Annotated in this window: 96 protein-coding genes (2 of these 96 only partly in view); 48 read left to right on the top strand and 48 right to left on the bottom strand. The window is 66.3% G+C overall.

All coding sequences use genetic code 11. The annotated features are described in order from the left end of the window. The 6 genes from hutI to D5301_RS14230 form a co-directional block, all read left to right on the top strand. On the top strand, window positions 1-649 hold the 3' portion of the coding sequence (hutI, locus tag D5301_RS14255) for an imidazolonepropionase (protein ID WP_153856020.1). Its footprint begins 575 nt before the window's first position; the window shows 649 of its 1,224 coding nt (coding positions 576-1,224); its start codon lies beyond the left edge, outside the window; the stop codon is at window positions 647-649. After that, complete coding sequence (gene hutH, locus D5301_RS14250; RefSeq protein WP_110712775.1) at window positions 646-2,187, top strand: histidine ammonia-lyase; 1,542 nt, start codon at window positions 646-648, stop codon at window positions 2,185-2,187. The genes hutI and hutH overlap by 4 nt, the downstream gene beginning before the upstream one ends. Next, a complete protein-coding gene (gene hutG / locus D5301_RS14245; protein ID WP_153856019.1) occupies window positions 2,184-3,038 on the top strand; it encodes an N-formylglutamate deformylase in 855 nt (284 codons plus the stop codon). Before hutH ends, hutG begins: the two co-directional genes overlap by 4 nt. Next, complete coding sequence (hutU, locus tag D5301_RS14240) at window positions 3,035-4,702, top strand: urocanate hydratase (protein WP_049399643.1); 1,668 nt, start codon at window positions 3,035-3,037, stop codon at window positions 4,700-4,702. The genes hutG and hutU overlap by 4 nt, the downstream gene beginning before the upstream one ends. A 149-nt stretch (window positions 4,703-4,851) precedes the next feature. Beyond that, complete coding sequence (locus D5301_RS14235; protein ID WP_153856145.1) at window positions 4,852-6,288, top strand: serine hydrolase domain-containing protein; 1,437 nt, start codon at window positions 4,852-4,854, stop codon at window positions 6,286-6,288. Between the two features lie 126 nt (window positions 6,289-6,414). After that, on the top strand, window positions 6,415-8,526 hold the full coding sequence (locus tag D5301_RS14230) for a TonB-dependent receptor (protein ID WP_153856018.1): 2,112 nt from the start codon (window positions 6,415-6,417) through the stop codon (window positions 8,524-8,526). Window positions 8,527-8,574: 48 nt separating this feature from the next. Here D5301_RS14230 and D5301_RS14225 read toward each other — a convergent pair whose 3' ends face one another. The 5 genes from D5301_RS14225 to D5301_RS14205 all read right to left on the bottom strand — a co-directional run bounded on the left by D5301_RS14225 (window position 8,575) and on the right by D5301_RS14205 (window position 12,289). After that, entirely contained in the window at window positions 8,575-9,471 is an 897-nt protein-coding gene (locus D5301_RS14225; protein WP_153856017.1) for a hypothetical protein, read from the bottom strand. Continuing rightward, window positions 9,447-10,292 (bottom strand): energy transducer TonB, encoded by an 846-nt coding sequence (locus D5301_RS14220; protein WP_153856016.1) that lies wholly within the window; start codon window positions 10,290-10,292, stop codon window positions 9,447-9,449. Before D5301_RS14220 ends, D5301_RS14225 begins: the two co-directional genes overlap by 25 nt. A gap of 52 nt (window positions 10,293-10,344) precedes the next feature. Then, a complete protein-coding gene (locus D5301_RS14215) occupies window positions 10,345-11,124 on the bottom strand; it encodes a hypothetical protein (protein ID WP_153856015.1) in 780 nt (259 codons plus the stop codon). 153 nt (window positions 11,125-11,277) lie between these two features. Further along, complete coding sequence (locus D5301_RS14210) at window positions 11,278-11,661, bottom strand: nuclear transport factor 2 family protein (protein ID WP_153856014.1); 384 nt, start codon at window positions 11,659-11,661, stop codon at window positions 11,278-11,280. A gap of 52 nt (window positions 11,662-11,713) precedes the next feature. Continuing rightward, window positions 11,714-12,289, bottom strand: a complete 576-nt coding sequence (locus tag D5301_RS14205; RefSeq protein WP_110712785.1) for a TetR/AcrR family transcriptional regulator — start codon at window positions 12,287-12,289, stop codon at window positions 11,714-11,716. A 69-nt stretch (window positions 12,290-12,358) separates the two neighbouring features. On the opposite strand from D5301_RS14205, the gene D5301_RS14200 reads away from it, so the two are divergent. Next, complete coding sequence (locus D5301_RS14200; protein ID WP_153856013.1) at window positions 12,359-12,904, top strand: thioesterase family protein; 546 nt, start codon at window positions 12,359-12,361, stop codon at window positions 12,902-12,904. Window positions 12,905-12,910: 6 nt separating this feature from the next. Here the strand turns inward: D5301_RS14200 and D5301_RS14195 are convergent, their stop codons facing one another. Next, window positions 12,911-14,044, bottom strand: a complete 1,134-nt coding sequence (locus D5301_RS14195; RefSeq protein ID WP_153856012.1) for an agmatine deiminase family protein — start codon at window positions 14,042-14,044, stop codon at window positions 12,911-12,913. 104 nt (window positions 14,045-14,148) lie between these two features. On the opposite strand from D5301_RS14195, the gene D5301_RS14190 reads away from it, so the two are divergent. Continuing rightward, entirely contained in the window at window positions 14,149-15,033 is an 885-nt protein-coding gene (locus D5301_RS14190) for a LysR family transcriptional regulator (protein WP_153856011.1), read from the top strand. Here D5301_RS14190 and D5301_RS14185 read toward each other — a convergent pair. Both D5301_RS14185 and D5301_RS14180 read right to left on the bottom strand, forming a co-directional pair. Continuing rightward, window positions 15,008-15,790 (bottom strand): SGNH/GDSL hydrolase family protein, encoded by a 783-nt coding sequence (locus tag D5301_RS14185; RefSeq protein ID WP_153856010.1) that lies wholly within the window; start codon window positions 15,788-15,790, stop codon window positions 15,008-15,010. The genes D5301_RS14190 and D5301_RS14185 overlap by 26 nt on opposite strands. 49 nt (window positions 15,791-15,839) lie before the next feature. Then, window positions 15,840-16,805 (bottom strand): DUF2268 domain-containing putative Zn-dependent protease, encoded by a 966-nt coding sequence (locus D5301_RS14180; protein ID WP_153856009.1) that lies wholly within the window; start codon window positions 16,803-16,805, stop codon window positions 15,840-15,842. Window positions 16,806-16,943: 138 nt separating this feature from the next. On the opposite strand from D5301_RS14180, the gene D5301_RS14175 reads away from it, so the two are divergent. Next, the gene (locus D5301_RS14175) at window positions 16,944-17,927 is read left to right on the top strand and encodes a hypothetical protein (protein ID WP_153856008.1); all 984 of its coding nucleotides are present in this window, start codon (window positions 16,944-16,946) and stop codon (window positions 17,925-17,927) included. Between the two features lie 13 nt (window positions 17,928-17,940). Here D5301_RS14175 and D5301_RS14170 read toward each other — a convergent pair whose 3' ends face one another. From D5301_RS14170 to D5301_RS14160, 3 genes are all read right to left on the bottom strand, one after another. Next, entirely contained in the window at window positions 17,941-18,261 is a 321-nt protein-coding gene (locus D5301_RS14170) for a hypothetical protein (RefSeq protein ID WP_110712790.1), read from the bottom strand. Window positions 18,262-18,460: 199 nt separating this feature from the next. Continuing rightward, entirely contained in the window at window positions 18,461-20,923 is a 2,463-nt protein-coding gene (locus D5301_RS14165) for a prolyl oligopeptidase family serine peptidase (protein WP_153856007.1), read from the bottom strand. A 169-nt stretch (window positions 20,924-21,092) separates the two neighbouring features. Next, entirely contained in the window at window positions 21,093-21,422 is a 330-nt protein-coding gene (locus tag D5301_RS14160) for a hypothetical protein (RefSeq protein ID WP_153856006.1), read from the bottom strand. A gap of 456 nt (window positions 21,423-21,878) precedes the next feature. Between D5301_RS14160 and D5301_RS14155 the strand changes: the two genes are divergently transcribed. Both D5301_RS14155 and D5301_RS14150 read left to right on the top strand, forming a co-directional pair. Continuing rightward, complete coding sequence (locus D5301_RS14155; RefSeq protein WP_153856005.1) at window positions 21,879-22,655, top strand: HipA family kinase; 777 nt, start codon at window positions 21,879-21,881, stop codon at window positions 22,653-22,655. Continuing rightward, complete coding sequence (locus D5301_RS14150; RefSeq protein WP_005417377.1) at window positions 22,633-23,025, top strand: DUF3037 domain-containing protein; 393 nt, start codon at window positions 22,633-22,635, stop codon at window positions 23,023-23,025. The genes D5301_RS14155 and D5301_RS14150 overlap by 23 nt, the downstream gene beginning before the upstream one ends. 16 nt (window positions 23,026-23,041) lie before the next feature. Here the strand turns inward: D5301_RS14150 and D5301_RS14145 are convergent, their stop codons facing one another. The 3 genes from D5301_RS14145 to D5301_RS14135 form a co-directional block, all read right to left on the bottom strand. Beyond that, complete coding sequence (locus D5301_RS14145) at window positions 23,042-24,472, bottom strand: serine hydrolase domain-containing protein (RefSeq protein ID WP_153856004.1); 1,431 nt, start codon at window positions 24,470-24,472, stop codon at window positions 23,042-23,044. A gap of 63 nt (window positions 24,473-24,535) precedes the next feature. Further along, window positions 24,536-25,084: a DUF4952 domain-containing protein gene (locus tag D5301_RS14140; protein ID WP_324187327.1), complete on the bottom strand. Its 549-nt coding sequence runs from the start codon at window positions 25,082-25,084 to the stop codon at window positions 24,536-24,538. Window positions 25,085-25,096: 12 nt separating this feature from the next. After that, window positions 25,097-26,002 carry a LysR substrate-binding domain-containing protein gene (locus tag D5301_RS14135; protein ID WP_153856003.1) on the bottom strand — a complete coding sequence of 302 codons (906 nt, stop codon included), beginning with the start codon at window positions 26,000-26,002 and terminating at the stop codon, window positions 25,097-25,099. 118 nt (window positions 26,003-26,120) lie between these two features. On the opposite strand from D5301_RS14135, the gene D5301_RS14130 reads away from it, so the two are divergent. Beyond that, entirely contained in the window at window positions 26,121-27,110 is a 990-nt protein-coding gene (locus D5301_RS14130) for a zinc-dependent alcohol dehydrogenase family protein (RefSeq protein WP_153856002.1), read from the top strand. 43 nt (window positions 27,111-27,153) lie between these two features. Here D5301_RS14130 and D5301_RS14125 read toward each other — a convergent pair whose 3' ends face one another. The 7 genes from D5301_RS14125 to ligA all read right to left on the bottom strand — a co-directional run bounded on the left by D5301_RS14125 (window position 27,154) and on the right by ligA (window position 38,686). Further along, window positions 27,154-29,682 (bottom strand): membrane-bound PQQ-dependent dehydrogenase, glucose/quinate/shikimate family, encoded by a 2,529-nt coding sequence (locus D5301_RS14125; protein WP_153856001.1) that lies wholly within the window; start codon window positions 29,680-29,682, stop codon window positions 27,154-27,156. 131 nt (window positions 29,683-29,813) lie between these two features. Beyond that, window positions 29,814-32,528, bottom strand: a complete 2,715-nt coding sequence (gene gyrA, locus D5301_RS14120) for a DNA gyrase subunit A (protein ID WP_153856000.1) — start codon at window positions 32,526-32,528, stop codon at window positions 29,814-29,816. Window positions 32,529-32,746: 218 nt separating this feature from the next. Continuing rightward, window positions 32,747-33,811, bottom strand: a complete 1,065-nt coding sequence (mtnA, locus tag D5301_RS14115; RefSeq protein WP_110712800.1) for an S-methyl-5-thioribose-1-phosphate isomerase — start codon at window positions 33,809-33,811, stop codon at window positions 32,747-32,749. Window positions 33,812-33,858: 47 nt separating this feature from the next. After that, window positions 33,859-34,587, bottom strand: coding sequence for a DUF3011 domain-containing protein (locus tag D5301_RS14110; protein ID WP_110712801.1), 729 nt, complete (start codon window positions 34,585-34,587; stop codon window positions 33,859-33,861). A 139-nt stretch (window positions 34,588-34,726) separates the two neighbouring features. Next, entirely contained in the window at window positions 34,727-35,683 is a 957-nt protein-coding gene (gene epmA, locus D5301_RS14105) for an EF-P lysine aminoacylase EpmA (protein WP_164161251.1), read from the bottom strand. After that, window positions 35,680-36,165 (bottom strand): GNAT family N-acetyltransferase, encoded by a 486-nt coding sequence (locus D5301_RS14100; RefSeq protein ID WP_153855999.1) that lies wholly within the window; start codon window positions 36,163-36,165, stop codon window positions 35,680-35,682. Before D5301_RS14100 ends, epmA begins: the two co-directional genes overlap by 4 nt. A 49-nt stretch (window positions 36,166-36,214) precedes the next feature. Next, window positions 36,215-38,686: an NAD-dependent DNA ligase LigA gene (gene ligA / locus D5301_RS14095; protein ID WP_248860615.1), complete on the bottom strand. Its 2,472-nt coding sequence runs from the start codon at window positions 38,684-38,686 to the stop codon at window positions 36,215-36,217. Between the two features lie 310 nt (window positions 38,687-38,996). Between ligA and D5301_RS14090 the strand changes: the two genes are divergently transcribed. Together D5301_RS14090 and D5301_RS14085 are read left to right on the top strand one after the other, a co-directional pair. Further along, window positions 38,997-40,121, top strand: a complete 1,125-nt coding sequence (locus tag D5301_RS14090; RefSeq protein WP_324187326.1) for a pyridoxal phosphate-dependent aminotransferase — start codon at window positions 38,997-38,999, stop codon at window positions 40,119-40,121. Window positions 40,122-40,296: 175 nt separating this feature from the next. After that, window positions 40,297-40,743 carry a transposase gene (locus D5301_RS14085; protein WP_110712805.1) on the top strand — a complete coding sequence of 149 codons (447 nt, stop codon included), beginning with the start codon at window positions 40,297-40,299 and terminating at the stop codon, window positions 40,741-40,743. Window positions 40,744-40,930: 187 nt separating this feature from the next. Here D5301_RS14085 and zipA read toward each other — a convergent pair whose 3' ends face one another. Next, window positions 40,931-41,668: a cell division protein ZipA gene (gene zipA / locus D5301_RS14080; RefSeq protein WP_110712806.1), complete on the bottom strand. Its 738-nt coding sequence runs from the start codon at window positions 41,666-41,668 to the stop codon at window positions 40,931-40,933. Window positions 41,669-41,714: 46 nt separating this feature from the next. After that, window positions 41,715-45,218, bottom strand: coding sequence for a chromosome segregation protein SMC (smc, locus tag D5301_RS14075; protein ID WP_153855997.1), 3,504 nt, complete (start codon window positions 45,216-45,218; stop codon window positions 41,715-41,717). A 311-nt stretch (window positions 45,219-45,529) separates the two neighbouring features. On the opposite strand from smc, the gene D5301_RS14070 reads away from it, so the two are divergent. Next, complete coding sequence (locus D5301_RS14070; RefSeq protein ID WP_153855996.1) at window positions 45,530-46,138, top strand: DUF1963 domain-containing protein; 609 nt, start codon at window positions 45,530-45,532, stop codon at window positions 46,136-46,138. A gap of 110 nt (window positions 46,139-46,248) precedes the next feature. Here D5301_RS14070 and rplI read toward each other — a convergent pair whose 3' ends face one another. From rplI to D5301_RS14045, 5 genes are all read right to left on the bottom strand, one after another. Next, entirely contained in the window at window positions 46,249-46,698 is a 450-nt protein-coding gene (gene rplI, locus D5301_RS14065; RefSeq protein WP_014037734.1) for a 50S ribosomal protein L9, read from the bottom strand. 105 nt (window positions 46,699-46,803) lie between these two features. After that, a complete protein-coding gene (gene rpsR / locus D5301_RS14060) occupies window positions 46,804-47,034 on the bottom strand; it encodes a 30S ribosomal protein S18 (protein WP_002804494.1) in 231 nt (76 codons plus the stop codon). Between the two features lie 11 nt (window positions 47,035-47,045). Then, on the bottom strand, window positions 47,046-47,483 hold the full coding sequence (gene rpsF, locus D5301_RS14055) for a 30S ribosomal protein S6 (protein ID WP_049445625.1): 438 nt from the start codon (window positions 47,481-47,483) through the stop codon (window positions 47,046-47,048). Window positions 47,484-47,643: 160 nt separating this feature from the next. Next, window positions 47,644-48,186, bottom strand: a complete 543-nt coding sequence (locus D5301_RS14050; RefSeq protein ID WP_121505184.1) for a CbrC family protein — start codon at window positions 48,184-48,186, stop codon at window positions 47,644-47,646. A gap of 78 nt (window positions 48,187-48,264) precedes the next feature. Then, on the bottom strand, window positions 48,265-48,603 hold the full coding sequence (locus D5301_RS14045) for an iron-sulfur cluster assembly accessory protein (RefSeq protein ID WP_006376495.1): 339 nt from the start codon (window positions 48,601-48,603) through the stop codon (window positions 48,265-48,267). Window positions 48,604-48,731: 128 nt separating this feature from the next. Between D5301_RS14045 and asnS the strand changes: the two genes are divergently transcribed. The 12 genes from asnS (at window position 48,732) to D5301_RS13985 (ending at window position 59,232) form a co-directional block, all read left to right on the top strand. Beyond that, window positions 48,732-50,126 (top strand): asparagine--tRNA ligase, encoded by a 1,395-nt coding sequence (gene asnS / locus D5301_RS14040; protein ID WP_153855995.1) that lies wholly within the window; start codon window positions 48,732-48,734, stop codon window positions 50,124-50,126. A 30-nt stretch (window positions 50,127-50,156) separates the two neighbouring features. Beyond that, window positions 50,157-50,456: a hypothetical protein gene (locus D5301_RS14035; protein WP_005417403.1), complete on the top strand. Its 300-nt coding sequence runs from the start codon at window positions 50,157-50,159 to the stop codon at window positions 50,454-50,456. A 7-nt stretch (window positions 50,457-50,463) separates the two neighbouring features. Beyond that, window positions 50,464-50,778, top strand: a complete 315-nt coding sequence (locus D5301_RS14030) for a hypothetical protein (protein ID WP_006453002.1) — start codon at window positions 50,464-50,466, stop codon at window positions 50,776-50,778. Between the two features lie 7 nt (window positions 50,779-50,785). Continuing rightward, window positions 50,786-51,424, top strand: coding sequence for an FMN-binding negative transcriptional regulator (locus D5301_RS14025; protein WP_153855994.1), 639 nt, complete (start codon window positions 50,786-50,788; stop codon window positions 51,422-51,424). A gap of 72 nt (window positions 51,425-51,496) precedes the next feature. Beyond that, entirely contained in the window at window positions 51,497-52,159 is a 663-nt protein-coding gene (gene can, locus D5301_RS14020) for a carbonate dehydratase (protein ID WP_014037740.1), read from the top strand. Between the two features lie 19 nt (window positions 52,160-52,178). After that, window positions 52,179-52,700 carry a 3-hydroxyanthranilate 3,4-dioxygenase gene (locus D5301_RS14015; protein WP_153855993.1) on the top strand — a complete coding sequence of 174 codons (522 nt, stop codon included), beginning with the start codon at window positions 52,179-52,181 and terminating at the stop codon, window positions 52,698-52,700. A 162-nt stretch (window positions 52,701-52,862) separates the two neighbouring features. Next, window positions 52,863-54,137, top strand: a complete 1,275-nt coding sequence (kynU, locus tag D5301_RS14010) for a kynureninase (protein WP_110712811.1) — start codon at window positions 52,863-52,865, stop codon at window positions 54,135-54,137. 31 nt (window positions 54,138-54,168) lie between these two features. Then, window positions 54,169-55,536, top strand: coding sequence for an NAD(P)/FAD-dependent oxidoreductase (locus D5301_RS14005; RefSeq protein WP_110712812.1), 1,368 nt, complete (start codon window positions 54,169-54,171; stop codon window positions 55,534-55,536). Next, entirely contained in the window at window positions 55,536-56,975 is a 1,440-nt protein-coding gene (sbcB, locus tag D5301_RS14000) for an exodeoxyribonuclease I (protein ID WP_153855992.1), read from the top strand. The genes D5301_RS14005 and sbcB overlap by 1 nt, the downstream gene beginning before the upstream one ends. Continuing rightward, a complete protein-coding gene (locus D5301_RS13995) occupies window positions 56,972-57,658 on the top strand; it encodes a DUF2461 domain-containing protein (RefSeq protein ID WP_110712814.1) in 687 nt (228 codons plus the stop codon). The genes sbcB and D5301_RS13995 overlap by 4 nt, the downstream gene beginning before the upstream one ends. Continuing rightward, window positions 57,658-58,638 carry an aldo/keto reductase gene (locus tag D5301_RS13990; protein WP_153855990.1) on the top strand — a complete coding sequence of 327 codons (981 nt, stop codon included), beginning with the start codon at window positions 57,658-57,660 and terminating at the stop codon, window positions 58,636-58,638. Before D5301_RS13995 ends, D5301_RS13990 begins: the two co-directional genes overlap by 1 nt. A 42-nt stretch (window positions 58,639-58,680) precedes the next feature. Then, complete coding sequence (locus D5301_RS13985; protein ID WP_110712816.1) at window positions 58,681-59,232, top strand: DUF2939 domain-containing protein; 552 nt, start codon at window positions 58,681-58,683, stop codon at window positions 59,230-59,232. Window positions 59,233-59,400: 168 nt separating this feature from the next. On the opposite strand, the gene D5301_RS13980 is transcribed toward D5301_RS13985, so the two are convergent. From D5301_RS13980 to D5301_RS13970, 3 genes are all read right to left on the bottom strand, one after another. Beyond that, window positions 59,401-60,345: a 5'-nucleotidase gene (locus D5301_RS13980; protein ID WP_005417414.1), complete on the bottom strand. Its 945-nt coding sequence runs from the start codon at window positions 60,343-60,345 to the stop codon at window positions 59,401-59,403. Between the two features lie 47 nt (window positions 60,346-60,392). Beyond that, window positions 60,393-61,166, bottom strand: a complete 774-nt coding sequence (locus tag D5301_RS13975) for an NAD kinase (RefSeq protein WP_006376667.1) — start codon at window positions 61,164-61,166, stop codon at window positions 60,393-60,395. 385 nt (window positions 61,167-61,551) lie between these two features. Continuing rightward, window positions 61,552-66,528 (bottom strand): NAD-glutamate dehydrogenase domain-containing protein, encoded by a 4,977-nt coding sequence (locus tag D5301_RS13970; protein WP_153855989.1) that lies wholly within the window; start codon window positions 66,526-66,528, stop codon window positions 61,552-61,554. A gap of 250 nt (window positions 66,529-66,778) precedes the next feature. Here D5301_RS13970 and D5301_RS13965 point away from each other — a divergent pair, with 250 nt between their 5' ends. From D5301_RS13965 to D5301_RS13950, 4 genes are all read left to right on the top strand, one after another. Next, complete coding sequence (locus D5301_RS13965) at window positions 66,779-67,435, top strand: TetR/AcrR family transcriptional regulator (protein ID WP_032127669.1); 657 nt, start codon at window positions 66,779-66,781, stop codon at window positions 67,433-67,435. Continuing rightward, complete coding sequence (locus D5301_RS13960) at window positions 67,435-68,703, top strand: efflux RND transporter periplasmic adaptor subunit (RefSeq protein ID WP_153855988.1); 1,269 nt, start codon at window positions 67,435-67,437, stop codon at window positions 68,701-68,703. The genes D5301_RS13965 and D5301_RS13960 overlap by 1 nt, the downstream gene beginning before the upstream one ends. Before the next feature lie 15 nt (window positions 68,704-68,718). Further along, window positions 68,719-71,892 (top strand): multidrug efflux RND transporter permease subunit, encoded by a 3,174-nt coding sequence (locus D5301_RS13955; protein ID WP_153855987.1) that lies wholly within the window; start codon window positions 68,719-68,721, stop codon window positions 71,890-71,892. A 403-nt stretch (window positions 71,893-72,295) separates the two neighbouring features. Continuing rightward, on the top strand, window positions 72,296-73,213 hold the full coding sequence (locus D5301_RS13950; protein WP_153855986.1) for a hypothetical protein: 918 nt from the start codon (window positions 72,296-72,298) through the stop codon (window positions 73,211-73,213). A gap of 46 nt (window positions 73,214-73,259) precedes the next feature. Here D5301_RS13950 and D5301_RS13945 read toward each other — a convergent pair whose 3' ends face one another. Continuing rightward, a complete protein-coding gene (locus tag D5301_RS13945; RefSeq protein ID WP_324187325.1) occupies window positions 73,260-74,408 on the bottom strand; it encodes an acyl-CoA dehydrogenase family protein in 1,149 nt (382 codons plus the stop codon). Between the two features lie 153 nt (window positions 74,409-74,561). Between D5301_RS13945 and D5301_RS13940 the strand changes: the two genes are divergently transcribed. The 4 genes from D5301_RS13940 (at window position 74,562) to D5301_RS13930 (ending at window position 80,613) form a co-directional block, all read left to right on the top strand. Further along, entirely contained in the window at window positions 74,562-75,491 is a 930-nt protein-coding gene (locus tag D5301_RS13940) for a metalloregulator ArsR/SmtB family transcription factor (protein ID WP_053450235.1), read from the top strand. 13 nt (window positions 75,492-75,504) lie between these two features. Beyond that, a complete protein-coding gene (locus D5301_RS24255; RefSeq protein ID WP_228756409.1) occupies window positions 75,505-76,596 on the top strand; it encodes a homocysteine S-methyltransferase family protein in 1,092 nt (363 codons plus the stop codon). A 57-nt stretch (window positions 76,597-76,653) separates the two neighbouring features. Further along, the gene (gene metH / locus D5301_RS13935) at window positions 76,654-79,338 is read left to right on the top strand and encodes a methionine synthase (protein ID WP_228756408.1); all 2,685 of its coding nucleotides are present in this window, start codon (window positions 76,654-76,656) and stop codon (window positions 79,336-79,338) included. Between the two features lie 90 nt (window positions 79,339-79,428). Further along, complete coding sequence (locus D5301_RS13930) at window positions 79,429-80,613, top strand: MFS transporter (protein ID WP_153855985.1); 1,185 nt, start codon at window positions 79,429-79,431, stop codon at window positions 80,611-80,613. Window positions 80,614-80,625: 12 nt separating this feature from the next. On the opposite strand, the gene D5301_RS13925 is transcribed toward D5301_RS13930, so the two are convergent. The 6 genes from D5301_RS13925 to D5301_RS13900 all read right to left on the bottom strand — a co-directional run bounded on the left by D5301_RS13925 (window position 80,626) and on the right by D5301_RS13900 (window position 86,703). Beyond that, window positions 80,626-82,698, bottom strand: coding sequence for an acyltransferase family protein (locus tag D5301_RS13925; protein ID WP_153855984.1), 2,073 nt, complete (start codon window positions 82,696-82,698; stop codon window positions 80,626-80,628). A 47-nt stretch (window positions 82,699-82,745) separates the two neighbouring features. Next, window positions 82,746-83,426, bottom strand: coding sequence for a DUF2058 family protein (locus D5301_RS13920; protein ID WP_110712826.1), 681 nt, complete (start codon window positions 83,424-83,426; stop codon window positions 82,746-82,748). A gap of 10 nt (window positions 83,427-83,436) precedes the next feature. Next, a complete protein-coding gene (locus tag D5301_RS13915) occupies window positions 83,437-83,676 on the bottom strand; it encodes a SlyX family protein (protein ID WP_049445667.1) in 240 nt (79 codons plus the stop codon). Beyond that, a complete protein-coding gene (locus tag D5301_RS13910; RefSeq protein WP_153855983.1) occupies window positions 83,669-85,018 on the bottom strand; it encodes a UDP-glucose/GDP-mannose dehydrogenase family protein in 1,350 nt (449 codons plus the stop codon). Before D5301_RS13910 ends, D5301_RS13915 begins: the two co-directional genes overlap by 8 nt. 23 nt (window positions 85,019-85,041) lie before the next feature. Next, window positions 85,042-86,019, bottom strand: coding sequence for an FKBP-type peptidyl-prolyl cis-trans isomerase (locus tag D5301_RS13905; RefSeq protein ID WP_110712828.1), 978 nt, complete (start codon window positions 86,017-86,019; stop codon window positions 85,042-85,044). A 96-nt stretch (window positions 86,020-86,115) separates the two neighbouring features. Then, window positions 86,116-86,703, bottom strand: a complete 588-nt coding sequence (locus D5301_RS13900; protein ID WP_110712829.1) for a glutathione peroxidase — start codon at window positions 86,701-86,703, stop codon at window positions 86,116-86,118. A gap of 609 nt (window positions 86,704-87,312) precedes the next feature. Here D5301_RS13900 and D5301_RS13890 point away from each other — a divergent pair. The 6 genes from D5301_RS13890 to D5301_RS13865 all read left to right on the top strand — a co-directional run bounded on the left by D5301_RS13890 (window position 87,313) and on the right by D5301_RS13865 (window position 91,653). After that, the gene (locus D5301_RS13890) at window positions 87,313-87,672 is read left to right on the top strand and encodes a GntR family transcriptional regulator (RefSeq protein ID WP_006453095.1); all 360 of its coding nucleotides are present in this window, start codon (window positions 87,313-87,315) and stop codon (window positions 87,670-87,672) included. After that, window positions 87,672-88,547, top strand: coding sequence for an ABC transporter ATP-binding protein (locus D5301_RS13885; protein WP_110712831.1), 876 nt, complete (start codon window positions 87,672-87,674; stop codon window positions 88,545-88,547). Before D5301_RS13890 ends, D5301_RS13885 begins: the two co-directional genes overlap by 1 nt. After that, window positions 88,544-89,572: an ABC-2 transporter permease gene (locus D5301_RS13880; RefSeq protein ID WP_110712832.1), complete on the top strand. Its 1,029-nt coding sequence runs from the start codon at window positions 88,544-88,546 to the stop codon at window positions 89,570-89,572. The genes D5301_RS13885 and D5301_RS13880 overlap by 4 nt, the downstream gene beginning before the upstream one ends. Before the next feature lie 25 nt (window positions 89,573-89,597). After that, window positions 89,598-90,485 carry a DUF4097 family beta strand repeat-containing protein gene (locus tag D5301_RS13875; protein WP_153855981.1) on the top strand — a complete coding sequence of 296 codons (888 nt, stop codon included), beginning with the start codon at window positions 89,598-89,600 and terminating at the stop codon, window positions 90,483-90,485. A 30-nt stretch (window positions 90,486-90,515) separates the two neighbouring features. Next, window positions 90,516-91,127: a hypothetical protein gene (locus D5301_RS13870; protein ID WP_153855980.1), complete on the top strand. Its 612-nt coding sequence runs from the start codon at window positions 90,516-90,518 to the stop codon at window positions 91,125-91,127. 100 nt (window positions 91,128-91,227) lie between these two features. After that, window positions 91,228-91,653: a hypothetical protein gene (locus D5301_RS13865; RefSeq protein WP_153855979.1), complete on the top strand. Its 426-nt coding sequence runs from the start codon at window positions 91,228-91,230 to the stop codon at window positions 91,651-91,653. Window positions 91,654-91,757: 104 nt separating this feature from the next. On the opposite strand, the gene D5301_RS13860 is transcribed toward D5301_RS13865, so the two are convergent. Continuing rightward, entirely contained in the window at window positions 91,758-93,185 is a 1,428-nt protein-coding gene (locus tag D5301_RS13860; RefSeq protein WP_153855978.1) for a class II fumarate hydratase, read from the bottom strand. A 294-nt stretch (window positions 93,186-93,479) separates the two neighbouring features. Here D5301_RS13860 and purB point away from each other — a divergent pair, with 294 nt between their 5' ends. From purB to lpdA, 6 genes are all read left to right on the top strand, one after another. Further along, window positions 93,480-94,847: an adenylosuccinate lyase gene (purB, locus tag D5301_RS13855; protein WP_153855977.1), complete on the top strand. Its 1,368-nt coding sequence runs from the start codon at window positions 93,480-93,482 to the stop codon at window positions 94,845-94,847. 656 nt (window positions 94,848-95,503) lie between these two features. Continuing rightward, window positions 95,504-96,919, top strand: a complete 1,416-nt coding sequence (locus D5301_RS13850) for a cupin domain-containing protein (protein WP_153855976.1) — start codon at window positions 95,504-95,506, stop codon at window positions 96,917-96,919. Window positions 96,920-96,928: 9 nt separating this feature from the next. Beyond that, a complete protein-coding gene (locus tag D5301_RS13845; protein ID WP_153855975.1) occupies window positions 96,929-97,825 on the top strand; it encodes a GNAT family N-acetyltransferase in 897 nt (298 codons plus the stop codon). Between the two features lie 186 nt (window positions 97,826-98,011). Next, window positions 98,012-100,843 carry a 2-oxoglutarate dehydrogenase E1 component gene (locus tag D5301_RS13840; protein ID WP_032129626.1) on the top strand — a complete coding sequence of 944 codons (2,832 nt, stop codon included), beginning with the start codon at window positions 98,012-98,014 and terminating at the stop codon, window positions 100,841-100,843. Window positions 100,844-100,883: 40 nt separating this feature from the next. Continuing rightward, window positions 100,884-102,086: a dihydrolipoyllysine-residue succinyltransferase gene (sucB, locus tag D5301_RS13835; protein ID WP_014037775.1), complete on the top strand. Its 1,203-nt coding sequence runs from the start codon at window positions 100,884-100,886 to the stop codon at window positions 102,084-102,086. Window positions 102,087-102,149: 63 nt separating this feature from the next. Continuing rightward, window positions 102,150-103,586 carry a dihydrolipoyl dehydrogenase gene (gene lpdA / locus D5301_RS13830; RefSeq protein WP_008264626.1) on the top strand — a complete coding sequence of 479 codons (1,437 nt, stop codon included), beginning with the start codon at window positions 102,150-102,152 and terminating at the stop codon, window positions 103,584-103,586. Window positions 103,587-103,724: 138 nt separating this feature from the next. Here the strand turns inward: lpdA and D5301_RS13825 are convergent, their stop codons facing one another. Next, complete coding sequence (locus D5301_RS13825; RefSeq protein WP_153855974.1) at window positions 103,725-104,624, bottom strand: LysR family transcriptional regulator; 900 nt, start codon at window positions 104,622-104,624, stop codon at window positions 103,725-103,727. Window positions 104,625-104,744: 120 nt separating this feature from the next. Here D5301_RS13825 and gstA point away from each other — a divergent pair, with 120 nt between their 5' ends. Then, window positions 104,745-105,347, top strand: coding sequence for a glutathione transferase GstA (gstA, locus tag D5301_RS13820; RefSeq protein ID WP_110712841.1), 603 nt, complete (start codon window positions 104,745-104,747; stop codon window positions 105,345-105,347). 25 nt (window positions 105,348-105,372) lie between these two features. Here the strand turns inward: gstA and D5301_RS13815 are convergent, their stop codons facing one another. From D5301_RS13815 to D5301_RS13780, 8 genes are all read right to left on the bottom strand, one after another. Beyond that, window positions 105,373-105,621, bottom strand: a complete 249-nt coding sequence (locus tag D5301_RS13815) for a hypothetical protein (RefSeq protein ID WP_110712842.1) — start codon at window positions 105,619-105,621, stop codon at window positions 105,373-105,375. Next, window positions 105,618-105,830 carry a hypothetical protein gene (locus D5301_RS13810; RefSeq protein WP_010486834.1) on the bottom strand — a complete coding sequence of 71 codons (213 nt, stop codon included), beginning with the start codon at window positions 105,828-105,830 and terminating at the stop codon, window positions 105,618-105,620. Before D5301_RS13810 ends, D5301_RS13815 begins: the two co-directional genes overlap by 4 nt. A 169-nt stretch (window positions 105,831-105,999) precedes the next feature. Continuing rightward, window positions 106,000-107,589, bottom strand: a complete 1,590-nt coding sequence (locus D5301_RS13805; protein ID WP_153855973.1) for an alkaline phosphatase D family protein — start codon at window positions 107,587-107,589, stop codon at window positions 106,000-106,002. Beyond that, on the bottom strand, window positions 107,589-109,832 hold the full coding sequence (locus tag D5301_RS13800; protein ID WP_153855972.1) for a TonB-dependent receptor: 2,244 nt from the start codon (window positions 109,830-109,832) through the stop codon (window positions 107,589-107,591). Before D5301_RS13800 ends, D5301_RS13805 begins: the two co-directional genes overlap by 1 nt. 172 nt (window positions 109,833-110,004) lie before the next feature. Then, entirely contained in the window at window positions 110,005-111,441 is a 1,437-nt protein-coding gene (locus tag D5301_RS13795) for a replicative DNA helicase (RefSeq protein WP_110712845.1), read from the bottom strand. Window positions 111,442-111,787: 346 nt separating this feature from the next. Further along, window positions 111,788-112,348: an NAD(P)H-dependent oxidoreductase gene (locus D5301_RS13790; protein ID WP_110712846.1), complete on the bottom strand. Its 561-nt coding sequence runs from the start codon at window positions 112,346-112,348 to the stop codon at window positions 111,788-111,790. A gap of 66 nt (window positions 112,349-112,414) precedes the next feature. Next, complete coding sequence (gene asnB, locus D5301_RS13785) at window positions 112,415-114,358, bottom strand: asparagine synthase (glutamine-hydrolyzing) (RefSeq protein WP_153855971.1); 1,944 nt, start codon at window positions 114,356-114,358, stop codon at window positions 112,415-112,417. Between the two features lie 3 nt (window positions 114,359-114,361). Then, window positions 114,362-115,343, bottom strand: partial view of a thiamine pyrophosphate-dependent enzyme gene (locus D5301_RS13780; protein WP_153855970.1) — the final stretch only. Its footprint extends 1,298 nt past the window's final position; only the last 982 of its 2,280 coding nucleotides appear in the window; its start codon lies beyond the right edge, outside the window — the gene reads right to left on this strand; its stop codon occupies window positions 114,362-114,364.

The following is a 115,343-nucleotide window of genomic DNA, read 5'->3' as shown; positions in this document are numbered from 1 at the left end:
GATCCCGGCCATCGCCGCCGAAGGCCTGGCCGAATCGGTGGATGTGTTCTGCGAGAACATCGCCTTCTCGCCGGCGCAGGCGCGGCAGGTCTTCGAAGCAGCGCGCGCCAACGGGCTGGCGGTGAAGATCCACGCCGAGCAGCTGAGCAACCAGCATGGCGCCGAACTGGCCGCCAGCTTCGGCGCACTCTCGGCCGACCATATCGAACACCTGGACGATGCCGGCATCGCCGCGATGGCGGCGGCCGGCACCGTCGCCGTGCTGCTGCCCGGCGCCTTCTATTTCACCCGCGATACCACCCTGCCGCCGATCGCGGCGCTGCGTGCGGCCGGCGTGCCGCTGGCGCTGGCCACCGACAGCAACCCGGGCACCTCGCCGCTGACCAGTCCGCTGCTGGCGATGAACATGGGCGCCACCCTGTTCCGCCTGACCGTGGACGAGTGCATCGCCGGCTTCACCCGTGAAGCGGCGCGCGCGCTGGGCCATGGCAACCGCATCGGCCGCCTGGCCGTGGGCCTGGACTGCGACCTGGCGATCTGGGACATCGACGCCCCCGCCGACCTGGTCTATCGCATTGGATTCAACCCGCTGCACGCGCGCGTGGTGCGCGGACAGCCCGACCTGCCTGCCTCCTGGAGCAACACATGAGCAACACCCTGGTTCTTCGCCCCGGCCATGTCACTCTCGCCCAGTGGCGGCAGGTCTATCGCGGTGCGCCGCTTGCACTGGACCCGGCCGCGCTGCCGGTGGTGCGCGCCAGTGCGGCGGCCGTCGCCGCCATCGTCGCCAAGGGCGCGCCGGTGTATGGCATCAACACCGGCTTCGGCAAGCTGGCCAGCGTGCGCATCGAGCGCGAAGACCTGGCTACCCTGCAGCGGAACATCGTGCTTTCGCATGCGGCCGGTGTGGGCGAGCCGATGCCGGCCAGCGTGGTGCGCCTGATGATGGCGCTGAAGCTGGTCAGCCTGGCGCAGGGTGCCTCGGGCATCCGCGAGGAGACCCTGCTGCTGCTCGAAGCGATGCTGGTCAAGGGCGTGCTGCCGGTGGTGCCCGCACAGGGCTCGGTGGGTGCCTCGGGTGACCTGGCACCGCTCTCGCACCTGGCCAGCGTGATGCTGGGCGTGGGTGAAGCCTTCATCGGTGACGAGCGCCTGCCGGCGGTCGATGCGCTGGCACGTGCCGGCCTGCAACCGATCGAGCTGGGCGCGAAGGAAGGCCTGGCCCTGCTCAACGGCACCCAGTTCTCCACCGCCTATGCGTTGGCCGGCCTGTTCGAGATCGAGACCGTGTTCCAGGCCGCGCTGGTCACCGGCGCGCTGTCGGTGGAAGCGGCCAAGGGTTCCGACACGCCGTTCGACCCGCGCATCCATGCCATCCGCGGCCAGCGCGGACAGATCGCCACTGCGGCCACGCTGCGCACGCTGATGCAGGGCTCGGACATCCGCGAATCGCACCGCGACAACGACGTGCGCGTGCAGGACCCGTACTGCCTGCGCTGCCAGCCGCAGGTGATGGGCGCAGCGCTGGACATCCTGCGCCAGGCCGCAACCACGCTGGAAATCGAAGCCAACGGCGTGTCCGACAATCCGCTGGTGTTCACCGACACCGGCGAAGCACTGTCCGGCGGCAACTTCCACGCCGAGCCGGTCGCCTTCGCCGCCGACATGCTGGCGATGGCGGTGTGCGAGATCGGTTCGATCAGCGAGCGCCGCCTGGCGATGCTGGTCGACCCGGCGCTGTCCGGCCTGCCGGCGTTCCTGACCCCGCGCCCGGGCCTGAATTCCGGCTTCATGATTCCGCAGGTGACCGCCGCCGCGCTGGTCTCGGAAAACAAGCAGCGCGCCTACCCGGCCAGTGTCGATTCGATCCCGACCTCGGCCAATCAGGAAGACCATGTGTCGATGGCCGCGCACGGTGCGCGCCGCCTGATGCAGATGGCCGAAAATGCCGCCAACGTGATCGGCATCGAGCTGCTGGCCGCCGCGCAGGGCTGCGACTTCCACGCGCCGCTGCGCTCCAGTGCCGCGCTGGAATCCGTGCGCGCCACACTGCGTGCACAAGTGCCGACGCTGGAAGAAGACCGCTACTTCCACCCGGACATGGTGACCGCCACGAACCTGGTGCGCAGCGGCGCGCTGGCACAGGGTTTGGCGGAGCTGCTGCCGACTGTGGAACCGCAGGCATGAATGTCCATCCCGAATGGCTGACGGTGCACGAAGGCGATGCCCCGCTGATCGTCAGCTTTCCGCATACCGGCAGCGAGCTGCCGCACGACCTGATCGGCGACTACCACTCGCCGTGGCTGGCCCGTCGCGACGCCGACTGGTGGGTGCACGAACTGTACGACTTCGTGCGCGGCATGGGCGCAACCACGGTGCGCTCGGCGATCTCGCGTTCGGTGATCGACCTCAACCGCGATCCCAGCGGTGCGTCGCTGTACCCGGGTCAGAACACCACCGGCCTGTGTCCGCTGACCACCTTCGACAACCAGCCGCTGTACCACGCCGGGCGCGAACCGGATGACGCGGAAATCGCCCGTCGCCGCGACACGTATTTCCTGCCTTACCACGATGCGCTGGCCGCACAGATCACGCGCCTGCGTGCGAGGTTCGGCACTGTCGTGGTGTATGACGCACACTCGATCCGCTCACATATCCCGCACCTGTTCGAAGGCGAGCTGCCGCAGTTCAACCTTGGTACCGCCGGCCCGTCCGGCGCACCGGACACGTCCTGCGACAACGCCTTGAGCGATGTGGTGGAGAACCTGCTGAAGATCAGCGGCATGAGCCAGGTGCGCAACGGCCGCTTCAAGGGCGGCTGGATCACCCGCCACTACAGCAACATCGCCGGCGGCGTGCACAGCCTGCAGATGGAACTGGCCTGCCGCGGCTACATGCACGAACCCCTGCCGGACCAGGTGGACGAACACAGCTGGCCCACCCCGCTCGACCCCGACCACGCCGCACCGCTGCGCCACACCCTGGCGCAGGTGCTCAACGCCTGCCTTGAATTCGCTACGAACCGGAGCGCCGCATGACCCGCAACGACCCGACCCGCACCATTGCCGCGCCGACCGGCACCACGCTCAACGCCAAGAGCTGGCTGACCGAAGCGCCGCTGCGCATGCTGATGAACAACCTGCACCCGGACGTGGCCGAGCGCCCGCAGGAACTGGTGGTGTATGGCGGCATCGGCCGCGCCGCGCGCGACTGGGAGAGCTTCGATGCCATCGTCGAGACGCTCAAGCGTCTGGACGATGACCAGACCCTGCTGGTGCAGTCGGGCAAGCCGGTGGGCGTGTTCCGCACCCACGCCGATGCACCGCGCGTGCTGATCGCCAATTCCAACCTGGTGCCGCGCTGGGCCAACTGGGACCACTTCAACGAGCTGGATAAGAAAGGCCTGGCCATGTACGGCCAGATGACCGCCGGCAGCTGGATCTACATCGGCGCGCAGGGCATCGTACAGGGCACCTACGAGACCTTCGTGGAAATGGGACGCCAGCACTTCGGTGGCGACCTGACCGGGAAGTGGCTGTTCACCGGCGGCCTGGGCGGCATGGGTGGCGCGCAGCCGTTGGCTGCCGTAATGGCCGGCGCCTCCTGCCTGGCCGTCGAGTGCCGCAAGAGCAGCATCGACATGCGCCTGCGCACCGGCTACCTGGATACCTGGACCGACAACCTGGACGAAGCGCTGCGCCTGATCGATGAATCGTGCAAGGCCGGTACGCCGAAGTCGGTGGGCCTGCTCGGCAATGTGGCCGACGTGCTGGCCGAACTGCTCAAGCGCGGCGTGAAGCCGGACCTGCTGACCGACCAGACCTCCGCGCACGACCCGGTGAACGGCTACCTGCCGCAGGGCTGGACGGTCGAGCAGTGGGATGAGAAGCGCGTTTCCGCCCCCAAGGAAGTGGAGAAGGCCGCGCGCGCGTCGATGGCCAACCACATCCGCGCCATGCTCGGCTTCCACGCGCTGGGCGTGCCGACCGTGGACTACGGCAACAACCTGCGGCAGATGGCACTGGAAGAAGGTGTGGCCAATGCCTTCGACTTCCCGGGTTTCGTGCCGGCCTACATCCGCCCGCTGTTCTGCCGCGGCATCGGCCCGTTCCGCTGGGCCGCACTGAGCGGCGACCCGGAAGACATCGCCAAGACCGATGCCAAGGTGAAGGAACTGATTCCGGACAACCCGCACCTGCACCGCTGGCTGGACATGGCTGCCGAGAAGATCAAGTTCCAGGGCCTGCCGGCACGCATCTGCTGGGTGGGCCTGGGTGACCGCGATCGCCTCGGTCTGGCCTTCAACGAAATGGTCGCCAACGGTGAACTGAAGGCACCGGTGGTGATTGGTCGTGACCACCTGGACAGCGGCAGCGTGGCGTCGCCAAACCGCGAAACCGAAGCGATGGCCGACGGCTCCGATGCGGTGTCCGACTGGCCGCTGCTGAACGCCCTGCTCAACACCGCCAGCGGCGCGACCTGGGTGTCGCTGCACCACGGCGGTGGCGTCGGCATGGGCTTCTCGCAGCACGCCGGCATGGTGATCGTCTGCGACGGCACCGAGGCCGCGGCCAAGCGGATTGGCCGCGTGCTGTGGAACGACCCGGCCACAGGCGTGATGCGCCATGCCGATGCAGGCTATGAGATCGCGATTGATTGCGCGAAGGAAAAGGGACTGGATCTGCCGGGCATCCTGGGCTGATCGTAGGGGTGCCGGCCAGCGGCCGGCACTACCGGAAACGTAGGGTAGTGCCGGCCGCTGGCCGGCTCTCCCTGATGCGGGAATCGGTGCCCTTGACCCGCTCTCCCGCCGTGACCAACATGCGCCATCACCGCCGACGGATCACCGCGATGTACCGCACCCTTGCTGCCGCATTGCTCTGTGCCCTCTTCGCCGTTCCGATCGCTTCCGCGCGTGAGTCCCCTGGCGATCTTTCCAATCAGCTCGACACCCAACTGCAGGCCAACCGCGAGCGCTACGGCATCGCCAGCCAGGCGGTACTGGTCGCACACAATGGCCAGGTGCTTTATCAGGGCGCCAGCGGCGAACGCGATCCCGCTGCCCATGCGCCTGCCACTGTCGATACCATCTTCGCCGCGCAATCGATGGCCAAGCTGCTGACCAGCACACTGGTGATGCAGCTGGTCGACCAGGGCAAGGTGGATCTGGACGCGCCGGCCAGCCGTTATGTTCCGGACCTTCCGGCTGCTTGGCAGGCAATCCGCATACGCGATTTCATCAACCACAGTTCCGGTATCGGCGAGTACTACGACCGGGTGGACAACCGCTGGGTGAGCAAGGGCTACCCCGGTGTGGCGCCCGACCTTGCAGCTGCGCTGAAGGTGGCTGCGGCGGCGCCGATGCAGTTCGCCACCGGCAGCCGCGTGCAGTACACGCAGGCCAACTACCTGGTACTGACGGCGTTGCTGGAAGCACATTACCGCAAGCCCTACCCGGCCATCGCGCGCGAACGCATCCTGCAGCCGCTGAAGATGACCCGCACTTCATGGGGAGCAGCCAACGTGCCGGTGCAGCGCGCAGCGGTGCCGTACATCGGCAAGGACGGCCAGCTGCAGCCAGCGAACGAAGACCCCTGGCCGGACTACGGTTGGGGCCATGCCGATCTGCAGACCACCGTGGGTGACATGAACCGTTTCCTGCAGGCGCTGGCGACCGGCAAGCTGCTGCGCACGGCGACCCTGGAAAAACTCTGGCAGCCGCAGAAACTGGCCGGCGGCGGCAGCAATTTCTTCTCCACGGGCTGGGACACCACCCGCAGCGACGGCTACACCCAGGTCGGCCACGATGGCGGCACCCGTGTACGTGCGCGGCTGGCCTACAAGGGCACCCTGGCCAGCGGCTACTGGGTGTTCGTGTACCTGACCAACGGCAGCGCCCGCAATGTCTGGTCGAGCACGCTGGTCGAGAGCACGATGGCGGTGGCCGCGCCGGAGGAGTTTCCGCATGCGGTGCTGTCCGAGCGACTGATCGCGTATGCGCTGGATGACAGCGCCGGCGCGGCCGAAGCAGTGCATCGCTGGCTGCGCGACAGCAACAAGGTTGCTGCCAGCGAGCTGGAAGGCGCGATCAATTCCGATGGGTATGCCATCCGCGAAAGTCTCGGTGCACGCAAGGCGGTGAAGGTGTTCACGCTCAACACCGAGCTGTATCCGGATTCGGCCAATGCCTGGGACAGCCTGGCCGAGTGCCATGCGGCGCTGGGTGAGAAGGAAACGGCTGATCGGCTGTATGCAAAGGCCAAGGCGCTGGCGAAGCCTGCTCCGTAGAGAAAAGCAGTCGAGCATGGCTCGACTCTACATGGATGCCACGTCACCCATACGCGAGCGGTGGGTGACGCGGGGCCGCCGACCTGTTAACTTGCGCGCCACTTTTGTGGTTTACAGCATTTCCGCATGTCGCTCTCGTCGTACCGCCCCACCCCGTCGCTGTTGTTCCTGGCCGTTTCCCTTGGCCTCTCCACCACCGCCGCTGCTGCGCCGCAGGCCACCACGCTGGATGCCGTGCAGGTCACCGCTGCTGCCGATGCCAGCGCCCAGGCGCGCGAGGCGCTGAAGCGCGTACCCGGCGCGAGCAACGTCATCGACGTGGCCAAGGCCGACAGCCGACTGTCCAGCAGTGCCGATGTGCTGGCCTACCAACCGGGCATCAGCGCGCAGTCGCCGGGTAATGAGGGCACCAAGATTTCGATCCGTGGCTCGGGCATCAACCGGGGCCCCGGCGCGCATGCCTCGGGTATTGCGGTGTCGATCGACGGCCTGCCACTGACCGGCCCGGGCGGCACGCCCTACGAGCTGCTGGAACCTCTGTGGCTGTCCCGCGTGGAAGTACTGCGCGGCGCCAACGGCTTCGAGCGCGGCGCGCTGGCGCTGGGCGGTGCCATCGACTACGTCAGCCGCAGCAGTCGTGATTCGGCGGGCGTACAGCTGCACTACGAAGCCGGCAGCCGTGGCTACCAGAAGCGCGGCATCAGCTGGGGCGGCGTCAGTGGTGATGTCGACTACTTCCTGGCCTACACCGATACCGAATTCGACGGTTACCAGCGCCATGCGCGCGGCGATGGCAAGGGCGCGATGGCCAACATCGGCTGGCAGATCACCCCCGACCTGCAGACGCGCTTCTTCGTGCGCTACCGCGAAACCAATCACGAAACACCCGGTCGCCTGACCCGCGACCAGATCCGCAACGACCCGCATGCGGTCAACCCGGCCAATCTGGCCATCGATGCGCGTCGCCCGCAGCCGGGCAGCACGTGGCTGGGCAACGTCACCACGCTGCAGATCGATGAGGATTCCTCGCTGCAGGCCGGGCTGGTCTACCACACGTACCCGATGGACTTGAACGAGAGCCTGTACCGCCAGCAGTTGGACTACGCCAACCTCAACGCCACGCTGGACTACCGCCATCGCCACCGGCTGTTCGGCCTGGACAGCGAAACCACGGTCGGCCTTCGCGTCACCCACGATCTGGACGCCGATGTGCGCGAGTCGCTGCGCTTTGCCAGCAACGGCTACGCCGCCGGTACGCGCACGCGTGACTTCCGCCACCACGGCACCGACAGCACGCTGCACGTCGGCAATACCCTCACCTTGAACGATCGCCTGCGCATGCAGACCGGGCTGGCACTGATCAACACCCGCCGCGATGTGCAGGTGACCTGGCCGAGCAGCGGCGGCCGCCTGCGCGACCGCGACTGGGACTACGCGCCCCGACTGGGCTTCACCTGGCAGCACAGCGCGCAGACCCAGTGGTTCGGCAACCTCAGCCGCTCAGTGGAAGCACCGCATCCGTGGTCGATGATCTGGGGTTCCAACCAGTACTTCGGGCCGGGCAATGGCCCGTCCACCGGCCGCCAGCGCGCGCCGGTACCGATGCAGAACCAGACCGCCACCACGCTGGAACTGGGCGCGCGCGGTGACGCGGCGCTGGGCCGCTGGGAACTGACCGGTTACTACGCACACGTGAACCACGAACTGCTGAGCGTCGAGCTGCAGCCGGTGCCGAACCTGTTCATCGCCGAGAACAACGCCAGCCCCACCGTGCACCGCGGCATCGAAGCCGGATTGGACAGCACGCTGTGGCAGGCAGCACCGGGCCGCCTGTCCTTGCGCCAGGCGTACACCTTCAGCGACTTCCGCTATCGCCACGATGCGCGTTTCGGCAGCAACCGCCTGCCCGGCCTGCCGCGCCACGCCTACCAGGCCGAGCTGCGCTTCGATCACGCCTCCGGCCTGTACGCTGCGCTCAATACCGAATACGCCTCGCGCATCGCCGTCGACTACGCCAACAGCTACTGGGCCGACAGCCGTGTGATCTTCGGCAGCCGCATCGGCTACGACGCACCCGGTGGCCGCTGGCAGGCCTGGGCGGAGATGCGCAACATCGGCAACCGCCGCTACGCCGCCACGGTCACACCGGGCTACGACGATGCCGGCAAGGATGTCGCCCGCTCGACGCCGGGCGAAGGTCGTGGCGTCTATGCAGGCGTGCGCTTGCGCTTTGACTGATGACCGCAGGCGGCGCCGGGTGTGATCCGGCGCCCTCTGCCCCTCTCGTCAATGGGCGTACTTCCAGGGCCGCAGTACGCGGCCATCCCATACGCCGCCCAGACCTCGTTCCGGGGGTTCGCTCATCCAGCGTCCCTGTTCCCGATGCAGTACGACCAGCTCCCGGTAGACGAAATCGACGGAGCACGAATCCCAGGCGACGGCGATCATGGCCCACCGCCCATCGCCGCTGAAAACGGGCCAGGTCAGATGGACGAACTGATCATACGGATGGGACGGCTGCTGCGCCGTTGATGCGCACCCGCGCTCCCGCAGCGCTCGAAGACCTTCGGCATCCATCCGCTGCGCACCGGCCAATGCGGCTGCGGGTACTGGCGCGGGACGGCGATTGGCAGGAACCAGATCCGCCTGCAGCTGCAACCGCAGCGCGTGGATCTGCGGCGGCCACCGGTCGTCCAGCGGCAGGACCAGATCATCCACCTCCTGGCAGGTGGAGGCACTGCTGCCCGGCCAGCAATAGGGCAACGTCTGCTCCATCACGTAGATGTCCTGCCCCACCGGGTCGGTCAACTGCGGCTGCTCCTGCGGGCGCCATCGATCGGCGGGGGCGGACGGCGTCTGCGGTGCGGTGGGCACGCCGCTCGACGGCAATGGCAGAACCGGCGTCGGCTGCGGCACTGGCGGGGCTGGAAGACGGAATGGAGGACCCTGCCGAATCACCAGCGCCATCGCCTCAGCCTGCATCTGCGCGGTTCCCAGGTTGACCGGCGGCGGACCGATTTCCTGCTGCCACCTCGGGCGCAGGCTGCAGATTCCGGCCATGAGAGCCAAAGCCGACAGCGCCGCCGCCAACGATGCAATGCGCCGCCAGGCGATCCGCTGTTGGCAGTCACGGTCTGGCTTGAACGAGGAATCTGTCATCACGACTCCGGCAACGCGGGCCACAGGCCGTGGCCAAAGCTCATGTAGCGGACAGGCTCCACTCGAACACGCTCCCATCCGTCCTTGCTGCGGTGCAGAAGGTAGAGGACGCGCATCGCCGTTCCTCCACTGCACAGATCCGAGGCAACCGATGCCATTGCCCAGTTCCCGTCCAGGCTGAACACAGGACGCTGCAGATAGACGACGCCCAGATCCGGCTTGCCCGGGCCATCCGTGCATCCCTCGACGCCGCGTGCGCGCCGTTGCTGAAGCTCGTCCCACGTCATCCGTTGCGCTCGCACATGCGCAAGCTCAAACGCGAGGTCGGGTACGCGTACAGCCCGGCGGTTCGCAACCTGCAGCATCGCCTCCAGATGCTGCTGAAGTTGAAAGGACGCCGCACTGTCATCATCGCGCCACTCGACGACGTTGTGACGAACCTGGCAGACCGGGGCGGGGTCTCCTTCACCGCAGGCAGGCGCAGTCCATTCCATCACAGCGAATGGCATGTCGGGCTCCCGGTCGCGCGGCTCGAAGTGTGCTGGCGCGACATCTGCCAGTGGCACCTCCGCGATCGCGAACCCACTGTTGCCGGTCAGCATCGCGGAGGAGACTGCCTTCATTGGAATCGGCGGTACCGGCGGCTTTCCTGGCGGTGTCGGTCGCAGGTCGATGAGCTCTGCCATCACCTCGGCCTGCATCCGTGCCGTTCCCAGGTTGATCGGAGGCGGGCTGACATCCTGCCGCCACTGTGGGCGCACGCTGGCCATCAGCGCTGCGCCAGCAGCCACGAACAGGACGACCGCTGTCGTCAGGATGCGCTTCCGTGCAATGCGCTGTCGCATGAAGCTCCTCGAAGAAATGAAGCAGGTTGGGATATCGGCCGGGAACGTGGCGCTACAGCGCTTGAATGACCTGCAGCAGGTGGGTCGCTCCTGGCGCCAGCGCCTGCGCAAGCCAACCCAGCACAGCGAAGAACAGCAGCAGGCCGAGCAGCGGCCAGATCGTGTGCGTCACGCATACCCGCCACCATCCCTGCTCCTGCATGCCCTGCATGCGCCGGTACAGGCCACCGGCGATGGCGGCGTCCACCAGCAGCTCGGCCATCAGCACCGGCGCCGCCCACACCACCCACACGCTGGCCAGCAGGACGGTCGCCACCAGCGCGACGATGCCGAGGATCGCCAGCAACGGCAGGCCCGCTTCGTCTTCGGCCAGGCCGGTCAACGGCAGCTCACCGGCATCGCCGCCGCTGACCCGCGCCGACTCATTCCACGAAGCTGACGCGCCGCCACCTCCGGAACGGCCACCGATGCCGTTCCACGGTGCTTCCACGGCACTTCCGCGAGGCGATGGGCTGCCACTACCCACATCCGGCGACAGGCCATCCAGCACGTTGTCCCAGCGCCAGCGGATCCAGATCCACATCAGCAGCAGGAACACGCCATAGGCCAACAGCACGGCCATCGGGTAGCGAAGCAGCATTGCGTCGATACCGGCCAGACGCAGCAGATGCGAGGCAAGGAAACCGGCCGCACCGGTCAGGGCCACGATCAATGCCATCTGCAGGCGCGGCCAGCCGCGTTGCTGCAGATGCTGCCGCGCGCGCACGACTTCACTGCCGCGGTTCATCGGCAACTTCAACGGGCTGCGTGAAAAGAAACGGGTGCGTTTCATCGGCGCCAACGGATGCCGCGGATCGTGCAGCGTGGAAGCTCGAAAACCTGATACTGCATGCGGACATCCTTGCCGGGCACGCGTAAGCGGTGGTGGGCGGATTCTACCGCGGGCAGGTCCGCTGTCCAGACGGCGGACCTGGGCGGCCGTTCCTCAGCTGCGGTCGATGATCCGCACGATGCGACCGTCCTCAAAAGCGAACTCGCTGCGTCCCTGCAGGGCCAGTTCCGTGCCCGCGCCCGGACCATCTGGAATGTCCTGCGCGAACACGCCACGCCAGCCGATGCTGGCCAGCGCCACATCATCCTCGAACGTCAGCTCAAGCAACCGCTGCTCGCGCTCGTGGAACATCTGGGCCGATTGCCGCGCCAGTTCGCCGAAGGCATCGATGCCTTCGGTGACCATCGTCAGCTGGCCACCGCTATGGTTTTCGAAGCGCACGTTGTGCGCCAGCACCGCCAGCATGGCATCGATGTCGAAGCGGTTGTAGGCCAGCAGGTAGTGCTCGATCAGGTAGCGGCAGTGCGATTCGTCCATGGCGGCGTCCAGTCAGGGCCTGCGCCGAGTCTCCCGCGACCGTGCAGCCGGATCAAGGCGGCGCAGCGGCTTTCAGCAACTGCGCGGCCACCTGGTCGAACGGGCCGATGTCCTGCAGCGCGCGGCACATCGCCACCGCACCTTCCACGCTGGCAATCACCAGGCTGGCCAGTCCGGCCGCCGCGGCCGGGTTGTGACCTTCGGCGACGAACGCCGCCGCCAGGTGGCCCTGCCAGCGCGCGAACACTTCGGCAGCAGCGGCACGCGGCTGGCTGGGCATGGCCTCCACCGGCTCCTCAACCGCAGCGGCCAGCACCGGGCAGCCAGCGCGGAAATCGGTGCGCAGCAGGCGCTCGCGCCACATCGCCAGGAACTGCTGCAGACCCTGCACTGCGCCGCCCTTCAGCAGCTCCACCAGCAGCGCTTCGATCTTGTCGCCGGCCATATGGGTGGCACGCGCCAGCAGCTCCTGCTTGCCGCCGGGAAAGTGGTGGTAGGTGGAACCCAGCGGCGCCTCGGCCAGCTTGGTCACCTCACGGATGCTGGTGGCATTGAGGCCCACACGCGCCAGCATCTGTGCCGCAGCATCAATCACGCGTTGTGGCGCATCAGAGGGGCGCGGGCTCACGGCAGGCTCCTTGCCAGGACAGTCGTCATAGATTAGCGTACCGGCGATTCTATAACAGTCGTCATAACCATGAATCTCTGGTTCCGCCTGCTCCATCTGCTGCTGTGCAGCCTGTTCCGGCCCAAGCTGGAGGCGCCGTTCGGGGTCTCGCGGCTGCAGTTCCGGGTACTGCCCAATGACCTGGACAGCAACCTGCACATGACCAACGGCCGCTACTGGAACATCTTCGACCTGGGCCGGCTGGACCTGATCCTGCGCATGGGCCTGGGCCGGGTGGCGCTACGCGAGAAGTGGGCACCGATCGTCGGTGCCGGCACCATCCAGTTCCGCCGCGAACTCAAGCCATTCCAGCGCTTCACCCTGGAAACGCGGCTGGTCGGCTGGGTCGGTTCGCGCGGCATCATGGAGCAGCGCGTACTGATCGGCGCCGAACAGAAGATCGCCACGCGCGCGCTGCTGGTCACCGGCATCTACGACCGCCGTGCGCGGCAGTTCCTGGGCATGCCGAAGATGATGGAAGCGATCGGCGTGGTCGCCCCGCCGTCGCCGCCGCTCAGTGTGGCCGCCGAGGCGCTGCTGGCGGCCGATGCCGCATTGAAGCAGGACGATGCCTGAGGCGCGTCAGCCCACCTTCGGCATGTTCTTGGTCACGCAATGGATGCCGCCACCGCCACCGGCGATGGCATCGATATCCACCTGTTCGATCACGCGGCCGGGATACATGTCTTCCAGTAGTTCACGGCAGAATCCATCGGCTTCGTCGTCTCCGAACTGCGGTGCGACCACCGCGCCGTTGATCGGCAGGTAGTTGATGTAGCCCATCGCCAGATCGTCGTTGTCGCGGGTATGCACGTTGTCGCGTCCGTCCAGCGGCGGCGGCAGCGTATGCACCTGCAGGCGACGGCCGTCGGCATCGGTGGCCCCGCGCAGGATCTGCAGATGCTCGCGGGTCAGGTCGTAATCGTAGGACTCCGGATCGTTGTCCAGATTGGCGATCACCACGCCCGGGCGTACGAAGCGCGCATAGAAATCCACGTGTGCATCGGTGATGTCCTTGCCGGCGATACCGGGCATCCAGATCACCTTGCGCAGGCCGAGGTGGTGCTTCAGCTCGGCCTCGATATCCGCGCGCGACCAGTCCGGATTGCGGTTGCGGTTGACCCAGCAGCTTTCGGTGAGGATGGCCGTGCCGTGGCCGTCGACTTCGATGCCACCGCCCTCGCCCACCAGATCGCTTTCCAGCAGCGTCGCACCGGTCACCTGTGCCAGCCACGGCGCCACCGCGCCATCGTTGCGCGCGCTCTGCTTGCCGCCCCAGCCGTTGAAGTTGAAGTCGACCAGGCCCAGCCCGCCCCGGTCATTGGTGACGAAGCAACCACCGTAATCGCGCACCCAGATGTCATCCAAGGGCACGTCCAGGAACTCGATGTTGTCGCGGCCGCAGCGGTCCTGCGCCTGCTTGAGCTGTGCAGGGCGGCACAGCACGCTGACCGGCTGGTGGCGTGCGATGGTGCGGGCCAGCCGCGCCACGGTGGTGTTCACCGCATCGGCCTGCGCGCCCCACACCCTCGGTTGCGCGGCGAAGGCCAGGAACACGCGTTCCTGCGGCCCGTGCTCGTCCGGCATGCGCCAAGTCCCCGCACCTGGCCCTGCTGCGGATACGCGACCCGGCAGCCCGGCCAGGCCCAGAGCGGCCAGGCCGCCAAGGCCGGCGGCGCCCGCCAGTTGGGTGAGGAAGTGACGACGGTTGCTCATGACGGGCTCCAGGGCCGGTGCGGGATGGGCGCTATGCTGCCCTTGCCGACACATAAGAACAAACGATAGATTCAGCCAACAATTGAACAGTTTTACTTATCAGAATGCTCAAGCACTGGCCACCGCTGAACGCCCTGCGGGGTTTCGAGGCTGCCGCCCGGCTCGGCAGCTTCCACCGTGCGGCTGAGGAACTGCACCTGACCCAGTCGGCCATCAGCCAGCAGATCCGGGGCCTGGAGGCATCGCTGCAACAACCACTGTTCTTCCGGCAAGGCCGCAGCGTGACCCTCACCGACGCCGGCATCGACCTGCTGGAAACCACCCAGTCCCTGCTGCGGCAGCTGGCCAGCGGCATCCGCCGGCTCGATCAGTACCGCAAGCCGAATCAACTGATCGTCAACACCAGCCCGGCCTTTGCTCGCCATTGGCTGGTGCCGCGCCTGGCCGGGTTCCATCGCCTGCACCCCGGCGCCGACCTGTGGCTGCTGACCAGCGAGGATGCACCGGACATGACCACGCAGACGCTGGACGTGGCGGTGCGTGACGACCTCGACTCACAGGCGCAGTGCCAGCATCGCGTACTGCTGCAGGACCGTCTCTATCCAGCCTGCCATCCGGCGCTGCTCGCCACACCGGTACAAGAACGCCTGACCCTGCATGGCGAGCGCGAAATCGACTGGAGCCAGTGGCAGGTACAGGGGGGCGCCGATGTCGGCCAGCGCCGCGAGGGCATGAATTTCTCCGAGCCCGGGCAACTGCTGGATGCCGCGTGCGAAGGGCTCGGTATCGCGCTGGTCAGCGAGCTGCTGGCCGCACGCGCCTGCGAACAAGGCCTGCTGCAAGCCCTGGATGAGGCACGCGTGCGCGGTCCGCGCTGGAGCTGGCTGATACACGAGGACAGCACAGCCGATCCGCTGGTGATCAGCTTCTGTGACTGGCTGCTGGCGAGCCTGCCCGCTGACGCTACTTCTGCTGCAGCGCGCGCTTGACCGCCGCCTCGGCCAGCGGCGCCATCACCGCATAGCCCTTCGCCGTGGGATGCACGCCGTCGTCGGCCAACTGCGGGTCGAGGCCTCCGACCGCATTGGCCATCGGCGTGTAGTAGTCCAGATAGACCAGCTGCTTCGCATCGGCATAGCGCTTCAATGCCGTGTTCAATGCACGCACCTTGGGCGCAGGCATTGTGCCCGTCAGCCACGGGTAATCGCTGACCGGCAGCACCGATGCCAGCACCACACGAATGCCATGTGCGCGGGCCAGGTCCACCATCGCGTGCAGGTTGTCTTCGATCATCGACTGTGTGGAGGGGCCAGTGTTGCCGGCAATGTCGTTGGTGCCGGCCAGGATCACCACCACCTGCGGCTTCAGTGCCAGCACGTCCTGCGGGAACCGCACCAGCATCTGCGCCGTGGTCTGACCGCTGATGCCGCGGTTGAGCCAGCCCTTGCCGGGGAAGAACGCCGAACTGCCTTCCCTGCCCCAGCCTTCGGTGATCGAGTCACCGAAGAGCACGACGCGTGGTTGCCCCGGTACGGCGGCAGGCAGTCGTGCGTTGGCGTCGCGGTAATGCTGCAGTTCCGGCCAATCGGCCAGGCGCTGCTGCATGAAGCGCACTTCGTCCGGGCGCAGGCTTTCGACAGGCTCCACCAGCAACGGGTTGATCGCGGGCGTATCGGCCGCTACCCCTTGGGCGCTCAGCGCGATACCGAGGGCAACCGCGGCCAGGCCGCCGGACACGGAACGCATCGGGTCTCTCCCTTGGATGTCCGGGCCAGTCTAGCGCGCGGCCCCGCGCTCAGCGTGCCGCCGACCGCGCCGCCACACCGGTCACCTTGGCCGGCATCCACATACCCGGCGTCCAGCCGCTGGCGGCCAGGATCGTCTTCGGGTTGTCCTGCTGGATCAGCGCGCGCACTGCGTCACGCTTGTCCTTGGCCTGCAGGTAATAGGCCTTGGCGATGCGGTAGCCCACCCAGTAGCCCAGATCATAGGGTTCCTGCGAACCGGGCTTGTAGTTGTACAGCCACGGCGACAGATCGGTGCTGTCCAGATCCAGTGCGAATGCGCTCTCGATATGCACTTCCCTGCCGCGCGTCCACGCCGCATGTCGCCCATTGCCGACGTTGCCGGAAATCAGTTCGGTGATGAACTCGGCGATGCCTTCGCCCAGCGACACGCGCAGCACTGTTGCCCGCGGATCTCCCGGCTCGAAGTCGATCAGGCCGGTCTGCTGGATGTGCACGTACTCGTGTGCGATCACGTGCACGAAGCGGTCCTGCACATTGGGATTCATGAAGTCGGCCGCGCACAGCGCTTCCAGGCCGATGATCACGCCGCTTTTCGAGGTCAGCCCGACCGGCCGGCCGCGGCCCACCGCGATGGTCACCGGCGGGAACCGGGTCTGCGGGTAGATCGCCTGCAGGTTGGAAAACACCTGCGTCAGGCGTTGTTTCACCGCGGGCAGTTCGGCCAGGCAGTTTCGTCCCTGAGCATACAGCTCGGGCTGGCTGGCGATGGACTCGGCAATGCGTTCGGGCGTGACCCGGCGCGCCTTGGCCAACTCAGCCAGGCCAGCCGACCCTTCGGCCAGGTATCCACGCAGCTGCGCAACATTGGGCTTGCCGCCGGCGCTGTCATAAAGTGCATAGAAACGACTGACATCCTCGGTGAGGATCTGCGGCCCTGCCGGTACCGCCGCCGTGGCCACACCCACCGCCCCGGCACAGGCCAGGGCCAACAGGCCGCGCAGGATCGTGGACATCGCTCCGTCCTTGGTGGAGTGCATGCGAAGCGCGCAATCTATCACTCCCCCCAGCCCGCCGCAGCAGTCGGATGCGGGCGCCCCGCCGCTGTGCCAGACTCGCTTCGGCACCTGCCATGGAAGATGGAGCACCGCACGATGATGATCGTTCCCGCGTACTGGGCCGAAGCCCGTCTGCAGGCCCGCTTCCGCGGCCGGCCGGTGGTCGTGCGCCGCTTCGGCTGGTCCGACGAAAGCCCTGCCGAAGCTCAGGCGCACGCCGACCGCCGTGCCAACGAAGCGCTCAACGCCATCCTTGCAGGGCAGGCGCTGCCGCGCCGCGAAGTGCGCAGCAACTACGGCGTGGAGGGGGTGCCGATCCGCGAGCAGATCGTACGGCGCGACGGCGATGTCATCATCACCCGCAACAGCTACGGGGCGCTGTGCCTGAACACACCGGACGTACTGTTTGCCGACATCGACCATGCGCAACCACCCGCGGGTTGCGTGATGCCCGCTCTCATCGCCGCGGTGCTGCTGTTCGCTGGCGCCATCATCGGCACCCTGCTGTGGCACTGGCTGGTGGGACTGGTATTGGGTGTGGCGGCCGTGGTGCTGGTGAACACCGCGATGCTGATGCAGCGCAAGCGCCGCCTGGCCGCAGCCGGCGGCGCCGAAGGCGTGGCCCTGCAGCGGGTCGCGGCCTTCAGCGAACAGCATCCGGAGTGGCACCTGCGCACCTACCGCACGCCGGCTGGCCTGCGCGTGCTCGCCATGCATGCCACGTTCTCGCCCGAGGACGAGCAGCTGCAGGCGTTCTTCAAGGCACTGGGCACCGACCCCCTGTACGCACGCATGTGCCGGCTGCAGCACTGCTTCCGTGCGCGACTGACCCCGAAGCCGTGGCGCGTGGGCCTGAAGTACCGCATCCGCCCGCCGGTGGCCGCGTGGTCAGCCGAACAGGCCAACAACCCGGATCGACTGGCCTGGATTGCCGAGTACGAAAAGAAGAGCGCCGGCTTCGCGGCCTGCGCCTATCTGCGCAGCTTCGGTGATGCCACCCAGGTGAATGCCAAGGCCGAGCACGTGCGCGAGCTGCATGATCGTTTGGCGCACGCGCAGGACCGTTTACCGCTGGCGTGAGTGCGGCAGACGCTCAGTCAGCGCCCTGCACGAACGGCTGCCCTGCCAGGGTAGTGCCCAGCCGCACCGCGACCTGCTGTTCGCCCTTTTCAAACGTCGTTGCGCACTGCTTTCCGCCTTTCTGGCATCCGACTTCGGGAAAGCCTTCCAGTGACTCCGGCGCGCCCTGCGCCGGCTTCGCCTGCCAGCCGGCGGCGTCCAGCAGGCGCTTGGCCTTGGCGTAAGGCATGCCGGCGATGATCCCCAGCTGCGCCAGCTCGGCAGGCAGCGGCTGAGCACTTGCAGTTGAGACCAGGACCAACGACAACGCTGCAGCAAGAAGGATGGCTTTCATTGCATCGACCCGGGACGGACTTACACGATCAGACTAGACCATTTTCATGGCCTGCGAATGTGCCGGTAACACGTCGTTACCGAGTCTCCACAGTTGATTGCAGAGCACTTCAATCTGTTTACAGGCAAACAAGCAACCGAGCACGGGCTCGGCTCTACAGGATGCAGGAAGGCCGCCCTGAGGCGGCCTTCCTGTGCCCTTACTTTGCGTTCTTCACGTAGGTGTCGAACCAGTTAAGCATCTCCGACACCAGCTGCTCGTTGGACTCCAGCGCGGTGTACCAGTGCGGTTCGTTCGGCAGCATCACCAGGCGGGTGGTGCCGCCGTTGCCACGAATGGCCTGGTACAGCTTGCGTGACTGGAACGGCTCGGTGCCCGGGTTGGCGTCGTCCTCACCATGGACCAGCAGCAGCGGCAGCTTGATCTTGTCGGCGTAGAAGAACGGCGAGGCCTTCAGGTACACGTCCTGCGCCTGCCACACCGAGCGACGCTCGTTCTGGAAGCCGAACGGGGTGAAGGTCTTGTTGTACGAACCGCTGGTCGCCACGCCGGCCTTGAACAGGTTGGTGTGCGCGATCAGGTTGGCGGTCATCAGGCCGCCGTGGCTGTGACCGGTCACGCCAATGCGGTTGCGGTCGACCACGCCCATGTCCACGGCCTTGTCCACGGCCGCCTTGGCGTCGGCTTCCAGCTGCTCCAGGTAGGTGTCGTAGGCGTTCTTCGGGTCACCCACGATCGGGAACGAGGCGTTGTCGATGATCGCGTAGCCGGCCAGCAGCATCAGGCGGTACGGCTGCAGACGGGTGAAGGTCTGCTGCGAACCGGACACCTGCCCCGCCTGCGCGGCGTTGGCGAAGTCGGCCGGGTAGGCGTACAGGATCGCCGGCACGCGCTGGCCTTCCTTGTAGCCCGGCGGCGTGTACAGGGTGAACGACAGGTCCACGCCGTCGGCACGTTTGTAGGTCACCAACTGCTTCTTGATCTGGCGCACTTCCGGGGTCGGGTCGACCAGTTTGGTCAGCGCGGTCGTGGTCGACGCGAACTGCGCCTCGCCGGCCTTCGCATCGGCCACTGACTCACCCTGCTGACGGATGAAGGCGTTCGGCGGATCGATCACCGACTGGTGCCAGGTCAGGTAGCGGCCCGGCGTGTTGCTGAAACCGAGGAACTGTTCGTAGGCATCGGCACTGCTGCGGAACAGACGCTCGCTCTTCAGCGTGCCCAGGTCCAGGCGGTCCAGGAACGGGCGGTCGCCCTGCGGTGAGGCGCCACGGCCGCTGAGGAACACATGGTTGCCGTCCTGGCGCACGACCTGCGCGCCATTCGGCAAACGCGTGAAGACCAGGTTGCCGGGGTTGCCGTACAGCTCATCGCTGGACATGTCCCACAGCAGGCGACCTTCCTTCTTCGGCTGGTCCACGTCGACGACGCGGGTCTGCATCCAATGACGGTTCTCGTCGTTCTCGTACTGGAAGGCCACGGCCGGATCGGCGGTCCACGCGAAGCCCTCAAAACGCTGCGCGGTGCGCGTGATTTCGGTCGGCTTGCCGTTGAACGGTGCCTTCAGCATCAGCACGCGATCGCGATGCGGCACGCTGACCTTCCAGTCGCCCTTGTCCAGCGCTTCGGCATAGACCAGGGTGGCCGGATCGGTGGCACGCCAGTCGAAACCGCGCGGGCCTTCCGGCACGCCGTGCACCGGCACGCGGTCGGCCAGCGGCAGGCTGGCGATCGGTGTGCTGCGGCCGTTGCTGATATCCAGCACCGCCACATCATTGGCGAAGCGCTGGTAGGTCACGGCATGCGAGTACGGTGCCTTGATCGACTCGGTCAGCACATGCACGCCATCGGGCGCGGCGCTGACCTCGTTGAACAGCGCCGGCTGCCCCACCGGGCGCACGCTGCCCGCGGCGGTATCGACCACGGCCAGCTGCGAGGCACCGTAGTAGGCGAACAGCTTTTCGTCATGCACGCTGGTCAGCGTGTCGCGGGCCTCGTAGGTGCTGCTTTCGCCGCTGCTGCCCAGCGACTCCTGCGCATCCGGACCGGTCGGCACACCACCATTGGACGGCGCCGGGCCCTGGTTGGCCGGCACCAGTTTCACCAGCAGGTTGTGGCTGCCGCCCAGCCACTGCACGGTGTTGCCGAAGATCGGGTTCAGCTGCACGTTCGGCACCTGCTTCACCTGGCCGGTGGCGGCATCGCCGACCCACAGCTGCACGCTGGTATCGACCGCGTTCTGGAAGGCGAAATGGCTGCCGTCGGCCGACCACAGCGCGCCGGTGGCGCAGCCCTGCGGCAGGTTGACCTTGGTTTCCTTGCCGCTGCCGATATCAACCAGGGTGAAGTCGGCCACGCAGGCCGGAATGCCATAGCCACCGGGGGTGTCATGGCGGCTGCGGTTCTTCGGCTCCAGGCGCACACCGGCCAGCTTCAGGTAGGGCTGGGCCACGCGGCTGATCGACGGGTAGGTCTGCGCGGTGGTCAGCAGCAGGCGTTGGCCGCCCGGGGCCACGTTCGGTGCCGGCGGCGGCGGTGCCTTCAGCACCTTGAGCAGGTGTTCCGGCGGCTTCGCGTAATCAGCGAAGGCCGGGCCAGCGGCCAGCAGGCCGACGGTGGCAACGGCAACAGCCGCCGCCAGAGAGGTTCGACGGATCAGCATCCTTATCCCCTGGGGTGTGAATGGGCGCCCGAGGACGGGCAAGGGCCCGAATCTAGCACCGCAGGAGGCAACGGGAATGGGCCGGAAGGACTAGTGGCCGGATGGGGCAAAGTGGGACGCACGCGGAGAGGCCGGCGATGGGCCGGCCCCTGCCAGACGTGGTCTGTCATCACTGCTGGGCGTGCAGGTCCCAGGCCGTCAGGTAATCGGGGTCGACCACGATCATGCCACTGTTGCGCATGCGGTACTCGCCGGGCTCGGCCCGCTGGTACTGGTCGAGCATGGGCGGCAGGTAACGCTCATGACCATCGCCTTCGTCGGCCAGTACCACGCCTTCGTCGGCACTGATGCGCAGCACGGTGCCCGCGTACTGCTCCAGACCCTGCACCTGGCCGTCGCCACCATAGCGGGTGACACCGACCAGCACGACCTTGCCGATCATTTCCTCGGCCTTGGCATCGTCCAGTGGGGGCAGCATGGGATTGAATTCGTCGCTCATCGGTGCACCTCCAAAGCCTGTGGGGATAGCGTGGATTCGGCGGCCCCACGTTGCCAGCGTCGACGGCAACGCAGGGATCTCTCTTGGGGCGCAAGTCCCTGGATCGCAGGACCAACCGGGCAACACCGGGGCGCGATGGGTGAAAGGTGTCTGGGACTGCGGGGGACGGCCATCCGTACCGATGGCGTGACCGTGTCAGGTCAAGGTCAACACCACGCGTTGCGTTGCATACACGGTGAAGCGTGACAGCTGCACTGTAGCGGCATGAGGGCCTCCTGTTGAAGGTCACACGCGGGTGTGTTGCTCCGTTGGAACGAATGCTGCCACTCTGCGCGGAAGGAACAAGTGAAGATTGCGGGCGACCTGTAAAAGGTGGTTCGCGTGGTACCCGTTCATTAAGCTGGCGCCCCGCTCTGCTGAGGCACGCCTGCCCCGGCGCCACGCTAGAATGCGCCCATGCGCACCGTACATGCCCTCCGCTACATCACCCCCTTGCGGGAAGGTGGCTCTCTGCCCGCCGTGGTCGAGACCGATGACGACGGCATGGCCGTGCTGAAGTTCCGTGGCGCCGGCCAGGGCCCGAAGGCACTGATCGCCGAGCTGATTGCCGGCGAAATGGCACGTGCGCTGGGCCTGCCGATTCCGGAAATCCTGTTCGTCGAACTGGACCGCGAGTTCGCCCGCACCGAGCCGGACCCGGAAATCCAGGAACTGATCCGCGCCAGCGAAGGCCTGAACCTGGGCCTGGACTACCTGCCCGGTGCGATCAACTACGACCCGGCAGCAATGCCGGTGGACGCCGACCTGGCCTCGCGCATCGTCTGGTTCGATGCATTCACCAGTAATGTCGATCGCACCACGCGCAATCCCAATCTGATGGTGTGGCACCGCAGGCTGTACCTGATCGATCACGGCGCGGCGATGTACTTCCATCACGACTGGGCCAACGCCGGAGATGCCTGCGAGAAGCCCTTCATACTGATCCGTGACCATGTGCTGCTGTCGTTCGCCAGCCGCATCGCCGAGGTGGATGCCGAACTGGCCGCCCGCCTGACCGATGCCGAGATCGAGCGGATCGTCGGCCTGGTGCCGGACAGCTGGCTGGTCAACGAGCCGGCATTCGACAGCCCGCAGGCCTATCGCCAAGGCTACATCGATTATCTCAAGCACCGCCTGAAGGTTCGTGCGGTGTTCGTGCAGGAGGCCATCCGTGCCCACGCTGCACACGTATGACTATGCAGTCATCCGCGTGGTACCGCGGGTGGAACGCGAAGAGTTCATCAATGTCGGGGTGATCGTCTCCTGCCCGGGCGCGCGTCATCTGGAGGCGGCCATCGAAATCGATCCGGCACGCCTGCACGCGTTCGCGCCGGCGCTGGACCAGGACGCGTTGCAACCGTGGCTGGATGCGATCGTGGCAATCTGCCGCGGTGATGCCAGCGCCGGGCCGATCGCGCAGCTGCCGGCGCGCGCGCGCTTCCATTTCCTCACCGCCAAGCGCAGCTCGGTCGTGCAGATGTCGAGCACGCATGTCGGTCGCACGGCAGACCCGGCGGGTGTGGTGGAACACCTGATGACGAAGATGGTGCGTGTGCCGGAATGACCGGCACGCATCGCGATCAAAGCGGCACCCGTCGCGCGATGTAGTTGACCACGTTACCGATCGCATCCGGATCGACATTGGCCAGCCCAACGATCACATAGCCCTGTGCAGGCAGCACCACGATGGCACTGTTGGAGCCGGGCGCACCGCCTTCATGGCCGTACTGGTGCTCCCTGCCCTCGCCCTGCACCACGAAACCATAGCCGTACCAGCCCTTGTGGTTCTGCGCCGTGGTGGCCTGCTGCAGCAATGCAGGTGAGACCAGTTTTCCGCTTTGTAGCGCCTCGGCGAACTTCATCATGTCGCCTACCGTGCTGTAACCACCACCGGCCGACATGCCGCGCCAGGGCAGCGACTTCGTTTCGCGCATCCATTGCCCATCCTGCTTCGTGTAGGCGACGGCACGCTGTGGCACCGTCACTGTTTCCGGCTCGAAGCCGGTGCCGGTCATGCCTGCCGGGCGCAGGATGTGTTGCTCCACATAGGCGTAGTACGACTGCCCGGAGACGGCCTCGATGATCCGCCCAAGCACGATGAAGCCATAGTTGGAATAGCTGTCCTGGCTGCCAGGCGTGAACTGCGGCGCATCCTTGGCGAAGCGCTGCACGTAATCATCCAGCGTCTTCAGCGAGGCCGAATACTGATCGAAATCATCACCGAAAAAATCGCCCAGACCGCTGGTGTGGGTCAACAGCTGGCGAACGGTCACCTCATCGGCAACGGCCTTGTTCGGATAGTCCGGCAGGTGCCTGCCGATCGTATCGTCCAGCCCCACCGTGCCGGCCTGCACCAGCTGCAGGAGGGCCACGGCGGTGAACATCTTGTTGGACGAGGCCAACCGGAAGCGTGTGCCCGCATCCACCGGAATCCCGCCTTCGCGATCCGCCTCGCCACCGCGCCAGTCCAGCAGCACCTCGCCGTTACGTGCCACCAGCAATGCGCCCGACAGCGCGTCCTGTGCACGCAGTGCCTCCAGCTTCGTTTCGGCATCCGCCATCAGGGCAGGCAACGCAACACGCCCTGGCTTGTACTTGTCCGGCGTTTCAGTACCTTCGATCTGGAACTGCTTCAGGTGCGCCGGATTGTCCGGGTCCATGCTGGCCGTCACCCACATCGCGCGTTCGTTCAGCTGGCCCAGCACCAGCAGCTTCGCCCGGTTGGGCGTGCTCTGGATTGTTTCCAGTACGCGCAGTGGGCCGGTACTCCCGCGGAACTCGAGATAGTCCCTGGGGCCGCTGCCCTCCTTCTTCGCGTAGGTATCGGCGAATGCCTGCAGATCCTCGAGGCTGCCGGCATTGAAGGCTGCCAGCCAGTCATCGATGGCGTCCTGCGCACGTGGATGTGCACGCTCGGCAGAGGTTGCGCCTACTGCTGGAAAAACCGGGGTAGCCATCAGAACCGAACAGGCCAGCGCATTGCAGAGAAACAAACGTCCAACCGCCTTCATGGCCGTTCCTTTGCGGGATCCTTGGATGCATCCTAGACCAAGGCTGCGTCCGCCGCATCGGCGCTAGGGACTCTGGCGAAACACCTCAACCGTTACATTGAATGCCTCGATGCGATGCCATTCACTCTGCGCGTGCGGCAGGGATTCCACGCCCATGCCGATCTGGTACCTCACCGCGTCCGGACCTTCGCGCCAGTAATAGGGTTCACCGCTGCTCCAGCCACAGCAGACGTAACGCAACGCCGGCAGGCCGAACGTTGCGTGCAGGAAGGCTTCGATCTTCGCTGCCCCGGCACCCGCAACCCGGTAGTGGGCTTCCATCGGCTTGATGTAGGACGCATCGTCCTGACTGCAGCCGATGTATTCCAGTCCCTCTGGTTTCCGTCCCATTGCCTGCAGGAAGTCCTGGCAGACCGTGTCAGGTCGGGCCAGGCCTTCAGTACGACCGCGTGCTTCCCACTCCGCCAGCGCCTGTGCTGGATGCTCGGCAGCTGGCAATCCGGTGGTGAGCAGCAATGCGGGCAGCACCAAGGGCAGAACGCGCGCGGCACGTTGTGGCCAATGAAACGACATGAGGGCGCGATCCTTCGCAGTTGATGGCAACCATGCCACCCGATGGCCTCGCTATCGCCGCGCCATGCTCTGTTCGCTGAATCGCGCCACGCAGAAGTCCAGGAAGCTGCGCAGCTTGGGCGTCAGCTGGCGGTCGCGCGGATACACCAGGTTGATCCACGTCGATACCGGCACATGGTCCGGCAGCACTTCCACCAGTTCACCACGCGCCAGTGCGGCGGCAAGCATTTCGTAGGGCTGCAGGATCAATCCCAGCCCTCCCACGGCCGCAGTCAACAGCGGTTCGGCCTGGTTGACCATGAAGCGGCTGGACACCGGTACGGTCAGCACGCTGCCATCGACATCGCGGAAACTCCAGCGCGTGCGGATGACCGAATGCGCGAAGCCCAGGCACTCGTGCCGGCTCAGGTCATCGGGATGGGTAATGGCCGGGCGCGAGGCCAGATAGTCCGGCGAGGCACACAGGACCAGTGGATACGGCCCCAGCCGTCGTGCCACCAGCCCGCTGTCGGCCAGGTCACCGGTACGGAACACCAGGTCGTAGCCGTCCTCGACGATGTCCACCAGGCTGTTGGACAGGTTCAGATCGACCTGCACGTCCGGGTACTGTTGCATGTAAGCCACCACCGCCGGGCCCAGCGCGTGCACGCCGAAGGTGACCGGCGCACTGATGCGCAGGCGCCCCATCGGCCGCCCGCGCGCCACTTCAGCCAGCTGCTCGGCCCCCTCCACTTCCTCCAGGATCACCCGCGCCCGCGCCAGGTAGGCCTGGCCGAAGTCGGTCAGGCTCTGCTTGCGCGTGGTGCGGTTGAGCAGGCGCACGCCCAGGTGGAGTTCCAGCGACTGCACGTGTTTGCCGACCAGCTGCGGCGACAGGTCCAGCGCGTCGGCAGCAGCGGCGAAGGAGCCGACCTCGGCCACTTTCACGAAGGTACGCAGGGGAGCGATCAGGTCCATTGCAAACAATTGTTTTTCAATGAAACCCAAGATTACCCCTTATTCTGGATGCAGGCCACGCGCACAGTAGGCCTCACCTTTCCGCCGGCCTCAGCGCTGGCCTTGTCCAGGAGCCCCCATGAGCCAGATTGTCCGCATCCACGAATACGGTAACGCCGATGTACTGCGCATCGACAACATCGACGTTCCCGCCCCCGCCGCCGACGAAGTCCAGATCCGGGTCAAGGCCATCGGCCTGAACCGCGCCGAGGTGATGTTCCGCAACGGCGCCTACCTGCAGGAGGCGCAGTTCCCCAGTCGCCTCGGCTACGAAGCGGCCGGTGTGGTCGAAGCCGTCGGCAGTGCCGTGAGCGGATTCACCGCGGGCGATGCGGTCAGCGTGGTGCCGCCACTGGATATCGCGCGCTGGGGCACCTACGGCGAACTGGCCAACGTGCCGGCACGACTGGTGGTCAAGCATCCGCAGGCATTGGACTTTGAAACGGCCGCCGCAGTGTGGATGCAGTACGTCACCGCCTGGGGGGCGCTGTTGGAGCAGGCGCACTTGTCCGCCGGAGATTTCGTCATCATCACCGCTGCCAGCAGCAGCGTCGGACTGGCCGCGATCCAGATCGCCAACGCGGTGGGCGCCACGCCGATCGCGGTAACGCGAGGCCCGGGCAAGCGCCAGGCCCTGCTCGACGCCGGTGCCGCCCATGTCATCGCCACCCAGGAACAGGATCTGGTGGCCGACGTCGCGCGCATCACCGGCGGTGCCGGCGCCCGCGTGGTGTTCGATCCGATCGGTGGCCCGCAGTTCGTACCGCTGACCGAAGCCATGGCGCGTGGCGGCATCCTGCTGGAGTACGGCGCGCTGAGCAGTGAACCCACCCCGTTCCCGTTGTTCAACGTGCTGGGCAAGTCACTGACGCTGAAGGGTTACCTGTACTCGGAAATCGTCTCCGACGATGCCGCGCTGGCACGTGCCAAGGCCTTCATCGTCAACGGCCTGGACCAGGGCACGCTGGCGCCGAAGATCGCCAAGGTATTCCCGTTCACGCAGATCCAGGACGCACACCGTTACCTGGAATCGAACGAGCAGATCGGCAAGGTGGTAGTGACGGTGTGATCCAGCGTCATGCAACGGGGGCGGCCCACCGCCTCCCTTGCGGTTACCTCGGCAACGCAAACGCCATCACGTAATCGCCGTTCGGGGTTTCCATGAAATGGTGGCCGCCGGCCATGATCACCACGTACTGGCGCCCGCCCTGCTCGTACACCATCGGGTTGGCCTGGCCACCGGCAGGCAGCTTGGCGTGCCACAGTTCCTTGCCGGTCTTCAGGTCGATGGCACGCAGCAGATCATCGGTGGCGGCGGCGATGAAGATCAGGCCGCTGGCGGTCACCACCGAGCCGCCATTGTTCGGCGTGCCGATCTCGATCGGCAGGCCGGAGCGGATGCCGAAGGGTCCATTGCCACGTGCACTGCCGAACGGGCGGTCCCACAGCAGTTTGCCGGTGCGCAGGTCGATGGCACGGATGCCACCATAGGGCGGCTGCTTGCACAGCAGACCGGTGAACGGCAGGCGCCAACCGGCATTGACCTGGATGGCATAGGGCGTGCCCACCTGTGGGTCGCCCGCGCCCTCAGCGCCGCCCTTGTCGAACCGGATCTTTTCGCGCGGCAGCCAACCCAGGCGATCGGCCTCGGCACGCGGCACCAGTCGGTTGTAGTTGGGCATGTCGTTGTAGTTGGCCACGATCACGCCACGACGCGTATCGATGGACACGCTGCCCCAGTCCGAGCCGCCGTTGTAGCCGGGGTACTCGATGGAATGGCGGTCACTGCTCGGCGGTGTGTAGAAACCTTCGTAGTAGGCCTTGCGGAACTGGATGCGGCAGACCAGCTGGTCGATCGGGCTGATGCCCCACATGTCGCGCTCGGTCAGCTCATGCTCGCGGCGCAACGTGTGATACAGCGAGAACAGTTGCGTGGGCGAGCGCTGCTCGGGTTCAACACCACCGATGGGCACCTTGCGCTCCTCGGCAGCACTCAGCAACTGGCCGTTGCGGCGGTCGAGGATGTAGATGTCGCCCTGTTTGGTCGGCAGCAGGATCGCCGGCACTTTGCCGGCAGCGGTCGGGTAATCGATCAGGCTGGCCTGCGAACCCAGGTCGTAATCCCACACGTCCTTGCGCACCGCCTGGAAATGCCAGGCCGGCTTGCCGGTGGCCACGTCGATCGCCACCAGCGAGGTCGAGTAGCGATTCTGGTTTTCCGTGCGCGAGCCGCTCCAGTAGTCGCCTGCGGAGTTGCCCAGCGGCAGGTAGACCAGGCCCAGCGCCTCATCACCGGTGGCGGTGGTCCACATGTTGGGCGTGCCGCGCGTATAGGTCTGCTCGCGCGGTGGCAGACCGCTGCGCTCGGGCTGGTCCATGTCCCACGCCCAGCGCAGCTTGCCGGTGATGGCATCGTAGGCCTGGATCACACCCGACGGCGCATCGCGGCGCTGCCCGTCCAGCACCTGGTGACCGGTCACGATCACGCCACGCACGATGGCCGGTGGCGAGGTGATCGACACGTAACCCGGTGGCACCTCGCCCATGCCCAGGGTGATGTCGACCTGGCCGTTGTTGCCGAAGTTGGCGCAGGGACGGCCGCTGTCCGCATCCACCGCGATGATGCGGCCGTCCAGCGTGCCTTCGATGATGCGCGCCCAGCAGGCCGGACGGGTGCCCGGCGCAGCACTGCGGGTGACGCTGAGCGGCGGTTCCGGCAACGCCAGATCGGCCGCGGCATCGGCCAGCGTGGCATCGGCAAGGACCGGCATGCTGGGCTGCTCGTAGTAGCTCACCCCACGGCAGGCGGCGGTGTACGGGATCGAAGCGTCCTTCACCTTGGGGTCGAAGCGCCACAGCTCCTTGCCACTGGCGGCATCGAGCGCGATCAGGCGGTTGCGCGCGGTGCACAGGTACAGGCGGTCGCCGATCTTCAGCGGCGTGGTTTCCGCGCCCCAGCGCTTCTTCGGCATATCCCCGGTGCGGAACTGCCAGGCCGGTTGCAACGTGGCCACATTGGCTGGCGTGATCTGCTGCAACGGCGAGTAGCGGGTGCCCGCATTGCTGCGTCCCCACGCAGGCCAGTCGCCATCCGCGGGCTGGTCGGCCGGCTGCAGGCCCGTGGTATCGCGCGTAGGTTCCAGTCCGGCACTGACTGCGCCTTCCGGGAACGGCTGGTGCCCGTCCACTTCGCCGTGCGGCGCGAACGCCAATCCGAAGGCGGCCACGAACACCAGCATCAGCACGCCCGCCGTGCTGCGCGACAGGCGTTTTGAAACCGGCTCGCGCAGGGTCGGCGCCAGCAGCGCCAGCACGATGCCGAGCGCGGTCACCAGCCCGAGCCGCGGTACCCAGCGCCAGTAGTCGCTGCCCGATTCCCACCAGGTCCACAGCAACGTGCCGATGAACACCAGCGCGTACAGCAGCGCGCCGCTGCGGCGGTTGCCGAACAACAGGATGCCACTGACCAGCAGGCCGAGCCCGGCAATGGCGTAGTACGCCGATCCCCCCAGGCTGAGCAGCCACGCACCCAGGCCGCCGATGGCCAGGCCGAGCACGACCAGCAGCAGCGACAGCACGGTAACGAGGGGATGCCGGGAAGCGCGGACGGGGGCAGTAGCGGACTGCGGCGTGGCGGACATCGTCGATCTCCGGGGGCAGCATGCGCCGTTATCCCACCGCCGACGTGAAGCGCGCGCGTATGTGCGGCACCCGGATACGACGACGCCGGCACAGGGCCGGCGTCGTCGGGTACCTCAACCTGATGGCAGGATCACTCCTGCGCGGCGTCCTCGCTGCTGGCAGCAGCCGGGGTGCCGTCGGTCGCGGCCGGGGTGGCGACAGCCACCTCGTCCTCGTCCTCGTCGATCGAGGCATCCATGCGCTCCACCGCCTGCAGCTTCTCGTCCTTGGACAGGCGGATCAGGGTCACGCCCTGGGTGTTGCGGCCGACGCGGCTGATTTCCGAGCCACGCGTACGCACCAGGGTGCCGCCATCGGAGATCAGCAGGACTTCGTCGCCGGAGCCCATCAGCACCGCGGCGACCAGCTTGCCGTTGCGCTCGGTGGTCTGGATGCCGATCACGCCCTGCGTACCACGGCCCTTGCGCGGGTAGTCCGGCAGCGGGGTGCGCTTGCCGTAGCCGTTCTCGGTGGCGGTGAGGATGTACTGCACGCTGGCGTCATCGGCGCCGTCGATCACCGCATCGCCATTGGCGGCGGCTTCCTCGACGCCGTTGTCGTCCTCGTTGTCGTCCTCGATGCCACCGGCACTTTCGGCCACGATCAGGCTGACCACTTCCTCGCCGGCCGGCATCTTGATGCCGCGCACGCCGGTGGCGGTACGGCCCATCGAGCGGACCTTGTCTTCACCGAAGCGCACGGTCTTGCCGTTGGAGGCGAACAGCAGGATGTCACGCTCGCCATCGGTCAGGCCGACGCCGACCAGGGCATCGCCCTCGTCCAGGTTGATCGCGATCTTGCCGCGGGCCAGACGGAAGGCAAACTCGCCCAGCGGGGTCTTCTTGACCGTACCGTTCTTGGTGGCGAAGAACACGAACTGGCCATCGGCGTATTCACGTACCGGCAGCACGGCCTGAACGCGTTCGCCCGGCTCCAGCGGGATCCAGTTGATGATCGGACGGCCGCGGGCATTCGAACCGGCTTCGGGCAGCTGGTACACCGGCAGCCAGAACACCTTGCCCGAGCTGGTGAAGGTCAGCAGCGTATCGTGCGTGTTGACCAGCCACAGCTGTTCGATGAAATCCTCTTCCTTGGTCGCTGCCGCACTGCGGCCACGGCCACCACGACGCTGTGCGCGGTACACGCTCACCGGCTGCCGCTTCACGTAACCGGCATGCGACACGGTGACCACCACGTCTTCCGGCGCGATCAGGTCGAGGATGTCCAGGTCTTCTTCGCTGTGGCGGATTTCGGTACGACGCTCGTCGCCGAACTCGGCCTTGACGTTGACCAGCTCCTCGCGGATCACCTGCAGCAGGCGGTCGGGATCTTCCAGGATGTGGATCAGCCCGGCGATCACTTCCAGCAGCTGCTTGTACTCGTCGGTCAGGCGGTCCTGCTCCAGCCCGGTCAGGCGGTGCAGGCGCATTTCCAGGATCTGGGTGGCCTGGATCTCGGTCAGCTGGTAGCCGCCCTCGATCAGGCCCACGCCCTTGGGCAGGTCTTCCGGACGCGAGGCTTCGGCACCGGCGGCACCCAGCATCGCACCGACCAGGCCCGGCTCCCACACGCGCGCCAGCATGCGCTCGCGTGCTTCATTCGGGTTCGGCGAGGTCTTGATCAGCTCGATCATCTCGTCGATGTTGGCCAGCGCAACGGTCAGGCCTTCCAGCACGTGGGCACGGGCGCGCGCCTTGCGCAGCTCGAACACGGTGCGGCGGGTGACCACTTCGCGACGGTGGCGGACGAACGCCTCGAGCATCTGCTTGAGGTTCATCAACTGCGGGCGGCCATCGACCAGCGCCACCATGTTGATGCCGAACACCGATTCCATCTGCGTCTGCTGGTACAGGTTGTTCAGCACAACCTCGGCAGATTCACCGCGCTTGATCTCGATGTAGATGCGCATGCCGTCCTTGTCGGACTCATCGCGCAGCTCGCTGATGCCTTCGATCTTCTTTTCCTTGACCAGCTCGGCGATCTTTTCGATCAGACGCGCCTTGTTCACCTGGTAAGGAATTTCAGTGACGATGATCGATTCGCGACCGTTGTCGGCCACTTCGATATCGGCCTTGGCACGGATGCGCACGCGGCCACGGCCGGTGCGGTAGCCGGCGACGATGCCGGCGGTACCATTGATGATGCCGGCAGTCGGGAAATCCGGGCCCGGGATGTACTCCATCAGGCCGTCGACATCGATTTCCGGATTATCGATCAGCGCGATGCAGGCGTTGATCGATTCGCTCAGGTTGTGCGGCGGGATGTTGGTGGCCATGCCCACCGCGATACCAGCCGAACCATTGACCAGCAGGTTCGGGAACCGGGTCGGCATGACCGTCGGCTCCAGTTCCTTCTCGTCGTAGTTGGGCTGGAAATCGACGGTTTCCTTGTCGATGTCGGCCATCAGCTCATGCGCGAGGCGCGACATGCGCGCTTCGGTGTATCGCATCGCCGCGGCGGAGTCGCCATCGATCGAGCCGAAGTTACCCTGGCCATCGACCAGCATGTAACGCAGCGAGAACGGCTGTGCCAGGCGCACCAGCGTGTCGTACACCGACTGATCGCCATGCGGGTGGTACTTACCGATGACGTCACCGACGATACGCGCCGACTTGAAGTAGGGCTTGTTGCTGTGCGCGTTGAGTTCGTTCATCGCGAACAGCACGCGGCGATGCACCGGCTTGAGGCCATCGCGCGCATCCGGGAGCGCGCGACCCACGATCACGCTCATCGCGTAATCGAGGTAGCTCTTGCGCATCTCGTCTTCCAGGTTGACCTGGATGATTTCCTTGGCGTTTTCTGCCATTCGGGTTCCGTTGTCTGGTAGCGGTCCAGTCCGGCGCAGCCCTCTGCGGGAGGGGGTCGTGCCGGAACCTCGATTCAACCTGTGGATACTACCACAACAGGCCGTTTCCCGCCTCCCTTTACGGAGATTTTACCGGCACAAATCAGGAACTTAGAGGGTTGCCGGCCAGCGGCCGGCACTACCGGGGGCGGAGGTCACGCTGCCCCTTTCCCTGTGCCTCAACCGCCGAAGGCGGCGCGCATGTTCTCGGTGGTCGGGTTCAGGATCACCCCGCGCTCGGTCACGATGGCGTCGATCAGCTCGCCCGGGGTGACGTCGAACACCGGGTTCCAGGCGGCAATGCCCTCGGCCACGGTGCGGGTACCGCCCACGCCGTAGAGTTCGCCCGGATCACGCTGCTCGATCTCGATCTGGCTGCCATCCACGGTCTCCATGTCCACGGTCGAGGACGGCGCCACCACCATGAATTTGACACCGTGGTGGCGGGCGGCGATGGCCAGCTGGTAGGTACCGATCTTGTTGGCGGTATCGCCGTTGGCGCAGATGCGGTCTGCACCGACGATCACCCATTGCACCGCACCGGTCTTCATCAGGTGCGAGGCGGCGGAATCGGCGATCAGGGTGGCGTCGATGCCATCCTGCTGCAGTTCCCATACGGTCAGACGTGCGCCCTGCAGCCACGGACGGGTCTCGCCGGCGAACACGCGGGCGATGCGGTGCTGGGCCATGCCGGCACGGATCACGCCCAGTGCGGTGCCGAAGCCGGCGGTGGCCAGCGAGCCGGTGTTGCAGTGGGTCAGCACGCCACTGCCGGCCTCGATCAGGCCCGCGCCCAGCGCGCCCATGTGGCGGTTGGCGGCCAGGTCTTCCTCGGCGATGGCCTGCGCTTCCGCTTCCAGCAACGTCTTCCAGTCGGCGCCGGCGGCGTTCAGGCAGCGGCGCATGCGTGCCAGCGCCCAGGCCAGATTGACGGCGGTCGGGCGCGATGCGTTGAGGCGCTGCAGCGCCGGTTCCAGCTGCTGCAATGCATGCGCCCCATCGGCGGCCTGCACGTCACGTGCGGCCAGCACCACGCCCCAGGCCGCGGCAATGCCGATCGCCGGCGCACCGCGCACGGTCAGCGCGTGGATGGCGGCGGCAACCTCGTCACTGTCATGGCAGACCACATGCTCGACCACGAACGGCAGCTTGCGCTGGTCCAGCAGTTGCAGGGCATCGCCGGTCCACAGGATCGGGCGGATGTGGTCGTAACGGGCGTAGTCGATGTCAGAGGCAGTGTTCATGGGCCCATTGTAGGGCCACGCCCCACGTGGTTGGAGCCCGCCCGGACTCAATTCACCGAGAATTCGGCGCGGCAGCCGCCATCCACCCAGATCCCGTTGCGGTTCCAGCCCCAGGTGCTGCCTTCCTCGCACGGCGTGCTGGACAGCTGCTCGGAGACGACGGCACCGACCGAGATGCTGGCCCCGCAGAACCGGCGCTTCTTCGACTTCGATTCGCAGGTCAGCCGGCGTGGCACATCGACGAAGCGGCCGTCATCGTCGGCCACCTCGAAATCTCCCTGGCAGCCGCGGCTGGTCCAGACTTCGTTGCGCTTGTAGCCCCAGCCCTGCCCTTCCCGGCATGGCAGTGCCGACAGCTGCCGCAACAGACGCACGGGGGCACCGTCGAGGCGCACCGGGCAGCTCTGCGGACGACCATTGGATTCGCAGCGCACCACGCGGCGGACCAGGCGCTTGCCTTCGTTCGCGGCCGCTGCGGCACCCGCGGCACGGCGCGCGCGGAACTCGGCGCGGCAGCCCAGGGTGACCCACACGCCACTACGGTCGGTGCCCCACTCGCTGCCACGGATACAGCTGCTGTTGGAGAGCTGGCGCACAAGATCGACGCCGTTGCTGACATCGATATCGCAATGCACCCAGCCCATGTCGCGCGATTCGCAGGTCACCACTTCGCCGTCATAACCCACCTGCTGGGCAGACGCCGACGACGGCAGCCAGGCACCCCACAACGCAATGGAGTAGACCGGTACCGCGACGACCGCAAACCACTTGACCAATGCCTTCCCCAACAGGAGTGGACGAATTCCGATGCCAGTGTCCCGCATCTGCCGTGATAAGAGCATCATCCTGCTTACCGAAGCAAGCACGGAAACGCGGCAATCCGTTCAGTCTTCGATATTCAGAAAACCGCGAAGATCAGGCGTGGGCGAAGTCATAGGCCAACACGTCGGCGATGCGCGGCGTGCGATTCATCGCCATCAGCAGCCGGTCCACGCCCACCGCCACGCCGGCGCAGGCCGGCATCGAGGGCAGCGCAGCCAGCAAGGCTTCGTCCAGCGCCGGCTGCACCTGGCCGCGTTCGTGGCGGCGCTGCAGGTCACGCTGGAAGCGCGTGCGCTGCTCCTGCGCGTCGTTCAGTTCGTGATAGCCGTTGGCCAGCTCCACCGCGCCCAGATACAGCTCGAAACGCTCGGCCAGCGGCGGCGTGCCGGCACGGATGCGGGCCAGCGCCGCCTGGCTGGCCGGCCAGTCGTGGACCACGGTCATCACCGCGTCATCGAAGTGCGGCTGGATGCGGTGGGTCATCAGCAGATCCAGCCAATCGTCGCGGGTCAGCCCGACCGGGTCGATGTGCACCTCGCCCAGCGCGTTACGCAGCGCGGTCTCATCGGCCTCGAACGGGTCCACGTCCACATGCTGCTGGAACAGCTCGCGGTAGCTGAGCACGCGCAGGGTCGCACTGCGCCCGACCAGGGCCAGCGCCTGGCCGACCAGCTCGGCGGTCTCCTGCACCAACCGGTGGTGGTCCCAGCCGACCCGATACCACTCCAGCATGGTGAATTCCGGGTTGTGGCGGCCGCCGGCCTCGCCGTTGCGGAACACCCTGCCCAGTTCGTAGCAGTCGCCCACGCCTGCCGCCAGCAGTCGCTTGAGCGGATACTCCGGCGACGTGCGCAGCCAACGGCGACGGCCACCGGCATCGACATGCCCGGTGAAATCGGTATGGAAGCTGTCGATGTTCGGCTCGGTGTTGCCTGCCACCGACAGGATCGGTGTTTCCACCTCCAGCACATCGCGCTCGGCGAAGAAGCGGCGCACCAGCGCATTGAGTGCGGCACGCTGCTGCAGCGCGCGCAGCAGGGCCTCGCTCACAGGATGCCCTCCGGGCGCGGATGATCCAGCGGCAGGGTCAGCAGATCGCGGGTGTCATCGATGTAGCCACTGGCCAGGTACAGGCGCCGGGCCAGTTCGTTGTGGTGGTTCACTTCCAGCCGCAGACGGCTGACGCCACGCCCGCGAGCGCGCTGTTCGCAGATGGCCAGCGCCTGCTTGCCGCGGCCGCGGCCGCGCGCGCGGTGGCTCAGGTACAGCTCATCCAGCAGCATGAAGTGGCCGCCCTGCTCCAGGCTGAAGCCCATCGCGATCACCGCGTAGCCGACCACCTCGCCTGCCTCGTCCAGCCACAGCAGCACTTCGCCATTGCGCGGGTCGGCCAGCAGCGCATCCACGCCGCGACGCACGCGCGCATCATCGAAGTCGATCCTGTCTTCGGCGTAGAACTCGCGCATCAACGCGATCAACAGGTCCTCGTCGGCACGGGTGGCCAGGCGGAAATCCAGCGGGGCGGTCTGCATCGGTGTTCCTTTGTCTTTCATGCCGGGCGCGAGGCACCCGGCGGGGTCATCATTCGTGCTCGGCAAGGTAGGCCAGCAGGCGGTCTTCGTCCCACACCGGCACGCCCAGCGATTGCGCCTTGTCCAGCTTGGAGCCGGCCTCGGTACCGGCCACCACGAAGCTGGTCTTCTTCGACACGCTGCCGGAAACCTTGGCACCCAGCGCTTCCAGGCGTTCCTTGGCGGCATCGCGGGTGAGCTGGGCCAGGGTGCCGGTCAGCACCACGGTCTGACCATCCAGCGGGCCGGCCACGATCTCGGCCAGCGCCGGCGCCTTGGCCAGGATCTGCTGCATCGCCTTCTCGGCCGCCAGCAGCATCACACCATGGCCATCGGCATCAAGCCACTCAGCCAGGCCGCGTGCAGTGTCGTCCGGCAGGCCGGCGTTGACGAACTGGCCATGCTCGGCATCCAGCACCGCCTGAGCGCCCGGCAACGCAGCCACCAGCTTCTCCGCACGCAGGCGGGTGATGCCGGGGATTTCCGATTCGACCAGCAGTTGCGCCAGATCCAGGCCCTCGCGCAGCTTGGCGCTGGGCGCATGCACATCACTGATGCGCACCTGGCCGACCTGCAGCAGGTCATCGATGGCCTGCTGGTTGCCCTGCTGCTCGAAGAAGTGGCCAAGCGAACGCGCCACTTCACCGCCGATGTCCGGCACACGCTTGAACAACGGCCATGGCAGGTGGCGGATCAGCTCCAGGTCACCGAACCACTGCGCCAGCGCCTTGGCGGTGCTCTCGCCCACGTGCTCGATGCCAAGCGCGAACAGCAGGCGCTCCAGCGTGGCCGCACGGCTGGCGTCGATCGCCGCGATCAGGTTGTCGGCCCACTTGGTGGCGATCTTCTTCGTGTTCCATTCGAAGCTGGCCGGCTGTGCCAGCGCCTGTGCGCGCCAGCCCGGATCGTTGCCATCCAGCCTGAGCACCGCATTGAGCACCGCACCACTGCCTTCGGCGGGCAGGTGCAGCTTCAGCGCAGCGGCCAGTGCCGACGGATCCTCGGCATCCAGCACCAGCTTCAGGTGCAGCAGCTGGTCGCGGTTGAGGCGATACAGATCAGCCACGCTCCTGACGATGCCGGCGTCAACCAGGGTTTCGATGTACTTGTCGCCGAGGCCGTCGATATCCATTGCACGACGCGAAGCAAAATGGGCGATGGCCTCCTTGCGCTGCGCCGGGCAGGACAGCTCGCCCGAGCAGCGCCACGCCGCCGCACCTTCCTCGCGCACGATCTCCGAGCCGCACACCGGGCAGCGCGTCGGCATCTGCCACGGCGTGGTGCCCTGCGGGCGGCGGTCGAGAATGACGCTGACCACTTCCGGAATCACGTCACCGGCGCGGCGCACGATCACGCTGTCGCCCACGCGCACATCCAGGCGTGCGATCTGGTCGGCGTTGTGCAGCGTGGCATTGGACACGATCACGCCGGCCACCGCCACCGGCGCCAGTCGCGCGACCGGTGTGGCGGCACCGGTGCGGCCGATCTGGATCTCGATCGCCTCCACCGTGGTGCTCTGTTCCTGCGCGGGGAATTTGTGCGCGATGGCCCAGCGCGGCGCGCGCGAAACGAAGCCCATCGCCTGCTGGCCGGCACGGTCATCCAGCTTGTACACCACGCCATCGATATCAAACGGCAGGCCATCGCGGCGCTCACCGATGTCGCGGTAGTAGCCCAGCAGGCCGTCGGTGCCTTCCACCACCTTGCACAGCTCACTGACCGGGAAGCCCCAGGCACCAAGCTGGGCCAGTGTGCCCGAATGAGTATCCGGCAGCTCGCCGCCCTGCACTTCGCCAGTGCCGTAGGCGAAGAAACTCAGCCTGCGCTGCGCACTGATCTTCGGGTCGAGCTGGCGCAGCGAACCGGCGGCGGCATTGCGCGGGTTGGCCAACACCTTGCCGCCCTGCAGCCGCGCACGTTCGTTGTAGGCCTCGAAGTCGGCGCGGGCCATGTAGACCTCGCCGCGCACCTCCAGCACATCCGGCCAGTCCTTGCCGTGCAGGCGCTTGGGAATGTCACCGATCTCGCGCAGGTTGGCGGTCACGTCCTCGCCGGTACTGCCATCGCCACGGGTCGCGCCCAACACGAAATGCCCGTCTTCGTAGCGCAGGCTGATCGCCAGGCCGTCCATCTTCGGCTCGGCCGAGAACCGCAGGCTGCGACGACCCAGGCGCTCATCGATGCGGCGCACGAAATCGGCCACCTCCTCATCGCTGAAAGCATTGGACAGCGACAGCATCGGCACCGCGTGGCGCACTTCCGGGAAGCGGCCGGAGGGGCGCGCACCGACCTGCTGGGTCGGGCTGTCGGCACGGGCCAGTTCCGGGTGCTCGCGCTCCAGCGCTTCCAGCTCGCGCACCATCCGGTCGTAGTCGACGTCGGGGATCTCCGGCGCGTCCAGCTCGTGATAGGCGCGGTTGGCCTGGGCGATCTGCCGGCGAAGGTCTTCGGCGCGTTCGGCGGGGCTGGGGCTCATCGGGATCCGGTGGTTCTGGGATGGCCGGGGATTCTACCGCGCCCGGCTGTCAGCCCCTGTAACGCCACCGCCTTTTGTAGAGTCGAGCCAAGCTCGACGGGTCCTCCCTCGCTCTGGCAGGCGCCATCCACTCCCCCGCCCTGGTACGTGCCATCCACTCCCCCGCTCTGGTACGTGCCAACCACTCCCCGCTCTGGTAGGTGCCAACCTTGGTTGGCACATCTGCAGTCAAGCATGATTCGACTCCACAAAAAGCAGCTTGCCGCCCATCCCCACCGGCGCTAGCGTGCGACGGTCGCCCTTCGGAATCCTGCCCGTGACCCTGCCCGCTTCCCGTCGACGCTTCCTGCAACTGGCCGGTGCCAGCCTCGCCGTCGCCGGCAGCGGACTGCCGCAGCTCGGCCACACCCAACCCGCGACAGCCGCCGCCCCCGCCCCTGCCGAAGGCGCCGTACTACTGAACTTCAACGAATGCCCGTACGGCCCCTCGCCCGCAGCCCAGCAGGCGGCGCGCGACAGCATCGCCAGCTGCGGCCGCTACCGCTTCGACCTGGCGGGCCAAGTGCGCGATGCCTTCATTGAGCAAGCCGGCATTCCGGCCGACCATATGCGCCTCTATCCCGGCTCCAGCGAGCCGCTGAACCGCGCCGCCGTGCTATGGACCGGCCCGCAGGCGGGGCTGGTAGTGGCCGACCCGACCTTCGAGACGCTGGGCGAGGTCGCCGCCGCACACGGTGCACACGTGCAGAAAGTGCCGCTGCGCGAGGACGGTGCACACGACCTGCGTGCGATGGCCGCCGCCGCACACGCACGCCCGACCGGGCTGCTGTATGTGTGCAACCCCAACAACCCGACCGGTTCGATCAGCCCGCCGGATGAGCTCGCCTGGCTGCTGGCCCACAAACCCGCTTCCACCCGCGTGCTGGTCGACGAGGCCTACCTGCAGTACAGCGAGCAACCCAGCCTGATCACGCAGGTAGCGCAGCGCGATGACCTGATCGTGCTGCGCACGTTCTCCAAGCTGTACGGCATGGCCGGCCTGCGCCTGGGCGCGGCGGCCGCACATCCCGACCGTCTGCGCGAACTGGCCAGCCTGGGCGACAACCCGCTACCCGTGCCGGCACTGGCCGCTGCACTGGCCAGCCTGCGCGATCCGCAGTTGATTCCGCAGCGCCGCCTGCAGAATGCCAAGGTGCGGCAGGCCACCATCGCGTGGCTGGGAAAGCGTGGTTTCAGCTGCCTGCCGTCGGAAGCGAACTGCTTCGTGGTCGACGTGCAACGCGATGGCAGCGCGTTCGCCAAGGCGATGGCGGACAACGGCGTGGTGATCGGACGCAGCTGGCCGATCTGGCCACAGCGCGTGCGCGTGACCGTCGGCACCGAGGAGGAAATGGCCGCGTTCCGCAGGGCATTCGCAAAGGTGGCCGGCGTACCGGCCTGACCCTGTTGGTGGGGGCGAACCTTGGTTCGCCCTATCCACGCATGGCGTGGATCTACTGTTGTGGGTGCCGACCTGGGCCCCTGTAGAGTCGAGCCATGCTCGACTGGGGCCTTCCCTACAAGCCTGACCGCACTCAAGCGATATCCAAGCTGCCTCGGCCAGCCAATGCTGAGGCATGCCCAGTCCACGTCTCCTGAGAGGCCGTTGGTCGCAACTGCGGAACGTCTACGCGATCACCACCGTCACTCACCAGCGCCATCCGCACTTTGATGATCCACACCAGGCCGCCGTCGTTGTCGCGGGCCTGCAGTGGATTCAGCAGGAGGGCCGATGCCTTAACCTCGCATGGGCGGTCATGCCAGATCACGTGCATTGGTTGATGCAACTGCGCTCAGGAACCCTTGCCGCGTCGGTGCAGATGATGAAATCCCGCTGCAGCCGACTCATAGGCATCAACGGGCCACTCTGGCAGCGCGGTTACCATGATCACGCTGTGCGATGTGATGAGTCCCTGAGAAACCAAGCTCTGTACATCGCAGCGAATCCTGTGCGCGCCGGGCTGGCGGCACAGCTCGGCGATCATCCGTTTGCCTGGTGCCGGTGGTTAGATCGATCGCCCTAGAGGCGAGTCAGGGATGGCCGACCCTGTAGAGTCGAGCCATGCTCGACTGGGGCTTACCCGGGGATCCGCAAGTCGAGCATGGCTCGACTCTACAGAAAGGCATTTATCAACAAAGGGCCCGGTCACGATGGCTTGGTCGGTCGCTCCAAGCTTGAGTCGAGCATGGCTCGACTCTACAGTTGGGGGCTTACCAGCGCGGGGTCTTGGTCAGCGGCGGGGCCTGGTGCTGGCGGTCGTAGGCGCGCAGCTCGTCACGGATGTGCGCGATGCGCTGGCGGCCCAGGGCATTGCGGCTGTCATCCAGCACCACGCCATCCAGCAGTTCAGCCATGCGCTGCACGGTCGGCAGCATCTTCTCCCAGGCGTCCAGCGCCGTCAGCGGCGCCGGCAATGTCAGGAAGAAGGCGATCGCCGGCGTTTCCATGGCACGGATGTTGGCCATGTCGAAGCTGCCCGGCTTCATGATGCTGGCCATCGAGAAGATCGGGCCGCGCTCGGGATGGCCTTCCACAAGCCGGTGGAACACGTTCATGTGGCCGAACACCAGGCCGGTCTTCTCGGCCGCCACCACGATGTCTTCGCCACGCAGCTGTTCGCCGGCCCGGGCGGCCACGAACAGCGAGACGATCTTGTCGAAGTCCTGGGTGGCGCGCTTGCCAAGGTCGCTCGCGCCGGGGTCGGTTTCGCCCAGGCCCAGTTCCGCCTGCTCGCCTTCGCCGGGCATGCCCGGTTCGACGCGGCCCTCGGCCACGGCGACGCCGTCTTCGCCCAGTACCGGCTCGCGGCGCTCGCCGCTGGTCGGTTCCGCGCCTTCCACGCGACGCCCCTGGGGCTTCTTTTTCGGACGGCCAAACAGGAAGATCGCGGCGATCAACAGCAGGCCGGCGGCCAGGATGCCGATGCGCAACAGTGCCGTGTCGGACATTCGATAGGTTCTCCGGCTAGTTCATTCAGGTAACTAGGATGGCACGTCAGGCCGCGCCCGCCAATCGCGCGGCTTCTTCCAGGTCCACGCTGACCAGGCGGCTGACGCCCGGCTCGCGCATGGTCACGCCCGACAGCTGGTGCGCGGCCTCCATCGTCGCTTTGTTGTGGCTGACGAACAGGAACTGCACCTTTTCGCTCATTTCCTTGACCATGTTGGCCAGGCGGCCGACGTTGGCCTCGTCCAGCGGCGCGTCCACCTCGTCCAGCAGGCAGAACGGCGCGGGGTTCAGCTGGAAGATGGCGAACACCAGCGCCACCGCGGTCATCGCCTTCTCGCCGCCGGACAGCAGCGAGATGCTGGACACGCGCTTGCCCGGCGGACGCGCCATGATGGTCACACCGGTGTCGAGCAGGTCTTCACCGGTCAGTTCCAGGTAGGCGTGGCCACCACCGAACAGGCGCGGGTACAGCGCCTGCACACCAGCGTTGACACGATCGAAGGTGTCCTTGAAACGACCGCGGGTCTCGCGGTCGATCTTGCGGATCGCATCTTCCAGGGTTTCCAGCGCCGTGGTCAGGTCGGTGTGCTGCGAATCCAGGTAATCCGAGCGCTGCGAAGCCTCGCCGTACTCGTGGATGGCGGCCAGGTTGACCGGCTCCAGCCGGCGCATGCGGCCATCGATCTGGTGCACGGCCTGCTCCCAGTCACCCAGGCGGGCGTCCTCGGGCAATGCGTTGAGCACGTCCTGCAGTACGAACCCGGCCTTCTCCACCGCGCCCTGCAGGGTGTCCGCGCTGAGCACCAGCGCCTGCTGGTCCAGCTTGCGCTGCGAGATACGCTCGCGCTGGGCCAGCGCCTGTTCGTCGCGCTGGTGGCGGGTCTGTTCGTAATTGCGCAGCTCGGCGTCGATGCCGTCCAGCAGCGTGCGCGCCTCGGTCAGCACGCGATCGGCCCGCACGCGCTCTTCCAGTGCATTCTGGTGCTCGGCCTGCAGCGATTCGACCGGCGAATCACCTTCATCCAGCTGCGAATGCAGTTCGCCCAGTCGCGAATCCAGCTGCCCGCGCTGGGTACCCATGCGTTCCAACGCCTGGCTCAGTGAAGCCAGCTGCGCCCGCTGCGATTCCAGGGTCAGCGCCAACGAGTGCGAGCGCTCGCGCACCGCTCGCGCGGCGTCTCTGGCCAGGTCGCGGGCTTCGGTCAGCTGGCGGCGCTCACCCTCCAGCCGCTGCCGGGTCGATTCCAGGTCGCCCATGCTGCTGACCGCGTTCTCCAGCCGCGAGCGCGCTTCACGCGCCTGCTCGTTGTTGGCTTCCAGCGTTTCCTGCAGCTGCTTCAGTTCGCCTTCGATGCGGTCGATGCGCGTGCGCGCCGCTTCCACCTTGCCCTGCTGGCCCTGCAGCTGGCCAGCCAGTTCAGAGACCGCACGATGGGCCTGGTACAGCGCACGCTGCGCGTCTTCGCGCTGCTGCTCGGCGGCCTGCAACTGCTCACGGAAACCACTCAGCTGTTCTTCCAGCTCGGCTTCGCGATCCTGCAGTTGCTCGATCTGCTCGCGCAGCTCGTTGATCTCACGTTCGCGCAGCAGCGCGCCCTGCTGGGCCGCACCGGAGCGCGATACTCGCAGCCAGCCCTGGCCCAGGCGCTCGCCGCTCTGGGTGATGATCGAATCGCCTTCCGGAAGACTGGCCTGCAACACCTTCGCCTCGGACAGGTCCTTGGCTGCGTGCAGGTGCGCCAGCAGGCGACGGATCGCGGCCGGGCCACGCACGTGGGCCGCCAGCGAGGTCGGCGCGACCTTCAGGTCCGCGCCATCGTTGGCAACCAGTGCGATGTGGCCCTCGCCCAATTCGCCGAGGGCATCGACCAGGCTGGCCGGATCATCAACCAGCACGCCTTCGATCAATTGGCCGAGCGCGCTTTCCACCGCGTTTTCCCAGCCGGCGTCAACGTCCAGGCGTTCGCCGACACGCGCTGCCGAATCCAGTCCACGCGCCTTCAGCCACGCCACGGCAGCGCCCTGCTCCTGGCCCAGCGCGGCCTGCTGCAGGGTTTCCAGCGAAGCCAGGCGACCGCGCAGGCCGTTGGCCTGCTTGCGCAGTTCGGCCAGTTCGTTCTGGCCATTGCGCTGCTGTTCCTGCACTTCCGCCACGCCCTGCTTGCGCAGCTCGACGTCTTCGCTCAATTCATCCAGCGCGGTCTTCTGCGTGTCGTGCTGCAGGTGCAGCTGCTCGAAAGCTTCTTCCAGCGCGTCCACGTCCAGCCCGGCGCGCTCAGCGGCCAGGGCCTCGCGACGGCGGTCGGCATCGAGGATCTGCTTGTCCAGGTAGTCCACGCGCGTGCGCTCGACATCTCCGGCGCGCGAGGCCTCCGAACTCTGCGAAGTGTGCTGTTCCCAGCGCTGCTGCCAGCTGGCCAGCCGGTCTTCGGCCTCGCGCAGGCTTTCCTGCTTTATCTCGTTTTCTTCCTGCAGCTCCTCCAGCTGCGGGGTGGCGGCCTCGACCGCTTCGCGCAGCACCATCAGCTTGGCCTCGTCGCCGCTGATGTGCTGGCCCAGTTCGGCCAGTGCCTGGCGGGTCTCGTCGCGCGCCTTGTGCAGGCGCTGCGACAGCTCGCGCTGGTGCTGGATCTGCTGTTCCAGGCGCGCCAGCGTGCTGCCGACCTGGTAGACCGTAGCCTGCGCGGTGTTGAGCGCATCGGCGGCCTCTTCGCGTCGAACGCGCGAGGTCTCGATGCGGGCCTCGGCGTCACGCTGGTCGGCGATCAGCTGCTGCAGCTTCGTCTCTTCCTGCGACAGCCCTTCGCGCAGCTTGGACAGGCGACCGTCCAACCCGCGGAACTCCAGGGCCTTCCACTCGGCATCCTTGACCCGGCGCTCTTCCTGCAGGGCCTGGTACTGCTCGGCCTGCTTGGCCTGGCGCTTGAGGTGTTCGAGCTGCTTGCTGATCTCGTCGCGCAGGTCGCCCAGCCGGTCCAGGTTCTCGCGGGTGTGGCGGATGCGGGTCTCGGTTTCCTTGCGGCGCTCCTTGTACTTGGAGATGCCGGCCGCCTCCTCCAGGTACACGCGCAGGTCTTCCGGGCGCGCCTCGATGATCTGGCTGATCATGCCCTGTTCGATGATCGAGTAGCTGCGCGGGCCCAGACCGGTGCCGAGGAACAGGTCGGTGATGTCGCGCCGGCGGCATTTGGTGCCGTTGAGGTAATAGTTGCTGGTGCCGTCGCGGCTGACCGTGCGCTTGACCGAGATTTCGTTGAACGAGGCGTATTCGCCGGAGATCGTGTGGTCCGAATTGTCGAAGATCAGCTCGACGGTGGCCTGCGAGACCGGCTTGCGGGCATTGGAACCGGAAAAGATCACGTCGGTCAGCGAGTCGCCGCGCAGGCGGCTGGCCGAACTCTCGCCCATGACCCAGCGCACGGCGTCGATGATGTTCGACTTGCCGCAGCCATTGGGCCCCACCACGCCGGTCATGTTGGTCGGCAGGTGCAGGGTGGTCGGATCGACGAACGACTTGAAGCCGGACAGCTTGATCGTGGAAAGACGCATGGCGTGATTGGGTTCCAACAGGCGCTTTGGGGGCGTCCGTATTGTGGATGTCAGGTCAGCCAGCACCTCAAGCCATTGATTTCAAAAGAATTCAATGAAGCCAAGGGTGACACAATGGAATGAGTATAACGGCGCGAATGTTCCACGGGCGGGATGACCGGCCGAGAATGCCCGTACACGTACTCCGTTTCACGCTTGAATGTCGCTTTCGGACCGCGCAGCCCCCTCCCCAATGAGCCAAATATTTGATTTTAAAATGTATTTTTTGAGTCAGCCTAGCCAGCCACGTCTCTAGGCTGCAGCATGGACCGATGAACAGCCCCAGCCAGCCTTCCTACCAGGAGCTGAAGTTTGAGCACCTTGGCCAAGCCCGGAATCGCGCCTTTCTTGGAGGCAATCCATACCTGCCTCCCGATACTCCCTGGCCTTGCGACGCAAAGGCGAAGCCGATGCTTCATCTTGCGAGCCTGCCTGCACCCTTCGTTCAAACGCATGCCCAGAAGATCGAAATCAGAGCTGATCTCTGCGTGTCGATCTTCACGCCTTATGACGTTATTGACGATGCCTACATCGAAACCGCTCTACTGACTGGCGGACGTGTCATCGCTTACGCACCCCACGAATCCGGTCCAGACAGCGCAGCGCCCCCTTTTTATCCGCGCCTGATCACCACTGCCACGGCCTCCATCCCTGATGACGCCGCGAACGGAATCGCCAAGATTGGCGGAATTCCCGTCTGGCTTCAGGACGATTGCACCGATGGACGGGAATTCATCCTCCAGATCAACGGCTCCCGATTGAACCGGGCAGCACCCACGCACCGAGGAATTCTGGTCGGCGGAATGGGTTATCTGTTGCTTGATCGCAACATTCCCTCACCTTCGATGGACTGCGGTCGATTCGTCATCCAGACGACCTGAGCAATCAGTCGAGCACGCCTCGACTCTATATGTCCAACATTCGCCCAAAACAAAACGGGCACCCTTGCGGGCGCCCGTTCTGCGGTGATGCCAGGCCTTGCGGCGTGGGATCAGGCTTCGGCGACGACGACGACCTTGACGGTGGTCTCGACGTCGGCGTGCAGGTGGACCAGCACGTCGTATTCGCCGATGTTGCGGAAGGCGCCTTCGCCCAGGATGACTTCGCTCTTGCTGACCGGCAGGCCGGCAGCGGTGAAGGCATCGGCGATTTCGCGGGCGCCGACCGAGCCGTACAGCTTGCCTTCGGTCGAAGCGTTGGCCGGGATGGTCACGCTCGCACCTTCCAGCTTGGCCTTGCGGGCGTCAGCGTCGGCGTGGATGGCCTGGGCCTTGGCTTCGTATTCGGCGCGCTTGGCTTCGAACTCGGCCTTGTTGCTCTCGGTGGCCGGCACGGCCTTGCCCTGCGGCACGAGGAAGTTACGGCCGTAACCCGGCTTCACGTCGACCAGGTCGCCCAGGTTGCCGAGGTTGGTGACTTTCTGCAGGAGGATCAGCTGCATGGTATTGCTCCAGATGAGTTATTCGTTAGCGAGGCGATGCCCCGCAACAAAGGCTGTCCGAATAGCTGGCACAGCGGGGGCGGCACCGGGCCGCCCCGCCGGGCATCAGACGTCGTGGTTGTCGGTGTACGGGATCAGGGCCAGGAAGCGAGCGCGCTTGACGGCGGTCGCCAGCTGACGCTGGTACTTCGACTTGGTACCGGTGACGCGGCTCGGCACGATCTTGCCGTTCTCGGTCAGGTACTGGCGCAGGGTGTTGAGATCCTTGTAGTCGATCTCCTTCACACCTTCAGCCGTGAACTTGCAGAACTTGCGGCGACGGAAGAACTTGGACATGGGAAGGCTCCTTAGGCGGCGGAAGCGGCGTCGTCGCCGGCTTCGTTGTCAGCGGTGGTGGTGGACTCGCCTTCTTCGTCGTCACGACGACGGCGCTCACCGCGCTCCGGCTTGTCACCCTTCTCGTCCTTGCTCTTCATGATCAGCGACTGCTCGGTGTCAGCCTCGTCACGCTTGATGACCAGGTTGCGCAGCACGGCGTCGTTGAAGCGGAAGCTTTCGGTCAGCTCGTTCAGCACGGCCTGGTCGGCTTCGATGTTCAGCAGCACGTAGTGGGCCTTCACCAGGTTCTGGATCGGGTATGCCAGCTGGCGGCGGCCCCAGTCTTCCAGACGGTGGATGGTGCCGTTGCCGTTCTCGACCAGCGACTTGTAGCGCTCGATCATGGCCGGGACCTGCTCGCTCTGGTCCGGGTGGACCATGAACACGATTTCGTAATGACGACTCATGTTTTTTCTACCTTTCGGATGTGGCCTCGCGGCCGGACAGCCCCCCGCCGTTGAGACCGCGGTGGGGCAAGGATTCCCGCCAGGGAGGCAGGAAGCCGCGCATTATGGCGCAGATGGGGTGGCCGGGCAACCGGCGGGCCACAGGGCAACCTGAACCGGGCTACCCCAGATCCACATGAAGGCGGTGCTGGCCGCATTCCAGGCACTGGAACAGGCAGCCAATCATCTCCCCGTCCCGGCTCAGGTGTTCAAGCACCCAGTCGGCGTCGCGCGGATTGACCTCGACCACGTCGGGCCGGACCTCGTCGAGGATGGGCTGGAGGTCCTCGCTACCGGCGTAACCGAGGAAGGCGCAGGGCCGCTCACAATGGCTGAGCCAGACCGACTGCTGCCAGGACGAGTAGCCCGGGGTGCGCTCGCAGATCTCCAGCAGCAGCTCGCGGGCGATGGTCGGCGGCGGATCGGCCGGATCCGGGGATACCCCCTCGATATCGCTCCAGCCGGTGAATTCACCCTCGTAACTGGCCGCCGCCCTGCCATCGGCGATACACCAGGGGCACAGGTAATCGGGGCTCAGAACGGAGTAGAACGGCCCCCGGTAGCGCAGTGTGCGCGGCTGACCACAGCAGTCGCAGACCCCGTCGACCTCTTCGAAGGAGAGGGCGTAGGCGTTGGGGTGATAAATGAAAAGCGGTCGTTCCATCCGTGGATCCCTTCCCTGCCGACCAAGGTCGGCATCTACCACCGCCCGGCCATGCCCGGCGGACGCCAGAACCAGCCCTCAGGCCTTGTCGGCGTCGGTGGTGAAGCTTTCACCGCAGCCACACTCGGCGGTGGCGTTCGGGTTGCTGAACGTGAACGTTTCGCTCAGGCCGTGCTTGCCGAAGTCGATCACGGTGCCGTCCACCAGCGCCAGGCTCTTGGCGTCGACGTAGATCTTCACGCCGTCCTGGTCGAACACGGTGTCGCCCTCGCGCTCGTCGCGGGCCAGGTCGGTGATGTGACCCCAGCCCGAGCAACCGGTCTTGGTCACGCCGAAACGCAGGCCCAGCGCGCCGGGGGTCTGGGCGACAAAGCGCTGCACGCGCTCGAAGGCAATGGGGGTCAGGCTGACGGCCATGGGGCTACTCCAGAGGTACGGGGACATTATAAGGAGCCGTTGCCACGAAAAATGCCTCGCAAGCAGAACGCTGCAACCGGTAAACTCCCGTGTTCACAGATCGAGTCGATCAGCAGAGGATTCAAGTCATGACGGTGGTCAGCGTTGAACATGCGCTTGCCGGGAAGATCCCGGAAGGCGGCGAAGTCACAGTACGCGGATGGGTGCGCACGGTGCGCGGTTCAGCGAATCTGGCTTTCGTGAATGTGAGCGACGGCTCCTGCTTCGCGCCGATCCAGGTCGTGGCCGGCGACAGCCTGGCCAACTTCGATGAGATCAAGCGCCTGACCAGCGGCTGCTCGGTCATCGCCACCGGCACCCTGGTGAAGTCGCAGGGCAAGGGCCAGTCATTCGAGATCCAGGCCAGCACGCTGGACGTGGTCGGCTGGGTCGAAGATCCGCTCACCTACCCGATCCAGCCCAAGCCGATGTCGCCGGAGTTCCTGCGCGAAGTGGCGCACCTGCGCCCGCGCACCAACCTGTTCGGCGCGGTCACCCGCATCCGCAACTGCCTGGCCCAGGCCGTGCACCGTTTCTTCCACGAGAACGGCTTCAACTGGATCAGCACCCCGATCATCACCACCTCCGACGCCGAGGGCGCCGGCCAGATGTTCCGCGTGTCCACCCTGGACATGGTGAACCTGCCGCGTGACGAAAAGGGCGCGATCGACTTCAGCCGCGACTTCTTCGGCAAGGAAACCTTCCTGACCGTGTCCGGCCAGCTGAACGTCGAGGCCTACTGCCTGGCGCTGAGCAAGGTCTACACCTTCGGCCCGACCTTCCGCGCCGAGAACAGCCACACCACCCGCCACCTGGCGGAGTTCTGGATGATCGAGCCGGAAATCGCCTTCGCCGACCTGGCCGAAGACGCGCGCCTGGCCGAAGAGTTCCTGAAGTACCTGTTCCGCGCGGTGCTGAACGAGCGTGGCGACGACCTTGCCTTCATCGCCGAGCGCGTGGACAAGAACGCGATCACCAAGCTGGAAGACTTCATCAATGCGCCGTTCGAGCGCATCGACTACACCGATGCGGTCAGCCTGCTGCAGAAGTCCGGCAGGAAGTTCGACTTCCCGGTCGAATGGGGCCTGGACCTGCAGACCGAGCACGAGCGCTGGCTGACCGAAGAACACGTCGGCCGCCCGGTGGTGGTAACCAACTATCCGGAGCACATCAAGGCCTTCTACATGCGCCTGAACGACGACGGCAAGACCGTTGCCGCGATGGACGTGCTGGCCCCGGGCATCGGCGAGATCATCGGCGGCAGCCAGCGCGAAGAGCGCCTGGACGTGCTGGACGCGCGCATGGCCCAGTTCGGCCTGGATCGTGAGCACTACAGCTGGTATCGCGATTTCCGCCGCTATGGTTCGGTGCCGCACGCCGGCTTCGGCCTGGGCTTCGAGCGCCTGGTGGTCTACGTCTGTGGCCTGTCCAACATCCGCGATGCGATCCCCTACCCGCGCGCCCCGGGCAGCGCGGACTTCTAAGCCCCACACGACCACGGAGGTACCGCTCCCATGACCCTGTTCTTCGCCCTCTGTTTCGTCGGCGTTGCAGTGGCCGGGTTCAGTGCCTTCGTGATCTTCTGGCCGCTGACCCTGGTGCACGTACGCGACCGCCATCCGGCGCTCGCCGAGCGCTTCGGCAGTGGCGCCTTCCTCAAGCCCGATGCCCTGGCCTGGCTGCTGCGCCGTGACTATCGCCAGCAGCCGGACCGCTCGCTGTCCGGGCTGGCGACGCCGGCCTGGGTATCGCTGCTGACCCTGCTGGCCGGACTGGGCATGGCCGCCCTGCTCTGGCTGGCCTCGCTCTGGTAACACATCCATGAATGACATCACCGCCTCGCGCGACAGCTGGTGGCTGGCCAGCCTCGGCAACACCCTGATCTGGGCGCGCCTGCGCGTGCGCCCGGCCGGCACCGCCGAAGTGCTCGACAGCGATGGCAACACGCTGAGCTATGACAGCGAAGACACCGCGCGTTCGCAGCTGTTCGACGCCGAATTCGTCGAGTACGACGGCCTCGACGAGGAAGACGCACTGGTGCGCGGCTTCAGCCTGCACGAAGTGCAGCCGCCGCAGGCCGACAGCGATGAGGGCCTGCGTGGTCGCATGATCCAGTCGCTGGGCGGGCGCGCCTGACCCCTGCATGTTCACCCCGCGCGCCTTCGCCGAGACCGATCTGCTCTGGCTGGACCGCCTGCTGGCGCGCGACCCGTTCGTTACCGTGCTCACGCCCGGCAGCAATGGCCTGCCGGAGCTGACCCGGATGCCGGTGCTGTACCGGCGTGACGGCGACCAGATCGAACTGCGCGGCCACTGGGCGCGCGCCAACCCGCAGTCGCGCCACCGCGGCGCGGCCAAGGTACTGATCGATGGTCCGCATGGCTACGTCTCGGCCAGCTGGTATCCGGACAAGGAACCCGCTGCGCGGGTACCCACCTGGAACTACGCCGCCGCCGAGCTGTGTGGCCAGCTGCAGACCTTCGACGATACCGAGGCGCTGGCCGAACTGGTCGGCGCGATCAGCGACCGCTTCGAAGCCAGTGTCGGCCAGGCCTGGCAGTTCGATGCCACGCGTGCCGAACATGGCCCGGAGCTGCGCGCCATCGTCGGCTTCCGTTTCCAGGTCGAACAGGTGCAGCTGAAGCTCAAGCTGAGCCAGAACCATCCCGATGCCAACCAGCGCGCCGTGATCGCCGAGCTGGAACAGCTGGGCACCCCCGCTTCCACCGAGTTGGCGCAGTGGATGCGCTGGCACCGCGAACAGGCCGCCCGCAGCGACTGAACGCCCCAGATTCCCGCAGCGCCGCAGCCGGATGGTTGCGGCGCGCCCCCACCCGACGCCAGGGACCCATTCATGAAAGACATCCACAAACTGCTGCAGAACAACCGCGACTGGGCTGACCGCATCGAGAAGGAAGACCCCGAGTTCTTCCACCAGCTCGCCAAGCAGCAGCACCCCGAGTACCTGTGGATCGGCTGTTCCGATTCGCGCGTGCCGGCCAACCAGATCATCGGCATGGCCCCGGGTGAAGTGTTCGTGCACCGCAACGTCGCCAACGTGGTCGCGCACACCGACCTGAACTGCCTGAGCGTGGTGCAGTACGCGGTGGACCAGCTGAAGGTGAAGCACATCCTGATCGTCGGCCACTACGGCTGCGGCGGCGTGCATGCCTGCCTGCACAACACCCGCGTCGGCCTGGCCGACAACTGGCTGCGCCACGTGGGCGACGTGATGCAGAAGCACACCGGCATCCTCGATGCGATCGAGACCGACGAGCTCAAGCACGCACGCCTGTGCGAACTGAACGTGATCGAGCAGGTGGCCAACCTGTGCCGCTCGACCATCGTGCAGGACGCCTGGGCCCGCGGCCAGAAGCTGATGGTGCACGGCTGGGTCTACAGCCTGAAGGACGGACGCGTGCGCGAGATGGGCATCGACGTCGGTTCGCAGGAAGAGCTGCAGCCTGCGTATGAAAAGGCCCTGTCCTACGTCCCGCGCAAGGGCAAGCGCGACTGATCCCTGACGGATGACCACCATGCTCGCTTCGCCGATCAACCTGCACGCCTGGATCGAAGAAAACCGCCACCTGCTGAAGCCGCCGGTGGGCAACAAGATGATCGATAACGGCGATTTCATCGTGATGGTGGTGGGCGGGCCGAACTCGCGTACCGACTACCACTACGACGAAGGCCCGGAGTGGTTCTACCAGCTCGAAGGTGAGATGGTGCTGAAGGTGCAGGAAGACGGCGCGGTGCGCGACATTCCGATCCGTGCCGGCGAGATCTTCCTGCTGCCGGCAAAGGTGCCGCACTCGCCGCGGCGCCCGCCCGGCGGTGTCGGCCTGGTGGTCGAGCGCAAGCGCCTGCCGCATGAGATGGACGGCGTGATCTGGCACTGCGAGCGCTGCAACCACAAGCTGCACGAAGAATTCTTCCCGCTGCAGAACATCGAGACCGACCTGCCCAAGGTGTTTGCGCGCTATCACGCCAACCTGGAACTGCGTACCTGCAGCGAGTGCGGGCATGTGGACCCGCTGCCGGCGCCAGCGGTGGGCTGAGCCATCGAACGGTAGTTGCCCACCTTGGTGGGCGCTTGCTTGTACGTGCGCCAACCAAGGTTGGCGACTACCGGGTCATGCGGCGCGGGTGCCGGGTTGGCAGCTACCGGGCCATGCCCCAGGCGCTACACTGGCGATCCCGTTGCAGCCTGTTGCCCGACCATGTCCGACCTGCTCAGCCGCACCCACGCCATTGCCCTGGACGCCGCCGATCCGCTGCGCCCGCTGCGCAATGAATTCCTGATTCCGCGCCACGGTGGCGGCGAGCAGACCTACTTCGTCGGCAACTCGCTGGGCCTGCAGCCGCGCGGCGCGCAGGCAGCGGTGCAGGAAGTGATGAAGCAGTGGGGCGAACTTGCGGTGGAAGGCCACTTCACCGGCCCCACGCAGTGGCTGTCCTACCACCGCCTGGTGAGCGCGCAGCTGGCCCGCGTGGTCGGCGCGCTGCCCAGCGAAGTGGTGGCGATGAACACGCTGAGCGTGAACCTGCACCTGATGATGGTCAGCTTCTACCGGCCGACGGCCGAGCGTCCGGTGATCCTGATGGAAGCCGGCGCATTCCCGACCGACCGCCACGCAGTGGAAGCACAGATCCGCTTCCATGGCTTCGACCCGGCCGAATGCCTGGTGGAAGTGCAGCCGGACGAAGCCAATGGCACGATCTCGCTGAACGCCATCGAGGGCGCCATCACCGAATACGGCCCGCGCTTGGCGCTGGTGTTGTGGCCCGGCGTGCAGTACCGCACCGGCCAGGCCTTCGACCTGGATGCGATCACCCGCGCCGCACGCCTGCAGGGCGCACGCATCGGCTTCGACCTGGCGCACTCGGTCGGCAACCTGCCGCTGCGCCTGCATGACGTGGCCCCTGATTTCGCCGTGTGGTGCCATTACAAGTACCTCAACAGCGGCCCAGGCGCGGTTGCCGGCGCCTTCGTGCACGAGCGCCACCACCGCGACACTACCCTGCCGCGCTTTGCTGGCTGGTGGGGCCATGAGGAATCCACCCGCTTCCAGATGGCACCGCAGTTCACGCCGGCCATCGGTGCCGAAGGCTGGCAGCTGAGCAATCCGCCAATCCTCGGTCTGGCGCCGCTGCGCGCCTCGCTGGACCTGTTCGAGCGCGCCGGCATGGAGGCGCTGCGCAGCAAGTCGCTGGCACTGACCGGCATGCTGGAAGCACTGGTCCGTGCGCGCCTGTCCGGCGTGCTGGACATCATCACTCCGGCCGAGCCGCAGCGCCGTGGCTGCCAGTTGTCGCTGCGCGTGATCGGTGGCCGCGAGCGCGGCCGTGCGCTGTTCGAGCATCTGCGCGGCATCGGCGTGCTCGGCGACTGGCGCGAACCCGACGTGATCCGCATCTCGCCCACCCCGCTCTACAACCGCTACCTGGACGTGCACCACTTCGTCGAGGAAGTGGAAGCCTGGGCCGGCCTCTAAGTCGGCCCCTCCCCTACTGCTGGACAGTTCGTTGATCGCACACGCTTCCCGCTCGTTGAGCATTATCGGTGCCGGCCTCGCCGGGTCCCTGCTGGCCATCCTGCTGTCACGCCAGGGCTGGCGCATCACCCTGTACGAACGCCGCGGCGATCCGCGCGTGGCCGACTACGAGAGCGGCCGCTCGATCAACCTGGCGTTGGCCGAGCGTGGGCGCAACGCACTGCGCCAGGCCGGCGTGGAAGACGAGGTGATGGCACGTGCGGTGATGATGCGCGGGCGCATGGTGCATCCACGCGACGGCGAGCCGCAGCTGCAGCGCTATGGCCGCGACGACAGCGAAGTGATCTGGTCGATCCACCGCAGCGACCTGAACACCACGCTGCTGGAGCTGGCCGAACAGGCTGGCGCCACCGTGCACTTCCATCGCCGCCTGCACACCGTCGATTTCGATGCGGGTTACGCACGCTTCATCGATGACCGTGACGACAGCCCGCACGATATCCGTTTCGACACCCTGATCGGTGCCGACGGTGCCGGTTCGGCACTGCGTGCGGCGATGAACCGGCGCGCGCCGCTGGGCGAGGACATCGCCTTCCTCGACCACTCCTACAAGGAGCTGGAGATCCCGCCGGCTGCCGATGGCAGCTTCCGCATCGAGCGCAATGCGCTGCACATCTGGCCGCGCGGCCACTACATGTGCATCGCCCTGCCCAACCACGAAGGCACCTTCACCGTCACCCTGTTCCTGCCCAACCAGGGCGATCCCAGCTTCGCCACGGTCAATACCGGGGCGCAGGCCGAGGCGCTGTTCGCGCGCGAGTTCGCCGACACCCTGCCGTTGATCCCGAACCTGCGCGCGGACTGGGAGCAGCATCCACCGGGCCTGCTTGGCACGCTCACCCTGGAACGCTGGCACCAGCAGGGCCGCGCGGTGCTGATCGGCGACGCCGCGCATGCGATGGTGCCGTTCCACGGCCAGGGCATGAACTGCGCGTTCGAGGACTGCGTTGCGCTGGCCCGCCACCTGATGGAGGCGGATGATCTGGAAGGCGCGTTCGCCGCGTTCGAAGCCGAGCGCAAGCCGAATGCACGTGCCATCCAGCAGATGGCACTGGAGAACTACCTGGAGATGCGTGACCGCGTGGCCGATCCCGCCTTCCTGCTGCAGCGCGAGCTGGAACAGGAACTGCAGCGGCGCTGGCCGACCCGATTCGTACCGCACTACACGATGGTCACCTTCCTGCACACGCCGTACGCCGAAGCGCTGCGCCGCACTGATCTCCAGCGCGAGATGCTGGTGGCGGCCACCGCAGGTCACGATTCACTGGACAACATCGACTGGGCCGCACTGGAAGCACAGATCCACGCCCAGCTGCCGGTCCTGGAGGGCGCGCACTGATGGCTGACAGCTTCCTGTTCTACGACCTGGAAACCTTCGGGCAGGACCCGCGGCGCACGCGCATCTCGCAGTACGCCGCGATCCGCACCGACGCCGACCTCAACGAAATCGACACCCCGGTCAGCTTCTTCGTGCGCCCGGCCGATGACCTGCTGCCCTCACCGATGGCCACCCTGGTCACCGGCATCACCCCGCAGCAGGCACTGGCCGAGGGCATCAGCGAGGCCGAAGCCTTCGATCGCATCAACGAGCAGCTGTCGCGCCCCGGCACCTGTGCGCTGGGCTACAACACGCTGCGCTTCGACGATGAGTTCGTACGCTACGGGCTGTTCCGCAACTTCCACGACCCATACGAACGCGAGTGGCGCAACGGCAATTCGCGCTGGGACCTGCTGGACATGCTGCGGCTGATGCGCGCCATGCGTCCGGAGGGTATCCAGTGGCCGCTACGCGAGGACGGCGCCACCTCGTTCAAGCTCGAACACCTGGCCGAAGCCAACAACGTGCGCGAAGGCGATGCGCACGAAGCGCTGTCCGACGTGCGCGCCACCATCGGCATGGCGCGGCTGTTCAAGCAGTCGCAGCCACGCCTGTGGGACTACGCCCTGAAGCTGCGTGACAAGCGCTTCGTCGGCAGCCTGCTGGACGTGGCCGCGATGAAGCCGGTACTGCACATTTCCATGCGCTACCCGGCCAGTCGCCTGTGCGCGGCCCCGGTGCTGCCGCTGGCCGCGCACCCGACCATCAACAACCGGGTGATCGTGTTCGACCTGGATGGCGAGATCGACGACCTGCTGGAACTGCCGGCCGAGGTGATCGCGCAGCGCCTGTACATGCGCGCCAGTGAACTGCCCGAAGGCGTGGCGCGGGTGCCGCTGAAGGAAGTGCACCTGAACAAGGTGCCGGCGCTGATCGCCTGGAACCACCTGCGCGCCGATGACCACGCACGCCTCGGTCTGGACGTGGCCGCGATCGAGGCCAAGGTGGAACGCCTGCGCGCGTTCGCCCCGCAGCTGGCCGAGAAGGCCCGGCAGGTCTACAACCAGCCCCGCGCCGCCACCGTGGCCGACGTCGATGCCTCGCTCTACGACGGCTTCCTCGGCAATGGCGACAAGCCGCTGCTTGCGCTGGCACGCACCACCGCACCGGAGCAGCTGGCCGCGCTGGAAGGCCGCTTCCGCGACCCGCGCCTGCCGGAGCTGCTGTTCCGCTACCGCGCGCGCAATCATCCCGACAGCCTCGCGCCGGCTGAACGCCAGCGCTGGCAGGATTACCGCCGCCAGCGCCTGCTCGGAGACGGCGGGCTGGGCGAACTCAACCTGCCCCAGTACCAGCAGCAGCTCGATGCACTGGCCGCCGAAGCGCCCGACGATGCGCGGCGCCAGGCCCTGCTGCAATCGCTGCGCGACTGGGGCCAGCACCTGCAGGAGACCTTGTGAGTACCTATTTTTCGGACGCCAGCTTCAAGTTCCTGCGCAGTCTGGCGCGGCATAACGACAAGGCATGGTTCAACGACCACCGCCAGCAGTACGAAGACCACGTGCGGCAGCCGTTCCTGCGCCTGCTGGGCGACCTTCAGCCGGCGCTGGCCGAGGTCAGCGACCACTTCCGCGCCGATACCCGCGGCGTCGGCGGCTCGCTGTTCCGCATCCATCGCGACGCGCGCTTCTCCAACGACAAATCCCCGTACAAGACCTGGCAGGGTGCACGCCTGTTCCATGAGCGCCGCCGCGAGGTGGCCGCGCCCTCGTTCTACGTGCACCTGCAGCCAGGCGAGAGCTTCGTCGGTGCCGGCCTGTGGCATCCGGAACCGGAGACCCAGCGCCGCGTGCGCCACTTCATCCTCGACAACCCGGGCAGCTGGAAGGCCGCAGCGCATGCACCGGCCCTGCGCAAGCGCTTCGACTTCGAAGAGAGCGAGAAGCTGGTGCGTCCGCCGCGCGGCTTCCCGGCCGACTTCGAATTCATCGATGACCTCAAGCACCGCAACTGGGTGATGTGGCGCTCGCTGGACGACGCCACCATGACCGGCCCGCGCCTGCTGTCCACGCTGGGCAAGGATCTGGCCGGGCTCGGCCCGTTCGTCGACTATCTGTGCGCGGCGCTGGACCTGGAGTTCTGATGCCGTTGGCACAGCAACGTCGCACGCTGGGCCGCACCGGCCTGGCGGTTTCGCCGGTGGGCCTGGGCTGTTCCGGCTTCTGGGGGCATCGCCGCTTCCCGGAACAGTCGGCCGCGCTCGTGGTCGAGCATGCACTGGCACAGGGCGTGAACCTGTTGGACACCGGCCACAACTATTCCGGTTTCCACGCCGAGCCGCGACTGGGCCGCATCCTGCGCCCGTTGCTGAAGCGATACCCGCGCGAGTCGCTGGTGATTTCCAGCAAGGGCGGCACACTGACCGGCCAGGCCGGCGTCAGCGGCGCCGAGCAACGCAATTTCTCGCCGGCAGCCATCACCGCCAGCTGCGAGGCCTCGCTGCGCAACCTCGGCCTGGATTACCTGGATATCTACCAGCTGCACGGTGCCAGCCAGCACGACATCAACGATGACCTGCTGGCCGCACTGCAACGCCTGCGCGAACGCGGGCTGATCCGGCACACCGGCATCAATACGCACACGGCATCGACCCTGCGCTGGATGATCGACCATCCCATGCTGTTCGACGTGGTGCTTCTGGACTACAACGCCCTGCAGCAGGACCGTGAACCCCTCATCGACCAGTTGCATGCGGTGGGCATCGGCGTGCTGGCCGGCACCGTGCTGGCGCAGGGCCATCTGCTGCCACCACGCCCGCGCCTGCCACGACCGGCGGATGCCTGGTACCTGGCCAGGGCCTGGCTCAAGCCGAGCAGCCGTCAACTGATGCGCAGCGCACGCAATATGCGGAAGGCACTCGCCGCCATCCGCAGCCAGCGCCCGGCCCAGACCGCGTTTGCCTACGCGCTCGGCCATCCCGGCGTAGCCAGTGGCATCTTGGGCACCACCCGCACCGGCAGCCTGGACGAAGTGCTGGCGACGCGGCTTGAGGCACTGACCGCAGCCGAACGCCAACAGCTGGTGAGCGCCTTCGGTGATGGCGGCGGATCACCCAGTCATTGAGTCTTCACCCCATGCTGCTGCGGTTGCGGCAGTCTGGGCGGCATGAAGAAACTCACCGCACTCGTTGTGCTGCTGGTCCTGGCCTTGGCCGCCTGGTGGTTCGGCGGCCCGTACATGACCGTCAATGGCCTGTCCAAGGCCATCGAACAGCGCGACACCGCGCGCCTGGAGCGTTACGTCGATTTCCCGCGCGTGCGCAGCAGCCTGCGCGCGCAGCTCAATGACTATCTGGTGCGCCAGGCCGGCCCGGATGTGGCGGCAAGCCCGTTCGGTGCCCTGCTGTACGGGCTGGGCGACCAGCTTGGTGGTGCCGCGGTGGACACCATGGTGACCCCGACCGGGATCGGCGCGATGCTGCAGGGCCACGTGCTGTGGAAGCGTGGCCGCAATGAACTACAGGGCGGCGATGCCTTCGGCCCGACCGAACCCGCGCGCCCGCTGAAGCATGCCGAACATCATTTCGAAGCGCTGGACCGCTTCGTGATCGATGTCGATCGCGGCCCCGGCCAGCCCCCCTTGAAGGTGGTGCTGGAACCGCAGGGCCTGCGCTGGAAGGTGGTGGACCTGCAGCTGGGGATGTCCGGCAGCCCGTGACGGGTCATGCCCTTCGATGGCGCTGCTTTCGGTAGGTGCCCACCTTGGTGGGCATGGATGCACGCCAACCAAGGTTGGCGACTACCGGGGCATGGCGCTCTGGTAGATGCTCACCTTGGTGGGCATGGATCCAGAATCGCGCCAACCCAGGTTGGCAACTACCAGAGCCTACCCCTCGTTGGCGACACCATGCGGTACGTGGCCGGCGGCCACATGCTCGCGGGCGCTGTCGATGTTGTGCTGCGAATCATCGAAGAAGATGTCGGCACCGAACGCCTGCAGGAACGGCCCCTTGTGGCGCCCTCCGAGGAACAGCGCCTCGTCCAGGCGCACGCCCCACTCGCGCAGGGTGCGGATCACCCGCTCATGCGCCGGTGCCGATCGCGCGGTGACCAGCGCGGTACGGATCGGCGCACTGTCGCCGGCCGGGAACACTTCCTGCAGCGTGTGCAACGCCGACAGGAAGCCACGGAACGGCCCGCCGCTGAGCGGCTCGCGGGCCCGCTCGCGCTCGTGGCGGCCAAAGGCTTCCACGCCCTGCTCGCGCGAAATGCGCTCACTCTCGTCACCGAAGATCACGGCGTCACCGTCGAAGGCGATGCGCAGCTGACCGGCCGGGCGACCGGTATCGATCTGATCGGCCGCCGCGGCGGCGGTTTCGCCCGGCGGCTTGGGCAGGATGGTCGCCGCCGCGATGCCATGGCGCAGCGCGCTGCGCACCGATTCCGGGTTGGCCGACAGGAACAGGTCGGTGCCGAACGGCTTCACGTACGGCCAGGTCGGCTCGCCGGCGGTGAACGTCGCGCGGATGATGCCCAGGCCGTAGTGCTGGATCGAATTGAAGATGCGCAGGCCGGTATCGGCCGAATTGCGCGACAGCAGGATCACCTCGACCCGCGGGTTCTCCGGGCTGGCGCCCTGGTTCAGCGCCAGCAACTTGCGCACCACCGGGAAGGCCACGCCGGGGCCGAGGATATCGTCCTCGTGCTGGCGCTGGAATTCGGCATAGGCCGCCACGCCATCGCTCTCGAACAGCGCGTGGCTTTCCTCGAGGTCGAACAGGGCGCGCGAGGTCACCGCGACGGTCAGCAAACGGGGGGAGTTGTCGCCCATCGGTGGGGGTCCTTCAAGCGGTCGGCGGGACCGGCCGCCTATTGTCGTCAAAAAACGAACTGTTCGCTCAGGATCCGGTCTTCCAGGTTGTGCTCCGGGTCGAACAGCAGGGTCACGCGGCGGTCCTTCGACTCGCGGATGGTCACCTCGACCACGTCGCGGGTCTCGTGCGAATCCGCTGTGACGCTGACCGGGCGCTTGTACGGATCAAGCACGCGGAAACGCACCTCGGTGTCTGCCTTGAGGATCGCCCCGCGCCAGCGGCGCGGCCGGTACGGGGCCAACGGCGTCAGCGCGATGGTATGCGAGCCCAGCGGCAGCACCGGTCCGTGCGCGGAATAGTTGTAGGCGGTGCTGCCGGCCGGGGTGGCCACCAGCACGCCGTCACCGATCAGCTCGGCCACGCGTTCCTGGCCGTTGAGGTCGATGCCGATATGCGCGGCCTGCCGGGTCTGGCGCAGCAGCGACACATCGTTGTAGGCCAGCGAACCGGTGCTGGTGCCCGACTCGGTCAGCGCCACCATTTCCAGCGGGCGCAGATTGGCCGGTTCGGCACGGGCAATGCGGGCCTGCACGTCGTCGTCGCCGCGGTACTGGTTCATCAGGAAACCAACGGTGCCCAGCTTCATGCCGAACACCGGCTTGCCCAGGTGACCATGCCGATGCAGGGTCTGCAGCATGAAGCCGTCGCCACCCAGCGGACACAGCACGTCGGCCTGCTCCGGCGCATGATCGCCATAGCGCGAGACCATCGCGGCGCGGGCCATCTGCGCGGGCTCGGTGGTGCTGGCCAGGAAAGCGATGCGGGGGGTGTCGCTCATCGGTGGATCCGGGGGGAACTGATGAAGAGCATAACCGAGCGCCGGGGGTTGGACCGCGCGGGGCGGATGACCGGCATATCCGCCGGGACACGCCGTAAACCCGTCCCTGGGGGCTCGATCGCGCCATCCATGGTGCTCACGGTCCCGGCGGATATGCCGGTCATCCACCTGGCAGGTTCACAGCCGGCGTCGGGACAGGTGGTCGCAAAAGGCCAAAGGCAGAAACAGAACGGCCCCGCTTTCGCGGGGCCGTTCCTCCAACTGCTGCAGATCAGGAGCCCCCCTGAGTCAGGGGGGCGCGCCAACGGCGCGGGGGTCTGGGAGCATGGTTGGCATGGGGCCCACGGTTTGCAGAGCAAACCGTGGGGCGTCAGCGCGAATGCGCTTACGCACCATGCGCGGCCAGCTGGCCCAGGCGCTGGACGGCGACCGAGACGGTCGGGTAGTCCAGGGTCTTCTGCTCGGCCAGTTCGGCCAGCATCGCCAGGGTGAAGCGCAGGCTGTTGTCGTCGCGCCCCATCCAGGCCGCCACCTTCGCTTCAGCACTGCTGCCCTTGGTGCCCAGCACCTGGCCCGCCAGGTTGCGGTGGTTGGCGGCCAGTTCGTCACGCAGCACGCCACGTGCCACGGCGTGCCAACGGCCATTGACCTCCAGCGCGTCGACCTGCTCGAACAGCCACGGCAGCTGCAGGGCATCGCCCAGGCGGAAGTGGACCTTGGACACGTCCACCGGCTTCAGCTTGCGGGTACGGGCCAGCTCGATGATGTCGAACGCCGGCTCCAGGAAGTGCAGTTCGGCCAGCTGCTGCGCCAGGGCGGAAGGCAGGCCCTTTTCCTTCCACTCGGCCACCAGCGCTTCGTAGGTCGGACGCTGCGAATCCGGCAGCACACCCGACGCAACGCGGATGTCGTTGAACGGACCCTGGTAGCGGTTGACCGCTTCGGTGATGCCCGGCATCGCACCCGGGCGCGACAGCAGCCAGCGCACGAACGAGCGCTGCAGCTTCCAGATCACTTCCAGTGCGTCGATCTGCACCGACTCCGGCACCTTGCCGTCGAGGGCATCGATCTGCGCCCACAGCGCGCGCGCATCCAGCGTTTCACGGCTGATGGTGTAGGCCTTGGCGACCTCGGCGATGGAGCGGCCGGTGTCTTCCTGCATGCGCATCAGGAAGGTGGCGCCCATGCGGTTGATGGTCTGGTTGGTCACGGCCGTGGCGATGATTTCGCGCTTCAGGCGGTGACGCTCCATCGCGTCGGCGTACTTCTTCTGCAGCGGGGTCGGGAAGTAGCGCTGCAGTTCCTTGGACAGGTACGGATCTTCCGGGATGTCCGAATCCAGCAGCTGGGCGAACGCCACCAGCTTGGAGTAGGACAGCAGCACCGACAGTTCCGGACGGGTCAGGCCCTGGCCGCGTGCCTTGCGCTGCGACAGCTCGGCATCGGACGGCAGGAATTCGATCTGGCGATCGAGCAGGCCCTGCTGTTCAAGCGTACGGATGAAGTGCTGCTTGGAACCCAGGCGCTTGACCGCCATCCGCTCCATCAGGCTCAGCGCCTGGTTCTGGCGGTAGTTGTCGTTGAGCACCAGCTCGGCGACTTCATCGGTCATCGAGGCCAGCAGCTTGTTGCGCTGCTCGACGGTCAGCTTCTTGGCCCGCACCACATCGTTGAGCAGGATCTTGATGTTGACTTCATGGTCGGAGGTGTCGACACCGGCCGAGTTGTCGATGAAGTCGGTGTTGAGCAGCACGCCGGCCTGGGCAGCTTCGATGCGGCCCAGCTGGGTCATGCCCAGGTTGCCGCCCTCGCCCACCACCTTGCAGCGCAGCTCGCCACCGTTCACGCGCAGGGCGTTGTTGGCGCGGTCGCCGACATCGCTGTGCTGCTCGCTGGCGGCCTTGACGTAGGTACCGATGCCGCCGTTCCACAGCAGGTCGACCGGCGCCTTCAGGATCGCGCTCATCAGGTCGTTCGGCGACAGCGCCTTGACGTTCTCGTCCAGGCCCAGCACTTCACGCACCTGCGGGGTGATCTCGATCGACTTCAGGCTGCGCGGGTACACGCCGCCGCCCTTGCTGATCAGCTTGGCATCGTAGTCCGCCCAGCTCGAACGCGGCACGGTGAACAGGCGCTCACGTTCGACGAACGTGGTGGCTGCATCCGGGTTCGGGTCCAGGAAGATGTGGCGATGATCGAACGCAGCGACCAGGCGGATGTGGCGCGACAGCAGCATGCCGTTGCCGAACACGTCGCCGGACATGTCGCCGACGCCGACCGCGGTGAAGTCCTGGCTCTGGCTGTCACGGCCCAGCGCACGGAAGTGGCGCTTGACCGACTCCCATGCACCGCGTGCGGTGATGCCCATGCCCTTGTGGTCGTAACCCACCGAACCACCGGAGGCGAATGCATCGCCCATCCAGAAGCCGTGCGCGATGGCCAGGCCGTTGGCGATGTCGGAGAAGGTCGCGGTGCCCTTGTCGGCGGCCACCACCAGGTACGGATCGTCCATGTCGTGACGCACGACATCCACCGGCGGCACGATCTTGTTGTTGACGATGTTGTCGGTGATGTCCAGCAGGCCCTGGATGAACAGCTTGTAGCAGGCCACGCCGTTGGCGAAGATCGCATCACGGTCGCCGTTCACCGGCGGGGTCTTGGCGAAGAAGCCGCCCTTCGCGCCGACCGGCACGATGACGGTGTTCTTGACCATCTGCGCCTTGACCAGGCCCAGCACTTCGGTACGGAAGTCTTCACGACGGTCCGACCAGCGCAGGCCACCACGGGCGACTGCGCCGAAGCGCAGGTGGGTACCTTCCACGCGCGGGCCGTAGACGAAGATTTCGCGGTACGGGCGCGGTTTCGGCAGGTCCGGCACCAGCGCCGAATCGAACTTGAAGCTGATGACATGGCCGTGCTGGCCGTTGGCATCGGTCTGGTAGTAGCTGGTACGCAGGGTCGCGTCGATCACGCCCATGAACGAGCGCAGGATGCGGTCCTCGTCCAGGCTGGACACGCGGTCCATCAGCTTCAGCAGCGCATCGCGCGCGGCCTGCATCTGCGCGTCGCGGTCACCCTTGCGGGCGTCGACCACGGTCTTGAGCACCTTCAGGGTGGCGTCGTCGCCAGCGGCCAGTACATCGAAGTGCGCCTTCAGCTGGGCCTGGCCGGCAGCGATGTCGTCCTTGCCTTCGTGGCCGGTGGCCGGATCGAAGCGGGCTTCGAACAGCTCGACCAGCAGGCGGGCCAGCAGCGGGTAGCGCGCGAAGGTGCCTTCCACGTAGGCCTGCGAGAACGGCACGCCGGTCTGCAGCAGGTACTTGCAGTAGCCACGCAGCATGGCGACCTGGCGCCAGTGCAGGCCAGCGGCCAGCACCAGGCGGTTGAAGCCGTCGTTCTCGGCATCGCCGTGCCAGACGCGGGCGAAGGTCTCGCCGAAGGCTTCATCGACGCTGGCGGCATCGATCGCGCCGGCGGTCGACTCGACCTCGAAGTCCTGCACGTACACCGGCGCGTTGTCGACCGACAGGCGGTACGGACGCTCGGCGATCACGCGCAGGCCCATGTTTTCCATCATCGGCAGCGCGTCCGACAGCGGAATGTCGTCCAGCTGGCGATACAGCTTCAGGCGCAGGCCATCACCGCTTTCGCGCGGCACGGCCTGCAGGCTCAGGCGCAGGTCGTCCGGGCCGGTCAGGGCATCGAGCTGGCTGACATCGTTGGCGGCAACCGCGGTGCTGTTGTCTTCGATGTAGCCGGCCGGCAGTGCCTTGCCGATACGGGCGGCGATGCGCAGGCCTTCGGTCTCCCCGTGGCGGGTGACCAGCGCTTCGCGCAGGTCGTCCTGCCAGTTGCGCAGCACCTGGGCCAGCTTCTGCTCCAGTTCGGCGGTATCGACGTCGAGCATCTCACCCGGCTTCGGGCGCACGATCAGGTGCACCTGGGCCAGCGGCGATTCGCCCAGCACCACCGAGCTGTCCACGTATTCGCCATGCAGCGCGTCCTTCAGCATCGCTTCGATGCGCAGGCGCACGTCGGTGTTGAAGCGCTCGCGCGGCAGGTAGACCAGCGCGGAGATGAAACGGCTGTACTTGTCACGGCGCAGGAACAGGCGGCTGCGCACGCGCTCCTGCAGGCCCAGCACGCCCATGGCAGTGCGGAACAGTTCGTCCTCGCTGGACTGGAACAGTTCTTCGCGCGGCAGGGTTTCCAGGATGTGGCGCAGGGCCTTGCCGCTGTGGCTGGCCGGGGCCAGGCCCGACTGCTTCATCACGTGCTCGTGGCGCTGGCGCACCAGCGGGATTTCCCACGGGCGACGGTTGTAGGCGCTGGAGGTGAACAGGCCGAGGAAGCGCTGCTCGCCGATGATCTTGCCCTTGGCGTCGAATTCCAGCACGCCGATGTAGTCCATGTAGCCGGCGCGGTGCACGCGCGAACGGGCATTGGTCTTGGTCAGGATCAGCGCGTCCTTCAGCCCGGACGTGGTGTTCAGGCCCTGCGCGGCCAGGGTCTTGACCGGACGTGCGGCGGACTTGTCCTTGCCGCGCATCAGGCCCAGGCCGGTGTCGTTCAGCGGCGCCAGCACCTCTTCCTTGCCCTGCTTCTCGACGCGGTACTCGCGGTAGCCGAAGAAGGTGAAGTGGTTGTCGGCGGCCCAGCGCAGGAATTCCTGTGCTTCCTTGCGCGACGCGTCGTCGACCGGCAGCTGGCGGCTGCCCAGGTCGTCGGCCAGCGCCAGCGCCTTGTCCTTCATCGGCTGCCAGTCGCGCACGATCGCACGCACTTCGTCCAGCGCCTTGCTGATGGCCTGCTCGATGGCGGCCATGGCTTCGGCCGGCTGGCGGTCGATTTCCAGCAGCATCACCGACTCGGCATCCCCCTCGCCGACCTTGACCAGCTTGCCGGCCTTGTCGCGGGTGAAGCGCAGCACCGGGTGGCCCAGCACGTGGACGCCCACGCCCTGTTCGGCCAGCGACATGGTGACGGTGTCGACCAGGAACGGCATGTCATCGTTGACGATCTGCAGCACGGTGTGCGGCGATTCCCAACCATTGGCCTTCGCGGTCGGATTGAACACGCGGACGTTGGCCTTGCCGGCCTTGCGGGCACGGGCAAATTCCAGCGTCTCAGCCGCGAGAGCGGCCCACTCTTCAGCGCTGTGGTGCGGGAACTCGTCCGACTCCATGCGCTTGTAGAAGTCAGTGGCGAAGGCCACCGCTTCGGCCTGTGCGGCCGCGGGGTAACGCTTGCGCAATGCCGTGTACACCGGCTCCAGGGAGAAACCAGCGGTCACTGCGACCTCCGACTCTGCTGGTTTGGTCTTGTTTTTCACGGTCTTGGCTGCGGTTTTTTGCGGTTTCATGGCAGAGCGATGCGCTTGCTCAGTTGGGAAAATGAAATTGTAGCCCTACCGCACGAAAAGGCCTTGCTGCAGGACGGAATAAGTAGATTCGGGTTTGCTGCGGTTTAGACGCCTATTCAGTTCGCACCGGTATGGTCCTGGCACCCACTTCAGCACTGCCGACAGGATCGGCAAAGCGTGTTACCGGAAGACACACGCGGCGACGCCGATTCGATTCCACAATCCTGAACTGGACGGTATAGTCCACCGCGTGAACCCGGCCTACCTCCCCGTCGCCCTCGACGCACGCGATGAGCGCGTGTTCGATGCCGTGCGCGAGCTGTTGGCCCAGCAGGGCATGCAGATGAGCATGGACGCGGTGGCCCAGCATGCCGGCTGCTCCAAGCAGACCCTGTACTCGCGCTACGGCAACAAGCAGGAACTGCTGCGCCGGGTGATGCAGCGCCATGTCGGCCACGCTACCGGAGCCATGGTTCGTGCACTCCGCACTGACGACCTGCGTGCCAGCCTGCTCCAGTTCGCCACCGACTTCCTGGAGCATTTCAACCAACCGCACGTAGGGCAGGCCTGTCGGCTGATCGCCGCCGACGCGGCCCAGTTTCCCGAAGAGGCGCGTACGCTGTACCGGCATGGCGCCGGCGCGCTGACGCTTCATCTTGCTGAATGGATTGAAACCGTTTGCATGCGTGGCCAGCTCCGGCATGACGACCCGCACTTCATGGCCGAACTGCTGCTGAGCATGATCGCCGGTCAGGATTTCGACAAACAGCGTTTCCATACCCCCCATCGTGATGACGCGCAGCTGCGTCGGCGCTGGGCAGAGTTCTCCGTCGACAGCTTCCTGCGCGCGTTCGCGCCTCAGCCGTCGGCGGCCCCGTCTTCAAACCAACCCCGGAGTTCCTCCTGATGACCGCCCCACTCCGCACCCTTGCCCTGACGTGCGCCGTTGCTGTCGCTCTGGCTGCCTGCAAGAAGCCGGAACAGCAGATGCCCCCGCCGCCGGAGGTGGGCGTGATCGACGCCAAGCCGCAGACCCTGCCGCTGCAGCGCGAGCTGGTCGGCCGCCTGTCGCCGTTCCGCAGCGCCGACGTCCGCGCACGCGTACCCGGCGTGCTGCTCAAGCGCGTCTACCAGGAAGGCTCGCAGGTCAAGCAGGGCCAGCCCCTGTTCCTGATCGACCCGGCGCCGCTGCGTGCCTCGCTCAACGCCTCCGAGGCGCAGCTGGCCTCGGCCCGCGCGACCTACGCCAATGCCAAGGTCGCCGCCGACCGCGCACGTTCGCTGGCCCCGCAGCAGTTCGTCTCCAAGGCCGACCTGGACAATGCCGAATCGGCCGAGCGCACCGCGCTGGCCGCGGTCAAGCAGGCCGAAGCATCGGTGACCTCCTCGCGCATCAACCTGGGCTACACCGAAGTGACCGCACCGATCAGCGGCGTGGCCAACAAGCAGCAGGTCACCGAAGGTGCGCTGGTCGGCCAGGGCGATGTGACCCTGCTGACCACCGTTGACCAGCTCGACCCGCTGTACGTCAACTTCTCGCTGAGCGTGGACGAGCTGACCCAGCTGCGCGCGCAGCAGGCCAAGGGCGCGCTGGCGCTGTCCGGCGACGGCAAGGCCACGGTCAACGTCAAGCTGGCCGACGGCACCACGTACAGCGAGCCGGGCACGCTGGACTTCTCCTCGACCACGGTCGACCCGGCCACCGGCGCGGTGTCGCTGCGTGCGCTGCTGCCGAACCCGCAGCAGATCCTGCTGCCCGGCGCCTTCGTCAGCTTCCAGGCCAACCTCGGCGAGCGCAACAACGCCTACCTGGTGCCGCAGCAGGCGCTGCTGCGCGACACCACCGGCGGCTACGTGATGGTGGTCGGTGCCGACGGCAAGGTCGTGCGCAAGAACGTGAAGACCGATGGCGCGCAGAACGGCAACTGGCTGGTCAGCGACGGCCTGGCTGCCGGTGACAAGGTGATCGTGGCCGGCGTGCAGAAGGTCAAGGAAGGTTCACCGGCAGTGGCCAAGCCGTGGACCCCGGGGCAGGACGCCAACGGCAAGCCTGCCGCAGGCGGCGCCGCTCCGGCGGGCGCAGCACCGGCCGCAGGCAAGGCACCGGCCGACGCGGCCAAGCCCGAGCAGGCCGATGCGGCCAAGCCGGCCGCCACCGATTCGAACAAGCAGTAACGGGAACCTTCCGTCATGCCTAAATTTTTCATCGAACATCCAGTCTTCGCCTGGGTGGTTGCGATCCTGATCTCGCTCAGCGGCGTGATCGCGATCCTCAACCTGGGCGTGGAGTCCTATCCCAACATCGCCCCGCCGCAGGTCACCGTCTCGGCGACCTACCCGGGCGCCAGTGCGGACACCACCGAGAAATCGGTCACCCAGGTGATCGAGCAGCAGCTGACCGGTATCGATCACCTGCTGTACTTCAGCTCCTCGTCGGCCTCCAACGGCCGTGCGCAGATCACCCTGACCTTCGAGACCGGTACCGATCCGGACATCGCCCAGGTGCAGGTACAGAACAAGGTCTCGCTGGCCACGCCACGACTGCCTTCGGAAGTAACCCAGCAGGGCGTGGTGGTGGCCAAGGCCAACGCCGGCTTCCTGATGGTGATCGCGCTGCAGTCCGATACGCCGGCCATCAACCGTGACGCCCTGAACGACATCGTCGGTTCGCGCGTGCTCGACCAGGTCTCGCGTATCCCCGGCGTCGGCAGCACCCAGCAGTTCGGTTCCGAGTACGCCATGAACATCTGGCTGAACCCGGAGAAGATGCAGGGCTACGGCCTGTCGGCCAGCCAGGTGCTGGCCGCGGTGCGTGCGCAGAACGTGCAGTTCGCTGCCGGTGCGCTGGGTTCGGACCCGTCGCCGGAAGGCCAGCACTTCACCGCCACGGTCTCGGCCGAAGGCCGCTTCAGCTCGCCGCAGGAGTTCGAGAACATCATCCTGCGCGCCAATGCTGACGGCTCGCGCGTGCTGCTGAAGGACATCGCCCGCGTTGCCTTCGGTGCCAACAACTACGGCTTCGACACCCAGTACAACGGCAAGCCGACCGGCGCCTTCGCCATCCAGCTGCTGCCGGGCGCCAACGCCCTGAACGTGGCCGATGCGGTACGCGCCAAGATGGATGAGCTGCAGCCCAGCTTCCCGTCCGGCGTGACCTGGTTCTCGCCGTACGACAGCACCACCTTCGTCAAGATCTCCATCCAGGAAGTGGTCAAGACACTGTTCGAAGCAGTGTTCCTGGTGTTCCTGGTGATGCTGATCTTCCTGCAGAACTTCCGCGCCACGCTGATCCCGACCCTGGTCATCCCGGTGGCCCTGCTCGGCACCTTCCTGGGCATGTGGATGATCGGCTTCACGATCAACCAGCTGACCCTGTTCGCGATGGTGCTGGCGATCGGCATCGTGGTCGATGACGCGATCGTGGTGATCGAGAACGTCGAACGCATCATGACCGAGGAAGGCCTGGCGCCGAAGCCGGCCACGCAGAAGGCGATGACCCAGATCACCGGCGCGGTGGTGGCGATCACCGTCGTGCTGGCCGCGGTGTTCATCCCGTCCGCCCTGCAGGGTGGTGCCGCCGGTGAGATCTACAAGCAGTTCGCGCTGACCATCGCCATCTCGATGGCGTTCTCGGCGTTCCTGGCACTGGGCTTCACCCCGGCGCTGTGCGCGACCTTCCTCAAGCCGACGCACAACGACAACCCGAACATCGTCTACCGCACCTTCAACAAGTACTACGACAAGATCAGCCACACCTATGTGGGCCACATCACCTCGGCGGTGCGCCATGCGCCGCGCTGGATGATCCTGTTCGTGGTGCTGACCGCACTGTGCGGCTTCCTGTTCACCCGCATGCCGGGCAGCTTCCTGCCGGAAGAAGACCAAGGCTACGCGCTGGCGATCGTACAGCTGCCGCCGGGCTCGACCAAGGGCCAGACCAACGAAGTGTTCGCGCAGATGCGTGGCATCCTGGAAAAGCAGGATGGCTATGAAGGCATGCTGCAGGTGGCCGGCTTCAGCTTCGTCGGTTCCGGCGAGAACGTGGGCATGGGCTTCATCCGCCTGAAGCCGTGGGAGGAACGCAAGTTCACCGCGCCCGAGTTCATCCAGAACATGAACGGCGCGTTCTACGGCATCAAGGAAGCACAGATCTTCGTGGTCAACCTGCCCACCGTGCAGGGCCTCGGCCAGTTCGGCGGCTTCGACATGTGGCTGCAGGACCGCAGCGGTGCCGGCTACGAGCAGCTGACCCAGGCGCGCAACATCCTGCTCGGCAACGCCGCGCAGAAGCCCGAGGCACTGGTCGGCGTGCGCCCGAACGGACTGGAAAACGCCCCGCAGCTACAGCTGCACGTGGACCGCGTGCAGGCGCAGTCGATGGGCATGTCGGTGTCGGACGTGTACAGCACCATCCAGCTGATGCTGGCCCCGGTGTACGTCAATGACTTCTTCTACGAAGGCCGCATCAAGCGCGTGACCATGCAGGCCGATGGCCCGTATCGCACCGGCCAGGAGTCGCTGAAGAGCTTCTACAGCCCGTCCAGCCTGACCACGAATGCCGACGGCACCAACGCGATGATCCCGCTCAACACGGTGGTCAAGTCCGAATGGGTGTCGGCACCGCCGTCGCTGAGCCGCTACAACGGCTACTCGGCGATCAACATCGTCGGCTCGCAGGCCCCGGGCACCAGCTCGGGTGAAGCAATGCAGACCATGGAGAGCATCGTCAACGACGACCTGCCGGCCGGCTTCGGCTACGACTGGTCGGGCATGTCCTACCAGGAAATCCTGGCCGGCAACGCCGCGACGCTGCTGCTGGTGCTGTCCATCGTGGTGGTGTTCCTGTGCCTGGCGGCCCTGTACGAAAGCTGGTCGATCCCGGTGGCGGTGCTGCTGGTCGTGCCGCTGGGCGTGCTCGGTGCCCTCGGCCTGTCGATGCTGCGCGGCCTGCCCAACGATCTGTTCTTCAAGATCGGCCTGATCACCGTGATCGGCCTGGCGGCGAAGAACGCGATCCTGATCGTGGAGTTCGCGGTGGAGCAGCGCGCAGCAGGCAAGAACCTGCGCGACGCCACCATCGAAGCGGCCCGCCTGCGCTTCCGCCCGATCCTGATGACCTCGTTCGCGTTCATCATGGGCGTGATCCCGATGGCGATCTCCACCGGCGCCGGCGCCAACTCCCGCCACGCCATCGGTACCGGCGTGATCGGTGGCATGCTGTTCGCCACCCTGCTCGGCCTCCTGATGATCCCGGTGTTCTTCGTGGTCGTCCGCCGCATGCTGGGTGACAAGCTGGATGAACCGTCCAAGGAGTTCATGGAACGCCAGCGCGATGCGGAAACCGCCCACCGTCCGGATCGTTGATCCGGTGGTGAGCTGAAATGAAAAGGCCCCGGAGCGATCCGGGGCCTTTTTCATTCGCGCATGGTAGATGCCTTGCCAACCAAGGTTGGCATCTACCAATGCTGCGGCTGACCCGGTAGTCGCCAACCTTGGTTGGCGCTTTGCAGTGCCACGTGTCAGCGCAGCAGTGCAACCACGGTGCACATGGTGGCGCCGGAGACAGGTCGCATCCGGCCCACATTGCGAACACCGCACCGCTGCACCGTATGGGATCGCACGCCACACTCGCGCTCAAGGCGTCTCCCGGGTTCGCAGACAACCCCAATTTTGGATTTCTGGCAGTGCAGAGGTCCGGTATGTCCTGATCGTTGCTATCCAGATGTTTCCACGGCAATCGATCCAATGCCGTCCCAGGAGACCGATCATGGATGGAAAAGCTCTACGTTTCTTCAGCCACTCTGCTCTGCTGCTCAGCGCGTTGTCTGCAGCCGGCAGTATCCAGGAAGCCCGCGCCAAGGGCGTCCTCGTCTGCGACAACTGTCGTGATCCACGCGCACTGGCCATCGCCTCGGGCACGGGCCCCACCATCGTCGCGGACTTCCAGCAACGGCGGCTTCACGGTTTCGATGTGGAATACGATCGAGAGCTACGACGCTATCGGGCAACCAGAGCGGTGATTCCCGACCCGATCAACGCATCCTTCAACCGGATCATGGGCATGCTCGACAACAACGTGCCGACAGCACAGTTCGCAGCACGACAAAGGGCCGGTAGAGGCGCACAGTTCGAAGTGCATCCAGACGATCCGCAATCCGCCAATGGCATACGATTTCCGGAAGAGCACAAAAATCTCAACGCCTACGATGTCGTGCAGATGGCCACCGAGCGATCAAGGCTGGAAGGTGACATCGGAAAGGCCTTCACAGGCGCGACAACGTCGTCGGTCGCCTGGAACAGCATGGCGACCTTCCTCTCCTCGATTGGACTGAGTTTCGTCAGCAAGACCATCGGCATTGACAGCGCTGTTTACCGGATCACATGGCGCGATGGCTCGAAGACCACCCTGGTCATCACGCCCTCGTCAGTTGACAGAGCCCGCTATGTGCAAGGTGAAAGTCTTGATGCGAAGGGCAACAAGATTCCGGACGGTGCAGTCACCGATCCGGAATTGGCTCGTGGGTTCGTAGGTAGCTATCGTTTCGACGATCGAGACGAACTCGAACGATGGGTGGACTCGGCCCGCCTCTATGGGGTGACCATGTTTCCAAGCACGCCACAAGGATCACTTCAGATCGTCTGTGAATGGGATGGAAGAAACATCGTCTGCCGACTACCGCGTTGACCGCGCGGAAAATCGGGGCGGCAATCGCCGCCCCGTCGGGGGGCCATCAGCGCAGCCCGGTCTCGTTGCGGGCGATCACCAGGCGCTGGATCTCCGAGGTGCCCTCGTAGATCTCGGTGATCTTGGCATCACGGAAGTAGCGCTCCAGCGGCATTTCCTTCGAGTACCCCATGCCGCCGTGGATCTGCACGGCCTGGTGGGTGATCCACATCGCCGCTTCCGAGGCCGTCAGCTTGGCCACTGCCGCTTCGGTGCTGAAGCGCTTGCCCTGGCCCTTCACCCACGCAGCGCGCAGGGTCAGCAGCAGCGCTGCGTCCAGCTTGCACTTCATGTCGGCGATCTTCGCCTGGGTCATCTGGAAGGTGCCGATGGCCGCGCCGAAGGCCTTGCGCTCCTTCACGTATTCCAGGGTCGCTTCATACGCGGCCCGGGCGATGCCGATGGCCTGCGAGGCGATGCCGATGCGACCGGCATCGAGCACACTCATGGCGATGTTGAAGCCTTCGCCTTCCTGGCCCAGCACATCCTCAGCCTGTGCCACGTAATCGTTGAACTCGATCTCGCAGGTGGCCGAGGCACGAATGCCCAGCTTCGGTTCGGTCTTGCCACGGCCGAAGCCCGCCTTGTCAGTATCGATCAGGAATGCGGTAATGCCGCGCGCGCCCTTGTCCGGCTCGCTCATCGCGAACAGCACGATGTACTTGGCCACCGGGCCAGAGGTGATCCAGCTCTTCTTGCCGTTGATGACGAAGGTGCCATCGGCCTGCTTCACTGCACGGCAGCGCATGGCGGTGGCATCCGAACCGGACTGCGGCTCGGTCAGCGCGAACGCGCCGATGGCCTCGCCTTCGGCGATGGCACGCACATACTTCTGCTTCTGTTCCTCGGTACCGTGGGTGAGGATGCCGTTGCAGAACAGCGAGTTGTTGACCGACATGATGGTCGAGTGGGCAGCGTCGGCGGCGGCGACCTCCACCATCGCCAGCACGTACGCCACCGGGTCCATGCCCGCGCCACCGTATTCGGTCGGCACTTCGATGCCCATCAGGCCGTTCTCGCCCAGCAGGCGGATGTTGTCCAGCGGGAACTCGCCGGTGCGGTCATGGTGCTCCGCGCTCGGGCCGATCTTCTCCTGCGCGATGCGCCGCGCCACGTCCTGCAGCATCAACTGCTCTTCAGTAAAGCTGAAATCCACAACACCCTCCCGGGTACATGAAGTTATGGGCCGCGCACCGCGCGCCCAGGTGCCTCGATTGTACCGGGGCCCGCCAGTTTCCGTACGCCAGCGACTTGACCGCGGAAGGCCTTCTCGGCGAATATATCTCTATATCGCGATAGGTAGATATTTATGGATCTGGAAGATTGGTCGACCCGCCTCAAGGTGTTCGCCGATGCGACCCGCGTGCGCCTGCTGGCGCTGCTGGAGCAGGAAGAGCTGACCGTGGCCGAACTGTCGGCGATCACCCGCCTGGCGCAGCCACGCGTGTCCACCCATCTGGCGCGCCTGAAGGAAGCCGGCCTGGTCCGTGACCGCCGTGCCGGCGTGTCGGCCTATTACCGCTTCGACGAGGCCCAGCTGGACCCGGCGCAGCGCGCATTGTGGCATGCCTTGAGCAACGGAAGCGACGACCCGCTGCTGCGGCAGGACGCTGAACGGGTTGCCGCCGTGCTGGCCCACCGTGCCGCCGACCAGAACTGGGCCGACAGCGTGGCCGGCGACATGGAGCGCCACTACTCCCCGGGCCGCACCTGGGAAGCCCTCGCGCGCACTGCGTTGCCGCTGCTTGAGACCGGCGACGTGCTCGACATCGCCTCCGGCGACGGCGTGCTGGCCGAACTGGTCGCCCCGCATGCCAAGCGCTACATCTGCATCGATACCAGCGCGCGCGTGGTTGCTGCCGCCAGCGAACGCCTGCGCCGCCTGCCCAACGTGGAAGTGCGCGAGGGCGACATGCATGCCCTGCCCTTCAAGGACGGCAGCTTCGACCTGGTGGTGCTGATGCACGCGCTGACCTACGCCAGCAAACCGGCGCAGGCGGTCACCGAAGCCGCGCGCGTGCTGCGCCCTGGCGGCCGCCTGCTGCTGTGCAGCCTGGCCCGCCACGAGCACAAGGCGGCGGTGGAGGCCTACGGCCACGTCAACCTCGGCTTCAGCGACAAGGAACTGCGCAGATTCGTCGACAAGGCCGGCCTGCAGGTATCCAGCCTGGAGACGGTTACCCGCGAAAAGCGCCCGCCGCATTTTGAAGTGATTTCACTGATCGCCAACAAGCCCTGACGCCGAGACCGCCATGTCCGCCCTGCCCTGGCTGCATCCTGATCGTGCCAATGCCCTGCTCGACGCCCTGCGTGAGCGGATCCTGATCATCGACGGCGCAATGGGCACCATGATCCAGCGCCATGGCCTGCAGGAAGACGACTACCGTGGCGAGCGCTTCGCCGGTGGCTACGATCATGTGCATGGCCCCGCTTGCGACCACGCCGTGCAGGAAGGCCATGACCTGAAGGGCAACAACGATCTACTGCTGCTGACCCGGCCGCAGGTCATCGCCGACATCCACACCGCCTACCTGGACGCCGGTGCGGATCTGGTCGAAACCAACACCTTCAACGCCACGTCGGTCAGCCAGGCCGACTACCACCTCGAGCACCTGGTGTACGAGTTGAACAAGGCCGGTGCTGCGGTCGCCCGCACCTGCTGCGACGCCGTGGCCGCAACCACGCCGGGCAAGCCGCGCTTCGTGATCGGGGTGATCGGCCCGACCAGCCGCACCGCCTCGATCAGCCCCGATGTCAACGATCCGGGCTTCCGCAACACCAGCTTCGACGAACTTCGCGACACCTATCGCGAAGCCATCGAAGGCCTGATCGACGGTGGGGCCGACACCCTCATGGTCGAGACCATCTTCGACACCCTCAACGCGAAAGCCGCGTTGTATGCACTGGAAGAAGCCTTCGATGCGCGTGGCGCACGGTTGCCGGTGATGATCTCCGGCACCATCACCGACGCATCGGGACGCACCCTGTCCGGGCAGACCGCCGAGGCCTTCCACGCGTCGCTCGCGCATGCGCGCCCATTGTCGATCGGCCTGAACTGCGCACTGGGTGCCGACGCGATGCGCCCGCACGTGGAAACCCTTTCGCAGGTCGCCGACTGCTACGTCAGCGCGCACCCCAACGCAGGCCTGCCCAATGCCTTCGGCGAGTACGACGAGACGCCCGAGGACATGGCCAGCACCCTGCGCGGTTTCGCCGAGGATGGCCTGTTGAACCTGGTCGGTGGCTGCTGTGGCTCCACCCCTGACCATATCCGCGCAATCGCCGAGGCCGTGGCCGGGCTGCCGCCGCGCGCCCTGCCCGGTATCCAGGAGCAGGCCGCATGAATGTCGCCGCCACCGTTCCGCACTTCCCGCCCTATTGCTGTTGAGCTGACGCCTGCCATGACGCCTGTCCGCCCTACCCGCCTGTCCGGCCTGGAACCTCTGGTCATCACTCCGGACCTTCTGTTCATCAACGTCGGCGAGCGCACCAACGTCACCGGCAGCGCGCAGTTCCGCAAGCTCATCAAGGAAGGCCGCTACGAAGAAGCGGTGGACGTGGCCCGCCAGCAGGTGGCCAGCGGCGCGCAGATCCTCGACGTCAACATGGACGAGGGCCTGATCGATTCGGAAGCGGCGATGACCCGCTACCTCAACCTGATCATGTCCGAGCCGGACATCGCCCGTATTCCGGTGATGGTCGACTCCTCCAAGTGGAGCGTGATCGAGGCCGGCCTGAAGTGCCTGCAGGGCAAGAGCGTGGTCAATTCGATCTCGCTGAAGGAAGGCGAGGCGCTGTTCCGCGAGCACGCACGCAAGGTCCTGCGCTATGGCGCGGCCGCGGTGGTGATGGCATTCGACGAAAGCGGCCAGGCTGACACCTGCGCACGCAAGGTCGAGATCTGCACCCGCGCCTACCGCATCCTGGTTGACGAGATCGGCTTCCCACCGCAGGACATCATCTTCGACCCGAACATCTTCGCCGTCGCCACCGGCATCGAAGAGCACGACAACTATGCGGTGGACTTCATCGAAGCCACCCGCATCATCAAGCAGACGCTGCCGCACTGCCATGTGTCCGGCGGTGTTTCCAACGTCTCGTTCTCGTTCCGTGGCAATGAAACGGTTCGCCAGGCCATCCACTCGGTGTTCCTGTACCACGCCATTGCCGCCGGCATGGACATGGGCATCGTCAACGCCGGCGCGATGCCGATCTACGACGAACTGGAACCGGAGCTGCGCGAGCGCGTGGAGGATGTGATCCTCAACCGCCGCAGTGATGCCACCGAGCGCCTGCTGGAGATCGCCGAGCGCTACAAGGGCAAGAAGGGCGCGGCGAAGACCGAAGACCTGGCCTGGCGCGGCAAGCCGGTGGCGCAGCGCCTGGCGCATGCGCTGGTGCATGGCCTGGATGCCTTCGTCGAGGAAGACACCGAGCTGGCCCGGCAGGCCTCCAGCCGCCCGCTGGACGTGATCGAAGGTCCGTTGATGGATGGCATGAACGTGGTCGGCGACCTGTTCGGCGCCGGCAAGATGTTCCTGCCGCAGGTGGTGAAATCCGCGCGCGTGATGAAGAAGGCTGTGGCCTATCTGCTGCCCTACATCGAGGCCGAGAAGGCGCGCAGTGGCGACACCGCCAAGAGCAACGGCAAGATCATCATGGCCACGGTGAAGGGTGATGTGCATGACATCGGCAAGAACATCGTCGGCGTGGTCCTGGCCTGCAACAACTTCGAGGTGGTCGACCTTGGCGTGATGGTGCCGGCGCAGAAGATTCTCGATGCCGCGCGCGAGCACAACGCCGACCTGATCGGCCTGTCCGGGCTGATCACTCCCTCGCTGGAGGAGATGAGCCACGTCGCCCGCGAGATGGAGCGCCAGGGTTTCAACCTGCCGCTGCTGATCGGCGGCGCCACCACCTCGCGCGCGCATACCGCGCTGAAGATCGACCCGCACTACAAAGCGCCTACGGTGTGGGTGAAGGACGCCTCGCGCGCGGTCGGCGTAGCCCAGTCGCTGATCTCGCGTGACCTGCGCGAGGCCTTCGTCGCCGCCAACGAGGCCGACTACGCCGAGATCCGCGCGCGCCATCGCAACCGTGGCGATGCCAAGCGCCTGGTTTCGCTGGAACACGCGCGCGGGCAGAAATTCCAGGGCGGCTGGGACAGCTACACACCACCGGCACCGGACCAGCCCGGCCTGCACATATTCGACGACTACCCGCTGGCCGAACTGGTCGACTACATCGACTGGACGCCGTTCTTCCAGGCCTGGGAGCTGGCCGGCAAGTTCCCGGCCATCCTCACCGACGAGATCGTCGGTACCCAGGCCAGCGATCTGTACAAGGACGCCCGCGCGATGCTCGAGCGCATCGTCAGCGAGAAATGGCTGACCGCCAAGGCCGTATTCGGCCTGTGGCCGGCCAACAGCATCGGCGACGACGTGCGCGTGCAGCACCCGCTGGGCGAGACCACGCTGCACTTCCTGCGCCAGCAGGTGGACAAGCCGGCCGAGCGCCCGGACTTCTGCCTGGCCGATTTCATCGCCCCGGCCGACAGCGGCAGGCAGGATTGGATCGGCGCCTTCGCTGTCACCGCCGGTATCGGCATCGACGCGCATGTCGCGCGCTTCGAGGCCGAGCATGACGACTACAACGCGATCCTGCTGAAGGCCCTCGCCGACCGCTTCGCCGAGGCGTTGGCCGAGCGCCTGCACCAGCGCGTGCGTACCGAATTCTGGGGCCATGAGCGCGCCGAAACGCTGGACAATGAAGCCCTGATCGACGAGCAGTACCGTGGCATCCGCCCGGCGCCAGGGTACCCGGCATGCCCGGAGCACAGCGAGAAACGGCGCCTGTTCGACCTGCTGCAGGCCGAAGCCAACGCCGGCATGGAACTGACCGAGAGCTTCGCGATGCTGCCTACGGCGGCCGTTTCGGGCTACTACTTCAGCCATCCGCAGAGCCAGTACTTCGTGGTCGGCCGCCTCAGCCGCGAGCAGGTCAGCGACTACGCCCGGCGCAAGGGCGTGGACCGCGCCCAGGCCGAGCGCTGGCTCGCCTCCAACCTCGACTACGACCCCGAATGACACGAAAAAAAGGGACGGAGGGGATTAAGTCGCTTGCGGCACAAACGACTTAATCCCCTCCGTCCCCTTTTTTTGCTTCATCATTCCGCGATGACTGTCCCCGTTGCCCGGCTCTCCAGCTTCTACCTGTTCTATTACGCGGCACTTGGCGCGTTCACTCCGTACTGGAGCCTGTTCCTGACCGCGCGCGGGATGAGCGTGACCGCGATCAGCGTGATGATGGGCCTGTGGTATGCCACGCGCGTGGTCGCGCCCAGCACCTGGACCTCGCTGGCGGCAGCCTCGCCACGGCCGATCCGCCTGCTGCGCATCGGCTGCATCCTGACCCTGATCAGCTTCGCCGCCTTCCTGTTGCCCTTGCCGCAGCCATGGATGTACCCGGCGATGGTGGTGTTCTGCTTCTTCTACAACGCGGTGATGCCGCAGTTCGAATCGATTACCCTCACCCATCTCGGCAGTGACAGCCATCGCTACGGCCTGATCCGGGTCTGGGGCTCGCTCGGCTTCATCGCCGTCGTCACCCTGTTCGGGTGGCTGATTGAAGGCGACGGCACGACCAGCCACGCCGGGCTGCTGCCGTGGATGATGCTGCCACTGTTCGTCCTGCTGGTCGCATCCGCCTTCCGCAACCACTACGCACGCGGCATCGGCAAAGCCGAGGGCGACGCCAGCGGCTTCTGGCAGATCGTGCGGCGGCCGCCAGTGTTGGCGTTCTTCCTGGCCGCCTTCATGGAACAGCTCTCGTTCGGGCCGTACTACACGTTCTTCTCGGTCTACATGGACCATCACGGCTACCGCACATCCACGCTCGGCCTGCTGTGGACCATCGGCGTGGTGTTCGAAGTGGGTGTGTTCTTCACCATCGGCCGCTTCTTCCGCCGCTACGACGCCAGCTGGATGCTCCTGATCGCGCTGGTCAGCTCCTGCCTGCGCTGGGCGGTGACCGCCTTGTTCCCGGAGAACCTGCCGGTGATGCTGCTGGCGCAGACCGCGCACGCGCTGGGCTTTGCGGCGTTCTTCGCTGCAGCGATGCAGATGCTGGCGACCTATTTCCCGGGCCGCCTCAACGGCCATGGCCAGGGCCTGCTGTATGGCTTTTCGTCCGGTGTCGGTGGCGTGTTGGGCGCGCTCATTGCCGGCCAGCTATGGAAGATCGATGATGGCCGCACGGCGTTCCTGGCCGGCAGCGGCTTCGCCCTGGTCGGCGCCCTGCTGTGCTTCTTCGCCCTGAGCCTGCCACTGATCCGCGGGAAACGGCGCCGTCGCGCGCACTGACCATGCGCAGGATCAGCGCTGCAGCAGCACCCGCTGCAGCGACGGCAGCAGCACCCGGTTGCCGTGCGCGCTGAGGTGGTCGCCATCGAAGAACAGCGGCCGGCCATCGCGCTGCGCCGGGCACAGCACGTCGTCGCAGAGCACCGGCATCGGATCCCACAGCACGCCGCCCGGCAGGCCATCAGCCACCTTCCGCAGGCTGCCCAGCATCGGCGCCCGCAGCGTCTCCATCGCCTCGCGCGTGCTGTCCAGGCCGTTGCGGCAGATCTCGTTGCGCGCGTTGAAGCGGTCCGAACAGCGGTAGGGCGGCGCCGGCAATACCGGCTTGGGGGCCTCCAGTACGATGCGTACGCCGCGCTCGGCCAACGGCTTCCACTGGAAGATCGCCTCGGCCACGTCGGCCTCACGCCCTGCGGCGGCTTCCGGGGTCAGCTCGCCCGCCAGCTGTGCCTGCGCGTCGAACAACACAAACTGGTCGGACAAGCGCGGTATCCGCAGTGAGACCAGTACCACGGCATCACCTGGCTGCGCTCGTCGCGTGACGTCGGCGAGCACTGCTGCGTCGAAATCACTGCAACCGGCACCCGCGCCACGCCACGTCTGCAGGCTTACCTGCGGGCATCCACCTCGCCCGTAGAGGACGACCTCCGAGCCGGTCTCAAGTGCCAGCCGCTGCAGCAGCTCGATGTAGGCCATCGCATGCGAATCACCGGCAACGAAGACCCGCTTCGGCGCGCCCGCCGACAGCGGCCGTTTGCAGGCCCCGCGGGCATAGGTCCGCATGCTGCCACCCGCGAAGCGCTGTTTGCCCGTCACCAGTGCACAATCCGGATAATCGCCTGCAACGCTCTTGCCGTTGGGATACCAGTCGGCCGGATGCCGGCTGACCGTGCTCAGTGATATCCGTGGCGCCTGCAGGTACAGCAGGGTCTGGGTGCCAGCCGCCACCAGCAGCACGGCTGCGCCGGCCAGCGCCCAACGCCCCGGGCGCAGACGCTGCGCCAATCCGCCACGGAATGGTTGTTCCACCCAGCGCCACGACAGCCACGACAGCAGCAGCACCAGCGCCAGCGCAGCGGTCATCTGCAACGGTGTCTGCAGGCCCACGGTCCAGCGCATCAGCACGAACACCGGCCAGTGCCACAGATACAGTGAGTACGACAGCAGGCCGATGTAGCGCATCGGCCGACTGGCCAGCAGGCGTGCCACCCAGGCCTGCGGATGATGATGCAGCGCCCAAAGCAGACCTGCGGCAGCGAAGGTCGGCAGCAGACCATCGGGCCACGGCGAATGCCCTGCCCGTGCAGTCCACAACGCCCAGCCCAACAGCGCCAGTGCCGCCAGCGCAAGCAGCGAAAACACGGGCGCGGCGCGCTTCAGTGCCGCCCCCGTCACTGGATCCAGCGATTCGCGCACATGCAGCAACTGGAACAACAGCACGCCAACGCCCAATTGCCACAACCGCGTGCTGGTGGCGTAGAACGCCCACGACGGCGGCACCTCGCGCAGGCCCAGCATAGCGGCATGCAGCAACGACGCCGCACTGACCACTGCGAACAGGCCCAGGCTGATCCAACGCCCACGCACGCTGCGCGCCCAGGCAAGGAACAGCAGCGGGAACAGCAGGTAGAACTGCTCCTCCACGCCCAGCGACCAGGTATGGGTGTAGGGATTGAATTCGGCCCTGGGCGCGAAGTAATCGTTGCCGATCAGCGCCAACACCCAGTTGCTGAAGCCGAAGAATGCCATCAGCCCGGTCTTGTCACTGGCCTCGCTGAGCCAGGACTCGGGAATGAACAGCACGCTCGCCACGGCGGTCAACAGCAGGCAGCTGATCAGCGCAGGTGCGATGCGGCGGATACGGCGCGAATAGAAGCGCAGCATCGACTGCCACAGCGACAACGGCGGCAGCCGGTGTACCGAGGCGCTGACCACGAAACCGGAGATGACGAAGAACACGTCTACGCCGGTGAACCCGCCCGGCAACCAGGCCGGATCAAGATGGAACACGATGACGGCCAGCACGGCGATCGCGCGCAGGCCGTCGATGTGCGGCACGTAGCCACGACTTGGATCAGCGCTCATCCGTTCCCCCAAGGACGCGGCGGCAATGCACCGCAGCGCTCACGCATTTACCAGACCAGGTCGTCCGGCACCTGGTATTGCGGGTCCGCGTAGGGATCTTCCTCGGCCGGCGCATTCGGATCGACCTTCAGCGCCACCGATGCGGCGAACACTGCCTCGGACTGTGCCAGCACCTCGGCAGTCACCAGCAGGTAACGACCATTGAGCTGGACCACGCCCAGTTCACCGGCGTTGAGCGCGGTCAACTGTTCGGCAGTCACATAGATGCGCTTGATCTTGCCGCCATACGGGAAGTGACGGGCAATGTCCGCCGCTTCGGCATTGAGGCTCTTGTCCTTCAGCAGTTCTTCCAGCTTGGCCTTCGCCTCGCGACGCACGCGCGCTTCTTCCTGCTTCAGACGCTCGGTCTCGATGCGCTCTTCCTTCTCCCGCTGCGCGCGGATGGCATAGGCCTTGGCCAGGTCCATCTCTTCGGCACTGCGCGGCTTGCGCGGGCCGTGCTGGCCCTGGCCACGCTGACCACCGGGCTTGCCCGGACCACCATGGCCCTGCCCACGGCGCTCACCGGGCTTGTGCTCGCCCTTGCCGGCGCCCTGCGGCTTTCCATTGCCATTGCCACCCTTGCCCTGCGGGCGGCCATCGCGGCGGGGGCCATCATTCTTGCGCTCGGGCTTGGGCGCCGGCTTGAAGCCCAGGCCCATCAGCTGGTCGCGGAGGGTATCGCTCATAGGATTCGGATCAGTAGTGCGGCGGCGGCGGTTCGCTCGCCGGATCGGAAGAATTGAGTGCGTTGCGGACCTTGCCCAGGTCTTCCAGCAGCACGCGCAGCACATCGGCGTTGCGCATGCCCTGCATGCGGGCGTCCGCCAGCGCATCGCTCAGTTCGGCCAGCGCCTGTTCCTGGAAGGACACGCGCATTTCCAGCTCGACCAGGCGCGCTTCCAGCGCCTGCTCGCGTTCGGACGGTAGATCAGACATGCAGCGAACGTCCCCGGCCGATGCCGTAGTAGGCCAGGCCTGCAGCTTCCACTTCGGCCGGTTCGTACAGGTTGCGCCCGTCGAACACCGCCGCATCCTTCAGCTGCTCGCGCAGCTTCTGGAAGTCGGGGCTGCGGAACTGCTTCCACTCGGTCACCACGACCAGCGCGTCGGCCCCCTGCAGCGCTTCATCGGCACTGTTGCAGAACACCAGGTCATCGCGTTCGCCGAAAATGCGCTGCGACTCGTGCATCGCCTCCGGATCGTAGGCACGCACCGTCGCACCGCCTTCCCACAGCTGCGCCAGCAGGCGACGGCTGGAGGCTTCGCGCATGTCGTCGGTGTTCGGCTTGAACGCCAGGCCCCACACGGCAAAGGTCTTGCCGCGCACGCCTTCGTCCTCGCCCTTGTCGTAATGGCGCTGGATGAGGGCGAACAGATGGCCCTTCTGCGCATCATTGACCGCCTCCACCGCGTTCAGCAGCTTCGGCTCGAGGCCGTACTGCTGGGCAGTGCGGGCCAGCGCCTGCACGTCCTTGGGGAAGCACGAGCCGCCGTAACCGGCGCCCGGGTAGATGAAGTGCCAGCCGATGCGGGGATCCGAACCAATGCCCTGGCGGACCTGCTCGACGTCGGCACCCACGCGTTCGGCGATATTGGCGATTTCATTCATGAACGAAATCTTGGTCGCCAGCATCGCGTTGGCCGCGTACTTGGTCAGCTCGGCCGAACGCACATCCATTTCCACCACGCGGTCGTGGTTGCGGTTGAACGGCGCATACAGGCGGCGCATCACCGCCACCGACTCTTCGTTAGCCGCACCGATGATGATGCGGTCCGGGCGCATGCAGTCCGCAACCGCATCGCCTTCCTTCAGGAATTCCGGGTTGGACACCACGTCGAAGGCGATGTCCGCGCCACGCGCGGCCAGCTCTTCGGCAATGGCGGCACGCACCTTGTCGGCGGTGCCGACCGGCACCGTCGACTTGTTCACCACCACGGTCGGCACGCTCATGTGCCGACCAATGGTCCGGGCTACGGCAAGCACGTATTGAAGATCGGCACTGCCATCCTCATCCGGCGGCGTACCAACGGCGATGAACACCACCTGGCCATGATCGATGGCGGCCGCGGCATCCGTGGTGAACGCCAGCCGCGCTGCGGCATGGTTGGCCTTCACCATCGGCTCCAGGCCGGGTTCATAGATCGGAATGATGCCCTGGTTGAGGCCATCCACCTTGGCCTGGTCGATATCGACACAGACCACCTGATGACCAACATCGGCCAGGCAGGTACCGGTCACCAGTCCAACGTAACCGGTACCAAAAATCGCAACGCGCATATCCGTATTCGCTCCTGGATGACTTACGGCAGAACGCCCAGCAGCTCGACGTCGAACGTCAGGGTCGCGTTCGGGCCGATCGGGCCACCCGGGGTGCCATTCTCGCCATAGGCAAGGTTGCCCGGGATCCAGAAGCGGTACTTCGAACCGACCGGCATCAGTGCGACGCCTTCAGTCCAGCCCTTGATCACCTGGTCCAGACCGAACTCGGCCGGCTGACGGCCATAGGAACTGTCGAACACGGTGCCGTTGAGCAGCTTGCCTTCATAGTTCACGCGCACTTTGCTGCTCGGCAGCGGGCGCTCACCGCTGCCCGGGCGGATGACCTGGTACTGCAGGCCTGACGCGGTGGTCACCACGCCCGGCTGGGTCTTGTTCTTGGCCATGAACGCATTGCCTTCCTCACGGTTGGTCTGCGCGGCGGCGGCAGCCTTGGCCTGCATTTCAGCCTGCTTGCTGCCCATGAAGGCCTGGATGGTGGCGGTCGCGTCGGCTTCCGTCATCTTCGGCTGGCCCTTGCTCAGGCCGGTGCTGATCGCGTCAAACAGCGAGGCGACGTCGATGTCGTCCTTCAGCTGCGCCAGCGACGGGCCTACCGAGTAGGAACCGATCATCTGCGACACCTTGACGCGGTCGACCTTCGGCGGCTCCGAACCCGGCGCCATGCCCGGCACCTGCTGGCCGCTGCGGGCCATCACGACCTGGCGCAGCGCGGCATCGGTGGCCTTGGCCTGTTCCTGGGTGATCTGCGGCTGCAGGCCTTCGAACGAACGCTCCACAGCGGTGCGCAGGGCGGCAACGTCGATCTCATCGGCGATCGGGGTGAACGACTTGGCCACGTCCAGGCCGATGGCGTAGCCGAGCTTCTGCTTGGGGGAATTCAAGGTTGCGGTCTCCTTGGCGGCTGCGGGGGCAGCCGGTTGTTGCGACAGAGCGACACCCGAAGTGCCCATCGCCAGAATCAGAACCGACGCCGCGGCGCCGCGCATTCCCATCTTCATTCGCTGCATTCCTGGAAGTGTCTGGGCGCCGACGTCGGCGCGAAAAGAAACATTGTCGCACGCATGCCGTCGATGTCGAGGCATCCGTGCCGGATATCAATGCGTGGCCGCTGCGGCCAGCGCCTTGTCGATGGCAGCCGTCAGCTGCGGATCGTCCGGCGTCACCTTGCTGGCGAACTGGGCGATGACCTTGCCGTCGCGGCCGACCAGGTACTTGTGGAAATTCCAGCCCGGCGCCACGCCGGTGGCCGCGGTCAGGCGCTGGTACAGCGGCGTAGCCTCCGCACCAACCACATGCACCTTCTCGAACATCGGGAACTTGACGCCATAGGTCAGCGTGCAGAAGTCCTGGATCTGCTTCTCGTCACCCGGTTCCTGGCCCTTGAAGTCGTTGGACGGGAAGCCCAGCACCGCGAAACCCCGGCCTGCATAGCGCTTCTGCAGCGCCTCCAGTCCTTCGTACTGCGGGGTGTAGCCGCATTTGCTGGCGGTGTTGACCACCAGCAGTACCTGGCCGTGGTAGCGCTGCTGCAGGTTGACCTGCTGCTTGCTGGCCAGCGGCCGGTAGTCCAGGTCGAGCAGATCGGCCGCCAGCGCGCTGGCGGAACCGGCGACGCCGGCCACCAGCAGGGCCAACAGGGACAGGCCGCGCAGGCGGCGCGGGGAAACGGTCGACAGGGGCATCAGGAGGGGTCCGCAGTAGCCATTCACCAGGCCCGGCCACTGTCGGCCGGGAATCGGCCGAACTATAGCACCGGGCTTCGGCGCCCCTGATGGCACAGGCCCATCCGGGCTTTGCGCGGCGTGGCGATTGCACTGCCCGGGCGCCATCGACGGCGTCGCGATGACATAGCATGGACATCACTGAATGGAAGGCCGGCCTGGATCGGCATCTGCGACATTTTTATTTCCCTTCCAAATCAATCACATAAATTGAAGTTTCAGTCATCTGACCACCCCTGCCATCAGTTGGGGCCGGCAAGGGGTTGCACGTAGGCGTGCCGGTGTTATAGTTGCATACAACACCAGTCACCTGAGACAGGGGGAAGCCATGAACGCCCGGATCCGTCGCAACCTCACCGCACCCGCGGCCGCTGCTGTTTCGACCCTGATCGTGCTGGCCTGGTTGGCCGCGCCCAGCCTCTCCGACTCCGCTGACAGTGCGCAGGACGCGACCGCCTCTCCGGCAGGGAACGCCGATCCCTCCCCCCCCTCTCCCCCGCGTCGGCTGCACAGCTCCCTGTCCATGCCGTATTTCTCGTTCGCACAGCCGCTGACCCCACGGAGCTGAATATGAGCGACATCCAGTGGAGCGACGGCGCTCCCATCTACCGTCAGTTGAAGGAGCGCGTGATCGCCATGATGCTCGACGGAATCCTCAAGCCGGGCGACGCCCTGCCTTCGGTGCGCCAGGTGGCCGCCGACTACCAGCTCAACCCCATCACCGTTTCGCGCGCTTACCAGGAACTGGCTGACGAAGGCCTGGTCGAGAAGCGCCGCGGCCTGGGCATGTTCATGACCGAGCAGGCGGCCACGCAGCTGCGCAGCAGCGAGCGCGACCGCTTCCTCAACGAAGAATGGCCGGCGGTCCTGGAGCGCATCCAGCGCCTGGGCCTGAGCCTTGATGAATTGCTGCCCCAGGGGAAAGTCTGATGAATAGCACTGCAAGCGAATCGGTCATCACCGCCCGAGGCCTGCGCAAGGCCTACAAGACCACCGTTGCCCTCGACAATGCCAGCTTCAGCATTCCGAGCGGGCGCATCGTCGGCCTGATCGGCCCCAACGGCGCCGGCAAGACCACTGCACTGAAGGCCATCCTTGGCCTGACCTCGGTGGAAGGCGACCTGAGCGTGCTCGGCCGCGACCCGCGGCTGCACCGCGACGAACTGATGAAGGACATCTGCTTCATCGCCGACGTCGCCGTGCTGCCACGCTGGCTGAAGGTCCGCGAGGCGATCGATTTCGTCGCCGGCGTCCACCCGCGCTTCGACCGCGCCCGTTGCGAACGCTTCCTGGCCAACACCAAGCTGCAGCCGAAGCAGCGCGTGCGCGAGCTGTCCAAGGGAATGATCGTGCAGCTGCACCTGGCACTGGTGATGGCCATCGATGCCCGCATCCTGGTGCTGGACGAGCCCACCCTGGGCCTGGACATCCTCTATCGCAAGGAGTTCTACCAGCGCCTGCTGGAAGACTATTTCGACGAACAGAAGACCATCATCGTCACCACCCACCAGGTGGAAGAGATCGAGCACATCCTCAGCGACGTGATGTTCATCCGAGATGGACGCATCGTGCTCGATGCGGAAATGGACGAGGTCGGCCAGCGCTACACCGAACTGCTGGTCAATGCCGACCAGCTCGAAACGGCCCGCGCGTTGAAACCGATCGACGAGCGCAGCCTGGCGTTCGGCAAGACCGTGATGCTGTTCGATGGCGTGCCGCGTGCCCAGCTCTCCACCCTCGGCGAGACCCGCATCCCGGGCCTGGCCGACCTGTTCGTCGCCATCATGAAGGGGACCTACGCATGAATGCCGTCAACCACCCCGTCAGCCCGCTGGGCACCCTGCGCTGGCTGCTCAAGCGCGAGTACTGGGAGAACCGCGGCGGTTTCCTGTATGCCCCGCTGATCGCCGGCCTGATCTCGCTGGTGATGAGCACCGTCGGCATCGCCTTCGGCCTGTTCGCGCTGAACCGTGCAGCGCGCAACGGTGCACTGCATGTCGACGGCGAAAGCGTGAACGTCAACGGCCTGGACCTGGCGCTGCTCACCCGCAACATCGACGGCAAGGATCTGGCCGATCTCGGCAATGGCCTGGACCTGACCCTGGTGCTCAGCTCGGCGTGGCCATTCCTGGTACTGGCCTTCGTCGTGTTCTTCTACTGCCTGGGCGCCCTGTACGACGATCGCCGCGACCGCAGCATCCTGTTCTGGAAGTCGTTGCCGCTGTCGGATACCCAGACCGTGCTGTCCAAGGTGATCAGCGCACTGATCGTGGCGCCGCTGATCGCAGTGATCGCCGGCATCATCACCATGTTCGGCTTCATGCTGATCATCAGCATTGTCGCGCTGGTGCACGGTGGCAGCCCGATGGCGCTGATCTGGGGGCCGGCCAGCCCGCTGACCCTGGCCGCCGGCCACCTCGCCTGGATTCCGGTCTATGCCCTGTGGGCCCTGCCCACCGCCGGCTGGCTGCTGCTGTGCTCGGCCTGGGCCAAGAGCAAGCCGTTCCTGTGGGCGGTGATGCTGCCGCTGTTTGCCGGCGTCATCGTCAGCACCACCAAGATCATGCCGCTGGTCGGCCTGAGCACCGGCTGGTTCTGGCAGAACATCGTCGGCCGCCTGCTGCTGGGCGGCGTACCTGGCATGGACCTGCTGTATCGCCTCGGCGCCAACGAAGCGTCGCGCCGCGACCTGGACTCGGTGGTCAGCCTGATGTCCCCGGCCTCGCAGCTGAAGTCGCTGGCGATGCCGGAACTGTGGATCGGCGCCGCTGTCGGTGCAGTGTTCATCTTCCTCGCCATCCGCCTGCGCAAGCGCGCCGGCGAGATCTGATTCCATCCACCCGGAGGCACCACCCATGCGTTCCCTGCTCGCCTGTACTGCGTTGTTGCTGTTGCCGCTGTCGGCCCTGGCCGCCGATGCCCAGAACTGCAAGTTCGCCGCTGCCCGCACGTTGAAGCTGGACCTGGCCGGTGCCAAGGCGGTGGTGTTCGAGGTCAACCAGCATGACCTGAAGATCACCGCCAGCGCCGGCGGCGGTCAGCTGGAAGGGCGTGCCTGCGCCTCCAGCCAGGAATGGCTGGACCAGCTGGTACTGGACCAGCGCAGGGTCGGTGACAAGCTGGTGGTCAGCCTGCGCCGCGAAGGTCGCTCGCCCAGCATCAGCATCGGCAACAGTTACGCCTGGCTGGACGTCCGCGGCAGCGTGCCGGACAACCTGCCGCTGCAGCTCAAGGTCGGCTCGGGCGATGCCAGCGTGGAGAACGCGCAGTCGCTGAGCGTGGACGTGGGTTCCGGTGATGCCGTGGCCCGCGGCACCCGTGGCAGCATCCACGCCGCGGTGGGTTCGGGCGACCTCAACATCGATGGCGGCACTTCGTTGAACCTGCTGTCACTGGGCTCCGGCGATGTCAACGTGCGCAACATCAGCGGTGATGCCAGCACCGGCACCGTGGGCTCCGGTGACCTGAAGATCACCGATGTGCGTGGCAACGCGCGGCTGGACACCGTGGGCTCGGGCGATATCGAGTTCAAGCGGGTGAAAGGCAGTGTCGAGGTGGGCGTGGTCGGCTCCGGCGGCGTCGACCTGGCCGACATCGGCGGCAACGTGCACGTCCGCAGCCACGGCTCGGGCGACATCCAGGTCGACGGCGTAGGCGGCAGCCTGACCGTCGACCACAGCGGCAGCGGTGACGTCGATCATCGCAATGTCAGCGGCAAGGTCACCCTGCCGCGCAGCAAGTAATCCTCTTCCAGACACCTCCAGGGGACCACCATGAACCTGTTGCGCCTGTTGCCTGCCACCCTGCTGTGCCTGCCGCTGATCGCTTGCGGCGGCACCTCGTCCTCGTCCGACAAGACCGTCGGCAAGAGCGTCGCCGAAGCCACCAGCGGCGTCGGCCAGACTGTCAAGGAAGCCATGGACGATGCCCGCAAGGACATCGCCCAGGGCAACATCAAGATCTCCGCCGACCAGCAGCCACGCGCGGAAATCACCCCGGATGGCCGCCTGCTGATCGCGGGCAAGGAAATCACCGCCAACGACACCCAGCGCCGCCACCTGCAGGAGTACCGTGGCCACGTGGTGGCCATCGCGATGGACGGCATGGATGTCGGCCTGGCCGGCGCCAAGCTGGGAGCCAATGCGGCCGGTGAAGCACTGAAGGGCATCTTCAGCGGCGACAGCGAAGGCGTGGAGAAGCGCATCAACGCCGAAGCCGCGAAGATCGAGGCGCAGGCCAAGCGCATCTGCGAACGCCTGCCGGCGATGCTGGCCAGCCAGCAGGCCCTGGCGCGCGAGCTGCCGGCCTTCAAGCCGTACGCAACGATGGACCAGAGCGACGTGGACGACTGCGGCAAGAACAACTCGGTCACGTTCTCGAAGTGAGACAAATCAGCGCACCTGGCCGGTCGTGGTGTTACACGGCCGGCCGCGTCGCACTGGCCGGCTTACAATGGTGGCCCCGGATGCCCCCGAACCGAATGCCATGAAGAAGTTGTTCCTGCTGCTGGTCGCCCTGCTCTGCCTGGGCCTGGCCGGCTGTGACAAGGATTACCGCAACCATCGCGCCGAGCGCGGCAAGCCCAAGATTTCCGTCAGCGACGGCATGGTCACCGTGCGCCGCCCGCCGGCACCGAACATCATCATCCTCGGCGATGGCACGATGAAGGTGGACGAGATCCAGATTCCGCTGGACGCCGGACAGAAGCAGATGCTGCAGACGATGTTCGGCAAGCTGCAGGTACTGCGCCAGAACACCCTGGTGGCCGCGCCGGCCGATCCCAACATGCAGCCGGTGAAGATCCAGCCGCCGGAAGGCATGGAGGTGATTCCGGCGGACCTGATCCAGCGCATCCCGGAGTTCAAGGACTACACCGACACCTTCGGCAACATCGTCGCCGACCGTCGCTAAAGCAGAAACGCCGCCCAAGGGCGGCGTTTCTGCTTTCTGTAGAGTCGAGCCATGCTCGACTCCGGAACAACAGTCGAGCATGGCTCGACTCTACAACCGGCCGATCAACCGCCGCCGCCACCACCACCAGCCTGGATGCCGCCAGCGGTCAGCGCGGTGGGGTCCAGCAGGCGGCGCAGCTCGGCTTCTTCCAGGCCACTGTCTTCCAGCGCCACATCCAGCACCGGGCGCTGTTCCTTGTACGCACGCTTGGCGATCGCAGCTGCCTTCTCGTAACCGATGATCGGGTTAAGTGCAGTGACCAGGATCGGGTTGCGCGCCAGCGCTTCGGCAACGCGGTCCTCGCGCACCTTCAGCCCGGCGATAGCACTGTCGGCCAGCAGGGTGGACACGTTGGCCAGCAGGCCGATGCCATCAAGCAGGTTCACCGCGATCAGCGGCAGGGTGACGTTGAGCTGGAAGTTGCCGGTCTGGCCGGCCACGGTGATCGCGGTGTGGTGGCCGATCACCTGCGCGCAGGCCATCACGGTGGCTTCCGGAATCACCGGATTGACCTTGCCCGGCATGATCGAGCTGCCCGGCTGCAGTGCCGGCAGTTCGATCTCGCCCAGCCCGGCCAGCGGACCGGCATTCATCCAGCGAAGATCATTCGCGATCTTGATCAGCGCCACCGCCAGTGCATTGAGCTGGCCGGACAGTTCGACCGCATCATCCTGCGCGGCCAGGCCTTCGAACTTGTTCTCGGCACTGTCGAACTTGAAACCGGTCTGCTGCTTCAGTGCCTTGGCTACCTGTGCACCGAAGCGCGGATCGGCATTGATGCCGGTGCCGATGGCGGTGCCGCCCAGCGGCAGCCGGCGCACGCGCTTGAGGCTGTCTTCGATACGCTCCTGCGCCGACGCCAGCTGCGCCGACCACGCGCCGAATTCCTGCTCGAAGGTGAGCGGCATCGCATCCATCAGGTGGGTGCGGCCGGTCTTGACCACCTTGCGCAGGCTGCGGCCCTTCTTGTCCAGGGTCTTGCGCAGGTGCACCAGCGCCGGCAGCAGCTGCTCATGCGTCGCCAACACCGCCGACACCCGCAACGCGGTCGGAATCACGTCGTTGGAGCTCTGGCCCTGGTTGACGTGGTCATTGGGATGCACCGCGGTCTTGCCGGCCTTGCCCGCGCGGTTGGCCAGGGTGGCGATGACCTCGTTGGCATTCATGTTCGAGGAGGTGCCCGAACCGGTCTGGTAGACGTCGATCGGGAACTGCGCGTCCCAGTTGCCGGCGGCCACTTCGGCAGCAGCGGTCTGGATGGCCTTGGCCACGTTCTTCGGCAGGTGGCCCAGTTCTGCGTTGACGCCGGCGGCGGCGCCCTTGACCAGGCCCAGGGCGCGGATGAAACCGCGCGGCATGCGCTGGCCCGACACCGGGAAATTCTGCACGGCGCGCTGGGTCTGGGCGCCCCACAGGGCGTCCGCAGGTACCTGCAGCTCGCCCATGCTGTCGTGTTCGATTCTGAAACCCTTGCTTGCAGCTTTGCTCATTGCATCAACTCCGCACTACTTCAGTTGGGGAAAGGGAAGCGGCGGCTGGCAGGGTGTCGCTTCCCGGGCTGGCGGCTGCGCCCACGATACTCCCTTGCCGATAGCGTGGGATGACGAGGACGGGCCAGATCGTTCCGTCTGCACGGCCGATCTGCACGCGCAAGGGGTAGTGCCGGCCGCTGGCCGGCAATCCATGGAGTCGTGGGCCGGGCGTGGTTGCCGGCCAGCGGCCGGCACTACCTCACCGGCACGTCGTAGAATATGGCCCCCGCCGCTCGCCCCAGCCCTGCCGACATGTCCGATTCCGCCCTGCTCGCCCTGTCCCCGCTCGATGGCCGCTATGCCGGCAAGGTCGACGCCCTGCGCCCGATCTTCTCCGAGTACGGCCTGATCAAGGCCCGCATCACGGTCGAAGTGGAGTGGCTGCTGGCCCTGGCCGCCGAACCGGGCATCGTCGAGCTGGCCCCGTTCTCCGACGCGGCCGTCGCCCGCCTGCGCGCCCTGGCCGCCAGTTTCAGCCCGGCCCAGGCCGCGCGCGTGAAGGAGATCGAGCGCACCACCAACCATGACGTCAAGGCGGTGGAGTACTTCATCAAGGAACAGCTGAAGGACGACGCCGAGCTGGCCCCGGCGCTGGAATTCGTGCATTTCGCCTGCACCAGCGAAGACATCAACAACCTCAGCTACGGCCTGATGCTGGAACAGGCGCGCCGCGAGGTGCTGCTGCCGACCCTGGACGGCATTGCCAGCACCCTGCGCAGCCTGGCCCACGCCCAGGCCGGCCAGCCGATGCTGTCGCGCACCCACGGCCAGACCGCCTCGCCGACCACCCTGGGCAAGGAGCTGGCCAACGTGGTCGCCCGCCTGGAGCGCCAGCGCAGGCAGATTGCCGCGGTCGAACTGACCGGCAAGATCAACGGCGCAGTGGGCAACTACAACGCCCACATCGCCAGCTACCCGGACGTGGACTGGCCGGCCTTCGCCGAGCGCTTCGTGACCGGCCTGGGCCTGGTGTTCAACCCGTACACCACGCAGATCGAGCCGCACGACAACATCGCCGAGATCGGCGATGCCGCACGCCGCGCCAACATCATCCTGATCGACCTGGCCCGTGACATCTGGGGCTACGTTTCGCTGGGCTACTTCAAGCAGCGCCTGAAGGAAGGCGAAGTCGGCTCGTCGACGATGCCGCACAAGGTCAATCCGATCGACTTCGAGAATGCGGAAGGCAACTTCGGCATCGCCAACGCGCTGTTTGAGCACTTCAGCGCTAAGCTGCCGATCAGCCGCTGGCAGCGTGACCTGACCGATTCCACCGTGCTGCGTGCACTGGGCACCGCGTTCGGCCACAGCCAGGTGGCGCTGGATTCGCTGGCCAAGGGCCTGGGCAAGCTGGAAGTGAACCCGCAGCGCCTGGACGCCGATCTGGACGCAGCCTGGGAAGTACTGGCCGAGGCCGTGCAGACGGTGATGCGTCGCCACGGCCTGCCGAACCCGTACGAGCAGCTGAAGGCGCTGACCCGTGGCCAGGGCATCACCGCCGAGTCGATGCGTGCGTTCGTGCAGGGGCTGGAGCTGCCGGCGGATGCGAAGCAGCGTCTGCTGGAGATGACCCCGGGCAGCTACACCGGTCTGGCCGAGTCGCTGGCGAAGAAGATCTAAGGGGTTTCCTTTGCGGCGGCGGCCGCGGGCGCTGCCTGCGGCAGGCAACAGCAACAGCAACATCAACGTCAAGAGCGGCTCTGGGTTTTTGCCGTGCTTGGCGGGGCGGGTTGGATTCGCGGGACACGCCGTGAACCCGTCCTTGGGGGCTCGATGGCGCCATCCATGGCGCCAACGGTCCCGCGAACCCAACCCGCCCCACCTCTGACAGATTCCCGGTGACGGATCGAAGAGCATTGGGTTGTCGGGACGGAATTTGAAAGAGGGACGCGGCTTCGCCGCGTCCCTCTTTTGTTTTGGCATGAGCAAGCGCAGCGCGCGACCTGCCGTTGCCTTTGATCTTCTTCTTCCATTCCGTGGCGGGCCGCGCAGGAAACTGTCAGGGGCCGGGCGGGTGGGCCATGCAGGGGCGTTGGCGCCATGGATGGCGCCATCGAGCTTACAAGGACGTACTTGCAGCGTCCCCTGCATGGCCCACCCGCCCGGCCAAGCGCAGCTTTTGATTCTGAACCACCCCGCCACGAGGGGCCCCGCCGTTGGCCGGAACCCCCGCGACAAACCCGCGCACGTGCGCAATCCCGGCGAACGGCGGACAATGGAGGCCTCAGGCGGCCCGCCGTGCCGCCCCTCCCGCTTTCCGCTGCAAGGATTCCCCCATGGCCGCCCGCAAGTCCTCCGCCCCCCTGATCGAAGTCACCGCCCGCCCCGGCCAGCCGCTGGGCATGGCGCCGGCCACCTTCCTGCGCGACTTCTGGCAGAAGCGCCCGTTGCTGATCCGCAATGCCTTCCCGGACTTCCAGACCCCGGTGCAGCCGGAAGACCTGGCCGGACTGGCCTGCGAGGAAGGCGTGCTGGCACGCCTGATCGAGCACGACAAGACCCAGGACGGCTGGCGCGTGCGCACCGGCCCGTTCCAGGAAGACGTGTTCCCCGCCCTGCCCGACCACGACTGGACCCTGCTGGTGCAGGACGTGGACAAGTGGGACCCGGACGTGCGCGCCCTGATCGAGCACTTCCGCTTCCTGCCGCGCTGGCGCATGGATGACGTGATGATCAGCTTCGCCGCCACCGGCGGCTCGGTCGGCGCCCATGTTGACCAGTACGACGTGTTCCTGCTGCAGGCCCATGGTCACCGCCGATGGCAGATCGATGCCAGCGAATCGATCAAGGGCAAGCAGCCGCCGCTGGGCTTCCGCCCGGACGTGGAGCTGAAGCTGCTGAAGGTGTTCAAGCCGACCCACGACTGGGTGCTGGCGCCGGGTGACATGCTGTACCTGCCGCCGAACGTGCCGCACCACGGCGTGGCCGAAGACCCGTGCCTGACCTTCTCGTTCGGCATGCGTGCGCCGTCCTCGGCCGAGCTGATCAGTGACTACCTGGACACCCTGATCGCGGATGCCGACGAGAACATCCGCTACCAGGACGCCGACCTGAAGGTGCCGGCCGATCCGAACGAAATCGACACAGTGGCGATGGCACGTGTGATCACCGCCCTCAACGCCATCCGCATGAACGACCCGGACAAGCTGGGTGACTGGTTTGGTCGCTTCATCACCACCTACCGCGCCGCCGGCGAAGTGATGGCCCACCAGGCCGCACCGGCACAGGAAGAAGTGGTCCAGGCCCTGGCCTCGGGCCTGCTGCTGCAGCGCCACCCGTGGGCCCGCCTGGCCTGGCGCCGGGCCAAGCGCGGCGCCAGCCTGTACGTCAGCGGCCAGGACTTCGCGCTGCCGGTGAAGGACGCGCAGCGCCTGGCTGGCGCCGAACAGCTGGACGCCGCCGCCTATCGCGGCCTGTCCGACAAGGGCCGTGCCGTGGTCCAGCAGCTGCTGGTCGGCGGCGTGTTCCAGCTGATCGACCCGAACGAGATCTATGACGCCGAAGACGAGGACGACGGCGAGGATGCCGTGGTGCTCGGCGAGGTCGTCGAAGGCCGCGACCGCGTGGATGCGATCGACGCCGACGCGGTGTCCGACGATGTCCACTCCGTGACCGTGCACGACGACGGCATCGAGGTCATCGTCAACTTCGAGGACGACGAGGAAGACGACAGCGGTGCTGGCCGCGCCTGAGTCGCCACCATGATCCGGGTCCATCAAGTCAGCCACGCCGATGCCCACACTGCCATCCACGAGGTGCGCCAACGCGTGTTCGTGCAGGAACAGGGCATCGCCGCCGAGCTGGAACGCGATGCGCTGGACCCGGTCAGTGCCCATGTGCTGGCGCTGGACACTGACAATCAGCCGGTCGGCACCGGCCGGCTGGCCCCGGATGGCCGCATCGGCCGCATGGCGGTGCTGGCCAACCATCGCAGCCACGGGGTCGGCGAGGCCCTGCTGGAAGCACTGGTGGAGGCCGGGCGCCGGCTCGGCCTGGCCGAGCTGCATCTGCACGCCCAGCTGCCCGCCCGTGACTTCTATGCCCGCCAGGGTTTCCTGCCCGATGGCGAGGTGTTCGAGGAGGCCGGCATCGGCCACCAGCAGATGCGCCGCCGGCTGGGCGCGGCCAGCGCCATCGACAGCCGCGCCGAGGCGGTGGCCATCACCACGGCCATCATCCACCGCGCCCGTCGCCAGCTGTGGCTGCACAGCCGCCAGCTGGACCCCGGGCTGCTCGACGCGCCCCCGGTACAGACCGCCCTGCGGCGCTTCGTCACCGCCCGCCACGACAAGCAGCTGCGGGTGATCGTGCACGACGCCGCCGCGATCGCCTCTGCCGGGGCACCGCTGCTGGCGCTGGCCCAGCGCCTGCCCAGCGTGATCCAGTTCCGCGAGGTCAGCGATCCGGTCGACCGTGCGCTGGCCTCGGCCTGCCTGCTCAACGATGCGGGCGACTTCTACTTTCGTCTGATCGGGCATCGGCTCGACGGTGAGGCCGGGATCGCGCTGCCGGCACGTTCGCAGCCGTTCGAGCAGCAATTGCAGCGCGTCTGGGACCGTTCGCGTGATTGCAGCGAACTGCGCGCGCTCGGCATCTGAGCGGAGCTGGCTGACTCAACCTGTCTGGAAGCGGCACCGGGGGACGCGCGATACCTCCGGTTGTGCCCCTTCGTGTCCGGTTGGGGGTACAATTTGGCTGTTTGAACGCGCCCGCGCAGGGCTATTCATCTTCCTGCCGGGTCCTTCTGAAGCCATACCCCACAAAGCGAATCAACACCCTCCATCGTGGACAATCAACTGAAGCAGTTTGCGCAATCTTCGCAACTCGCCGGCGGCAACGCCTCCTATGTCGAGGACCTGTACGAGCAGTACCTGGTCTCCCCGGATAGTGTCGATCCCAAATGGAAAACCTACTTCGACGGCTTCAAGGGCCGCGAAGCAGGTGACATTCCGCACTCGGCCGTCATCTCCCACATTGCGGACGCGGCCAAGGATGCGCTGAAGGCCGGTACCGGCAACGGTGCAGGCGACGAGCGCGAGCGCAATGTCGGTCGTCTGATCACTGCCTACCGTTCGCGCGGCCACCTGGACGCCCGCCTCGATCCGCTGGGCCTGGCCGCACCGGTCAACACCCCGGACCTGGGCCTGCCGTTCCACAGCCTGTCCGATGGCGACCTCAACAGCGAGTTCAGCACCGGCGGCGTCGGTGGCCAGCCGCGCATGAAGCTGCGCGACCTGCTGGCACGCCTGAAGGCGACCTACACCGGCTCGATCGGTGCGGAGTTCATGCACATCTCCGAGGTCGAGCAGCGCCAGTGGATCTACAAGAAGCTTGAACTGGCCGGTGGCAACTACCAGCTGGACGCTGACACCCAGCGCCGCACGCTGGAGCGCCTGACCGCGGCTGAGGGCCTGGAGCGCTACCTGCATACCAAGTACGTCGGCCAGAAGCGCTTCTCGCTGGAAGGCGGCGACTCGCTGATCCCGATGATGGACACCATCATCCGCAGCGCCGGCAAGGATGGCGTCAAGGACGTGGTGATCGGCATGGCCCACCGCGGCCGCCTGAACGTGCTGGTCAACACCCTGGGCAAGAACCCGCGCAAGCTGTTCGACGAATTCGAAGGCAAGTTCGAGCACGACGAGCACGCCTCGGCCGGTGACGTGAAGTACCACATGGGCTTCTCCGCCGACGTCGCCACCGATGGCGGCCCGGTGCACCTGGCGCTGGCGTTCAACCCGTCGCACCTGGAAATCGCCGACCCGGTCGTGGCCGGTTCCGTGCGTTCGCGCCAGGAGCGCCGCAAGGACACCGCGCGCAAGCAGGTCATGCCGATCCTGATCCACGGCGATGCGGCCTTCTCCGGCCAGGGCGTGGTCATGGAGCTGTTCCAGATGTCGCAGGCCCGCGGCTTCGCCGTCGGCGGCACCGTGCACATCGTGGTCAACAACCAGGTCGGCTTCACCACCTCCAACCCGCTGGATACGCGTTCCACGCGCTATGCCACCGACGTGGCGAAGATGATCGCCGCCCCGGTGCTGCACGTGAACGGCGATGATCCGGAAGCGGTTGTGTTCGCCGCGCAGCTGGCCTTCGAGTTCCGCCAGAAGTTCGCCAAGGACGTGGTCATCGACCTGATGTGCTACCGCCGTTGGGGCCACAACGAGGCCGACGAACCGGCGATCACCCAGCCGCTGATGTACCAGGTGATCCGCAAGCACGCCACCACCCGAGAGATGTACGCCGAGCAGCTGGAAAAGGCGGGCGTGATCGCCGCCGGTGCCGGCAAGGCGATGGTCGATGCCTACCGCGAGAAGCTGGACGCCGGTGAAGTGACCACCGAGCTGGCCAAGGTCGAGAAGACCCCGCCGACCAGCCCGCTGTTCGTCGATTGGCCGAAGCTGCTGGAAGGCAAGCTGTCCGACCCGATCTCGACCAAGGTCGAGAAGAACAAGCTGGTCGAGCTGGCCAAGCTGATCAACACCATTCCGGACGAAGTGCAGCTGCACTCCCGCGTGGCCAAGGTCTACGACGACCGCCGCAAGATGGCCGCCGGCGAGATCCCGGGCGACTGGGGCTTTGCCGAGAACCTGGCCTACGCCACCCTGCTCGACGAAGGCAGTGCCCTGCGTCTGGTCGGCCAGGACGTGGGCCGCGGTACGTTCACGCACCGCCACGCGATCCTGCACGACCAGAAGACCGACAACTACTACATGCCGCTGCGGCAGCTGGTGGATTCGCCGGAGAAGGCCACCGTCATCGATTCGCTGCTGAGCGAAGAAGCGGTGATGGCCTACGAGTACGGCTTCTCCACCACCGATCCGAACACGCTGTGCATCTGGGAAGGCCAGTTCGGCGACTTCGCCAACGGTGCCCAGGTCGTCATCGACCAGTTCATCGCCGCCGGTGAAGCCAAGTGGGGCCGCATCTCCGGCCTGACCCTGCTGCTGCCGCATGGCTATGAAGGTCAGGGCCCGGAACACAGCTCGGCGCGCCTGGAGCGCTTCCTGCAGCTGTGCGCGCTGGAGAACATGCTGGTGGTGGTGCCGTCGACCCCGGCGCAGGCCTTCCACATGCTGCGTCGCCAGCAGCACCTGACCACCCGCAAGCCGCTGGTGGTGATGTCGCCGAAGTCGCTGCTGCGCCACAAGCTGGCCGTGTCGACCCTGGACGAACTGGCCAACGGCGAGTTCCAGCACCTGATCGGCGACGCCAATGCGGACGCCAAGAAGGTCAAGCGCGTGGTGCTGTGCTCGGGCAAGGTCTACTACGACCTGCTGGAAGACCAGACCAAGCGTGGCCAGGACGACGTGGCGATCATCCGCGTGGAGCAGCTGTACCCGTTCCCGCGTGCGCTGCTGGCTGCCGAACTGAAGAAGTACGGCAAGGCCACCGACGTGGTGTGGACGCAGGAAGAACCGCAGAACCAGGGTGCGTGGTACCAGATCCGCCACCACCTGCAGTTCTGCCTGGCCGATGGCCAGAACCTGCACTACGCCGGTCGCGCACGTTCGGCTTCGCCGGCTGCCGGTCACATGGCTGACCACGTCCGCGAACAGCAGCAGCTGGTCGCCGACGCGCTGGTCAACCCGTTCAACGACACGTTCGCTGAATAATCCTCCCCCTATTTAGAAGACAAACCAGGAAGCTCCCGCAATGGCCACCGAAGTCAAAGCCCCGGTACTGCCCGAATCCGTCGCCGACGGCACCATCGCCACCTGGCACAAGAAGGTGGGCGACGCCGTCAAGCGCGACGAAAACCTGCTTGACCTGGAAACCGACAAGGTCGTCCTGGAAGTGCCGTCGCCGGTCGACGGCGTGCTCAAGGAAATCAAGTTCGCCGAAGGCTCGACCGTGACCTCCAGCCAGGTCGTGGCGATCATCGAGGAAGGCGCCGTGGCTGCTGCCCCGGCCCCGGCCGCTGAAGCCGCTCCGGCTGCTGCCGCTGCCCCAGCCGCCGCTGCGCCGGCCGCTGCCGCCGCTCCGGCCCCGGCTGCCAAGTCGGCCGCCGACGCGCTGCCGCCGGGCGCCCGCTTCACCGCCATCACCGAAGGCGTGAACCCGGCCGACGTCGACGGCACCGGCCGTCGCGGCGCGGTGACCAAGGAAGACATCGTCAACTTCGCCCGCAACGGCGGCGCCGGCAAGGCCGGTGGCGCACGTCCGGAAGAGCGCGTGCCGATGACCCGCATCCGCAAGCGCATCGCCGAGCGCCTGATGGAGTCGAAGAACTCCACCGCCATGCTGACCACCTTCAACGAAGTCGACCTGTCCAAGGTCTCGGCTGCGCGCAAGGAACTGCAGGACGAGTTCGTCAAGGCACACGGCATCAAGCTGGGCTTCATGAGCTTCTTCGTGAAGGCCGCTGCCAATGCCCTGCAGCGCTTCCCGCTGGTCAACGCCTCGATCGACGGCGACGACATCATCTACCACGGCTACTCGGACATCTCGATCGCCGTGTCGACCGAGAAGGGCCTGGTCACGCCGGTGCTGCGCAACGTCGAGCGCATGTCGTTCGCCGACATCGAGAAGACCATCGCCGACTACGCCAAGAAGGCCCGTGACGGCAAGCTGAGCCTGGAAGAACTGCAGGGTGGCACCTTCACCGTGACCAACGGCGGCACCTTCGGTTCGCTGCTGTCGACCCCGATCATCAACCCGCCGCAGAGCGCCATCCTGGGCATGCATGCCATCAAGGAGCGTCCGATCGCCCAGAACGGCCAGGTCGTGATCGCGCCGATGATGTACCTGGCGCTGTCGTACGACCACCGCATCATCGACGGCAAGGACTCGGTGCAGTTCCTGGTGGACATCAAGAACCAGCTGGAAAACCCGGGCCGCATGCTGTTCGGCCTGTAAGAAACCTCCCGCCCCTCCGCGCCTGCGCGGAGGGGTTCTGGTAATGCATCAAGGAATAATTCAATGGCTGAACAATTCGACGTCGTCGTCATCGGTGCCGGCCCGGCCGGTTACCACGCTGCCATCCGCGCGGCCCAGCTGGGCCTGAAGACCGCCTGCATCGACGCAGCGCTGGGCAAAGACGGCAAGCCGGCGCTGGGCGGCACCTGCCTGCGCGTGGGCTGCATCCCGTCCAAGGCGCTGCTGGATTCCTCGCGCCAGTTCTGGAACATGGGCCACATCTTTGGCGACCACGGCATCAGCTTCAAGGATGCCAAGATCGACGTCGAGGCGATGGTTGGCCGCAAGGACAAGATCGTCAAGCAGTTCACCGGCGGCATCGGCATGCTGTTCAAGGCCAACAAGGTCGCCGCCTACTACGGCTTCGGCGAACTGCAGCCGGGCAACGTGGTCAAGGTCACCCAGCATGACGGTTCCATCGTCGAGCTGAAGGGCACCAACGTCATCATCGCGGCCGGTTCGGATTCGATCGAACTGCCGTTCGCCAAGTTCGACGGCGAGACCATCGTCGACAACGTCGGCGGCCTGGACTTCACCGAAGTGCCGAACCGCCTGGCCGTGATCGGCGCCGGCGTGATCGGCCTGGAACTGGGCAGCGTGTGGAAGCGCCTGGGCGCTGAAGTCACCATCCTGGAAGCACTGCCGGAGTTCCTGGCCGTGGCCGACGCCGAAGTGGCCAAGACCGCTGCCAAGGAATTCAAGAAGCAGGGCCTGGACATCCGCCTCGGCGCCAAGGTCTCCAAGACCGAGATCACCGGCAAGGGCAAGAAGAAGGAAGTCGTTGTCACCTACACCGACAGCGAAGGCGAAAAGACCCTGACCGTGGACAAGCTGCTGGTGGCCGTTGGCCGTCGCGCCGCCACCAAGGGCCTGCTGGCCGAAGGCACCGGCGTCAAGATCAACGAGCGCGGCCAGATCGAAGTCGACGCGCACTGCCACACCGGCGTCAACGGCGTGTGGGCGGTCGGCGACTGCGTGCGCGGCCCGATGTTGGCGCACAAGGGCTTCGAGGAAGGCATCGCGGTGGCTGAGCTGATCGCCGGCCTGCCGGGCCACGTCAACTTCGACACCATCCCGTGGGTCATCTACACCGAGCCGGAACTGGCCTGGGTCGGCAAGACCGAAGCCCAGCTGAAGGCCGAAGGCATTCCGTACAAGGCTGGCAGCTTCCCGTTCGCCGCCAACGGTCGTGCCGTGGCGATGATCGAGCCGGCAGGCTTCGTGAAGATCCTGGCCCATGCCGAAACCGACCGCATCCTCGGCATGCACCTGGTCGGCGCCAACGTCTCCGAGCTGGTGCACGAAGGCGTGCTGACCATGGAGTTCAGCGGCTCGGCCGATGACCTGGCCCGCATCTGCCACGCCCACCCGTCGCTGTCGGAAGTGATCCACGACGCAGCGATGGCGGTCAGCAAGCGCGCCATCCACAAGGCGAACTGATCGTTCGCCGGTAGTGCCGGCCGCTGGCCGGCACACTCCAGCAATCAGAAAACCCCGCCTCGGCGGGGTTTTTTGTTGCCCGCAACCCTGCCGGGCAGCTTGACGTCCGCACGCTCCGGCTCCCCGCCGGTAGCGGGCTCACGCTGATCCTGACGCACTGCCCGCAACGGCCGTGGCCAGCTCCCGCATGAAGACCTGCGTTGCACGCGATGCGCGACCCGCCGGCGAACAGACCAGGCCAAACACGCGACGGATCCCCGGCTGCACCGGCAGCACGCGCAGGCCGTGGAGATCGTCCGGCAACGTCGATTCCGGCACCAGCGAGACGCCCAGTCCCTCGCGCGCCAGCACGCACGCGCTGGCCCAGTCGCGCACGGTCACTCGTACGTCGCTCAGCTGTAGACCAGCGTCCGCCATCAGGCGCTGACCGTTCACCGCACAACCCCCTGTTGCGAGGATGAAGGGTTCGCCCGCCAGCTCGCTCAAGGCCACCCCGCTTTCGGTGGCGCGGCGCCCCAGCGGATGCGTCTGCGCGAGCACCGCCATCCACCCGTCGCTGCCCAGCATCAACGGCGCGCGATCTGCAGCGGGGTTCATCACCACGCCGGCGTCGACCGTGCCCGATTCGAGCCAGCGCTCAACCTCCTCGTCCGTACCCTCCACGATCACCACCTCGATGCCCGGGTGGCGGCGCTGGAAATCCCGCAGCAGCGCTGGCAGCACGCTGGAAACGAGTGACGGGAAGGTCGCCAGGCGGATGCGTGCACCACTGAACCCCTGGCTGTCATCGGCCAGCGCGCGGATCGCCTGCAGGCCTCCCAGCATGATGCGTGCGTGTTCGATCACCCGCTGCCCGAGCGCAGTGATCTCGACCTGACGCCGCTCGCGCACGAACACCGCAAACCCCAATGAGGACTCCAGCTGGGCCAGGGCCTGGCTGGCACCGGACTGGCTGATGCCGACCCGGTCAGCGCCGCGCGAGATGGTTCCCTCGTCGGCCACCGCAACCAGCAGGCGCCAGTGGGCAAGATTCATCATGACAGGCAGTAGCCCAGCTTATGGGAGAAAAATCGAAGATTGATTTTACCGGATACCGCTCGCACAGCAGACTGCCTCGCACCGGCTGACCCGGCCGTCCTTTCTCCCTCGAGACCCTCCATGAAGCTGTACTACGCACCGTACACCTGCTCGCTGTCGCCCCATATCGTGCTACGTGAACTTGGCCTCCCCTTCGAGCTGGTCAAGGTCGACAACGCCAGCAAACAGACCGCCGATGGTCGCGATTTCCGCACCATCAACCGCAAAGGCTATGTCGCGGCGCTGGAGCTGGATGACGGGCAGGTGCTGACCGAAGGCCCGGCCATCGTCCAGTACCTGGCCGATCTGAAACCCGGATGCACGCTGGCCCCACCCGTCGGCAGCTGGGAGCGGGTACGACTGCAGGAATGGCTGAACTTCGTGACCAGCGAGTTCCACGCCGGCTCGGCGCCGCTGTTCAACGCCGATCTGCCGGAAGCGGCCAAGGCCTTCTTCCGGCAGAAGCTGTTCAAGCGTTTCGACCTGCTGCAGGAGACGTTGGCAACGCAGGACTTTCTCATGGGACCAGACTTCAGCGTCGCCGATGCCTACCTTTTCACGGTGCTTGGCTGGTGCCGCTTCTTCTCCATCGATCTGGCGGCGTGGCCGGCGCTGCCTGCCTATGCCCGCAGGATCAACGCACGACCGGCCGTGCAGGCGGCGCTACGCGCAGAGGCCGCGTGATGTGGAGCCGAGCACAGGCTCGGCGCTACACCTTTCCAGCCGGCTTCTTTGGTGGATCCTCACAGACCCGGTGCTGCACCACCGTCTCGCCGACCTTCCATTCCTTCGCGACCCTGCAGCGCTCCTTGGATTTCTGCACAGAGACCGCTGCGGCGTTCGCCTCGTCAGCCGCAGCAGTCTGCTGGCGTTCCAGCCACACCGAGGGCGGCGCTGGAGGTGTGGCCAGTACCGGACCCGCAAGCAGGACCAGACCCACCAGCAACACCGTCCTCATGCAGCCACCGCCCGGCCACCGAGCAGGCGCGCCGGCAGCATGAACAGCGCGCGCAGGAACGCGAACAGGGCCGAGAAGGTGATGCCGACCAGGCGGAACGGCAGGCTCAGCAGCCACACGAACGGCCAGGCGATCAGGGCGAGGATCGCCAGCGGCCAGCACAGCACGAACAGCAGGCACCATACACCGAGCGCGAACAGGGTCTTCATCACGGTCTCCTTGTGGCGGCACCCTGCCGCCTGCGGACACCTTGGCGCTCCGCCCTGTCCGCCCGCAAACGGTTTGCGACGAAACCCGGGCTGGGGGCGATGAAACCGATTGTGGGGAAACCGGAGATTCAGGAGATTGCCGGCCAGCGGCCGGCACTACCGCAGGGATTTACACCGGGACCGCGCCCGGGCGGCCGTGGGTGACCTGGAAGCGGGCGGCCGTACGTACCGGCGCGTCGGCACGCAGCACGCTGTCGGCGAAGCGCAGTTCCGCATCCACGGTCTGCCGGTTCAGCTGCAGCTTCCACCAGCCACGGCGGTCGCCGTCGAAATAGCGGATGTGCGGGTTCTGCGGAATCGACGGACCGTAGTACGGGCCATAGGGCGTGTCGTCGCCGCCACTGCTGATCGCCGGGGCGATGAATTCGGTGGCCACGACCGGCGCACTGGCGGCATCGAAGTCCAGCTTCAGGTCGTTGACGAAGGTGGAATGCCAGTCGCCGCCAAGCACGATGGCATTGCCCTGCCCGCCCGCCTGCATCGCCTGCAGCAGCCGGTTGCGTGCGGCGGGATAGCCATCCCAGGCGTCATTCCAGAAGCGCTCGCGTGGCGTGCCGCCTTCCAGCCGCAGCTGCGCCATCAACAGCTGCTGCACCACCACGTTCCAGCGCGTGCCTTGCGCGGCGGCCATCGACTGCGTGAACCACGCTTCCTGGCCCATGCCGAGCATGCTCATGCGCGGGTCCAGTGCGGCATCACAGCGTGGTGACTCGCCGACGCCACAGGGATTGGCCGGGCGGAACTGGCGGCAATCGAGCAACGTCAGCTGTGCCAGGTCGCCATAGCGCAGGCGCCGATGCACGCGAAGACCGCCATTGCCCGCTGGCGTACTACGCATCGGCAGGTGCTCGTAGAACGCGCGGTAGGCCGCCGCACGACGCACGATGAAATCTTCGGTCGATACACCGGGCTTTTCCGGGTGGATGCCGGAGTAATCGTTCTGCACTTCATGGTCGTCCCAGATCACCGCGAACGCATGTGCGGCGTGCGCGGCCTGCAGATCCGGATCGAGTTTGTACAGCGCGTACTGGTCACGGTAGCGCTCCAGGCTGACGGTCTCGCCACTGAAGCGTTGCGCATCCAGCGCACGACCACGCGCGTTCTGCAGCGGGCTGTATTCGTACAGGTAGTCACCCGCGTGGAGCACCAGGTCGACATCGCTCTGTGCGATATCGCGCAGCACCGGATAGTAGCCACTGTTCCAGGCCTGGCAGGTGCACAGGGCCAGCCGCAGCTGCTGCAGTTGCGTGTCCAGCAGCGGCGCGGTACGGAAATGGCCGACCGCGCTTTCCTCGTCACCGTCGCAGGCAAAACGGTAGTAGTAGTCGCGGCCTGGGTGCAGGCCATTGACCTCCACGTGCACCGAGTGGGCCAGCTCGGGCACCGCGGCCGCAGTCCCCCGCTGCACCAGCCGGCGCATGCCGGGGTCTTCGGCCACGAACCAGCGTACCGGTACCGCCCGTGACGGCATGCCGCCGCCATTGAGCGGGTCCGGTGCCAGCCGCGTCCATAACACGGCCCCCTGTGGATCCGGATCACCGGCGGCGACACCGAGGGTGAACGGATCACGCCCCAGCCGCGGCCGTGGGCCGGCCGTGGCCAGCCCCGGCATCGCCGCCAGCGCGATCGCCGCCCCCGTGCCCTGCCACGCCATGCGCAGCAGGCGACGACGGCTTTCCGGATCGACAGGCCCGCGCATCAGAAGCGCACGGTAGCGGTGGCCATCACCTGGCGCGGCGCGCCGACCTGCATGGTCGCCAGGCTGCGGGTCGGGTCGGCGGCGTAGGTACCGTTGGTGTTGATCGAGGACAGGTAGCGCTTGTCGGTCAGGTTGGTCAGGTTCAGCGCTACGGTCAGGTTCTGCGCCGGGCCGAGCTTGCCGAAGTCATAGGCCACCGAGGCGTTGACCAGCCAGTAGCTCGGCACCGACACATCGTTGGTATAGGTCACGTAGCGCTTGCCGACATGATTGGCGGCCAGGCGCAGGTCCCACGAGCCCGGGGTCCACGCCAGGGTGCTGGCGAACATCCATTCCGGGGTGTCGACGGTCGTCTTGCCACGGGTCGGCACCACGCCGTTGTTCACGTAGTCGTTGTCGTAGGTGCTGTCATTCCAGGACAGCGCATTGGACCAGGTCAGGTCCTGCATCGGCTTCAGCTGCAGGGTCGCCTCGGCGCCGCGGCTGGTCACCGACCCGACGTTGGAGAACAGTGCCGGGCAACCGAGGATGCCCACGCACTGCGCGATGGCCAGCAGACGGTTGTCGAACTTGACGTCGTACACCGCCACCGAGGCTTCATAGCCGCGGCCGTAGCCACGCCAACCCAGTTCGATCGTGCGCGACTGTTCCGGCTTCAGGTTCTTCGCGCTGGCATCGAAGGCGGCCTGCGGCACATTGAACGGGCTGCCCACGCCCAGCGCATAGGCGGCGATGTTCTTGGCGAACGAACCGAAGATCTCGTTGCCTTCGTTCAGCTTGAAGTTGAAGCCGGCCTGCGGCAGCAGGCCCTTCTTCGAGGTCAGGCTGCTGTTGTTGGCATAGCTGCCCAGCGGCGTGCGCACGCTGGTGCGGGTGTGCGGCGACTTCGCACCGATGTCGATGGTCAGGCGGTCATCGAACAGGCGGAAGCGATCCTGCACGTAGAACTGGCGGGTGATGGTGGTGTAGCGCTGGTGCCACACGCGCTGGTCCGGGTTGCGCAGGAAGAAGTCGTCGGTGATCGGGCCGTCGATGTAGTAGAAGTTGCGCTGCACGCTGTGGCCGTTGTCCTCGTACCAGAGGCCCGCTTCCAGTTCGTGGCCACCGACGTTCCAGGTGAACGCCGAGGTCACGCCGGTACGGTCGATCGCGTACTCGGTGGTGCGGATCGAGATCGGAATCTCGCGGCTGGTGCCCGGGTTGGACGGATTGGACGGGCTGAACCAGTGGCCCTGGCCACGGTTGCTGTGGTTGTAGACATTGACCTTCAAGCGCATCGACTCGTTCAGGCCGAAATCACCGGCAATGCTGGACAGGTCATCGTTGCGCAGGCCGTGGCCGGAGTAGTACGCATCCCACGGGCTGTTGACGCCGCCGCTGAATTTGCCGCGTGCGGCGGCGACGGCGCGATCCCAGTCCGGCGCGTAGTTGTCCCAGTCCCAGCCGAGGCGATCGATCATCTCCAGCGACAGATCCTGGTAATCGGCCTCGACGCGGCGCGAGGCGTTGAACAGCGCGGTGATCTTGCTGTCCGTTCCGAAGTTGTAGGTGGCCTTGCCGTTGAACTGCTTCAGCTCCTGCGAGCCCTTGCCCTTCCACTTGTCACCTTCCGAATACACACCGGACAGGTAGGCAGCAAAGCCCTGGTGCTCACCGGTCTCCAGGCGCGCATAGCTGCGGCGTGCGCTGTCACTGCCAAAGCTCTGTGCCAGCACGACCCCATATTCGGTGGACGGATCGATCGAGTAGAACTGGAACACGCCGCCGAGGTTGCTGGTGGACGGCGTACCCAGTGCGCCGATGCCGGTGGAGACCTCCGCACCGCCCAGGTTCTCGCTGATCACCGCGCGGCTGATGTGCAGGCCGTTGCTGTTGCCATAGGCCATGTTGCCCAGCGGGATGCCATCAAGGGTGTAACCCAGGCGGTTCTGGTTGAAGCCACGCAGGCTGATGGTGGTGGACCATTCGTAGGCGCCGGTGGCATCGGCCGATTCGAAATGCACGCCCGGCTTGGTCGCAAGCAGCTTCAGCGGATTGGCACCCGGCGGCAGCACCTTCATGTCCTCGGCGGTCACGCGCTGCACCTGGCGCGCTTCACCGCGGCCGATCACCGAGATCGAGTCAAGGGTGGTGGCCGACTGCGCGTCGGTGGTGGGGGCGGTTTCAGCGACAGCCAGCGACGGCAGCGAAGCACAGACCAGCAGGGCCAGCAGATTGCGGCGGAGCGGAGCGTGGGACGGCATGGGGGCGGATTCCTTGGGCACGCTGGACGCCGAAGGGCGGCGTCGAAGGGCAGCAGCGGCGGAATCGTAGAAGCGTCGCGTTACATGTCATTTACACGCCACATACGGACGTTTGGCGTTTCGAATGGTTTGCCGGCCGTGGGGGTGGGCCGGCCAGCAGCCGGCACTACGGTTATTCGAATGAACCGACCGAATCGTGGGCCAGGTTGTCGAAGCGGGTGTACTCGCCGAAGAACTTCAGCTTGCACGAACCGGTTGGGCCACCACGGTGCTTGCCGATGATGATCTCGGCCAGGCCCTTGTCCGGCGAATTCTCCTTGTTGTAGTAATCGTCGCGGTAGATGAAGACGATCATGTCCGCATCCTGCTCGATTGCGCCCGATTCGCGAAGGTCGGCCATCACCGGGCGCTTGTCGGTACGCGTTTCCAGCGAGCGGTTGAGCTGCGACAGCGCGATCACCGGCACGTGCAGTTCCTTGGCCAGGCCCTTCAGCGAACGCGAGATCTCCGAGATTTCGGTCGCGCGGTTTTCGCTGTTGCCCGGCACGCTCATCAGCTGCAGGTAGTCGATCACCACCAGGCCCAGGTCATGTTCGCGCTTGAGGCGGCGGCACTTGGAGCGCAGCACTTCCGGCGACACGCCCGGCGTGTCGTCGATGAAGATCTTGGTTTCCTTCAGCATCTTGATCGCGCTGGTGACGCGGCTCCAGTCCTCGTCTTCCAGCTGGCCGGTACGCAGGCGCTGCGCGTTGATGCGGCCGTTGGAGGAAATCAGGCGCATCGCCAGCTGCGATGCCGACATTTCCATCGAGAACACCGCCACGCCCTTCTTCGACTTGATCGCCGCGTACTCGGCGATGTTCAGCGCGAAGGTGGTCTTGCCCATGGCCGGGCGCGCGGCGAGGATGATCAGGTCGGTCGGCTGCAGGCCGGAGGTCATCGCATCGAAATCGTTGTAGCCGGTCGGCAGGCCGGTGATGTTGCCGCCGTTCTCGAAGCGACTGCGCAGCTCTTCGAAGGCATCCTTCAGAGCACCGGGCATCGCCACGAAATCGGTACGGCCGCGTGCGCCCTGTTCGGCGATGGCGAACACGCTCTTTTCCGCCGACGCCAGCAGCTCGCTGCTGTCACGGCCCTCGGGCTGGAAACCGTCGTTGACGATGTCGGTGCCCACCTGGATCAATTGCCGCAGCACCGCCTTGTCACGCACGATCTCTGCGTAGGCCACGATGTTGGCCGCCGACGGCGTGGTACTGGCCAGCTCGATCAGATAGGCACCATCGCCCACCAGTTCCATCTTGCCCTGCGATTCGAACCACTCGCCCAGGGTCACCGCATCGAACGGCCGCTCGCGTTCGGACAGCTCGCGGATCGCGCGGTAGATCATCTGATGATCACGGCGGTAGAAATCGCCTTCGGTCAACTGGTCATTGACCCGGTCATAGGCCTCCGGGGCCAGCATCAGGCCACCCAGCACCGCCTGTTCGGCTTCCACCGAATGGGGCGGCACCCGCAACTGGTCGATGCGCGACTCGTCGCGATCACGATCGCGATCAAAGCCATCACCGCGCTCTCTGCGGTTGGAACGGAAGCCGGGGCGAGCGGACATGCTGCGGTGTTTCCTGCAAAAGTGGGCCAGACGAGTGTAGGCATGCGCCGACCCCGGCGGCCATGGACAAGCCTGTGGATAAGCCGTGGAGAAACGGGGGATATCCGCCAGTGCCTGTCCACTCTGGCGTGGGGGCGTCGCAGTGCCTGCGACGGGCGCCGTTGCGACGCCCGAGCGGGTCATTATCGCAGATCAGGCGATCAGGGTCGGACCCCGTGCAACGTACGGGCTCCGGCCTGCCCCGCTGGACGTGGGGTCAGAGCCCGCCACTGCGCGACGGGATCCGCCCCTTGGCATGGCTGGGTCGGATCCCTCTGCAAAGCAGAGGGCTCTGACCCCCTCGGTCTCAATCGCCCTTGACGTGAACAGCAATCAGCGCCAGGAACCGGTCCACATAGCCCTGCAGGAATTTCTGCGTGCCCTCGTTGTGGATCGTGCCGTCGGCATCGATCAGACCGTCCTTGAAGTGGATGAATGCCTCGGGCTGACCCAGCACATGCATGTCCAGGAAGGCCAGGCTGTTGCGCAGGTGCTGCTGGGCCACAGCGGTGCCGATCTGGCCGATGGAGGCGCCGATCACCGCCGCCGGTTTGCCGGCAAACGCGCTGTCACCATACGGGCGCGAGCCGATGTCGATGGCGTTCTTCAGCACGCCCGGCACCGACCGGTTGTATTCCGGGGTCACGAACAGCACCGCATCGGCGGCACGGACCTGGTCCTTCAGCCGGGTACCCTGCGCCGGATACTGGCCATCGAAGTCCTGGTCGTACAGCGGCAGATCACCGATCTGCACGTACTGGAAGCGCGCACGGTCACCGGCAATCTTCTCCAGCGCATGGGCCAGTTTGCGGTTGCAGGAATCCTTGCGCAGGCTGCCGACGAACACGGCGATGGTGGGGACGGACATCGGGACATACTCCTCACGGTGCGGGAGGCCCAGCCTAGTCGCCGGGCCCTTGCATGCCGGTGAAGATCAGCCGCCGGTCACGCCCGCGCGCACCTGCCGCCAATGCGCCTGCCAGGCCTGGAACATCAGCACGTTCCACAGATGGGTATGCCACTTGCGTTGGCCGCCGAGGAACTGCTGCCACAGCGGCTGTACCGCGGCAGCCGACAGCACGCCCTCACGCTCCAGCCGTGCCGGCTGCAGCAGGTCTTCGGCCCACGGCCGCAGGTCGCCCTTCAGCCAGTCACTGACCGGCGCGCCGAAGCCACGCTTGGGCCGGTGCACCATCGACTGCGGCACATAACGGCCCAGCACGCGCTTGAGCAGCACCTTGCTGGTGGTTTCACTGCGCTTGAAGCCCAGCGGCAGCGACCAGGCGAACTCGGCCACGCGAGAATCCAACAGCGGTGCGCGGGCTTCCAGGCTGACCGCCATCGAGGTGCGGTCGACCTTGCACAGCAGGTCATCCGGCAGGTAGGTCACGTAATCGGCCAGCATCATCGCATCGGCCGGTGTGCCGGCACCGTGCAACGGGTCGGCCAGGTCGTAGAAGCTGCCCGCGGCCTGCGCCCCGGGCACTGCCGCCGCCGGGTCGCGCCAGCGCGAGATGCGATTGCGGTACACGTCACCGATGCCACGCGCGCCGGATTCTGCCAACAGCGCGGCGAGGCCGCCGGTACGCGAGGCCTCGCCCTGCTGCTGGGAGCGCGCGCCCATCCAGCGCCGCAGCGGCCCCGGCACGCGTCCCAGCATCTGCCAGTTGCGCAGCGCGCGCACATAGCGGGTATAGCCGAAGAACAGCTCGTCGCCACCATCGCCGGACAGCGCCACGGTCACGCCCTGCCGCGCCAGGCGGGCAACCAGCGCGGTCGGTACCTGCGAGGCATCGGCGAAGGGTTCGTCGAACATCGCCGGCAACTGCGGTACCACCGCCAACGCATCGGCACCGCTGACGTAGAGTTCGGTGTGGTCACAGCCCAGATGCGCGGCCAGCTCCTTGGCCAGCGGCGCCTCGTCGTGGCCCGAACCGGTGAAGCCAATGCTGAAGCTGTGCACCGGCTGTCCGCTCTGTGCCTGCATCAGCGCGGCCACCAGCGACGAATCGGTACCGCCGGACAGGAACACGCCCACCGGCACGTCGGCCACCATGCGCAGCGCCACCGCGTCGCGCAGCAGCCCATCCAACTGTTCCTCGGCCTCCTCGATGCGGCCCTGGAACGGCGCGGCCAGCGCCGCCTGCATGCGGGCACGCGCATCCCAGTACGGGCGCTGCGCCTGCTCCGGGCGATGCGCGGCCGCACCCGCCGCTACGCCTTCGACGTCCAGGCGCAGCACGCGGCCCGGCATCAGCTTGTAGCAGCGCTGGTGGATGCTGTGCGGTGCAGGAATGTAGTCCAACCGCAGCAGCAGGGTCAGGGCGTCACGGTCGATGTCGTTGTCGAAGGCCGGGTGCTGCCACAGCGCCTTCAGTTCCGAACCGAACACCAGCGTGTCGCCGGCCCAGCCGTAGTACAGCGGCTTCTTGCCGACACGGTCGCGGGCCAGCCACAGGCACTGCTCCTGGCGGTCCCACAGCGCAATGGCGAACATGCCGTTGCAGCGCTGCAGGGTGTCTTCCATGCCCCATTGCAGGATCGCTGCCAGCAGCACTTCGGTGTCGGAGTGACCACGGAAAACATGCCCCAGCGGCTCCAGTTCGGCACGCAGGGCGGCGAAGTTGTAGACCTCGCCGTTGTAGGCCATCACGTAGCGACCATCGGACGAGGCCATCGGCTGGTGCCCCAGCGGCGACAGGTCGAGGATGCTCAGGCGGCGATGCGCCAGCGCGATGCCGGCCGTGGCGTCGACCCAGCTGCCGCCATCATCCGGCCCGCGGTGGTGCAGCGCCTCGCCCATGGCCAGGACCTGCGCCTGCAGCTCCTCGGCCGACGCCACCGGCGCCGGCAACAACATTCCCGCCAATCCACACATGCATCAGGGTTCCTGCGCCAGTTCAAGGGCGGCGCCAATCACTGCATTGTCGCTTGGAAGCCCGAACATTGCTGCCCCCGCCAACGGGGTATAGGTATCGGCACCGCAGACCCGGCGCAGCGGCAGGTGGCCGAAGCCGGCCTCGACCAGGACGGTGACCACGCCCTCGCCCACCCCACCACTGTGGCGGCCCTCGTCCAGCACCAGCACCCGTCGTGCGCTGGCGGCCTGCGCGGCGATGAAACCGGCATCCAGCGGCACCAGCCAGCGCAGGTCGACCACCCGCACCTGCCAGCCCAGCTGCTGCTCGATCGCCCGCGCCGCGCGCAGCGCCATCGGCACGCCGTTGCCATAGGTGTAGACCACCAGGTCGCCTGCCTCCGGCGCATAGACCCGCCCTTCGCCCGGCACCAGCGCCTGGCCCTGGGCCGGGTAGTCGAACAGCCACTGGCCATCGCCGGGCACATGCAGGTCCTTGCTCATGTACAGCGCGATCGGTTCCAGGAACACCGCCACCCGGCCATCCACCTTTGCCAGCGCCGACAAGGTGCGCAGCATCATCACCGCATCGTCGCCGCGCGACGGGCAACCGACCACCAGGCCGGGAATGTCGCGCAGCGCGGTGATCGAATTGTCGTTGTGGAAGTGGCCACCGAAGCCCTTCTGGTAGCCCAGCCCGGCCACCCGCACCAGCATCGGGTTGCGGTACTGGTCATTGGAGAAAAACTGCAGCGAACACGCTTCACCGCGCACCTGGTCGATGGCGTTGTGCAGGTAGGCCAGGTACTGGATCTCCGGAATCGGCAGCATGCCCATGTTGGCCAGGCCCTGCGCCATGCCCAGGATCATGGTCTCGTCCAGCAGGGTGTTGAACACCCGGCGCGGGCCGAAGCGGCGCAGCAGATCCTTGGTGACGGTGTAGACACCGCCCTTCTGCGCCACATCCTCACCGAACAGCAGGCTCTGCGGATACTTGGCCAGCAGC

The organism is Stenotrophomonas sp. MH181796 (assembly GCF_009659995.1).
Taxonomy (GTDB): Bacteria; Pseudomonadota; Gammaproteobacteria; order Xanthomonadales; family Xanthomonadaceae; genus Stenotrophomonas; species Stenotrophomonas riyadhensis.
Note: the sequence above shows the minus strand (reverse complement) of the source record. Positions and strands in the feature narration are given on the sequence as shown.

Excerpts from the sequence above, each read along its gene's own strand:
- hutH (WP_110712775.1), top strand. The coding sequence starts at position 646 with ATGAGCAACACCCTGGTTCTTCGCCCCGGCCATGTCACTCTCGCCCAG.
- hutG (WP_153856019.1), top strand. The coding sequence starts at position 2,184 with ATGAATGTCCATCCCGAATGGCTGACGGTGCACGAAGGCGATGCCCCG.
- hutU (WP_049399643.1), top strand. The coding sequence starts at position 3,035 with ATGACCCGCAACGACCCGACCCGCACCATTGCCGCGCCGACCGGCACC.
- D5301_RS14235 (WP_153856145.1), top strand. The coding sequence starts at position 4,852 with ATGTACCGCACCCTTGCTGCCGCATTGCTCTGTGCCCTCTTCGCCGTT.
- D5301_RS14230 (WP_153856018.1), top strand. The coding sequence starts at position 6,415 with ATGTCGCTCTCGTCGTACCGCCCCACCCCGTCGCTGTTGTTCCTGGCC.
- D5301_RS14220 (WP_153856016.1), bottom strand. The coding sequence starts at position 10,292 with ATGCGACAGCGCATTGCACGGAAGCGCATCCTGACGACAGCGGTCGTC.
- D5301_RS14215 (WP_153856015.1), bottom strand. The coding sequence starts at position 11,124 with ATGAAACGCACCCGTTTCTTTTCACGCAGCCCGTTGAAGTTGCCGATG.
- D5301_RS14210 (WP_153856014.1), bottom strand. The coding sequence starts at position 11,661 with ATGGACGAATCGCACTGCCGCTACCTGATCGAGCACTACCTGCTGGCC.
- D5301_RS14200 (WP_153856013.1), top strand. The coding sequence starts at position 12,359 with ATGAATCTCTGGTTCCGCCTGCTCCATCTGCTGCTGTGCAGCCTGTTC.
- D5301_RS14195 (WP_153856012.1), bottom strand. The coding sequence starts at position 14,044 with ATGAGCAACCGTCGTCACTTCCTCACCCAACTGGCGGGCGCCGCCGGC.
- D5301_RS14190 (WP_153856011.1), top strand. The coding sequence starts at position 14,149 with ATGCTCAAGCACTGGCCACCGCTGAACGCCCTGCGGGGTTTCGAGGCT.
- D5301_RS14185 (WP_153856010.1), bottom strand. The coding sequence starts at position 15,790 with ATGCGTTCCGTGTCCGGCGGCCTGGCCGCGGTTGCCCTCGGTATCGCG.
- D5301_RS14180 (WP_153856009.1), bottom strand. The coding sequence starts at position 16,805 with ATGTCCACGATCCTGCGCGGCCTGTTGGCCCTGGCCTGTGCCGGGGCG.
- D5301_RS14175 (WP_153856008.1), top strand. The coding sequence starts at position 16,944 with ATGATGATCGTTCCCGCGTACTGGGCCGAAGCCCGTCTGCAGGCCCGC.
- D5301_RS14170 (WP_110712790.1), bottom strand. The coding sequence starts at position 18,261 with ATGAAAGCCATCCTTCTTGCTGCAGCGTTGTCGTTGGTCCTGGTCTCA.
- D5301_RS14165 (WP_153856007.1), bottom strand. The coding sequence starts at position 20,923 with ATGCTGATCCGTCGAACCTCTCTGGCGGCGGCTGTTGCCGTTGCCACC.
- D5301_RS14160 (WP_153856006.1), bottom strand. The coding sequence starts at position 21,422 with ATGAGCGACGAATTCAATCCCATGCTGCCCCCACTGGACGATGCCAAG.
- D5301_RS14155 (WP_153856005.1), top strand. The coding sequence starts at position 21,879 with ATGCGCACCGTACATGCCCTCCGCTACATCACCCCCTTGCGGGAAGGT.
- D5301_RS14145 (WP_153856004.1), bottom strand. The coding sequence starts at position 24,472 with ATGAAGGCGGTTGGACGTTTGTTTCTCTGCAATGCGCTGGCCTGTTCG.
- D5301_RS14135 (WP_153856003.1), bottom strand. The coding sequence starts at position 26,002 with ATGGACCTGATCGCTCCCCTGCGTACCTTCGTGAAAGTGGCCGAGGTC.
- D5301_RS14130 (WP_153856002.1), top strand. The coding sequence starts at position 26,121 with ATGAGCCAGATTGTCCGCATCCACGAATACGGTAACGCCGATGTACTG.
- D5301_RS14125 (WP_153856001.1), bottom strand. The coding sequence starts at position 29,682 with ATGTCCGCCACGCCGCAGTCCGCTACTGCCCCCGTCCGCGCTTCCCGG.
- gyrA (WP_153856000.1), bottom strand. The coding sequence starts at position 32,528 with ATGGCAGAAAACGCCAAGGAAATCATCCAGGTCAACCTGGAAGACGAG.
- mtnA (WP_110712800.1), bottom strand. The coding sequence starts at position 33,811 with ATGAACACTGCCTCTGACATCGACTACGCCCGTTACGACCACATCCGC.
- D5301_RS14100 (WP_153855999.1), bottom strand. The coding sequence starts at position 36,165 with ATGCAGACCGCCCCGCTGGATTTCCGCCTGGCCACCCGTGCCGACGAG.
- D5301_RS14085 (WP_110712805.1), top strand. The coding sequence starts at position 40,297 with ATGCCCAGTCCACGTCTCCTGAGAGGCCGTTGGTCGCAACTGCGGAAC.
- zipA (WP_110712806.1), bottom strand. The coding sequence starts at position 41,668 with ATGTCCGACACGGCACTGTTGCGCATCGGCATCCTGGCCGCCGGCCTG.
- smc (WP_153855997.1), bottom strand. The coding sequence starts at position 45,218 with ATGCGTCTTTCCACGATCAAGCTGTCCGGCTTCAAGTCGTTCGTCGAT.
- D5301_RS14070 (WP_153855996.1), top strand. The coding sequence starts at position 45,530 with ATGAACAGCCCCAGCCAGCCTTCCTACCAGGAGCTGAAGTTTGAGCAC.
- rplI (WP_014037734.1), bottom strand. The coding sequence starts at position 46,698 with ATGCAGCTGATCCTCCTGCAGAAAGTCACCAACCTCGGCAACCTGGGC.
- rpsR (WP_002804494.1), bottom strand. The coding sequence starts at position 47,034 with ATGTCCAAGTTCTTCCGTCGCCGCAAGTTCTGCAAGTTCACGGCTGAA.
- rpsF (WP_049445625.1), bottom strand. The coding sequence starts at position 47,483 with ATGAGTCGTCATTACGAAATCGTGTTCATGGTCCACCCGGACCAGAGC.
- D5301_RS14050 (WP_121505184.1), bottom strand. The coding sequence starts at position 48,186 with ATGGAACGACCGCTTTTCATTTATCACCCCAACGCCTACGCCCTCTCC.
- D5301_RS14045 (WP_006376495.1), bottom strand. The coding sequence starts at position 48,603 with ATGGCCGTCAGCCTGACCCCCATTGCCTTCGAGCGCGTGCAGCGCTTT.
- asnS (WP_153855995.1), top strand. The coding sequence starts at position 48,732 with ATGACGGTGGTCAGCGTTGAACATGCGCTTGCCGGGAAGATCCCGGAA.
- D5301_RS14035 (WP_005417403.1), top strand. The coding sequence starts at position 50,157 with ATGACCCTGTTCTTCGCCCTCTGTTTCGTCGGCGTTGCAGTGGCCGGG.
- D5301_RS14030 (WP_006453002.1), top strand. The coding sequence starts at position 50,464 with ATGAATGACATCACCGCCTCGCGCGACAGCTGGTGGCTGGCCAGCCTC.
- D5301_RS14025 (WP_153855994.1), top strand. The coding sequence starts at position 50,786 with ATGTTCACCCCGCGCGCCTTCGCCGAGACCGATCTGCTCTGGCTGGAC.
- can (WP_014037740.1), top strand. The coding sequence starts at position 51,497 with ATGAAAGACATCCACAAACTGCTGCAGAACAACCGCGACTGGGCTGAC.
- D5301_RS14015 (WP_153855993.1), top strand. The coding sequence starts at position 52,179 with ATGCTCGCTTCGCCGATCAACCTGCACGCCTGGATCGAAGAAAACCGC.
- kynU (WP_110712811.1), top strand. The coding sequence starts at position 52,863 with ATGTCCGACCTGCTCAGCCGCACCCACGCCATTGCCCTGGACGCCGCC.
- sbcB (WP_153855992.1), top strand. The coding sequence starts at position 55,536 with ATGGCTGACAGCTTCCTGTTCTACGACCTGGAAACCTTCGGGCAGGAC.
- D5301_RS13990 (WP_153855990.1), top strand. The coding sequence starts at position 57,658 with ATGCCGTTGGCACAGCAACGTCGCACGCTGGGCCGCACCGGCCTGGCG.
- D5301_RS13985 (WP_110712816.1), top strand. The coding sequence starts at position 58,681 with ATGAAGAAACTCACCGCACTCGTTGTGCTGCTGGTCCTGGCCTTGGCC.
- D5301_RS13980 (WP_005417414.1), bottom strand. The coding sequence starts at position 60,345 with ATGGGCGACAACTCCCCCCGTTTGCTGACCGTCGCGGTGACCTCGCGC.
- D5301_RS13975 (WP_006376667.1), bottom strand. The coding sequence starts at position 61,166 with ATGAGCGACACCCCCCGCATCGCTTTCCTGGCCAGCACCACCGAGCCC.
- D5301_RS13970 (WP_153855989.1), bottom strand. The coding sequence starts at position 66,528 with ATGAAACCGCAAAAAACCGCAGCCAAGACCGTGAAAAACAAGACCAAA.
- D5301_RS13960 (WP_153855988.1), top strand. The coding sequence starts at position 67,435 with ATGACCGCCCCACTCCGCACCCTTGCCCTGACGTGCGCCGTTGCTGTC.
- D5301_RS13955 (WP_153855987.1), top strand. The coding sequence starts at position 68,719 with ATGCCTAAATTTTTCATCGAACATCCAGTCTTCGCCTGGGTGGTTGCG.
- D5301_RS13950 (WP_153855986.1), top strand. The coding sequence starts at position 72,296 with ATGGATGGAAAAGCTCTACGTTTCTTCAGCCACTCTGCTCTGCTGCTC.
- D5301_RS13940 (WP_053450235.1), top strand. The coding sequence starts at position 74,562 with ATGGATCTGGAAGATTGGTCGACCCGCCTCAAGGTGTTCGCCGATGCG.
- D5301_RS24255 (WP_228756409.1), top strand. The coding sequence starts at position 75,505 with ATGTCCGCCCTGCCCTGGCTGCATCCTGATCGTGCCAATGCCCTGCTC.
- metH (WP_228756408.1), top strand. The coding sequence starts at position 76,654 with ATGACGCCTGTCCGCCCTACCCGCCTGTCCGGCCTGGAACCTCTGGTC.
- D5301_RS13930 (WP_153855985.1), top strand. The coding sequence starts at position 79,429 with ATGACTGTCCCCGTTGCCCGGCTCTCCAGCTTCTACCTGTTCTATTAC.
- D5301_RS13925 (WP_153855984.1), bottom strand. The coding sequence starts at position 82,698 with ATGAGCGCTGATCCAAGTCGTGGCTACGTGCCGCACATCGACGGCCTG.
- D5301_RS13920 (WP_110712826.1), bottom strand. The coding sequence starts at position 83,426 with ATGAGCGATACCCTCCGCGACCAGCTGATGGGCCTGGGCTTCAAGCCG.
- D5301_RS13915 (WP_049445667.1), bottom strand. The coding sequence starts at position 83,676 with ATGTCTGATCTACCGTCCGAACGCGAGCAGGCGCTGGAAGCGCGCCTG.
- D5301_RS13910 (WP_153855983.1), bottom strand. The coding sequence starts at position 85,018 with ATGCGCGTTGCGATTTTTGGTACCGGTTACGTTGGACTGGTGACCGGT.
- D5301_RS13905 (WP_110712828.1), bottom strand. The coding sequence starts at position 86,019 with ATGAAGATGGGAATGCGCGGCGCCGCGGCGTCGGTTCTGATTCTGGCG.
- D5301_RS13900 (WP_110712829.1), bottom strand. The coding sequence starts at position 86,703 with ATGCCCCTGTCGACCGTTTCCCCGCGCCGCCTGCGCGGCCTGTCCCTG.
- D5301_RS13890 (WP_006453095.1), top strand. The coding sequence starts at position 87,313 with ATGAGCGACATCCAGTGGAGCGACGGCGCTCCCATCTACCGTCAGTTG.
- D5301_RS13885 (WP_110712831.1), top strand. The coding sequence starts at position 87,672 with ATGAATAGCACTGCAAGCGAATCGGTCATCACCGCCCGAGGCCTGCGC.
- D5301_RS13880 (WP_110712832.1), top strand. The coding sequence starts at position 88,544 with ATGAATGCCGTCAACCACCCCGTCAGCCCGCTGGGCACCCTGCGCTGG.
- D5301_RS13875 (WP_153855981.1), top strand. The coding sequence starts at position 89,598 with ATGCGTTCCCTGCTCGCCTGTACTGCGTTGTTGCTGTTGCCGCTGTCG.
- D5301_RS13870 (WP_153855980.1), top strand. The coding sequence starts at position 90,516 with ATGAACCTGTTGCGCCTGTTGCCTGCCACCCTGCTGTGCCTGCCGCTG.
- D5301_RS13865 (WP_153855979.1), top strand. The coding sequence starts at position 91,228 with ATGAAGAAGTTGTTCCTGCTGCTGGTCGCCCTGCTCTGCCTGGGCCTG.
- D5301_RS13860 (WP_153855978.1), bottom strand. The coding sequence starts at position 93,185 with ATGAGCAAAGCTGCAAGCAAGGGTTTCAGAATCGAACACGACAGCATG.
- purB (WP_153855977.1), top strand. The coding sequence starts at position 93,480 with ATGTCCGATTCCGCCCTGCTCGCCCTGTCCCCGCTCGATGGCCGCTAT.
- D5301_RS13850 (WP_153855976.1), top strand. The coding sequence starts at position 95,504 with ATGGCCGCCCGCAAGTCCTCCGCCCCCCTGATCGAAGTCACCGCCCGC.
- D5301_RS13845 (WP_153855975.1), top strand. The coding sequence starts at position 96,929 with ATGATCCGGGTCCATCAAGTCAGCCACGCCGATGCCCACACTGCCATC.
- sucB (WP_014037775.1), top strand. The coding sequence starts at position 100,884 with ATGGCCACCGAAGTCAAAGCCCCGGTACTGCCCGAATCCGTCGCCGAC.
- lpdA (WP_008264626.1), top strand. The coding sequence starts at position 102,150 with ATGGCTGAACAATTCGACGTCGTCGTCATCGGTGCCGGCCCGGCCGGT.
- D5301_RS13825 (WP_153855974.1), bottom strand. The coding sequence starts at position 104,624 with ATGATGAATCTTGCCCACTGGCGCCTGCTGGTTGCGGTGGCCGACGAG.
- gstA (WP_110712841.1), top strand. The coding sequence starts at position 104,745 with ATGAAGCTGTACTACGCACCGTACACCTGCTCGCTGTCGCCCCATATC.
- D5301_RS13815 (WP_110712842.1), bottom strand. The coding sequence starts at position 105,621 with ATGAGGACGGTGTTGCTGGTGGGTCTGGTCCTGCTTGCGGGTCCGGTA.
- D5301_RS13810 (WP_010486834.1), bottom strand. The coding sequence starts at position 105,830 with ATGAAGACCCTGTTCGCGCTCGGTGTATGGTGCCTGCTGTTCGTGCTG.
- D5301_RS13805 (WP_153855973.1), bottom strand. The coding sequence starts at position 107,589 with ATGCGCGGGCCTGTCGATCCGGAAAGCCGTCGTCGCCTGCTGCGCATG.
- D5301_RS13800 (WP_153855972.1), bottom strand. The coding sequence starts at position 109,832 with ATGCCGTCCCACGCTCCGCTCCGCCGCAATCTGCTGGCCCTGCTGGTC.
- D5301_RS13795 (WP_110712845.1), bottom strand. The coding sequence starts at position 111,441 with ATGTCCGCTCGCCCCGGCTTCCGTTCCAACCGCAGAGAGCGCGGTGAT.
- D5301_RS13790 (WP_110712846.1), bottom strand. The coding sequence starts at position 112,348 with ATGTCCGTCCCCACCATCGCCGTGTTCGTCGGCAGCCTGCGCAAGGAT.
- asnB (WP_153855971.1), bottom strand. The coding sequence starts at position 114,358 with ATGTGTGGATTGGCGGGAATGTTGTTGCCGGCGCCGGTGGCGTCGGCC.